Source organism: Pantoea sp. JZ2 (assembly GCF_035191405.1).
Lineage (GTDB): Bacteria > Pseudomonadota > Gammaproteobacteria > Enterobacterales > Enterobacteriaceae > Pantoea > Pantoea stewartii.
The window spans coordinates 4,067,582-4,182,924 of record NZ_CP045247.1 but is presented as its reverse complement, the minus strand read 5'-3'; the positions used below and the strand labels follow the sequence as shown (position 1 = coordinate 4,182,924).

Below are 115,343 nucleotides of genomic sequence, written 5' to 3'. Positions count from 1 at the left end.
CGCTACTGGCGCTGTTTCTGCCCGTTAAGCCAGTATTTGCAATCTACTCGTCTATTAGCGAACACTGGTTTTTACGCCTGATAAAACCCTATGCGGATTTCGTGCCGCTCGATCCTATGAAGCCGATGGCGCTGAAGCAGCTGGTGCGGCTCATCGACAGCGGCCGCCCGGTGGTTATTTTCCCCGAAGGCCGCATTACCGTGACCGGATCGCTGATGAAGATTTACAGCGGCGCGGGCTTTGTCGCAGCCAAATCCGGCGCGACCGTGGTGCCGATGCGCATTGAAGGGGCAGAATTTACGCCGTTCGGTCGCCTGGCGGGCGTTTTCAAGCGTCGCCTGTTTCCCCGTATTACCCTGAGCATTTTACCCGGCACCCACATTCCGATGCCCGAGGCGAAGCGCGCCCGCGACCGTCGCGTGCTGGCCGGAGAGCACCTGCACCATATTATGATGGAAGCACGCATGGCGGTGCGACCCAGGGAAACCCTGTATGAGGCTTTTCTGAGTGCCCGTCAGCGCTATGGCGCGTTTAAGCGGTGCATCGAAGACGTGAATTTCAAACCCGACAGCTATACCGGCCTGCTGAAAAAAGCGCTGGGCGTTGGACGCATTCTGGAACGGTACAGCCAGCCTGGCGATTACGTCGGGTTGCTGCTGCCCAACGCCACGGTCACGGCGGCGGCGATCCTGGGCGCATCATTACGTGGGCGCGTGCCCGCCATGCTGAACTACTCTGCGGGCGTAACGGGCCTGCGTGCGGCGCTGACTGCGTCACAGGTAAAGACCGTGTTCACGTCGCGGCAGTTCCTGGATAAAGGCAACCTGTGGCATCTGCCGCAGGCGCTGACCGAGGTGCGGTGGATCTATCTGGAAGATCTGAAAGATACCGTCACGTTGCAGGATAAGCTCTGGATACTGGCGCATTTGCTGGTGCCGCGTCAGGCGCAGGTGACGCAACAGCCGGAAGATGCCGCGATGGTGCTGTTTACCTCTGGCTCCGAAGGGCATCCGAAAGGCGTGGTGCATTCTCATAAAAGCCTGCTGGCGAACGTTGAGCAGATTCGCACGGTAGCCGACTTTACGCCACGCGATCGCTTTATGTCAGCGTTGCCGCTGTTCCATGCCTTCGGCTTGACTGTGGGGCTGTTTACGCCGCTGATGACCGGGGCGCAGGTCTTTCTGTATCCCAGTCCGCTGCACTACCGCGTGGTGCCTGAGTTGGTGTACGACCGCAACTGTACCGTGCTGTTTGGCACTTCAACCTTCCTGGGGAATTACGCCCGTTTTGCGCAGCCTTATGACTTTGCCCGTCTGCGCTATGTGGTCGCGGGGGCAGAAAAACTGCAGGAGAACACGCGCCAGCTGTACATGGAAAAATACGGCATCCGGATTCTGGAAGGCTATGGCGTCACCGAATGCGCGCCTGTTGTCGCCATCAACGTGCCCATGGCCGCCAAAGCGCACACGGTAGGTCGTATTCTGCCGGGAATGGATTCGCGCCTGATGTCCGTGCCGGGCATTGAACAGGGCGGGCGGCTGCAACTGCGTGGTCCAAATATCATGAAAGGCTACCTGCGGGTGGAGAATCCCGGCGTACTGGAAACCCCGGCGGCGGACAACGGGGAAGGGCAGATGGAAGCGGGCTGGTACGATACCGGCGATATCGTCAGCTTTGATGACGGCGGATTCTGCCAGATCCAGGGCCGGGCGAAGCGCTTTGCCAAAATTGCCGGGGAAATGGTCTCGCTGGAAGTGGTCGAGCAGATCGCCCTGAGCGCGTCGCCGGATAAACAGCACGCGGCCTCGCTGCGGCCCGACGGTAATCGGGGTGAAGCATTAGTGCTGTTTACTACCGACAGCGCCTTAGCGCGTGAGGATTTGCAAAAGGCGGCCCGGTCGCTGGGTGCCGCGGATCTGGCCGTACCGCGCGATATCCGCGTGGTCAAACAGCTGCCGCTGCTGGGCAGTGGCAAACCTGACTATGTCACCCTGAAGAAAATGGCGGAAGAGGACCAGGCATGATCCCAGAACGTGATGCGCCGTTACTGTCGCGCGGCATGATAGCGGTAATCGTGGCGCAGTTTTTCTCCGCGTTCGGCGATAACGCCCTGCTGTTTGCCACGCTGGCGTTGCTGAAAAACCAGTTCTATCCCGACTGGAGCCAGCCGGTACTGCAGATGCTGTTTGTTGCCACTTATATTCTGCTTGCGCCCTTTGTCGGCCAGATGGCAGACAGCATTGCCAAAGGCCGGGCCATGATGTTTGCCAACAGCCTGAAGTTGCTCGGTGCGATGGTGATCTGCTTCGGTTTTAATCCTTTCCTGGGTTACACCCTGGTGGGAATCGGGGCTGCCGCGTACTCCCCGGCGAAGTACGGCATTCTGGTTGAAATTGCGCATGGCGAAAAGCTGGTTAAAGCCAACGGGCTGATGGAAGCCTCCACCATTGCAGCTATTCTGCTGGGCTCGGTGGCGGGCGGCATCCTGTCGGACTGGAATCTGGTTGCCGCACTGGCCGCCTGTGCTCTGACCTATGCGGTGGCGGTGGTGGCGAACCTGTTTATTCCCAGACTGCGCGCCGCGCGTCCGGGGCAGAGCTGGAATGTGGCGGCCATGCTGGGCCGTTTTCTCCGCGCGACGCGCCTGCTGTGGAACAATGCCGAAACCCGATTTTCTCTGCTCGGTACCAGTCTGTTTTGGGGCGCAGGTGTAACGCTGCGTTTTCTGCTGGTGCTGTGGGTACCCGTGGCGCTGGGCATCAGCGACAACAAAACGCCGACCATGCTGAATGCTATGGTCGCGGTAGGGATTGTGGTGGGCGCGGCACTGGCGGCAAAGCTGGTGACGCTGGAAACCGTGCGCCGCTGTATGCCCGCGGGCGTTCTGATCGGCGTGATGGTGGTGATTTTCGCCCTGCAACATACCCTGCTGAATGCTTACCTGCTGCTGATGATCATCGGCGTGCTGGGCGGTTTCTTTGTTGTACCCCTCAACGCGCTGCTTCAGGAACGCGGTCAACAGAGCGTCGGCGCGGGCAATGCGATTGCAGTGCAGAACCTGATTGAAAACACCGCCATGCTCATCATGTTGGCGCTGTATACGCTGGCTATTCGCGCCGGTGCGCCCGCCGTGGCGACCGGCATTGGCTTTGGCGCCTTGTTCGCGCTGGCGATTACCCTCCTGTGGCTGTGGCGTCCGTCTTCCCGCACCTGATGCAACAACCGCGGGGCGCGCTGTCCCCGCGGTTCCGCTTTTCTCCTTTATGCTGGCCCCGAGGGTATTACGCCTTTTTTTGATGTATCACCAAAAATTTACTATTCAAAAAAATATAGTTTATTTTGTTATTGTTTTTTTTCGGTCGTTTATTTAACTTCGATAATTTTTTGCAATGAATAATTAATTTAAACTTGAAATCGAATTCAGGTTTAAAAAAATTGAAATAAATTTTTATTTATTATTGCCGATTAATTTCTGGCTTCCTTCGGGAATAGGCTCGGAGGAAAGAAAGGAGCTCGGTTTAATGAATATGACGCAAAGACTTTCTCTGGCTTTTTCGCTTTTAGCAGGTTCGTTGATTATTCTGGGGATCGTAACGCTTTCACTTCTCGCCGGTTTTCAGGCGAGATTTGAATATGTGCAGGTAAACACGATTGATTCGCTCAAGGTATTAAACCGGCTGGTGGATGAAAGTAATCGCCTCTCTGTGGCGTTATATCGTCATCAGACAGAGGATGAGAGCGGCAAGCTGGCCAGTCTCGAAGCGGTTATTCAAAAACGCATTGAGGACATTTCGACACTGACGAAATATTATTTCGATAACGACATTACCAACGATGACGATCGGGTGATGACAGAAAAGTCATTCCGGTTAATCGATGCCGTTAAACAAAATCTTCCGGCATTTCTCACGGCTTCCCGGGCACATCAGAATGAACGCAGCCTGGCGCTGTTAAGTGATGATGAAGGTATTGGCGGCGCCATCACCCAGCTAAAAAACAGTTACCGCGATCAGTTTGAATTTAACAGCAAAATGGGTGAAGCGTTACGCCTGCAAAACCAACATATTTATCGGCTGACCAAATGGGGCATGGCCGCCGGTATTGCCCTGGCGATTACTGGCCTGGGGATGCTGACGATACTGACCATCTTGCGCGTCCGCCGCAGCCTGAATGCCATGGGCGGGCTGATGGAACGCGCCAGCAATACGCTTGATCTTTCCCTGAAGGCCGATGACAGCCGCCGTGATGAAGTCGGTATCATGGCACGCTCTTATAATCGTCTGATGACAAGCATTTCGTCCGCTATGCATGCGGTCAGCAGTGCCTCGCAGTCCGTCAGCAGTGCGTCGGCACAGATTGCGGCAGGGAATGAGGATTTGTCTGCCCGTACAGAAGAGCAGGCTGCCTCGCTGGAGCAAACGGCTGCCAGCATGACGCAAATAAGCGAAACCGTCAGACAGACCGCCGACAACACGCGCCAGGCGAGCAATCTGGCTGAAAACACGCGCAACCTCTCCGAAACCAGCTCTGCGGCGCTCACTACCATGCTGGATACCATGACGTCGATCCGTGACAGCGCGGGCAAGGTGGGCGACATTATCACCCTGATTGAAGGCATTGCGTTTCAGACCAATATTCTGGCGCTGAACGCGGCGGTTGAAGCGGCGCGAGCCGGCGAACACGGGCGCGGCTTTGCGGTCGTGGCAGGGGAAGTGCGCAATTTGTCGCAGCGTTCCACCACCGCCGCCCGTGAAATCAAAACGCTGATTCAGTCGTCGAATGCGTTGATTGAATCGGGAACGTCCCAGGCGGATAACGTGAATCAGAATATGGAGACGATGCGCGGTGCGGTCAGTCAGGTTACCGATCTGGTTAACGAAATCGCCGCTGCTGCCACAGAGCAGAGCCAGGGGATCGCGCAGGTGCATCAGGCGGTCAATCAGATGGACGACGTGACCCAGCAGAATGCGGCCCTGGTGGAAGAAGCCTCGGCCGCATCGCTCTCACTACAGGAGCAGGCCAACGGCCTGGCTGCGCTGGTGCGCAGGTTTACGCTCGCGGATCAGCAGGCGGCTGATGTGACGCCTCAGCGCCAACCCACAGCCGTTGTTGCGCCCAAACCCGTGATGGCTCTGGCGACAGGCGGACAGGATAACTGGCAAAGCTTTTAAGGCTGATCACACCGTGAACGGTCGGCGTTAAGCAGGGCAAATTCCGTGCTTAATGGCAGACCGAAAGCCGCGTGCGCACCCGGTGCGCACGCGTTTTATCAGCGACGCAGTGCAATCGCTTCGATTTCAATCTTCACATCTTTTGGCAGACGGGCGACTTCCACGCACGAGCGCGCCGGGAAGTTTGCCTTGTGCTCAGTAAAGAACGCCTCGTAGGTGGCGTTTACGGTCGCAAAGTCATTCAGATCTTTCACGAACACGGTGGTTTTAACGATATCGCCTACCGTCAGTCCCGCCGCTTCCACGATTGCCTTCACGTTTTCCAGCGACTGACGTGCCTGCGCAGACACATCATCGGCGACCTCACCGGTGGCCGGGTTCACGGGAATCTGGCCCGAGGTGATGATCATGTTGCCGAGATCAACGCCCTGTACGTAAGGGCCAATGGCCGCAGGGGCTTTTTCCGTACTGATTTCACGAGACATCATTTCTCCTTAAAGTAAGGCCGGGGCAGCAACGATGCCGCCCGCAACAGAACGCGTTCCATTATAGGCGCGCCCGGGACGATTAAAAGTGGCCCAGCACGACATGGCGGGCGAACTCTTTCTCACAGTATTTGCACTTCAGGTGCACTTCATCGGCGCGGTGCTTGACGGCGAAGCTGGAGAACACCGGCTCGCTGCGGCTGATGCAGTTGCTGTTCGGGCAGGTAAGCACCCGATCGATGTGATCCGGCAGCGCCGGGGCGATCTTGGCCACCACTTCATAGTCGTCGATGCGATTGACCGTCGCATGCGGCGCATAGAACGCCAGTTGATTGATCTGATCGTCGGTCAGGTAGGTGTTTTCGATCTTGATCAGGTCCTTACGGCCCATTTCACCTGACGGCAGGTTCAGACCAATAGTGATGCGCTGGTCAGTTTCGGTCAGGCGAAACAGCGACAGGAGCTTAAAGCCCACCTGCGCCGGGATATGATCGATAACCGTGCCGTTTTTGATGGCTTCGACCTGCAGTTTGTTATCGTGGCTCATTGTTCACTCCTTACAGGGCGATGTCGCTGTTCAGTACCAGCGCCAGCAGGGCCTGGCGCGCATAAATACCGTTACCTGCCTGCTGGAAATACCAGGCGTACGGCGTGGTGTCCACGTCAGGGGTAATTTCATCAATACGGGGCAGCGGATGCAGCACTTTCATGTTATCGCGGGCTCCGGCCAGATCGGCTGCCCGTAAAATAAACTGGGCTTTGACGTTGGCATATTCTGAGGGATCGAGCCGCTCTTTTTGCACGCGGGTCATATAGAGAATATCCAGCTCAGGCATCACCTCTTCAAAGCTGTCATGGCGCGACCAGGCAATATTCTGCTCGCCCAGCATATCGGTGATATAGGCAGGCATTGCCAGCGCATCCGGCGCGATAAAGAAGAAGCGGTTGCCGTCGAACTTGGCCAGCGCCTGGGTCAGCGAGTGAACGGTACGGCCATATTTGAGATCGCCCACCATGGCCACGTTCAGATTGCTGAGACGACCCTGGGTTTCGTGGAGAGTAAACAGGTCCAGCAGCGTTTGTGTCGGGTGCTGATTCGCGCCGTCGCCCGCGTTCAGAATGGGAATGCCGTTGGAGAACTCCGTGGCCAGTCGGGCTGCCCCTTCCTGCGGATGACGCATCACAATCGCGTCCACATAGGTGCTGATGACGGAAATGGTATCCGCCAGGGTTTCCCCCTTCTTGCCCAGCGAGGTGTTACTGCCATCGGCAAAGCCGACGGCGGAGGCACCCAGGCGATGAATGGCGGTTTCAAACGACAGCCGGGTGCGGGTGGAGGCTTCAAAGAAGCAACTGGCGATCACGTTGTGTTTCAGCAGTTCCGGCTGAGGGTTGGCTTTGAGCCGGGCGGCGGTATGCAGCACCAGCTCCAGCTCGTCGCGGCTGAGATCGTTAATTGAAATGATGTGCTTGCGATATAGCGGGTTAGCCATAGCTCTCTCCTCTGCGCGGCCGGATTGCGGACAAAAAAAAGCCCCTTAGAAAGGGGCTTTTTTGAGATCGGTTCGATGACGGAAAGAAACAGCGGTGCCGCCTGCGGTCAGGCGAGATAGCGCGTCACATTGTCCACGATGCTGTTGCATGTTTCCTCCGGCAAATTGTGGCGCATTATACGCCATCGCGGGTTGGCATCAAGGAAAAATCGCGTGACAGGTAACCGTTTGCGTCTGTCTGATTAGCGCTGTCCCAGCGTGGCGACCATTACCGCTTTGATAGTGTGCATCCGGTTTTCAGCCTGGTCAAACACGATGCTGTGTGCCGACTCAAAAACCTCATTGCTGACTTCCATGCCGTCTTTAAGGCCATACTGTTCTGCCATCTGGCGGCCCAGCGTGGTCTGATCGTCATGGAAAGCCGGTAAGCAGTGCAGGAATTTCACCGCCGGGTTGCCGGTCAGCGCCAGCATCGCACGGTTCACCTGATAGTCGCGCAGCAGGGCAATCCGTTCTTCCCACACCGCTTTGGCTTCGCCCATGGAAACCCAGACGTCGGTATAGATAAAATCGGCACCTTTTACGCCCTCGGCGATATCCGCCGTCAGGGTGATTTTACCGCCGGTCTTTTCGGCGACCTGACGGCATTCTGCGACCAGCCCGGCTTCCGGCCAGCAGCTTTGTGGCGCAACCATGCGCAGATCCAGCCCGACCAGCGCAGCGGCTTCCAGCATGCTGTTGCCCATGTTATTGCGGGCATCGCCAACGTATACCAGCGTCATCTTATTCAGCGGTGTAGCGGGCAGATGCTCCTGCATGGTCAGCAGGTCAGCCAGCAACTGGGTGGGGTGAAACTCGGTGGTCAGGCCGTTCCAGACCGGCACGCCCGCGTGCTCGGCCAGCGTTTCCACCAGTGCCTGACCGTAACCCCGATACTGAATGCCGTCGTACATGCGGCCCAGCACGCGCGCGGTGTCTTTCATCGACTCTTTATGGCCGATCTGGCTGCCGCTCGGGCCAAGATACGTGACGTTAGCTCCCTGATCGTAGGCGGCAACTTCGAAAGAGCATCGGGTACGGGTCGAGTCTTTTTCGAAGATGAGCGCGATGTTTTTGCCTTTCAGGTATTGGGTTTCGCTGGCGGTTTTTTTGGCGTGTTTTAATTCGGCAGACAGGGCAAGCAGGTAATCGATCTCGGCCGGGGTAAAATCCAGCAGCCTGAGAAAATGACGGTGATACAACTGACTCATACAGCACTCCGGTACGGGTTTCGTAATGAATTAAAATTCAATTTAACCGTATGAATATGCATTTTCAACCCTGGCGAGAATAATCTTTTCTGTTTTGTGTAGTGGCGCGACAGGCAGTATGGGAAAATAATGACTTATTGCCGAACTCAGAGAGGATATCGCCATGGCATTTGAAGCATTGTTGGAAGAGCAGCGTGAAGAGACGCGGCTGATCATCGAAGAACTGTTAGAGGATGGCAGCGATCCCGATGCGCTCTATACCATTGAGCACCATCTCTCCTGTAATAACTTTGACTCGCTGGAAAAAGCGGCGGTGGACGCGTTTAAGCTGGGCTATGAAGTCACCGAGCCGGAAGAGCTGGAGCTGGAAGACGGCACCACCGTCATGTGCGTGGACATTCTCAGCGAAGGCGCGTTGAAAGCGGAGCTGATCGACGCGCAGGTAGAGCAGCTGGTGAATCTGGTGGCAAAATATAACGTCGACTACGACGGCTGGGGCACCTACTTTGAAGATCCGAATGCCCAGGATGACGATGAAGACGATGGCGATGTCATCGACGAAGACGATAACGGCATTCGCCACTAATCTGACGAGGGCGGAGTCTGCTCCGCCTTTTCTGTTTTCCGGCCCTGTCTGACATTCATGAATTACGCACCCTTACTTGAACCGATACAGCAATTTTTACACTGCCGCACGCCGCAGGCCTGGATTGATGAAGCGCGCAAACCTGAAAATCTCACGCTGCTCCTGACCGACCACCTGGTGTGTGAACTGAAAGCCGCACAGACCGCCGTCTGGCTGATTCGCAAATATGTCGCCGACAAGCCAAGTGGAGACCGGATTCTGGCGTGGCTGCGGCCTTACGAGAATTTTATCTTTCGCGAAGACGGCGACAGCGATTTTATCAACGCCCATAAAAATCTGACTAAAACGATCATCGTACGTAATGCGCTACCGTGGGCGGATGATCTGGTAGAGAAAATGGTGCTGCTGATTAAAGAAGAGCTGCATCACTTTTATCAGGTGTGGGAAATTATGCAGTCGCGTGGTCTGGTGTACGAGAAAATCACCTCAAGTCGTTACGCCAAAGGGCTGCTGCGCGAAGTGACCACGCACGAACCCGATACGCTGGTGGATAAGCTGATTTGCGGTGCCTATATCGAAGCGCGCTCCTGCGAACGGTTTGCCAGCCTGGCGCCTTTCCTGGACAGTGAACTCGAGAAGTTTTATATCTCGCTGCTGCGTTCTGAAGCCCGCCATTACCAGGATTACCTGGCGCTGGCGGCACAGATATCACCCAAAGACATTACGGCGCGCGTACGGGCGATTGGTGAAGCGGAGGCCAGGCTGATTAGTGAGCCGGACACGGAGCTGCGCTTTCACAGCGGCGTCCCGGCTTTTTGACGGCGTTACAGCGTTTTCAGCATCCTGAACTCGCAGTCGCCATGGCCGGTGCAGCCCAGCGCATGGTCGATACGCGCAAAGCCCAGCGATTCATAAAGCTTAATGGCGCGCGTCAGGCTGCCGGTGGTTTCCAGATAGCAACGACGAAAGCCCCGCTGGCGCGCATGATCCATGGCTAACAGCGCCAGTTCGCGCGCCACGCCGAAGCCGCGGATAGCGGGCAGGAAATACATCTTTTGCAGTTCACAAATATCCGGCGCGCTGCAGGCGAGCGGGGCAATGCCGCCGCCGCCCATCACCTTCCCCTGATGTTCCACCACCCAGTAAGCGCTGTGTTCAGCGCTGTACAGCTCAAACAACTGGTCCAGATTAGGATCGGCAACGGTGTAGCCTTTATCCGCCGTCAGGCCAAATTCCGCAGAGACGTCGCGGATGACCCGGGCGATATGGAGATTGTCGGCGGCAGTAATGGGCCGCAGCTGAATATCGGCAGTGGTTCTCATCAGGATTCCGGTACAAAGTCAGCGCAATAAAAAAGCCGGGCAAAGCCCGGCTTCAGGTTCAAGCTATCGGACTACGACGCATTACAATGCCGCAATCACCGCCTGCTGTTCAATCAGTTTTGCTTTGGACTGTTCCATGTCGGCAACGCGTTCACGCTCTTTGGCGACGACCGCTTCCGGGGCACGGGACACAAAGCCTTCGTTGGCCAGCTTGGTCTGAATCTTCTCGATTTCAACATCAAGTTTCACCAGCTCTTTCGCCAGACGTTCCAGCTCGGCGGCTTTATCCACCAGATCCGCCATCGGGATCAGGAGCTCGGCGCCTTCGACAATTTTGGTCACCGAAACCGGCCCTTTCTCGCCCGCAGGCAGAATGGTCAGGCTTTCCAGACGCGCCAGGCGTGACAGGAAGTTACGGTTGGCCTCAACGCGGCGCTGGGCCGCCGGCGAGCAGTCACGCAGCAGCACATCCAGCAGCTTGCTCGGCGCGATGTTCATCTCCGCACGGATGTTACGCACCGCGATGATCGCCTGCTTCATCCACTCAATGTCGGCTTTGGCGTCGGCATCTTCTTTCGCCGCATCAAACTGCGGGAACGGCTGCAGCATGATGGTGTCATCGCTGATATTTTTCAGGCCTTTCACGCGCTGCCAGATGGTTTCCGTGATGAACGGAATGATCGGGTGCGCCAGGCGCAGCAGCGCTTCCAGTACATGAACCAGCGTATGGCGCGTACCGCGCAGTTCTGCTTCGCTGCCGCTGTTCATCACCGGCTTGGTCAGCTCCAGGTACCAGTCACAGAACTGGTTCCAGGTGAAGTCATACAGAATGTTGGCGGCGATATCGAAGCGATAGCTGTCCAGGGCTTCACGGTAAGCTTTCACCGTATGGTTGAACTCGGTCAGAATCCAGCGATCGGCCAGCGACAGCGTCATCTCGCCACCGTTCTGACCACAATCCTGATCTTCGGTGTTCATCAGCACAAAGCGGCTGGCGTTCCACAGCTTATTACAGAAGTTGCGATAACCTTCCAGGCGCTTCATGTCCCAGTTGATATCACGACCGGTTGATGCCAGCGCGGCCAGCGTAAAGCGCAGCGCATCGGTACCGGATGGCTCAATACCGTTCGGGAACTGTTTCTCGGTGCGCTTACGGATTTTCTCGGCCAGCTGCGGCTGCATCATGTTACCGGTGCGTTTTTCCAGCAGATCTTCCAGCGAAATGCCGTCAACCATATCCAGCGGGTCAATCACGTTGCCCTTGGATTTGGACATCTTCTGGCCTTCTTCGTCGCGGATCAAACCGGTCATATAGACGGTTTTAAACGGCACCTGCGGTTTGCCGTTTTCATCTTTGATGAAGTGCATGGTCAGCATGATCATGCGGGCAATCCAGAAGAAGATAATGTCAAAGCCACTGACCAGCACGCTGGTCGGGTGGAAGGTCCGCAAGGCCTCGGTGTTTTCCGGCCAGCCCAGCGTTGAGAACGTCCACAGACCTGAGGAGAACCAGGTATCCAGTACGTCGTCGTCCTGGCGCAGCGCCACATCGGCGGCCAGGTTGTTTTCACTACGCACTTCGTCTTCGGTGCGACCAACGTATACGTTGCCGTCGTTATCGTACCAGGCCGGAATGCGGTGACCCCACCACAGCTGACGGGAAATACACCAGTCCTGAATGTCACGCATCCAGGAGAAGTACATGTTCTCGTACTGTTTTGGTACAAACTGAATATCGCCGTTCTCAACGGCTTCAACGGCCACTTTTGCCAGCGGTGCCGTGCGGACGTACCATTGGTCGGTCAGCATCGGCTCGATGACAACACCGCCGCGGTCGCCGTAAGGAACGGTCAGATCGTGTGGTTTGATCTCTTCCAGCAGGCCCAGTTCGTCCACCGCGGCCACGATGGCTTTACGCGCCGCAAAACGTTCCATCTTCTGGAACGCAGCCGGGATCGCGTCACTGTAGACGGTGCTGGCTTCGCCGTTGGTATCGTAAACCTGCGCGCTTTCACGGATATCCCCGTCAAAGGTCAGGATGTTGATCATCGGCAGCTTATGACGACGGCCCACTTCATAGTCGTTGAAGTCGTGCGCCGGGGTGATTTTCACGCAGCCGGTGCCTTTTTCCATGTCCGCGTGCTCGTCACCCACGATCGGGATCAGGCGATCAACCAGCGGCAGCATGACAAACTTGCCGATCAGATCTTTATAACGCGGATCGTCCGGGTTCACGGCCACGCCGGTATCGCCCAGCAGCGTTTCCGGACGCGTGGTGGCGACAACCAGATAATCTTTCCCGTCGGCGGTTTTGGCGCCGTTGGCCAGCGGATAGCGGATGTGCCACATGGAGCCTTTGCTCTCACGGTTTTCCACTTCCAGGTCAGAGATCGCGGTGCGCAGTTTCGGATCCCAGTTCACCAGACGCTTGCCGCGGTAAATCAGGTTCTCTTTGTACAGGCGCACAAACACTTCTTTTACGGCATTGGACAGGCCTTCATCCATGGTGAAGCGTTCACGCTCCCAGTCCACAGAGTTGCCCAGGCGGCGCATCTGGCGGGTAATGGTGCCGCCGGATTCGGCTTTCCACTGCCAGATTTTGTCGATAAAGGCATCACGACCGTAATCCTGACGGGTTTTGCCTTCTTCTGCGGCGATCTTACGCTCAACCACCATCTGCGTGGCGATGCCCGCATGGTCGGTACCGGCCTGCCACAGGGTATTTTTGCCCTGCATGCGCTGGTAGCGAATCATGGTATCCATGATGGTTTGCTGGAAGGCGTGACCCATGTGCAAGCTACCGGTGACGTTCGGCGGCGGGATCATGATGCAAAAGCTTTCCTGGCTGGTGTCGCCATTCGGTTTGAAGTAGCCCTGCTTTTCCCAGTGCTCGTAAAGCGGCTGCTCGATATCTTGCGGGTTATATGTCTTATCCATTTCTGCTATGTCGTTTGCGGCTGTGGTGGCGTTGCCGTATTCAATTGGAAGCCAACGCTGCGATAGGCTTTATAGCGATCGCGCGCTAACTGTTTGAGCGATTCTTCATAAGGAACGAAGTCTATCACTTCATGGAAAGCAGTAGCAAAATCTGCAAACTGCGGCAGCAGGCTGATCAGCAGGTCGCGCGGTGAATTGCCCCGACGCTGCGGCCAGGCCAGCTCGACCGGTGCGCCGTAGCGCGGGCCTTCGCCAGCCAGGTTATGTGGCACAAAGGCATTGGCAGGGCGCTGCCAGAGCGCCTCATCCAGCCGAATGGCTTGCTGCTCATCTTCACAGGCGATGAGCACTCGCTTACCGGCCCGCCAGCGTGTTTCCGCCAGATCGCATACCAGCGCTTCCACAGCGGTTAAGCCGTCGCGGGATGCATCGGTTTCCAGCACGTAGAAGGTTGCGTTTTTCATCGAATTGCCTGCTAAAAGAAAAGCGGGGCGACATGGCGTCCACCCCGGTTGGTTCGGTTGCCCGGGCGTTTAGTCGTCGCCGTTCAGACCTGCACGGTTCAGCAGGAACTGTGACAGCATCGGCACCGGACGGCCGGTGGCCCCTTTGGCCTTGCCGGAGCGCCACGCGGTGCCGGCGATGTCCAGGTGCGCCCAGTTATATTTGCGCGCAAAACGCGCCAGGAAGCAAGCGGCGGTAATCGCGCCGCCCGGACGGCCACCGATGTTGGCCATATCGGCAAAATTGGATTCCAGCTGTTCCTGGTACTCATCGGCCATCGGCAGGCGCCAGGCGCGGTCGCCCGACTGTTCTGACGCGCTGATTAGCTCATGGGCCAGCGGGTTGTGGTTCGACAGCAGGCCGCTGACGTGATGGCCCAGCGCGATCACGCAGGCGCCGGTCAGCGTCGCCACGTCGATGACCACTTCCGGATCAAAACGCTCGACGTAGGTCAGGGCATCGCACAGCACCAGGCGACCTTCGGCATCGGTATTCAGCACTTCAACGGTCTGGCCAGACATGGTGGTCAGCACATCGCCCGGGCGCATGGATTTGCCGTCCGGCATGTTTTCACAGCCGACCAGTACGCCCACGACGTTCAGCGGCAGGTTCAGCTCGGCGACCATGCGCATCACGCCATAAACGGATGCCGCACCGCACATGTCGTACTTCATTTCATCCATGCTGTCCGCAGGCTTAATAGAAATACCGCCGGAGTCGAAGGTCAGCCCTTTACCGACCAGCACGATGGGGCGTGCATCGGTATCCGGGTTGCCTTTGTACTCAATCACCGACATCAGGGATTCATTGTGCGAACCGGCCCCGACGGCAAGATAGGCGTTCATGCCCAGCTCTTTCATCTGCTGCTCGCCAATCACGCGGGTTGAGATGTGTTTGCTGTAGGCATCCGCCAACTGACGCGCCTGAGAAGCCAGGTAAGCCGGATTACAGATATTTGGCGGCATGTTGCCCAGATCTTTGGCCGCTTTCACGCCCGCCGCAACGGCCAGGCCGTGCTGAATCGCCCGTTCTCCGCTGGTTAACTCACGGCGGGTCGGCACGTTAAACACCAGCTTGCGCAAAGGACGGCGCGGTTCGGCTTTGTTGCTCTTCAACTGGTCGAAGTTATACAGCGCCTCTTTAGAGGTTTCGACAGCCTGACGCACTTTCCAGTAGGTGTTGCGCCCTTTGACGTGCAGTTCGGTCAGGAAGCACACGGCTTCCATCGAGCCGGTGTCATTCAGCGTGTTAATGGTTTTCTGAATCACCTGCTTGTACTGACGCTCATCCAGCTCGCGCTCTTTGCCGCAGCCAATCAGCAAAATACGTTCTGACAGGATATTCGGCACATGATGCAGCAGCAGCGTCTGACCCACTTTACCTTCCAGCTCACCGCGGCGCAGCAGGGCGCTGATATAGCCATCGCTGATTTTATCCAGCTGCTCGGCAATCGGTGACAGACGGCGCGGTTCGAAAACACCAACTACAATGCATGCACTGCGCTGTTTTTCCGGACTACCGCTTTTTACACTGAACTCCATGCACTCTCCTGAATCTTAAAGACAACAGCCGTAGCTGCCGCTAGAATGTAGCGCATTCATGACTCATTTATTAATCGGTGCAACATGCTAGCATGCTGTCGACGGTCGTAATGAATCAGGGTGACAACGTGTTGTTTTTTCACCACCCACATGCAATTCGTATACATTTTTAGCGCTGGCTTCGGCCATTTATGAAGAAAAATGGCTAATAAGCGTTGAAATTAGCGATTTTCCTGCAAAAAGACAAGTTTTCACAGGCGTATTAAGCGTGATCATTATTAGATATCTGGTTCGGGAAACGCTCAAAAGCCAGCTGGCTATCCTGTTTATCCTGTTGTTGATCTTCTTCTGCCAGAAGTTGGTCAGGATTTTAGGGGCTGCGGTGGATGGCGAAGTGCCGACAAACCTTGTTCTGACGCTGTTAGGACTCGGTGTGCCTGAAATGGCGCAACTTATTCTGCCCCTTAGCCTGTTTCTGGCGATTTTAATGACGCTGGGAAGGCTGTATACGGAAAGTGAAATCACCGTGATGCACGCCTGCGGGCTGAGCAAAGCGGTGCTGGTCAAAGCGGCGATGATTCTGATGCTGTTCACGTCGATTGTGGCCGCGATTAACGTCATCTGGCTCGGCCCCTGGTCGTCACGTTATCAGGATCAGGTTACGCAAAACGCCAAGGCCAACCCCGGCGCAGCGGCCATGGCGGCCGGGCAGTTCCAGACCTCCAGCGACGGCAATAATGTGCTGTTCGTGGAAGACGTAAAAGGCAACCATTTCGGCCATGTCTTTCTGGCGCAGCTACGGCCAAAAGGCAATGCCCGCCCGTCCGTCGTACTGGCCGACAGCGGCCATATGCAACAGGAAAAAGACGGTTCGCAGATCGTCACCCTGGACAAAGGTACTCGCTTTGAGGGCACAGCGTTGTTACGTGATTTCCGCATTACGGATTTCACCAACTACCAGGCCTATATAGGCTATAAGCAGGCGACGCTGGATCCTAACGATGTGGATCAGGCTCCCCTGAGCACGCTCTACGCCAACAACACGCCGGAATTTAAGGCCGAGTTTCACTGGCGTCTGACGCTGGTGTTCTCTGTGCTGGTGATGGCCCTGATGGTGGTACCACTCAGCGTGGTCAATCCACGTCAGGGGCGCGTACTGTCCATGCTGCCCGCCATGCTGCTGTACCTGATTTTCTTCCTGCTGCAGAGTTCTTTGCGTTCAAGTGGAGCCAAAGGCCGCCTGGATCCGGCCATCTGGATGTGGGTGGTTAACCTGAGCTACCTGGCGTTAGCGATTGTGCTCAACCTGTGGGATACGGTGCCTGCGCGCCGGATTCGCGCGCGCTTTTCACGCGGAGGATCGATCTGATGTTTCGCGTTCTTGATCGCTACATTGGTAAAACCATCTTTAATACCATTCTGCTCACGCTGTTTATGCTGGTCTCGCTGTCCGGCATCATCAAGTTCGTCGATCAATTGCGTAAGACCGGCCAGGGTGCATACAGCGCGCTGGATGCGGGCTATTACACCTTGCTGAGCGTACCAAAAGATATCGAAATCTTCTTCCCGATGGCCGCCCTGTTAGGCGCATTGCTGGGACTGGGAACGCTGGCGCAGCGCAGTGAGCTGGTCGTGATGCAGGCGGCGGGTTTTACCCGCATGCAGGTGGCGCTGTCGGTGATGAAAACGGCGATTCCGCTGGTCCTGTTGACCATGGCTATCGGCGAGTTCGTTGCCCCGCAGGGCGAGCAGATGGCGCGTAATTTCCGCGCGCAGCAGCTCTACGGCGGTGCGCTGGTTTCAACACAAAACGGCCTGTGGGCAAAAGACGGCAACAGCTTTATCTACATTGAGCGCATTAAAGGCGACGATGAGATCGATGGCGTCAGTATTTATAACTTCAACGACGCGCGCCGCTTAGAGAATGTTCGCTACGCGGCCTCGGCCAAATGGGATAAAGACAAAAAGCTGTGGGTGCTGTCGCAGGTGGATGAATCGAACCTCACCGATCCCAAACAAATTACCGGCTCACAAAGCCTGGGCGGCGAATGGAAAACAAATCTGACGCCTGACAAGCTGGGCGTGGTGGCGCTGGATCCGGATGCGCTCTCGATTACCGGCCTTTACGATTACAGTAAATACCTGAAGCAGAGCGGCCAGGAATCCGGTCGTTACCGCCTGAACATGTGGAGCAAGATCTTCCAGCCGCTGTCGGTTGCGGTGATGATGTTGATGGCGCTGTCGTTTATCTTCGGCCCCCTGCGCAGCGTTTCAATGGGCGTTCGCGTGGTGACCGGCATCAGCTTCGGCTTTCTGTTTTATGTGCTGGACCAGATTTTCGGCCCGCTCAGCCTGGTCTACGGCCTGCCGCCGATTTTCGGCGCGATACTGCCAAGCTTCGTCTTCTTTGCCATCAGTCTGTTTATGCTGGTGAAACGGCGTTAAGCGTCTGCCGTCAAAAAGGCCGCCTTTCGGGGAGTGACCCCGAGCCCATAGACAAATCTGCTCTATATGTTGAGCACAGGAGGAGTCTATGGGCACAACATGATTTACCCTGCGTTTAAAGAAGCTGTCCGCCAGATCACCTTGTGGTGCTATTCCGTCGCCGACATTTCTGAACTACTGGGCTCTCGCCACAGCCTCTAAAAGTGGGTCCGCTCCATAAAACCTGATGCTAACGGGCACCAGGTGCAGGATCAGATGGATGCCTGGACGGAGATCCTCCGACTGAAAACGCAGCTCAAACGAACCGAGGACAACGAATGTCCACGGGAAAGGAGGCACTACAATTCCGTCAGCTTCTCCTGTGCCAGTTATAAGCAAGCAGAACGCATTACAGGGGTTCGATACGAAAGGAACTGAAGCCAGATGGACAGTCAGAGAATCATGTTCATCGACTTGCTTCGTAACCGACTAATAAAATTGGCAAATTTATCCACTGGTCAATAAACATCAAACCAGCCCCTTTAAGCACGCAACCATAAAGTGCTAATCATCCGGATGTTATAAAAGCAGGAAGTCCTGTAGACGATTAAATATTGGAAAGGATCACATAGAGATCATTTTTATAAACGTTGATATTCTGGACCGGCCTCATGGATTGGAGACGTTATACATGCCTGAATATACCTTGCAGGACTGCAACATTACGGTGCCTGACGTATTTCGCGATCGCACCATGAACCTCTTTACCCTCAGCCATACGAATGCCAATGAATTCACCTTTGTGATTTCACGTGCAACTGCTGCTGCAGAAGACACGCTTCAGTCAGTATCCCAGAGACTGTCATCCGAACTGCAGGCGACTTTGCAGGATCTCTAACTCAATCATGCCCGGCTCACTGAACTGAATGGCAGGCAGGCCCTGGAACTGTTTTACAGTTTCAAATCTGGCGAAAGAATCATCTTTCAGAAGCAGAGGGTGGTACTGACATCTGAAAATAGTACGGGAAAAAAGCTGCTCTGTTTCATTGGCACCTGCCCGGATACGTTTGACGATTACCATGGCCGGATCTATGACAACATCACGGACAGCATTACCTTTCCGGACGATGCACCAGATTCTCCCGCAAGGGGTAGCCAGATCCCCGCCGACAGCCAGGAACTCTTCTTCAGCTTTGACCGTGACAGCCGCGAACTGAATGTGTTCCCTTCAATTTCTGACCTCTACTCGTCGATTGATCTTAGTCGGGCCAGGAACGGCAGCTATCTGTTCTTTGACGCTGCCGGCGAACCGCTAATACTGTCTCCGATACCTGATGGCGAGCATGCTGGCCGCTTTGCGCTGTGGGAGATAACAGATGCCAGGATACCTGGACTGATATCAAGTTTGCTTCTGGCCAGAAGTGTCCGGGGCATTGACGGCCTGGATACCTGTGAAGCCGTTGAGGCTTACCTTAGCCAGCGGATAAATGAAAAATGAGTGGTGCCGCTGAAGCTTTTTCCGCTGCAAGCGTGGGGGACGGCATAGAACACTCTGCCTCTAAAGGCTGGCTGGTGCTCGGTCTGATAGGCGGGGCCATTGCCGGTGCGGCGTTCACGCTGGCCACGGGGGGCGTCGGAACAGTAGTCCTGGCCGCGACGGTCGCAGGCGCAGCTGGCGGCGGCGGACTGGGAGAAGTTCTGGGCAGTATGTCATGGGCACCCCACCACGAAACCGGCCATCTGGTTACTGGTTCATCAAACGTATTCATCAACGGAAGACCGGCGGTGATGTCGCATATGTCTGTAGGTGACTGTGACGAGCACGGCCCGGCCCTACAGCGGGTGGCAGAAGGATCTTCACGCGTCTATATCAACGGACTGCCCGCTGCCAGGATGGGGGACCGCCTGACTTGTAGTGGTGTCATCAGCGGCGGATCTCCTAACGTCATTATTGGTGGCAGTAAAGAGCAGACTGATGTAATCAGCCCTGAAATTCCGGACTGGGTGGACAGAGTACTGCTGGGCGTAGGCCTTGCGGCTACGACCGTTCTGGCAGGACCGGCGATAGCCCTGCTGGGTTTTGCGGGAGGTCTTGGTGGGGGTTATGGCGGCGCTTACATAGGCGGGAAATTATGGGGAGAAGGCTCTGACGGTCAGAAGTGGCTTTCATTAGGCGGTGCGTTTGCAGGCGGCCTTGCCGGTGCAAAAGGAGGCGCAGCCTTTAATGCGTGGCGCAACACGCCTAAGAGCCTCATCAACCAAGAAATAGAACCCCAACTGGCCACTGATCCGGACAGTGCCTTTTTCTGGTCAGGACGCACTGAAGGTGTCGGCGGTCCTGACGTCGCAGAAGCCATCGCGAAGTCCCGAGGCGGTGTCACGCTCGAATCCACAATCAAAGATAAAAATATTAAAATGCCTGAATGGGATTTCGATAACCCGCAGAGCATCAAGGCTTGGGAGGATGTCTCCGCGTCTTATGCAAAACAGGTATCTGGAGAAGTCAGAGCCGTAGTGGGGCAGTCGCTGCGTGAAGGTAATATATGGGAAAACGTTGAGTTACCGCGCCTGATGGGCAATGATAATGTCACGAAAATCACCACAATCGATCCGGTATCACAGACGGAAAAAGTCATTTTTGTAAGGGATAACTGATATGAAAATTACAGGCACAAGTTCGTATGTGATGCTTGATATCGACGGCAAAAAAATCAGGGCAGAAGGTGAAATGGTCGTGGGTGGTTTTGTGGCTGAAAAAAGCACCATGAAACAGTTTGAACCCCCCTATGAAAGTGAACCTGTGACTGATGCCGTTCGCCAGCATTATATTGATGAAGCAGTCAAAAAAACCCAAGGATCTCATATGATCCTGAAATTCGTTTAAATCTGTACCCTGTAGGTAACCTGCTCATTACCTTCACCTCACACCAGGACTGACCGTCAGTTCCTGCGCACTGTAGGTTTGCCGACAGATAACCTGATTTGGACTACGTAGCGAAAAGTATTGCTGAGGTGCCCAGCCTGCTTTTCCACCGGGCAAAATTATCCACAGCCAGCCTCGCCATGCCAGATCACAGTTGCTGACCACCGCAACGTCGCCTGCCTCCACGAAAAGGGGATCAGGATATGCAGACACATAACGCTTTATCACGCATGCTCGCCGTCTCATCATGTTCTCTCTGGCCTGAAACACCGCAATCATTATAGAGGGGAAATCCCTGATGGCTTTTACGTCCATATCAGACCGTGTCGGCGCAGCGTAAAGGCGGAAAGGTTTGAAGTGAAAAAGCCCGCCGTGCAGGAAAAGATTAAGCCTCAGGAAAGCGGGGCTGACGCCGCTCCGCGCATGCATCATCTCTTCATCACGTCATCCAGTCGTGAATCAACGCACCATACAGCACCTCCGCTTCCGCTAACCGGCTCAGCAGACAGTATTCATCGGTCTGGTGCGCCATCGACGGCTCGCCGGGGCCGAGGATAATACAGGGCGGATTGCCCAGCGCGGGCAGCAGCAAGGACGCATCGGTGAAGTAGGGCACAATGCGCGGTGTCAGCGGTGCATCATGTAACGGCTGGCAGTGCTGATAAACCGACTGAATCCAGGCCTGATTGTCTTGGCTCAGCACCGCGGGCAGATCCACCAGCGTGGTCACCGTTACGCTGTCGCCCAGTAACGTCGTGAGCTGCTGACGAATGGTGGCGTGCTGCAGATTGGGGGCGCTGCGGATATCCACGTCAAACTGCGTGTGATCGGGCACGGAGTTAATGTTCAGGCCGCCCACGATGCGGCCGACGTTGAGGGTCGGCTGCTTCATCAGCGGATGCGGCGCGCCGGGTGAGAAATGCTGAATTTTGCCCAGCGCGTCCGCCGCCAGATAAATGGCATTGATACCCAGCTCCGGCATCGCGCCGTGGGCCGTTTTGCCCCGGGTTTCACAGCGCAGCCAGAGTGCGCCTTTATGGCCGATAACCGGATAGTTGGCGGTGGGCTCGCCGACGATCAACGCGCCCACTTCGGGCAGGTCAGCGCTGTCGATCAGCGCCCGCGCACCATCGCAGCCTGTTTCTTCGCCGCCGGTAATTAACATCACCACGCCGGAACCCTGTCGAATCGCCTGCTGGTGCGTAACGCAGGCGACGGCAAAGGCCGCAACGGCGGCCTTCATATCACTCGAACCGCGCCCATACAGTTTATCCCCGACGATTTCACCGAACGGATCGTGCTGCCAGTCGGCATTGCCGAGCGGAACCGTATCCAGATGGCCGGTAAATCCCAGCTGCGGTCCGGGCTGCCGGCCAGGCAGGCTGGCCATCAGGTTCAGGCGGTTTTCGCCGAAGGTGGACAGGGTGACGTCAAAGCCCCGTTCCGCCAGCCAGTCCGCCAGAAAGTGCATGCAGGCTGCTTCGTTGCCCGGCGGATTAATGGTGTCAAAGCGCAACAGCTGCTGCGCCAGTGTCTGGCTCTCGCTCATCAGCCGCGCACCGTTAACCAGTCCAGGCAGTTGATCCACAGCTGGCGATAACCCGGCCACTGAGCAAATTCCTGCGGCAGCCAGTGGGCAGACATATCGCTGGTCCAGACCAGCGAGCGGCCCTGTTGATATTCGCGCACCGCCAGCAGCGGATGTGACGTTCCGGCAATGGTCGCCAGCAGTTTACCTTCCGGGTGCATTTCCACTTCGTTATAGCCCAGTAACCATGGCCAGTCGCCCGGCATATCGGTAAACAGCGCGTGAGATTCGGTCACGCTGGGATAGGCCCCTTCGGGCGTTTCGATGCGGTCATCCCAGGCCAGGCAGCGCACCGGCAGCACCTTCTCGACCGCCGTGTTGCGATAGCGCGCGCCGCCGTTGATGCCCTGAAAACTGAAGTAGCCGCCAATCATCATCAGCGCGCCGCCCGCCGCCACGTAGTCGTGGATCAGCGTCAGGCGGTTTGCCGTGCGCTGGCTCTTCAGCCAGGTATCCGGGTGCAGCAGCAACGTATTGGCACCGATGTCGGACAGAATAATCGCATCCCACTGCTGAAGCCCGGCAGGCGTCAGCGGAAACTCGGTCGCGGCGGCATGGGCGGGCATGTAGGTAATGGCATAATCACTGTCGGCCAGCGCCGCCATAAAGTCGGTTGCGCCATTGTGCCAGGTGGCGGTGGCAAACTGATCGAAGCCTTTGACGTGAACGGATGTGCTTGTCCAGGATTCCCCGACCAGTAAAATTTTCTTCTGCATTACGCTTCTCCCTTACCCACCAAAAACGCGCTGTGGGTTAGCAATCAGTAAGGTTTCAAGTTGTTCGCCGCTGACGCCGTGGCGTTTCAGGCGCGGGACAAAATGTTTAAGGATGTAGCCATAGCCGTGACCGCCGTAGCGGGTCAGCATGGTTTTCAGGAACACGTCCTGCGATAACAAAATCTGTTCGATAAAGCCGTCATCGATCAGCTCGCGAATGGCGCGGGCATTCTCTTCATCGGATGGTGACTGCGCGGACTCATCGGCATAGTAATAGCTCATGCCGATCATGTCGTATTCCAGAAAGGCCCCGCGCTGCGCCAGGTCGCGCTGGTAGCGCTTATCGGCAAAGCTGGGATTCATATGGCACAGCACCACGTGACGCAGGTCAGCGCCTTCTTCTTCCAGAATATCCAGCACCCGATGGCCTAATCGCTCCCAGCCGGGCAGATGCACCTCAACCGGCACCCGTGTCGCGGCACTGGCGCGGCCCGCCGCTCGCAGGGATTTCTCCTCGTTAGGAGTAAAGCGGCTGGAGACGCCGATTTCGCCGATCAAACCGGCCAGCACCTCGGGTTTCTCTTCCCGGCCGCCCAGGTCGTAAATCAGCTTGTCAGCAAGCGCTTCGATGCTGATCGTTTTGACCCAGTCCGGATGAGATGGCTCCAGATACAGCCCGGTGCTCATAATGATGTTCAGCCCGGTCAGGCGCGCGATGCGCTGCAGCGCTTTCGGGTCACGGCCAATGCCGATATTGGTGGGATCCACCACCGTCTCGCCGCCCAGTGCCCGAAACTTCATCAGCTCTTCAATCGCCAAATCCACATCAAACAGCTGACAGTTATCGCGGCTGATCAGCGGGTTAAGCGACAGCTCGCCCAGGTTTTCGATGCTGACCGGCATTTCCGCCAGGTGACGATCGCCACAGCAGCAGGGCGGCACCCACTTGCCGGAGGCATCCAGCAGAATATGTTCGTGCATCAGCGTCACGCCCATTTCACTCACCGGCAGCGGACCGAGTACGGTCATCACATAGCCGCTGTTGATGCCCAGCGGCAGCGGATCGGGATGGCGAAAAATAGAATGTTTCATCAGCTATCCTTTCGCCGCCGATCGCGTCGGGTTGAGAATGCGGGTGTTCAGCCAGATGGCCAGCAAAATAATCGTACCGGTGGCGATCTGCGTATAAAACGGGGAGATGTGCGACAAAATCAGGCCGTTCTGGATGATGGCAATCGACAGCGCGCCGAGCAGCGTGCCGATAACGGTACCGAAACCACCGAACAGGCTGGTACTGCCCAGCACCACCGCAGCGATAACCTGTAACTCGAAGCCTTCGCCCTGGTTGGAGGAGCCGCTGCCCAGACGCGCGGTGATGATCATGCCCGCCAGCGCCGCCGCCATGCCGCTGATGATGTAAACCTTCATGGTCACGGCTTTGGTGTTAATCCCGCTCCGGCGCGCGCCTTCCGCATTCGCGCCGATCGCCGTGACATAGCGACCAAAGCGCATATGATTCAGCACGATATGGCCGACGATCAGCACTACGATGCCGATCAGCGCGGGCATCGGCACGCCCAGTACCCAGGCGCGGCCCATAAAAGCGAACGGGCTGTCGGCAGGGATGGGAATGGAATAGCCCTGCGTAATCAGCAGCGCCACGCCGCGCACTACCGCCAGCGTCGCCAGCGTGACGATAAAGGCCGGAATGCCTTCATAGGCGATAAAGAAGCCGTTGATGGCTCCTACCAGCGCGCCCAGCAGCAGGCCACCCAGCAATACCACCGGCCAGGGCAGGCCCCAGTTATTCAGCGCGATAGCCGACAACGCGCCGACCAGCGCCAGCGTCGATCCTACGGAAAGATCGATGCCGCCCGTGGTGATCACCAGCGTCATCGCCGTGGCGACGATCAGCAGCGGCGCGCTCTGGCGAATGATATTCAGCCAGTTAGCACTGCTGAGAAAGTTGCCGGTGATCAGGGAGAACACCACGCAGCAGAACACAAAAAACAGCGCGATGCTCACCACGCCAGAGTGGTTGTGCAGCAGGCGGCGCGGCAACGAGTGTTGCGCCATACGGGAACTGCTCAGATTCATAATAGTCATCCTGTTACCTCGCTCAGTGCGCGGCGGCCGAGCGGGCGACAAACTTCTCACCCACGATCAAATTAACGATCTCGGTCAGATCCGTGTCGGCCACGCGACGTTCCGCTACGTTGGTGCCCTCGTACATCACCATGATGCGATCGCACACCAGGAACAGATCCTGTAAGCGATGGGTGATCAGGATGACGCTCACGCCACGCGCCGAGACCCGACGGATCAACTCCAGCACCGCCTCGACTTCGGCGACGGCCAGCGCGGCGGTGGGTTCATCCATAATCAGCACTTTGGGATCGAAGGCGGCGGCGCGCGCAATGGCAATCGCCTGGCGCTGACCGCCGGAGAGATTTCGCACCAGTAAGCGCGTGTCGGGGATTGAAATGCCCAGGCCTTTCAGCATTTCCCGCGCGTCAGCGTGCATTTTTTCTTCGTCCAGAAACGGAATGCCGAGAATCGACTTCATCGGCTCACGTCCCATAAACAGGTTGCCCGCCACATCGACGGTGTCGCACAGCGACAGGTCCTGATACACCATCTCGATATGGCAGCGGCGGGAATCCGCCGGGTTACTGAAATGCTGGTCTTCACCATCGATACGAATCGTGCCGCTGGTGGGCACGACTGCGCCAGACAGCACTTTGGTCAGCGTGGATTTACCCGCGCCGTTATCGCCCACCAGGCCCAGCACTTCGCCCGGGGCCAGTTGCAGATTGACGCCGCGCAGGGACCGTATCGCGCCGTAAGTCTTGGTAATATTTACCATTTCTACCCGTGCCGGGGCAGGTTGTATTTGCTGCATGTGATCACTCCCATCACCGCTAACGGGAAAGTTGTTCTGCGGGTAAAAAGAGGTTATCCGGCACGGTTTACGCCCTTGTAAACCGGTTTACCTGCAAGATAAACCCTTTGTCATTACATACAGAACAACGCGCTACAACGATATTTGTTTGCCGGGTACGACATTGCAGCTTCCGTGCCAGCCTGGGAACAGGCGCGACATTCACGGTCTAACCTTTTGTAATGCAAAACATTTAAATGTTAATTTCAGGTAAACCGGTTTACTCACTATAACGCTGTGAAATTAAAAAGCGCGTTATTTGCGCTAAAATTGTGCGCTTTTGCGCCATTTTGGGACGTTGTTAACACATTTGTATTGAATCGCGCGCCACCCATTCCACCGGCAGGCGGGTTTCGGCGGGCACGGCGAGGTCATCATTCAGAATGCGCAACATGATGTGAACCGCCGTGCGGCCCAGTTCCCGCGCGGGCTGGCGGATGGTAGAAATGCGCGGTTGGGTAAAGTCGGCATAGGTCGCGTCATCAAAGCCCACCAGCGACAGCGCCTCAGGGGCTGTGAGTCCGCGTGCGCGCAGGCCATCCAGCAGTCCCAGCACCAGATAATCACTGGCGGCAAAGACAGCGGTAGGGCGCTCATCGCGGCTGAACAGCCTTTCCAGCGCCTGCTCACCGAATTCACGCTGGTATTCGCCGTACATCACCCATTCGGGCGGCACGTGCAGGCCCGCCTGCGTCATCGCGGTGCAAAAGCCCTGATAGCGTTCGCGCACACTCATCAGCTCATCCGGCCCGCCGACAAAGGCGATATGGCGGTGACCGGCGGCGATCAGGTTTTCGGTGGCAATCCGGCCGCCCTGTACGTTATCGGCAAAGACCTTGGGCACCATGCTGCCGGGAATGTCTTCATCCAGCAGTACGATGCGCTGGTGGCGGTTAATTTCTTTGCGTAACAGGCCGTTATCAGGATGATTAGTGGTAAACAGCAGGCCATCCACCTGGCAGGTATCCAGCCAGCGAATAAACTGGCTCTCTTTGTCAGGATGGTTGCGGGTGAGGCACAGTACCAGGCTGTAGCCGTGGGCCGAGGCGGCTTCTTCGGCGGCATCGGCCAGTTCGGCAAAGAAGGGGTTGGTAATATCGGGCAAGACCAGCCCTAAGGTTTCGCTGCCGCCCTTGCTCAGACGGCGTGCCAGGCTGTTGCCGCGATAATCCAGTTGACGAATCGCCGCTTCAATCCGGTCGATGGTTTCCTGCGGCAGCATAATGCTTTGATTCATATAGCGGGATACGGTCGCTTTTGACAGCCCGGCCAGCGCTGCGACGTCGGATAACAACACCCGTTTTTTACTCATATCATCTGCCATCTTGCCCGCAATCGGCTATCAGTAACACAGTTACGCGCAGCGAATACAGTATTTTCCCTGACCGCTGACGATAAAATAATCGCTTGACAAAATTTTGCCGGAAGCGAATGGTAGAGACAGTTTACCGCATGACCCGGGAGTCACTCCCAAACCCGATTAATCCCTTTCACAAGTTCACCATAATGGACGGCGAACAGAAAGTCGGTTATTCAGGTCCTGGCTGAATCAGCCATTCAGACGATATTTGCCCGCCAACAATAATCCCTCTGCATTACGATGCGGAGATCGACTGGTTATCGCACATTCCCGACGAGGAATTTTATGATGATGGCATTTAACACCAGAAAACTGCGCGCGGTTGCGCTGGCTACCGGCTTACTGTCTGCGGGTTCGTTATTTTCACTGGCGCACGCCGCCACGACGTATGCGCTGGTTCAGATTAATCAGCAGGCCCTGTTTTTTAATCAGATGAATCAGGGCGCACAGGAAGCCGCGAAAGCCAGCGGTAAAAATTTAGTGATCTTTAACGCCAACGATAATCCCGTATCGCAAAACGACGCGATCGAAAATTATATTCAGCAGGGCGTGAAGGGCATTATGGTGGACGCGATTGACGTCAACGGCATTATGCCGGCCATTAAAGAAGCGGCCGCCGCCAAAATACCGGTCATTGCGATTGATGCGGTATTACCGGCGGGCCCACAGGCGGCACAGGTGGGCGTGGATAACCTGGAAGGCGGCAAAATTATTGGTAAATATTTTGTCGACTACGTGGCGAAAAATATGGGCGGCAAAGCGCGACTGGGCATTGTGGGCGCGCTGAATTCAGCCGTGCAGAACCAGCGTCAAAAAGGGTTTGAAGAAACCATTAAAAGTCATCCAGGCATCACCGTCGCGGATGTGGTTGATGGCCAGAACGTGCAGGATACGGCGATGACGGCGGCAGAAAACCTGATCACCGGCAACCCGGATTTAACCGCCATCTACGCGACCGGCGAACCGGCCCTGCTGGGCGCGATTGCGGCGGTAGAAAACCAGGGCCGCCAGAAAGACATCAAAGTCTTTGGCTGGGATCTGACCTCCAAAGCTATCAGCGGCATTGATGGCGGGTATGTCACGGCTGTCCTGCAACAGGACCCGAAAAAGATGGGTGAAGAGGCGGTGAAGGCTCTGAACGCGATTACCGCAGGCAAAACCGTGTCGAAAACCATTCTGGTGCCGGCCACGGTGGTGACCAAAGCCAACGTGGACAGCTATCGCGCGATGTTTAAATAACCGCTGACTCGCCGCCTGCCTGGAGCAGCGCGGCGAGTTCCTCTGCGGTGGGAAAGGCCTGACGTGTGCCATGCCTACTGACGGTCAGCGCAGCAGCCTTGCTGGCGTGTGTAAGTGCTAACTTATCAATCTCGCCCCCACGGAGGAGTGCGGATGCCAGCATCACGGCAAGAAAGGTATCGCCTGCACCGGTGGTATCCACGGGATGAGCGGGCTTCGCCGGGCAAAACGTCCGCTGCTCGCCCTGAATCAGCCAGGCCCCGGCGCTGCCGTGAGTAACCACTAACGTTTTAACGGCACCGGGCGCGAACTGTTGGGCTTCATGCTGATTCACTACCGCAATATCTACCTGCGGCCAGCAGGCGCGAAAACCGGCGTGCACCGGCGAAGGGTTAAAGACGGTGATCAGACCAAGGGATTTCGCCAGGCTGAACAGCGCGTGGGTTTTCCCGGGCGAGAAATTACCCTGCTGGACCAGCAGATCGCCCGGACGCGCGCCGGCAAGATGGTGACTGAGCGTCGTGATATCCAGCGCCTCAGCCGCCGCTGTACTGGTAATAATGGCGTTATCGCCGTCGGCGCTGTTTAAAATAAGTGAGGTATCACTCAGGGCCGCAACAGGCTGTGCAGGCAGTAACGTCACCGGCTCGTGTATAAGCTGCTGACGGATCCAGTTTCCTTTGCTGTCATGACCGGTCGCGGCAAGTAAAACCGTCTCGATGCCGCAGCGGGATAATACGATCGCCTGATTCGCACCTTTACCGCCGATATCCTGCGAACGGTGATAACCATGCACAGAGGCGCCCTTAGCCGGAATATCCGTGACAGACCAGGTTTCATCGACAGTAATATTACCAGCCACATAAACACGCATAGTGTTTTCCTGAACAGGATAAAGACGCGATGGTTGCTATATCAGCAGAAAAAAATGACGCAATACAAGCGATATTTTCCCGCCCCAAAGCCGTTATTGGCGTGATTCACTGTGACCCGTTTCCGGGATCGCCAAAATATCGCGGCAAATCCGTCAGCGCGATCATTGAGCGCGCCTTACGCGATGCCGAAAACTATATTCTCGGCGGTATTCACGGCCTGATCGTGGAAAACCATGGCGATATTCCCTTTTCAAAACCCGAGGATATTGGCCCGGAAACCCCGGCATTAATGGCGGTAATTACGGAAAAAGTGCGCGAACGTTTTGGCGTACCGCTGGGTATTAACGTGCTGGCGAATGCCGCGCTGCCTGCCTTTGCCACCGCGCTGGCGGGCGGGGCGGATTTTATCCGCGTCAACCAGTGGGCGAATGCCTACATCGCCAACGAAGGCTTTATTGAAGGGGCCGCCGCCAAAGCGCTGCGCTACCGCAGCCAGCTACGTGCCGAACATATTCGGGTGTTTGCCGACAGCCACGTTAAACACGGCAGCCATGCGATAGTCGCCGACCGCTCCATTCAGGAACTGACCCGCGACGTTGATTTCTTTGAAGCCGATGCGGTTATCGCCACCGGACAGCGTACCGGCGACAGCGCCACGCTGGACGAAATCGACGAGATCCGCGCCGCCACCGCCTTACCGCTGCTGGTGGGTTCGGGCGTCACGCCCGCCAATGTCTGCCAGATTCTGGGACGCACCCAGGGCGTGATTGTGGCCAGCGCGCTCAAGGTGGACGGCGTCTGGTGGAACGATGTGGACCGGGACAGGGTAAAACAGTTTATGGCCGTGGCGCAGTCGGCGCTGGATCAGGCATAACCGCCGTTTATTCTCTGGCGCAGACAACAAAAAACCCCGCGGGTGAGGCGAGGTTTTTTGTTTACGTCAGCACGATTGCGTGCGGTGCACATCATGCATTATCAACGTTTTGAACTATACGAATTAATCCGGCATGGTGCAAGCAGGTGATGCTTTATTGTACGCTCTGACTGGATTGGTTTGAGGCTTCGCTCGCAATCATTGTATTTTTCTGTTTATTTATACAGTGTTTTTATTATGCTTTTCCAGGTTGATGTTGATGTGCTCTGAGGCCGCACCGTGCTGTGAAAGATGCGTTTCATGACTGACAAGTCCTGGCTGCAACGGGTGGTGCCGTCAGTGCCTTAACCTCCAGGGGCACATCATGCATTATCAACCTAATCAGCCTGTTACAGGCAGCGGAAAGGTACGCAGGCTGTAAGTGCTCCTGACCACAGGAGCCAGCGTATGAGATGGATAGAAATCGCTCGCGTATTTCTGAAGCTCATGGTTGCACTACTGCAACTGCTTGAAATTATCGTGAAGTCCTTCAGGTAAATCACGTTCAGGCCGCATCTAAGGGAGGTGATGTTTACCTCCCTTTAATCATGTAGTTGAATTAAGCAGAACAGGGCAGTGTTAAATCAGGCCAGCCAGCCTTTCACCACCGGCAGCAGCGCCGGAATCTGCGACAGCAGATACAGCACCAGTCCGATGGTGCCGCCTACCAGCGTGCCGTTGATGCGGATAAACTGCAGATCCTTACCGATATTCAGCTCGATCTGCTGCGACATCTCCCGCGCATCCCAGCTTTTCACCGTGTCGCTGATATGGCGCGTCAGGAACGCTGCGAACTCCGGCGCGACGCTGCGGGCGGCGTCTTCCAGATGCTGATTCATCGAGCTGCGCAGCCCTTCATCGGCGGCGAGGGTTTCGCCCAGCCACGGCGCCGCCTGACGGACCTTGTCCTGCACTTTTGACGCCTCGCTGTTGAGATCCGCTTTCAGCCAGTCGCGCAGATCGCCCCACAGCTCGCCGATATAGCGGTTCAGCGTAGGATCGTCTTTCAGCCAGCCTTTAATTACCTCGGCGCGTTCCGCCATTTCCGGATCGTTTTTCAGCTTCTCAATCAGGCGATCCACCGCGCGGTTAAAGCCCAGCCGCAGTTCATGGCCCTGATCCAGCGCCACATCATCCAGCAGCGAATCCACCGCATTCGCCACCAGTTCTGCGCTGTGCTCGCCCAGCCACTCAGTCGGTAACATTTTGGCCTTGATGGGATGCTCGCGCTTCAGCCAGCGCACCAGCTGATTGGCGATAAATTCCCGGGTACTGGGTTTATCCAGCAGCCGCAGCAGCTGATCGACCGCGGCATCCAGCAGCTCCTGATGGCGGTTATTTTTGGTCAGGCTTTCCAGCATCAGCGCGCCGGTCTGGCTGAGATCCACCTTGTCGATTGCCTTGTGCACCGCCCGGCGCATAAAGTGCTGGATGCGTGCGTCATCCGTCAGATCGAGAAGGCCGCGCATCACCTGCAACAGATGACGACCGACCCGATCGGCATTACCGGGCGCGCTCAGCCATGTCGCCAGCATGTGCGACGGATCGTGGCGGCGGATCAGATTCAGCAGCGAATCGGTATCCAGAAATTTTTCCTGCACAAAGCGGCCCAGATTCTCACCGATGCGATCTTTATTACGCGGAATGATGGCCGTATGACGGGCAATAAACGGCACCGGCACGCGGCGAAACAGCGCCACCACCGCAAACCAGTCGGCCAGCGCCCCGACCATCGCCGCTTCGGCAATGGCTTTAATACCGCTGACGTAGAAGTTGGGCGGCAGAAACAGCGTGACAACAAAAGTGATGGCGGCCAGCAGCAGCAGCGAGAGCGCCAGGTGTTTGGTCCGTTTTAGTTCGCGTTGTTTATCCATATCCTGATCTTAGCAGCTTGCCTGCTGAGTAAGTCAACGTTGCCCGATCCAGGCCGAAAAGCGCAGTTAAGTCTGGTACTAAACCGCTCTGTCTTAACATGTCGGGCGATGTGCTAATCAGACTGTTCCTAAAAACTAATAACATTAAAAATTACCACTCTTATAAACAGTTACAGCAGTGTACATTTCGGAAGCAGTCTCCGTACGTTGACGCACCCTATCCATGGAACCAGACCAGGAGAATTCACGTGAAAGCAATCGCAACGGCAACCGCAAGTCTGTTGATGTTAATGAGTGGCATCGGCGCGCACGCAGAAGGGCTGACCACCTCTGCCGATGGAAAAAATCTGACCGTCAGCTTCGGAAAGCCCACCATTAAGCAGGTCCTGCATTACCGTAAAATGTACGACAAAAAACCCTTCCCCGATGCCGAAATTTATTATTACGACAACGGCACCTATAAAATCATCTCGCAGGGGGAAAACCATTACGGCGTTTACGTGATGCAGGGCAAGTTCGATGATGAGACCTTCACGGTGCGCTTTATCTCGCTGCCGTCCACCGACTGGGGCAACAAGACCGCCTTCCATCAGCTGACCTTTGTGCGCGGCGATAAGCAGAACGTGTTTATCCAGAACGCGATTGTCGATACCGGCGAGGCGATTGCCCAGCAGAACGGCACCTACACGCAGGAAAAGAACACCGTCACCAACCCGGTGTCTACCAGCTGGAAACACAAGTAGCGTTAAGGTGGCAGCCAGGCTGCCACCGACCTTTAGCGACGGCGACCGCCAAACAGGCTGCCCAGCACGCCGCGAATAATCTGGTTAGTAATCTGTCGTCCCGCGCTTTTTGCCATGGTTTGCACCACGCCATCCCGCTTGCCGCCACGCGGACCGGTGCTGCCAAACAGGATCTCTTTTAATCCCCCCAGAATACCGTCATCGACCGCCACCGTGTTGCCTTTGGCTTCGGGCGCATTGGCTTTCTCACTGGCGGCCTGCACGCCCTGTTGCAGACGTTCGTAAGCCGATTCCCGATCGATTTCCGTGTCGTATTTGCCCGACAGCGGAGAATGGTTGATCAGCCCGTTGCGCTCGTCCGTATTCACCGGCCCCATGCGTGAGCCGGGAGCGATCACCATCGCCCGTTCCACCACCGACGGGCTGCCTTTGGCATCCAGAAAGGAGATCAGCGCTTCGCCGGTGCCCAGCGCCTGGATCGCCTCTACGGTCGTAAAGGCCGGATTGGCGCGCAGGGTTTCGGCGGCGGTTTTCACCGCTTTCTGATCGCGCGGCGTAAAAGCGCGCAGCGCATGCTGCACCCGGTTGCCTAACTGGCCCAGCACCGTATCCGGAATGTCCGCCGGATTCTGCGTCACGAACCAGATCCCTACGCCTTTGGATCGGATCAGGCGGATCACCTGCTCGATCTTCTCCAGCAGCACCGGCGGCGCATCGTTAAACAGCAGGTGAGCCTCGTCAAAGAAGAACACCAGCTTCGGTTTGTCCAGATCGCCCGCTTCCGGCAGGTGTTCATACAGCTCTGACAGCATCCACAGCAGGCTGGTCGCATATAGCTTTGGCATCTGATACAGCTTCTCGGCCGACAGGATGTTAATGATGCCCTTGCCGTCGCTGTCGACGCGCATCCAGTCGCTAATTTCCAGCATCGGCTCGCCAAAGAAGTGCTCCGCGCCTTGTTCTTCCAGCGCCAGCAGCCCGCGCTGGATCGCGCCCACCGAGGCGCTGTTGATATTGCCGTACTGCGTCTGAAAGCTTTTCGCGTTATCGCCGATGTACTGCGTCATGGCGCGCAGGTCTTTAAAATCCAGCAGCAGCAGGCCCTGATCGTCGGCAATGCGGAAGATGATCTGCAGCACGCCGCTCTGTACCTCGTTCAGGTTCAGCAGTCGTGCCAGCATCAGCGGGCCCAGATCCGACACGGTCGCGCGCACCGGATGGCCTTTCTCCGCGAAAATGTCCCACAGCACCACCGGGTTGCGCTGCGGTTGCCAGTCGGTCACGCCGATGTTGGCCAGCCGCGCCTGCAGCTTCTCGCTGCTCTGGCCTGCCATCGCCACACCGGTTAGATCGCCTTTCACATCCGCCATAAATACCGGCACGCCAATCGACGAAAAGGATTCCGCCAGCTTTTGCAGCGTCACGGTTTTTCCCGTGCCGGTCGCACCGGTGATCAGGCCGTGGCGGTTTGCCATCTGCGGCAGCAAATGCAGTTGAACGTCAGGGGTTTGGGCGATAAGCAGGGGAGCGGTCATAGCGCAGTACTCACAAATAGTCAGTCATGCGTCAAGCATAGCCAGCGGGGCGGCAGCCGTCAGTAAAGATTGCGTGTTGCCGCCCGGAAATTTACTTCTGCACCTCTTCAAAATTCAGCAGCGTCACGCCAATGCCCTGCTGGGCGTGCGTCACGTTCTTGCGCAGCGCGACCTGCACCTCGCCCTGCAGCATCACCACGTAAGGCGAGTTCTGCTGAAGCTGCTGTTGCAGCGAGACGTAATCGGCCCGGCGCTTCGCGGCATCGCTTTCTCCGGCGGCTTTGCGGGTCAGGGCGCTCAGCTCCGGAATATCCCAGCCCACGCGCCAGGCCAGCGTTTTGCTGCCGTTTGGCACGTTATAGGCGAAGGTACTGGCGTTAGTGTTCGGATCGATATAGTCCGCGCCCCAGTAGGTAAAGATGGATTCGAACTGACGGCTGCGCATCTTGCTCCACAGCTCGGATTCCGCCACCGGCTGGATATCCAGATTCACGTCCGCCTTGGCAAAGCTCGACTGCAGCGCCTGGGCAATATCGATATACGGCGGCTGATTCACCACCGACAGCGCGATATGCGCGCCAGGCTTAATGCCGCCTTTGGCTAAAATCGCTTTGGCCTTCTCGACATCGTAGTGGAACGGTTTGGTCTCCAGCGCGCCGTCAAAGCCCTGCGGCAGGAAGCTCTGGTGCACGCGATATTGCCCCTTCAGCAGCTGATTCGCCAGGCTGTCGTAGTCCACCAGCCAGCGCGCTGCCTGCCATAAGGCCGGATTACCCAGCGCAGGCTGCTGCGTGCTTTTGGTGTTAAAGCCCAGGTAGTAGATCAGGCTGGAAGGAAAGGCCGCGATGTGCACATTGGGATCGCTTTTCAGCGAGGCCAGCTGATCCGGCCCCAACTGGTACGCCGCATCCACATCGCCCTGCTGGATCAAGAGCCGACGGGTGCCCGGATCGGCCACGCCTTTCAGCAGCACCCGTTTCAGGTGCGCTTTCTGGGTGCTGTTGGGATTGGCCTCCAGCACCAGCGCCTGCAGGGGCACGAACTGTTTGATCGCATAGGCCGCACTGCCCGCTGAGTGCGTTTTCAGCCAGCTGTTGCCGTAGTCATTACTGACGGCATGCGACTGCGCCAGCTTGCTGTCGACAATGGAGGAGACCGGCGCGGTCAACAGGCGCAAGGCCAGATCCTGCCCGATTTGTGCCGGCCAGCGCAGTTCCAGTTGATGATCGTTGATCACGGTGAACTGCTGGTCGATGTTCTCCGGTGTCCAGCCAAATTCACTCAGGATAAATGAGGGCGCTTTGTTCAGCTTCACCGCGCGGGTAAAGGAGAACACCACGTCCTTCGCCGTCAACGGGTTACCGCTGGCAAAACGCGCCTGCGGATTCAGGTCAAACACCAGACTGTGTGGGGTTTTACCCGGCTGCCAGCGCAGCGCCGCCAGCGGGGACAGCTTCTGCGGATCCTGATGGTCCGGCTCCAGTAACGTCTGGTAGATGTTGCGCAGGCTGCTGTTGCTGACGGTTTCAAAGCTTTCCGCCGGGTCAAAACTGATAATGCCGTCCAGCGGCACGGCGACCACGAACGTATCTTTTGGCGTTGCCGCGTGGGCGGCAGAGGAGAGAGCAAGGGCGGTAAGCAGGAGCAGCGGTTTGCGCATGGCGGTTATCCTTAATGATTGATAACCCTACTGTAACCCGCGCCAGAGCAGGTCAAAATGCCGGTTTGTTCTGAGCTATGCCAGTTTCGCCTTAGCTGATAAGCCGCCCGTTAAGGGCGGCTCAGATCGTCAGTGAAAGTTGTGAATCACTTCCAGCACGCCGTTGATAATGAACTGCACGCCCATGCACACCAGCAGAAAGCCCATCAGACGCGAGATCGCCTCGATGCCGCCTTTGCCCACCAGGCGCATAATCGCCCCTGAACTGCGCAGGGAAATCCATAAAATCACGCTCACCACCAGGAACGTCAGCACCGGCGCGACGTTAATGACCCAGGCCGGAAAATCCACCCCGCTGCGCACGGTAGACGCCGAGGAGATGATCATCGCGATCGTCCCCGGCCCGGCGGTGCTGGGCATCGCCAGCGGCACAAAGGCGATGTTCACCGGCTCCTGCGCGGTTTCCAGCTCATCGTGCTTGTGTTTGGCTTCGACCGAATGGCCCACCGGCTTCGCCGGAAACAGCATCCGAAAACCAATAAACGCCACGATCAGCCCGCCCGCGATGCGCAGCCCCGGAATGGAGATGCCGAACGTATGCAGCACCGCGCTGCCCGCATACCAGGCCACCATCATGATGGCGAACACGTAGATGCTCGCCTGCAGGGCCTGACGGTTGCGCTCCCGAAAATTCATTTCACCGGCCAGGCCCAAAAATAGTGCCACGGTGGTGAGCGGGTTGGCGAGCGGCAGGATCACCACCAGCCCCAACCCGATTGCTTTGATTAGCTCCAGCATGCCTTATTCCGCTTAGTGTTTAGGCCGTTCCAGCGCTTCCAGCAGCTCCGGGAAGAAGTCTTGCAGAATTTCCGGCGTCATCAGCTCCGGGTACTGCATCAGGTGCTCGCGGATGCGTTCGTTCACGTCCGGGATCAGGCGCTGTGCCGCATCGCTGGCGCTGATTTTATGCTTCTTCATGCTGCGCAGCAGGTCGGCGGGCAGGTTGTCTTCGTCTTCGTTGTCTTCCACCATCTCCAGCGCATCCAGCTCGTCGAACATCTCCATTAACGCTTCGGTTTGCGGCGTGCGGGATTCATATTCGCGCGGATGCTCTTCGGCCATGTAGCGCAGCATCAGCCGCATCGGTGTGCCATCCGGGGATTTAGGTGGTTCGGCGGCGAACCAGGTCAGCAGCTGGTGGATGGTGACCTGATGGACGTGATAACCGTTATCCACCAGTTCGTCGGCCAGCAGCTCAGCGCTTTCGTTTTCAATCAGGCAGATATGCGTGCGGTTGGGATCGTACTCTTCGAGCCACTGGTAGATCTCTTCGATCACCCCGTCGTCGTACTCGAACTTTTTGTTTACATAGCTCCCTTCTGACGCATTTACGCAGGCTGTGATCAGGTCTGGATCGAAGTAAATTGCGATGTTGATACCTTTCATGCGTGCCGTCCTGTTCAAATCCAAAACATCACTATAACGCTCAACGCATTAGGAAGGAAAACTTATGACTTAACGTGTTGCGATACAAGATGATACAGACAGCGGGCGGGGTGCTGACAGGCGGTAAACAGGCGGAAGGGAAGGGCGATAAACCTGCCAGCGCGGGGCTGGCAGGCGACGGTCAGGAGATAAAGTTTTTACCCTGCTTCAGCACCACGTCACAGGCTTTGGTTTTGAGCTTCTCGCCCATCGGCGAGTTGCTGAGGCTTTGCAGGTTCAGCTGCTGGCCATTGCCGGTGTTCAGCAGCCCGGCGACGCCCTGGGTGTAATCCGGTTTTTGCTCCTGCGCAGCGGTGGTATTCAGGCCCAGTTTGCTCAGCACCTGGTCTTTCACCGACTGCACGTTGTTTTTCACCACGTTGTGCTCCACGCAGTACTGCATCACGCCGGCGGCATTGGTCATGCTGTTGGCGCTCATGGCTTTGTCGTTGCTGTTCAGCAGGCTGGTAATGGAGGACATCGACAGCCCGCCGTTCTGCTGACCTGCTGCACCGTTGTTTTGCTGGCTGAGCTGGTTGGCGGCACTGCTCAGTTGATCCTGCCAGTTTGCGGCTGACGCATTGCCCGCCAGCAGCAGGGCTGCCAGGGCGCAGGCGATATGGCGCTTTTTCATTTCGACCTCGGTTGGGTTTAGTGCTTCGTGTTGCTAAGAGGCGGTGCGGATGAGAAAGTTCCGACGGAAAGGTGAGGGGAAGGCGGTTTGGGAGGATTCTGGGGGCGGCGCAGGGCCGGTTTACCGGGTTCCGTGTGTTTTTTCGCCGCTTAGCGCACATCACAGCGGAATAGAGTTGCGCGCCGGGCACGTAACGGTATAATCGCCAACGTTTTCCGCATCCTCTTCAGTGCCGAAGTGGCGAAATCGGTAGACGCAGTTGATTCAAAATCAACCATCGAAAGATGTGCCGGTTCGAGTCCGGCCTTCGGCACCAGTACCTTGTCCATCCTCGTCCGAGGAATTCCTAAAAATACTTTAAAATCAACATCCAGACTGATTTTATCATCCGACATCGTCCGAGCACATCCGTTGCAATCTAGACCTCGCTGGGGGCATAATTGGGGGCATCCCCACTTCGATAAGAAATGTGCCCCCAAAATGAAGCTGAATGCCCGCCAGGTCGACACTGCAAAGCCTAAAGAAAAAACTTATAAAATGGCTGATGGTGGCGGTTTGTACCTTGAGGTCACGACCAAAGGATCAAAGTACTGGCGTATGAAGTACCGACGGCCAGCCGACAAAAAAGAAGACCGGCTTGCCTTTGGTGTCTGGCCGACAGTAACGCTTGCTGAGGCACGTGCTAAGCGTGACGAAGCTAAAAAGATGTTAGGGCAGGGGATTGACCCCAAAGCTGAACAGAAAGAAGCCCAGGCTGAAAATGCGGGGGCTTATACTTTTGAAACGATCGCCCGCGAATGGCACGCCAGTAACAAGCGATGGAGTGACGATCACCGCTCACGCATCCTTCGCTATCTTGAGCTGTATATTTTTCCTCATATTGGTTTGGCAGATGTTCGTAAGCTGAAAACCAGCCAACTGTTAGCACCCATTAAGGCCGTTGATGCCAGTGGCAAGCATGACGTCGCTCAGCGCCTTCAGCAGCGTGTTACGGCGATAATGCGCTATGCCGTGCAGAACGATTACATTGAATCCAACCCTGCTATTGATATGGCCGGGGCACTTTCTACCGTCAAGGCTCGCCATTACCCCGCATTACCCTTCAGCCGTTTCCCTGAATTTCTTGAGCGCCTAGCCGCATACCGTGGGCGTATCATGACCCGTATTGCTGTAGAGCTTTCATTACTAACTTTCGTCCGTTCCAGTGAGCTGCGTTTTGCTCGTTGGGATGAGTTCGATTTCAAAAGGGCTTTATGGAAAATTCCTGCTCAGCGTAAAGAGATAGAAGGAGTTCGTTACTCCCATCGTGGCATGAAGATGAAAGAGGAGCATCTTGTACCCCTAAGCCGTCAGGTTTTAGCCTTGCTGGAAAAGTTGAAACAATTAAGCGGTGACAACGAAAGGCTCTTTCCCGGCGATCACGATCCTAAAAAAGTCATGAGCGAAAACACGGTTAACAATGCTCTGCGCGCTATGGGGTACGACACGAAGACCGAGGTCTGCGGACATGGGTTCAGAACAATGGCGCGTGGTGCTTTAGGTGAATCTGGGTTATGGACTGAGGACGCCATAGAACGACAGATGAGTCATTCAGAGCGTAATAGTGTTCGTGCTGCATATATTCATACATCAGAGCATCTTGATGAGCGGAGATTAATGGTGCAATGGTGGGCAGATTTTCTTGAGGCTAATGGCGATAATTCTATATCACCCTACGATTTTGCCAGAACAAATGCGTAGAAATTGGTAGGAGAAACCCTGTATTTAATTTTGAAAAGTATGACAGGGTTATTAAATGATTTTACCAAGATATTGGACGCCCAACATAACCTTTTTTAGGGTGATTTAGGAGCCAATGAGACATGTTGTTTATAAGTGGCTGACTAAAGTTTACTCTATAACCTCTGCCCGTAGGATACGCATTTTCATTTACCCCTTCAAAAGTTGGGGAGGGGATGCTATCGCAACCAAAATAAATAAAATTTTGGCTAATCAAAACATTCAGACTGGAGGTGTCTCTTTCTAAATTATCTTGGTTCAAAACTCCATCTTCAAAACTATGATGCGAATCTACCTGTATCCAGTTATTAAATTCATCTTGGTGATATATATTATCTCCAAAAGCGTTAGCTTTATTACTGTAAAGGTTAGGTTTTTTTTTATAAAATCGGACGTCATCCCAATACTGTTGATATGTTATTTTTTCATCAACTTGCATAATGTAAATTAACTCTTCATTATGCCCCATACCTTTACTGCCGTAACCTAATATTAAATCTCCAGTCTTTGCATGCTTGCGGATCTGTGGCTTGCACGTGGCTAATGTACAATATCCATGGAATGGATTAGGTGCAAAACCATAATCTCGTACTATTTTGTACGAAAACATTCTTATTGTCATTGGCATTTTACTCGGTCAATTTGTCTTCTTGGTAGTTTATTTCCATCTGAGTCCTCCCATATGCTTTCACCTTTCACCGCATTTTGAAATTTTCCACTTTGAAGAGAAATTACTGAATTTGCTTTTTCATCAATGATTGCAGGTAATTTTACTTTTTTTTCTGTAACTCCAATTATGTTTTTCCCACCCGCCACCGCACATCCAACAGCTCCGCCAAATGATGGGTATTCATTACATTTATCATCTAATAGGAATATGCAAACTTCAGCATTACTCTGACAATCTGCTACCGCTGGAGTTGATTTTTCTTCACTCCATGACTCTTCTAATTTGACAGAATATATACTAAAACCATTATCCTGTAGTTTCTTCTCAGTCTCAGGCAGCATATGTTCAGTCTCTTCAATATAAATTACGCATGCTTTTTTCATTAGTGATCTCCACTTGAGTGAAATATAATTATCTATTGATAAGTCTCAATATTGTTAAGAAAGAATATCTTTTTCCTAAACTCCCCTTGACCTCCATAACTTGGATGTCTAATTTTTTCGTGAATGATTCCTAAATCAGTTAACCTCTTAGATGCATCATTTCCAAGCGCGAGTATTTTTTCGAAATCGTAGATTTTCAATAAGTTTCGAATGAGAAATGCAGAAGTAATAAATTCTTTATTAGTATGGCACCTGTTGGACATTTGATTTCCTGTTTCATACGGGTGAAAAGGGAATATGTTCCATAGAAAAGGGATATGTTCAATATTACTTATGACATTCCATATTTCTGTTGCCGTTCTTTCTTTTACGCTCAAGGTGTAAGTACTTTTATTAAAAGATTTTGGACCGATGATCTCAGATGCAAGTTGTAGATGATGTTCATCAGTTAGGGCCAAACCAGTCCTTCTGCCGCCTCTATAGCCGAGGTCCCTACCAACCCATAATTGTTTAGTTTTAAGGCTGGTATGAGCCAATAAATATAATTCAAGATTAAGTAATCTTAACATCGGTGATTCTGGAGTATCGTGATTCGGACATATATCTTTGTATGGGTTGAAAACATTTTCAGATGAGAAGTTTCTAATTGAATTTATGAAACTTTTAATTCTTTCTGATTTATCGTTATCTTTCACTTTAAAGCTCTTCAAAGGTTACTGTATGAGAGACGAAATCGGCTACTATTTTTCCTTTTCTTGATTTTTTCATCTGGCGAAATACTTTATAGCCATCAATAATGGCCTTTTCCCATTGCCAGAGATTGCATTTCTCAACCTCATATCCTTTGACAAATTCTTGAATAAATTTTAACAGGTCGTAATCAAGTCTTTCAACATTCTCAAAAAGAGACTGATTTAAAGCTCTACTAAAAACAAAAGTTGATACACCTTCTTCAATTATAATTGCTCTTGCGCCATCTTGATTTTCATCTGTAGATGAAATGTTTTTTCTTTTTAAGCGTAACAGTGCTCTTAACACAGGTGACCAACCTAGATGTACCGCAAAGCAAATGTGAAAAACATCATGGAATCTATAATCATCTTTATCTTTTTTGTTGTCTGTTAATCGATCACCAATGTTGACACCTTGGCATTGCTGTATCACAAATTTTTTCTCACCAAGATCAATTTCTTTAAAAATGAAATTGATTCTATCAGGGAATCGCTCATATTCTTCATGAGACTTATCAAATGGTTCTGGATATACCTCTTTTTGAGGCCATCTGCTTTCGATTTTTTTTAGATTGCAGTTAATCGCTTTTGAAATAACTAATCTTTTAGATAGGCTAAAGATTATGAGCTTACTGAGGAATTTTGAAATTACACTGGATTTATCTTGATGCGTATCAACTTGTCTGCCTGAATAAAGAGTTAAAAGTAAAGATAAAGAAGTAGCGACTTCTAATGAACTTTCTAAAATGTCCAGATCAAGATTATGAGTTGCTGACAAAATGTCTAAATCATTAAGACTTTTCAAGGATAATGGATCTAATTCTGAATGTTCATCTTTTATTATTATAAATGAATTTCTAACAATTTCTCTAATATCATACCTCTCTCTGTTAATGAGGGATGTGACATACCAAAGTACATCACCTAACTCTTCGTGTAAGTGTTCTTCGAGAGAACCAATTACGAAAAGGTCTCTTTGCTCTTTTTTTATTAAACTGAGTAAATCACCGACTTCACCAACTAAACCTAATGCAATAAAACCAGAACTTTTAGAAGTCAATATATCAGTTTCGGCTACTTTTTTTTGGTATTCATCATAAGTAATCATCTGATCATCCATAATCTAAATTTGATAATGTTTAGATATATATGTTGTGTGTTTGATTTGCAATAGATCCACAACTTCAATATAACCTTTTGAAATTAAAGTGTTTTGCTTTATTTCTTGGTGTGTGTGACTATTTTTATAGATTAAGTTAGATTTATGTTTTCCTTTCTGCAACTGAAGGTGAGCTATATGATCGAAACTTTTTTAGTTAGGATTACAGTCTTTTCATCACTCGTTTCTTAATGTGAATTCTTTTTTTTAGCGAGATGAAATTTTCCTGCCGACTCACTTTTTTAATTTTGCAGTAGGATTGAACATTTATCCCGTTGCGCGCTCTCGTAGCCCCGCCACGCCTGCGCACTTCATGTAGCGTTTTTCATGCACCTGCATGAGTGGCTCCGGGGCGCACCGCTGCTGGCCTTTGCTGCCGTTCTCAGGTGCCGGAAATTCATGCGTTTTCATGCAGCATAGTCATGCACTCACGCAACAGACATAAAAAAGCCCGGCAGGTGCCGGGCATTAGATGTTTCTGGCCGTCTTTTTTCTTTCAGGGTTGTGCGTGCCGGTCCCTGCGGGAACAGGCTGAGCCGTACCGGCCAAGCGTCTGCGGCTGACGTACCGTGCCGCTCTTTACCTCTGCCTCTGTGGCAACAGGCCTGCCGGGCTTCATAATGATTCTCTCAACGCTCTCCAGTGCGGTGAACGTGCAGGAGCAGTCAAGGTTCCGGCACTGGTACCAGGTGCGCTTAACGGACGGTGCTTCATAAGAACTGGTCCGGGTATGAGCCACCTGACCGCATTCGGGACATTTCAGGGCCATTTCGTTTTCCTGTCTGGTCGTTTTCAGTCAGTCAATTGTGCCGGGGCTGGCACAGGCGGTGCCACCGGATGACATTGTGTGACGGCTCAGACAAAAGGCCCTTCTTCTGGCCAGCCAGGGAAAGGTCTCACGAAACCCACATTCCGCTTTTAGTTTTATATAAATCCTTCACCTTTCTTCACCAGAAAGAAAAAAATAAGTAATACAGTAAATTAAAGGGTGAACAGTTGAAAAAACATCCTTCACCCACTGTTCACCATCCTTCATCCTCTCAAAAAGCCTGCCGGACACTTATCCGCGTTATTTCCTTTTAATTTTTCACTTTCAATAGCCAGAAACTAAGCCCTGGTTTTACCTCATCTCTATACGTTTCTGTTCGTTCCTCTTCGTTTTACATGAGCAGAAAACGACCATTTTGTAAGGGTGGTGACACAATCCCGCCCTGTTGATTCCGGCAGAAATATGCCCAGAATACAGAGCTGCCCGATGCCGGACGTATCCGCCCGGCTCCGTATGGAATCAACGAGAGGTAGCCCATGCACACTGCTTTAACCGCACCATCTTCCGCCCCATCAGCCCCTTACGCGCCGCAGTTTCAGGAGCGCTTCATACGCCTGCCGGAGGTCATTCACGTCTGCGGCCTGTCCCGCTCGACGATTTACGACCTCATCAGCCGCGACGCCTTTCCCGCGCAGATTTCGCTGGGCGGTAAGAACGTCGCGTGGGCGGCCAGCGAGGTGAACGCCTGGATGAACGAACGCATCGCCGCCCGCGGTCAGGGGCGTGCGGCATGACCTTCACCCACCGCTGAGACTCTCCGTCATGCTGCATTTCTTTGCTTTCCCCGGCTTGCGCGCCGGGGGCCTTCCCTGGTACAGTGTTTCTGCTGTCGCAAAATCGGCAGCCGGGCGTAGGAACCCGAGCGAAACAAAGGCGACACCAGACGCGCCATGCGTCTTTTTTTGTGTCTGTGCCCATGTGCACCCATTTTTCGGGCGGCGGTTTTGTTTCCGCTGCGCCGTCTGCGTAATGGTGGCCCGGGCGGGGCAGCCTTCGGGCTGGCCGGTTTCCTTTGTTGCCGGTATTCCTACCCCCGTCCGGGCTACCACCCCTGAGCGTAGGAACTCTGGTGGTAGCTGTAAAAAGCTAACAAAGGAGTTTGCCCCTGTGACTACCGTCCCGACTTCCCCGCATTCAGAATTTGTCTTTGTGTTTGCCGCCGTGCGCCGCTGTGAGCGTCACGCCCGCGTGCAGATGCTGCGCGCCACCGCAGCCACCGGACGCGCCGCCCGCCGGCTGCTGGCCCGCGACTACGTACTGTCCTTTGCTGCCCGCCTGCCGGTCACGGAGGTGCGCGCATGAATCACGCCACCATTACCCTTGACGACCTTGCCCGCCTGGAGCACCTGCGCAACGCCGGACGTCTGGCCTGTGAGGCGGCGGCCCTGCGCGACTGCTGCACCCCGCCGGAGCCTGCCGACAGCGCACAGCTGGCCTCGATGCTGTTTCTCATCACCGGCCAGCTGGATGACGTGGTGACCCGCTGCCGCGACGGCTGGATGAACGGGGAGGTGAGCGCATGAGCGCACGCACCCTGTCTCCTGAGCTGCGCGCCGCGCTGTCACGCCGCGCCGTGGCCTGCGCCTGGCTCACCCTGTGCCGTGAGCAGAAGCGCCACTGCGGCCTGACACTGGCCCGCCTGGAGCGCGCCATTGAGGCCGAACTTGAGGGCTTTTACCTGCGTCAGCACGGCCGCGTGCGCGGGCTGGAGATAGCCTGCGCGCTGCTCGACGACCTGCTGACCGCCGGGCCGCTCAAGGCCGCCCCGTGCCTGAGCTTTTTAGGCCAGGTGGTGATGGACGAACTCTGCGGGCGCATCCACGACGCGCCGCCGCTGCACTGAGGGAAAACACAATGAAAATGACCGTATCAGACGCGGCCAGCGCCGCGCGGGGCCAGTGGCCCCGCATCCTGCCCGCGCTGGGCGTGAAGGTGGTGAAGAACCGGCACACGGCGTGCCCGGTGTGCGGGGGCAAAGACCGCTTCCGCTTTGACGATAAAGAGGGGCGCGGGACGTGGTTCTGCAACCAGTGCGGGGCCGGTGACGGCATGGACCTGGTGCAGAAGGCGCTGGGCGTCAGCCTGACCGGGGCCGCCGCGCGCGTGAACGACCTGACCGGCAACCTGCCGCCGGTCACGGAAGCCGCACCGCCAGAGCCTGACGACGAGGCCGCCCGCACGGCGGCGGCCGCGCTGGCGCAGCAGATGGTCAGCAGCGCAAAAGCGGTCACCGGCAACGCCTACCTGTCCCGTAAGGGGCTGCCGGAGCAGACCTGTCTGACGCTCACAAAGCCGCACAAGGTGGCGCTGACCGCTTACCGTCCCGGCGACCTGGTGGTGCCGCTGCACGACGCGGACGGCGCGCTGGTTAACGTCCAGCTGATTAACGCCGCCGGTGACAAGCGCACGCTTAAGGGCGGCCAGGTGAAAGGCGCCTGCCACGTCCTGAGCGGTAAGGGCACCCCGAAACGCATCTGGCTCACCGAGGGCTACGCCACCGGGCTGACGGTGCACGCGCTGACCGGGGATGCGGTGTGGGTTGCCCTGTCGTCCGTGAACCTTCTTTCCCTGGCCGGCCTCGTCCGTGAAAAGCACCCGACGCTGCCGCTGGTGATTGCCGCCGACCGCGACCTGAACGGCGACGGCCAGCGTAAGGCGAAGCACGCCGCCGCAGCCTGCAACGCCAGTATGGCCCTGCCGCCGGTGTTCGGCGACTGGAACGACGCCTTTACCGCGCACGGGGAGGACGCCACCCGGCAGGCGCTGCGGGAAGCCTCAGCCCCGCCCGCCGCCAGCCCGTTCGGCACCATGAGCGAGGCCGAGTTTACGGCCATGAGCGCCAGCGAGAAGGCGGAGCGCGTCGCGGAGCACTACGGGCGCAATCTGGCCGTGGACGCCAGCGGCGAAATCCTCTGCCGCTATGAGGCCGGGGCGTGGAAGGTGATTTCCGGCAACCAGTTCGGGCGCGACGTGGCAAAGCTGTTCCAGCGCCTGCGCGCGCCGTTCTCGGCGGGCAAGGTGGCGGGCGTGGTGGACACGCTGAAGCTGATGCTGCCCCAGCAGGCCGCGCCGCAGCGACAGCTCATCGGCTTTCGCAACGGCGTGCTCGACACACGCAGCGGCACCTTCAGCCCGCACCGGCGTGAGAACTGGCTGCGCACGGTCAGCGACGTGGACTACACCCGCCCGGTGGCGGGCGAAACGCTGGAGCGCCACGCGCCGCACTTCTGGCAGTGGCTTGACCGCGCCGCCGGGCGCAGCGCAGAGAAGCGGGACGTGATTCTGGCCGCGCTGTTCATGGTGCTGGCAAACCGCTACGACTGGCAGCTGTTTCTGGAGGTCACCGGCCCCGGCGGCAGCGGCAAGAGCATCATGGCGGAAATCGCCACCATGCTCGCCGGAACGGACAACGCCGTGTCGGCCACCATCGAGACGCTGGAGTCGTCGCGCGAGCGCGCCTCGGTCATCGGCTATTCGCTTATCCGCCTGCCCGACCAGGAGAAGTGGAGCGGCGACGGCGCGGGCATCAAGGCGATTACCGGCGGCGATGCGGTGTCCGTTGACCCCAAGTACCGCGACGCCTACTCCACGCACATCCCGGCGGTGATTCTGGCCGTAAACAACAACCCCATGCGCTTCACCGACCGCAGCGGGGGCGTGTCGCGCCGCCGCGTCATCCTGCATTTCGCGGAAATCATCCCGGCAAACGAGCGCGACCCGCAGCTGAAGGAGAAGATACAGGCGGAGCTGGCCGTCATCGTGCGCCAGCTGATGCAGCGCTTCAGCAACCCGCAGGACGCCCGCGCGCTGCTTCAGCAGCAGCAGAACTCCGGCGAGGCCATGCGCATCAAGCGCGACGCCGACCCAATGGTGGACTTCTGCGGCTACCTGTTTGCCACCGCCGAGCCGAACGGCCTGCACATGGGCAACGCCAGCATCCGGCCACTGCAACCGCGCCGCTACCTCTATCACGCCTACCTGGCGTACATGGAGGCCAACGGCTACCGCACCCCGCTCAGCATGAAGACCTTCAGCCAGGCGCTGGAGAGCATCCTGCGCGAGTACGGCAAAAGCTACCTGAAGCGGCGCACGAAAACCGGCATGCAGACCAACCTCGGGCTGACGGACGAAAGCAGCGCCGACTGGCTGCCGAAGTGCGACGATCCGAACGCAGCATGACAACCTGAACCGGCAAAAGCCGGTTTTTTTATATCCGCCGGTCATCTGTGTTGAACGATGTGCTCTGACATTCTCTGCTCACCATAAAGTCAGCGACTGATAAAAATGTTAGTCCGCTATGTGCCAGAAGCGGACGTTCTTAGGTCAGCGTTTAACACTAAAATCGCACCGATTAGTATTCTTCCGACATATAGTTATACCGCATTCTCATAACTTGTTTCAGAAGGCTATATGCTTTAAACCCTGCATCCAGAACCGGCTAAGTTCTGCTGCGGAATTAATGGATGCGGGTAAGAGTGGCTCAGGCTGCTCAGAGAATATTTTCTGCGCGAATTGTCTTCCAGCCATCTGCGCTGCTAAGGTTTTGCTATGTCGCTGATGGTAAAAGTTTTGCAGAGCAATGTTCAGATCATCTGTCTCTTTAATTAAACAAGTAAGACTCCATGCATCTTCAAGCGCCTGACATGCTCCCTGCCCGGATGTAGGCAGGGAAGCATGAGCCGCGTCTCCGATGAGTAAGACATTGTCTTTATGCCAAAAAGGAAGAGGATCAATGTCATGCACAAAAATTCCCCGCACAGATGCACTATCACATGACAGCAGCGCATTCCGCACAGGAGCAGGCCAGTCTCGAAAACGCTGATGCAGCTCATCGTACCAATTTGCCTGATGACGTCCATTGTCAACAGGAGCGTTCCACGCCCCTACCCAATAGCACCACCCATCCTTCACCGGGACGATTCCAAAACGCTCACCTTGACCGCGAAAGTCATCAATAGCGTTGTTCAGGATGTACTCTTGTTGTCTCCCCACACCGATTATGTTCACAAAGCCATGATAACGAGGTGTGACTTTATCCACATACAGAGCCTGCCGTACGACCGAATTCATACGCCCGTCAGCTCCAACTACCAGATCAAACTCCTGGCTCAACTTCATCACGTCCGCTGCACCGATTGCACAATTGAATGTGATCCCTCCGCCCAGACTCTCTAATGTACTGGTCAGTAAGCCCATCAGTTCACGCCGTAATATTGTCACACTTGGAAAACCGCAAATTGAATTCACTGCTGAAATATCGAACTGCGTTTGAAGGTCACCATTCCGATCAAACTGGCGCATCATACTCGGTGTCCCCCCTACGTGCCGGATCTTTTCGCCCAGCCCCATCTTCTGCATGACGAACATGGCATTAGGCCATAAAGTCACGCCAGCTCCCATGCATGAGACGTTGCGGTCACGCTCAAACAGTCTGACTTGATGGCCCTGTCTGGTCGCGAGTATTCCAAATGCTATTCCAGCAACGCCGGCACCGACGATGGCAATTTTCTTAGGCCTGGTCATCATTATTTTCCTTATACGAAACGTAATAAAAAATTGTAATGACCACCTTATTATTGATAAATACAGAGTTATAAATTTGTTAATCTCATTTTTTGGGATAATTGATGATTGAGAAATGTGAATTGCAGTGGCTGATCAGCTTTCGGGTTGTTTATGAAAAACTGAGTTTTAAGTTCGCGTCAGAGCAGCTTCAGTTGCCATCTTCCAACGTCAGTAGGCATGTCGCTTTACTTGAAAAACAGCTCCATGTGCGGCTACTGGAGCGTACGACGCGCAGGATAATGCCAACCGCAGCCGGCAGAATGCTATATCAATCTATTACGCCGCTTACGCACGCTTTGGATTATGCTCTGCAAGAAGTCGCACTGTTTGGTGATTCGCTTTCAGGTCACCTTAAGATCATTACACCAGACCTTCCATTCATGGCAGATATCCTCGCTGACTTCTGCATCAGACATCCCCAAATACAGCTCAGTTGTGACACACAACTGGATCCAACAGAGGGCTTGCTGGATGGATTCGATCTGATATTACGCTTTGGACGTGGACCACTGGAGGATTCCTGCTGGGTGGCGAGGGAAATTTTTCGTTGGCCGAGCTGCGTGGTCGCAGCACCATCACTTCTGGAACGTTATCCTTTACCACAATCTGTTGATGAGCTGACTAAACTCCCCTGCATTACCAGTATGTCAGTGCTTCAGGGAATGCCCTGGAGATTTAAACCAAACCAAAGCATCCAGGTGCAGTCAGGCTACAAGGTGAACAGCGGACAGATGGCTAAGGCCGCGGCACTGAAAGGCCTTGGTTTCGCCATTTTGCCTATCCATGCATGTGAATCAGAAATCAATAATGGCTCCTTTGTTAAAATTAACTGTAACCGCGACCCCGAAGATTTGGTGCTATACGCGCTCTATTCCGGCAGAAAATACTTACAGGTAAAAGTGAAAACGTTTCTGGAGCATCTCCAAAATGCGATTGCTCAATTAGCTATATGCAGTAAGGAAGAAACATGATTTATTAAGCAACCAGTACATTGTTTTAGATAAAAAGCTGGCGATATTTTACAGGTGAAGCTTTTTTCATATAGCTGTCCCAGGCTGACTTACGCCTTTTGTTGAAAACATCCCGGTCTGAATTGCCATTTGAACGTCCGCTTCTCGCTCACAGCTGCCTAAGTTCTTTCCAGCATGCGACTTCGTGCCAGAAGCGGACATTGCTACCCTGGCGGTGTATTAATCGTAGGGGGCAGGTCAGTCATGTTGAATTTGACAGTCGCCGTCATATTGACGCCCACTTTTCGCTCATAGCGACCGTTGTGGCGCAAAAGTCCACTATATGCCATAAGCCAACGTTGCTAACATCGGAATGTACTAACTACTACTGTTTTTAGGGAATATAGCGCATCGAGTGATAGGACCATTTTCATATCCCTGAATAGTGAAGTTCGGAAAATCAGTTACTGACACCATGCTATCAGATTGATAACTTTCAGAGGCATTGCGAAGCTGAGATTCATTTTTATGGGCCAACTCAACAGAGTATGGACTGGTTACGTTGACACTGTTCGGATCGATTTTATGTGTTTGGCCTGTTTCGTCTGTTGTAACGGTAAGATGATAGCGTTGTGTGATAACAGGTGTAGTTGTGCCATAGGGTACAAACGTTGCAATGACCTGATACGTTCTAATTTTTCCTTGGTTTGAAATCACGGTCATACTGTTTTTAAAATCCAGTGTGACGGGCTTCTGGTCCACAATAATATTCAGTGGGACATGACAAATAACCTCGGTACCGATTTTTTGTTCTGCATTTAAAAGCATTACCTGTTCATGTGAGGCCGCGAAGCAAATTGTTTGGGACAGCAGAAGTGGAGCTAAAGCGAGGGTTCTGAACATAGTCATATTTTCCATTTTTATCATGCCATTCCAATATACTTGCCTCGTTACATCTTTGAAAAGCCCCCCTATATTATCAGGGGATGCTTATTTACGATATACATCACGCTAGCTTTCATGCCCGCATGCATACCCTTTGAGGAAGGCTATGATTCGCAGCTTTTTAATGTCAATATCTCGCTCATAGCGAACTTTCAGTTCAGTCAGCAAGTCCGCTCTGTGCCAGGAGCGGACGTTCATTTCCATAGAGTGGTGTACCAGCAGTGGCAGGTTTGATACAACACACTCTGTTGAGTGAGGGTCTATTGTTGCTGGGTAAGGTCTAGGCTTTGGCATACTCAAAATCGGCAGAAATTCATGACATGATCCTTGATACGTTTATCGAGCATGGGCAGTATGTACTGTAATGCCATTCACCATATTGAATACACGACTAAAACGATTACTCCATTCCCCAGAGGCGAACGGGATCATGCAAAAGTATGGAACAGTTGTTTTATACAATTAATACCAAAATTATCATTTTTTCCGACTCCATGCGGACATCGGAACCGACCTTGGGATCAGAATGGTACTATGTGAAAATGCAAAAAAGTATGGATACTCTCATGGTTAGTGAATTAGTAAAAATATTGAGCAGAATTAGAGCCTTGGCGGGTGATGAATTTACTGGCGCAGGCGTGATTGTCTGCCAACTGGACGCCGAACTTCCCACGGCCCCGCTTAGGCTAGGGATCTCGATACCTCAAGAAGAAGACGTTGCTACATACTTAGCTAAAATTTCTAAAGCAACAAACGACCTTCACGATGGATTTCATGTGCTGGCGCCAGACCTTAGTTTGATATCACTATCGCAATATTTTTCACCTCCTTTATCGAAAACTGCGATTATCAATAGAAGTCGGAAATTTGGCGGCCGTTACATGGCAGCACTATTTGGTTCAACCATTTCAGGCGTTCTTTTAAGTGGTATTGCTACCAAATCTTTAGGTATTATCCTCTTCAAAGATGGCCGAGAGATTTTTTTTGAGAGGACATAAATGTTTTTATTAATATATCCGCTGCGCGTAATTGGGGTACTAGCCGTTGCATATTGCGTGTGTGTAATTGGCATCTACGAGATACTTATTAAATATAAATTTGAGCATGATCAAGAATTACTTAGTATGGCACTAAGCGGTGGTGCCTTACTCAATATAATAGTGCTGGTTTTTGTCTACTGGGGATGGAGAAAAATTTGGAGTATTTTACCATGCCTAAATAGTTGGCTATTCCCTGACCTCAACGGTGAATGGGACATGACCATCCACTACCGGAACGGTGTTAAAAACGGTGAGGTTAAAGCTAAAGCCATAATTAAGCAAAACTGGTTGAGCATGAGCATGGAGGTATTGTCGCAAGACTCAGATTCACAGACACTGGCGATGGTACCCAAAAAAGACCCTGAGTCCGGCCGTGCTCAGCTCTTCTATTTCTATAGGGTAACACCGAATAAGATCAGTATTGGTACAAGAGAAGCTTACGAAGGGTCTGCCAACTTAAAATTCTTTGAGGCAGGCGAGTTTCAACTTTCAGGAAATTACTATACTAGTGCGGCAACTGATGGATATTTCAAACTGGAAAAACCGTCACCTAATAGTTAATAACTGTACGTGCCCCCCATATCACCAAAGAAAGAGCCCGGGATTTACGGGCTTCTTTTTATATTTTGCTATCACGTGCCAATTAAAATTAATCGCAAGCCAATGACATTCTATTATTATGTCGTGTATTCAATATGGTGAGTGACATTAAATTACATAATGCTTACGCTCGATAAACGTGCCATTGATTTTATCGAAATTTTTAATGTGCACACAAAGCATTAATGCTGATATGTAGCGAACGTGCGTTGTCAGCTGCCCCTATGACTAACCCAATTCCCAACTTAATTTATCTGCAACTTCCGCTCCTCGCTCAAAGCTGACCTATAGCCCTACCAATGGCAGTTTCGTGCCAGAAGCAGACATTACTAATATCATGCTATATCGATTTATGGGAAACAGATCATTAGTTTGAACTTAGCCGTTTATTAGCTTAGTTCAGCATTTATGATATATACAGGAATGCGTTTTAAATTAAACATATCCCTACCTACTGGATATGTGTTACAAATAAATTGTCTACTTAAAAACTTCAAAGTCGCTCCGGAGTTAAAGAGAACTTCTTTCTCATGTTTTTTTTGACCGCGGAATGGATTGAAAACAAACGCCTTGGTTTTTACATTCTTCAACTTTATAACCACCAAATCCACTCTTCCCTGAGCCTCTGCCTTGCCATTATGGTTTGAATTACTTATCGCTATTTCAGGACACAGAGTTGTTGAAAGAACTCTTGTTGTTTTAATTGTGGATTCATCGAATCCACAATTATTAATTGGCCAAATTCCACCATGAAAAACGATTTGATCATCAGGAAGAATAACACCATGTTGACTCACCTCATGTGAAGCAAGATTTATATCAGTAGGCGGGTAAGAATTTTGGTAGTTAATCAAATTTTGAGGCGTTTTTCCTGGCATAGAATTTCGCCATATTTTGAAGTTAAAGTCTGTTTTGAGAGCTTCTGTTATATGGTTAGAAACTTCAACGCTAACATGATTCAAAGCAATATAATTTGCAGCCTGATACATATCACTAATTGTTCCTACTAACCGATCTGGTACATTTTGTATTATATAGCCATGTTTCTGAAACAAACTCACTTGCTCCTGCTGAGTGGTTTGCCTGTACGTCCATAAATGAAGTGGGTGTAAGAATGGGTTGACAACATTAAGAGTCATTTTATTCTTTTCCGGCTTAAGGGTAGAAGCCTAAAAATACTCCTACTTGGTCTTGTAATCAACGAGATATCGGAAAATTTACGGTGAGACATTGTATTGACTTAATAAGGTTATTTAAATAGCAGGGCAGTATATCAGAGGTTGAAAATCCATACCGATAGCGACATTCTGAATAGCAAACCAGCAACAGCTTAGACAGTCATTGTCAGTGCGTAAATCACTGGCACAGATCAGGTAACCTGTTCCATATTGGTTAACATATTGAGATATGGGTAATGTCTTTATTAGTTACAAGAATAACTGTTAACTTCCGCTCTTCGCTCAGAGCGGACGGCCTTCATGGAAGTTAGTCTTGTTGTGGTGGCTCTTTCCAGCGCCATTGCAAAACATTCTCTTCGCTGAGAATAAACAGTCCTGACCAAATTGCCGTCCAAAACTGGACATTCAGACACCATGGGCGTGTCATAACCCAGCGTAAAGGTTTTGCTTCAAACAGATGAATACCTTTTCGCGATGGTGAATATAACGGGGGGCGTCCCACTAACGGCAGACAAAAGCCCCATTTCCAATATTCAGCAATACGCCTTCGGGCACATTCAATTGCATTACAGTTCCAGATGGTACCCCAACGCCGTTTCCATGTATCATTGAGACACCAGTTTTGCATTAGCGAATATTTGGGCGAATTGTCAATAGATATACTTTCACCAGTCATCAATTTGATTGTGCAATATTTTAACTGGTACTGTTCAAGCGTAAATGCGAATCCATCCTCTAGAATAAGTACATCAAGTGTAGGAATATTTGAAAGCGTTAATATTATCGGCGAGTTATTTACATCCTGAATACATAGTGTTTCCTGGTAGCGTAAGCCACTGCCAATGGCTTCAAAAACAAGTTCAACTTGTTGCAGTCGTTCCTCTTTGCTTCTGAAAGCAATACGTGAACAACGAGGTTCTTTATCTGTCAACTGAGCAAATCGTAGACTGTACTCCAAATAATTCCCCAAGGAATGCCAGCTCGCCCCTAGCCTGTGTCTGACTGCCCAGCGCTCATGTGAGAGTTGATAAGTTTTTATCAGCATGATCTGGGTAAGAGTAGACCAGCATTTCTTCACTACTGTAACAATTGCACCAAAAGGAACAGGAAGTGACATTACTAAACCCCTTAAAATATCAGGTAATTAGGTTTTATATCATTTCAGTCAGTGTAATCAAATGATAATCAGGATTGGGGCTAATCTTGAACGCCACTAAAGATCGGCAACAATGGGGACCCAATGTTTCGTTAGTGATTTTTCGCATTAGCAGGCACATGCTTACTTCCGCTCCTCGCTCATAGCTGACTGAAACCAACCCCAATACTTCACGACGAGCCCGCATTTTGATGTGAGGATGATAAGAGCTATTTTCTGAAGCGTCGATTATAGTTCGGGATGCAGACCAACTTGGGGCTGACGGACTAAAGCAGCGCCGACTGGCTGCCGAAGTGCGACGATCCGAACGCAGCATGACAACCTGAACCGGCGAAAGCCGGTTTTTTTATACCCATTATACACCCGTGGTGAAGGATATGCGTCACCCTTCACCCATTCATCACCACCTAACCTTATGATATGAATGCATAAAAACAAAAGGTGAACAGTGTGAAGGATTATTCATAAAATCTTTTTTTATGGGGAATCACGACATCATATTGAGTCGTTATTAACCAACGTCGATTCTGGACGAACATCAATTCGACAGATATGGTATTCAGAGAGCCACAAACGAGGTGCGAAATGGATACAGTTGAAGAGCTGGGTGGAACGTATTTTTACAAAGGAATGTTCAATCTCACCGCTGGAGAGCTTTTTTTCTTCGTGTTTCTGGATGAGGCTCAAAAACAGCTTGGTGTCGAGGATATAGCTACTTTGGCACTTATAATTTTAGGACAACCAACTCAAACGACGCGGGGAAAACCGGCTGGGGCCACTAAGGGGACGTCGATCTTGAGTGCAAACCTCCGCGTTTGGTTGAACATAAGAGTGAACCGCTGGCCAACTCTTACAACTGAAAGTATCAAACGACTTAAATTTAGTTACGTTAATAATCTGGGGGCGTTTGCTGGACGCTGGATACCAATACTAGGTATTGGCTTTATATTAAATGACGTGACAAAAATCGCATGGAAAGCAACCCATACCTATAACCTGATTGCAAAGAATGGTGACAAGCTATGGTAAAGGACACGATAGAAAGCGCTATTTTTGAGTGGTACGACAATAATTATAATTCTAAACCCCTTTTCTCAAGAGATAAGCCTGAATTAACGCTCGAAACCAGCCTCTCAACAGGTAAGTATCCTTGGGCCAGAGAGACTGGTGATGAAATAATGAATGACTATTTCCAAAGATTTAACGTTGATAGTAGCGAATTTGACTTTCTTGCATATTGGCCTTATGAAAAAGGCTTTCTGCCCAATTTCTTAAGGCCTAAGTCGCAAAGAGTCCCCGATGTTGAACCAAAGCCCCTTACGATTTTTATGCTTGTTGAGTCGGCAAAAGCTGGACGATGGCTTTTTAACTGAACAGTTTAAGTGCACCCAGATCCATCAGAAAGGCATAGAGCGTGGTTAGGTTCCGTCTTTCGGAACCTAACCAATGGGTTAGATAGTTTTCCACACGACCAGTTTTTAACCGTATTGAGAACCCTGCAAGTTGAAATCGCTAAAAAAAATCAGGGGGCACAAATGGGGGCACTTTGGGTTTTTAATTTCAAAATAAATAATAAAAACAAATAGTTGAATTATTATTTGAGTCCGGCCTTCGAATCAGCCATTTTTGAAGTTTTTCTAATTTTTTAAAACTCAACTCTTATGATGAATTTTATATCCTCTTTAATCCACTAAAACCTGCTAAAATCCTAGGGTAAATTAATCTGGGTTTATGGTAATTAAAAAAATTAAGAAAGAAAAAGTTTTAGGTCGAAAATTTTGAAGAGAAATTATAAAAAAATGAAGTTTTTTAGTGAGTAAGTTTATATTTATTTTGTGGTGGTCTTAAGTGCTGAGCAATAAATACAACCTTCTTTTAAAGGAATATAAGCGCTAAGTTCGTTATGCTTTTGTTATTGCATATAAAATTTAAAAAAAGATAAAAATAAATAAAAGGTTTTCGTTCAAATCATAATGCATCATGCTCTGGAGAGTTAAGTCAGGTGTACAGTATGTTTTTGGACAAATAAGTTTTATATGTGGATAACACAAACAAATCATTGCACTCGCGCTCACATCGTGGACAATGCTTAATCATAAGGTGCGTTTATATCTATCAAATCAATAATTTGACTTAAGTTGCGGGATGCGGGATGCGGGATGGACAGTAACACTAAAGGATTCACTTCATACTGGCGTAACTCTCTGGCTGATGCAGAGTCGGGCAAAGGTGCTTTTGCGAGTAAGGATGTAGAGCCATTCACCAGATGGACGAACATTAACTCAGCAAGGCTGAAGGATGAAACAGTCCGTGCGTTTTTTGAGGATGAAGATGAAGACGTTAAAACCGTTGAGGTGCTGTTACGGCCTCGGGTATTTATCCGGCTGTTGAAGCATGGCAAAGAGCGGACTGTAGGCGCACCAGAGTTCGTCACGCCACTGGTCACTTCTGCTCTCCTGAACCGCGAAGGTTTTTTGTTTCCCAACGCGCCGACGACCATTCCGCGAGACCTGCTTGAGCCACTTCCCAAAGGTACATTTTCTATCGGTGAGATGGCGCAATATGACAAATACAGAACAACACATGACTCAACCACCTTTGGTGTGGATGATGAGCATGAGCACTACGCGGAAACGGATGAGCAGCGTGAAAAGCGATATGAACGATACAAGAACCTATGGGAAAAATATCGTAAAGAGTCAGAAGAGCTTCTTCAAAACGTTGCTAAAGAATGGATTGAATCCCACGAGCAATATGAACTGGCTGAATATGGCTATATAATCAAAGCTAACCGGTTTGGCGGGGCAAGCATACATATACTGCCTATGTATGACCATCTGCTGGTGAGCAAAAAAGAAGTGCCGTTGTTATCGCGCTTTGCCTCTAATGCAATGCCCCCATTAGAATCACTTCTGCCTGACAACGCCATGTTTAGCGAGCGTCTTGGGCATTCTGGCGATACATTTCCGCTGGCTTTGGCGCAGCGTGATGCTTTGAGTCATTACCTGACTCAGCAACCGGGCGATATGCTCGCTGTGAACGGTCCTCCGGGAACCGGTAAGACTACGCTGGTGCTTTCCATTATTGCGACCGAATGGGCCAGGGCTGCACTTAATAAGTGTGAACCGCCTGTAGTTATTGCTACGTCGACCAATAACCAGGCTGTAACCAACATCATTGAAGCGTTCGGTAAAGATTTTGGTTCTGGTACCGGGGTAATGGCGGGGCGTTGGTTACCCGACGTGACCAGTTTTGGCGCGTTTTATCCGTCTTCCACTCAAAAAGCCGACGCTGTAAAAAAATACCAGACGGAAGATTTTTTTAATCGTATCGAATCCCTCGAATATGTTGAAGACGCCAGAGTTTTTTATCTGGAGAAGGCAAAGGCGGCGTTTCCGAACGAAGACTGTAGCTCTCCAGAGCTGGTTATAGAGCTTTTACATAATCGTTTAACTGAGATGTCTTTTCAGCTTAAGCAAATCGAGCCGGCATGGAACAGGCTGAATGCGGTTCGCCGTGAGCGGGATGCCATCAGCGAAGATCTCGACCAGTACATTGAAGATAAAAATGCGTTACTGCTTAACAGTACGAATGACATCACGCTTTTGAATCAAGGTAAAAAGCAGTGGCAGCAATATCGTGCGAATGAGTCCGTGGTATATGCGCTTTTCTCCTGGCTGCCTGTCGTTCGCACTAAACGTCACTATCAAATGAACTTCTTTTTAGAAGAGACGTTTGGCGCAAAAATGGTGGAGTTTAAGGGATCACTGCCTGAAGATATTGACGCATTTATAGAAGGTTTAATTTCCCAAGCGTCTAAAGAACAGGTGGGTTACCAAAAGGAGATCAAACTAGCCCAGGACATCTCCAGACGCGAAAACGAAGCATCTCAGCGCTGGCGCGAGCTGACATATTCACTAGGGCACACAGATGAATATGAAGTGACCCTGTCCAGAGCGGATGAGCTTGCAGATACAGGGCTCCGTTTCCCTGCGTTCTTGTTGGCAACCCATTACTGGGAAGGCCGTTGGCTGATGGATATGGCTGGGATTGATAATCTTCAAAAAGAAAAAGATCGCAGAGGGGCGAAGGCAATTAAAGCCCGCTGGTTGCGTAGAATGAAACTCACCCCTTGTGTCGTGATGACCTGCTTTATGCTCCCTCACCATATGCTCATCAGGGAACATGTTGGCAGCAAGAAGTTTGATGATGGATATTTATATAACTTCGCCGACTTGCTGATTGTCGATGAAGCGGGGCAGGTCCTCCCTGAGGTTGCCGCAGCGTCTTTCGCACTGGCGAATAAAGCCTTGGTAATTGGCGATACGGAACAAATCGCCCCTATCTGGAACAGCCTACCAAGCATCGATATAGGTAACATGATGGAGGAGAATATCCTTCACGGCAGTACGCAAAAGGAGATTATTGAAGCCTATATCTTGATGAGTGAGTCAGGAAAAAGTGCTGCATCAGGCAGTGTTATGAAAGTGGCTCAGTTTAATTCACGCTATAAGTACGATCCTGACTTTGCCCGCGGAATGTACCTATATGAGCATCGCCGTTGCTTCGACAATATTATTGGCTACTGTAACGCTCTTTGTTATCACGGTAAGTTACAGCCAAAACGAGGCGAGGAAAAAGAAACGATTTTTCCTGCGATGGGCTATCTCCACATTGATGGCAAAGGTGTAAAGGGAAATGGCGGAAGTCGCTATAACGCCTTTGAGGCTGAAACGATAGCGGCCTGGCTTGCGATTCATAAAGTCGAAATCGAGGCGCATTACGGAAAACCGTTACATAAAGTGGTGGGTGTGGTGACGCCATTTTCTGCACAGGTTAATGCCATAAAGTCATCATTACGCAACCAGGATATTAATTGTAGTGGTGATGAAAATTCCCTGACGGTAGGAACTGTGCACGCTTTGCAAGGGGCAGAACGATCCATCGTGCTTTTCTCACCCGTATATTCGAAGCACGAAGATGGCGGATTTATTGATAGTGACAGCAGCATGCTGAACGTTGCCGTTTCCCGGGCTAAGGACAGTTTTCTGGTCTTCGGAGATATGGACCTCTTCGAGATCCAGCCGGGCTCTTCGCCCAGAGGATTACTGGCGAAATACCTGTTTGCTTCCGCAAATAATGCGCTGCAGTTTGAGTTCAAAAAACGCCCGGATTTAAGTACTGCTCAAACACAGATTTCTACCCTACACGGGGCAGAAGAGCATGATGCCTTTCTCAACCAGACGTTTGACTCAATCGGGAAGAGCATCATGATTGTCTCTCCCTGGTTAATCTGGCATAAGCTGGAAGAAACCGGATTTCTGGCATCAATGAAACGTGCTCTTTCCCGCGGAATTGATATCACAGTCGTGACAGACAAGAGTTTCAATACCCAGGCTTCCAGTTATGATCAGCGGATAGAAAAACGGCAGCGCCTTGATGAAGCTCTTGGAAAGCTAGAAGAACTCGGTATATCAACCAGAGTTGTTGACCGCATACACAATAAAGTAGTCATTGGTGACGGAGGCCTCTTGTGTGTCGGTTCATTCAACTGGTTTAGTGCATCACGTGATGAGAATTTCAAGCGTTACGACATATCGATGGTGTATGTCGGTGATGCTTTAAAAAATGAAATTAAGATCATTTATTCCAATCTGGAGCAACGCTTACTGGAATAAAAGTTGAGCCATTTCATGTCATTTTGGTGAATGATAACGTTACTCTATGGATTGATGATGTTTGAGTTTTATCATAAAGTCTCACTAGTTTCAGGCGGATGGAGGATATGGAAATGGCTCGTAATATTGCACCTGGATATTGTGTAGTAGATCTGCCGGGTTCCCTGGATTTTCAGGCACGATCACTTTTCAACAATGTCCATTCTCCGGCCGCTCAGATGTTTATGCAGATGAATGCTGACACGCCCTGGTTAAAGCCAGGGCAAATTTTGATTGTTGCAGACCCTGATACACCGGCACCTTTAACACTTAACGCTCTGGCTGCATTGAGACAGGCTAAGTCAAAAACGAATGAAGCTTTGATGGGCACCAGGACTGATGAAGCTGAGTATCTTCACAAATATTATGGACTTATCGCAGGCATTACAAGCGCAGGTGACAAAATCTTCGGCATAACCAGTGACGTTGGAGAAAAGTATTTTGCTTCAATTGAGCAAATACTGAAAAAGATTGAGGCAAGTTATCAAAATCAATTTCGTACACAAGGAACGCTGATTAGTCAGCAGTTTTTTACAGAGCGTAATCAACTCTTTAATCAATTAAAAGAATTGGTTAACAAGCCATTATTGAAATCTCTTATCCGCTATTCGGTTAAATTCAAACCATATGAAGACATCCGTAGAGCATTAAACCTCTCTAGCCGTTCAATAGTTCACGAGTGGTCTACCGTTGGTATTGGTGCAATACCGGGTTATTCCACATTCGTGGGGAATGCTGCCAAAGCTGCACGTTTTCTTAAAAGCGGCGGCTACATTGGTATTGGTTTTTCATTTGCGAACAGCACGAATGAAGTGGTCAAAAGCTGCACGACGGGCCGAGAGAACGAATGTGAAAGAACTGCTTTTAAAGAATATGGAAAGTTTATTGGCACTACAGCTGTTGGCTATGGTGGCGGGGCCTTAGGTACGTTTGCTGGCTTGGGTGTATGTGCGGCTATTGGTATTGCAACTGCAGGTGTTGGTGGCGTGGCTTGCGCAGCGGTTGGCTCAGTTGCTGGTGGTATGGCTGGTGGTTACGCAGCTGACTTGGGAATGGATGCTTTATATAAACATTTTGGCCTTTAACAAATGAAGAATCTTGTTGTTCTAATTATCCTTTTTGCCTGTTCATGCTTCGTCCTGTCAGTCCTTCTGTACGCAATAAACAGAAGGAAATATTATGAGATTATTGGTCTTTATCAGAAAAAACATACGCTTCCTGCTCCATATCTTTACAGCAGTATGATTGGCTTCTTTGGTGCTGCCACGATGGCATATTTCTTTATCAGACTAAAAAAAAATAAAAGTATATTTTTCCTGGATAAAAACAGCGAGGCATATCATTTTGTTGATGAGAGTAATGCCGAATTGATGCGATGGATGATTCCTTTCTTTGGTATTTTTTTATTGAGCTTTGGATGTTTTGTGTTCCTAATTTCTTTTGGCGGTATTCTGATCTTAATCGACAAGTTAAATGTTTGATATTAAATGGATTCTTTCTTATCATGTGTTGAGAATTTTTGTAGAACCGTACGCAGGGTCGAGCAGGATGATTAACTAATGAGAATCTGCTTTATTTCATTCTTTTTTCTTGTGGCCCACTCAGGCTTGACTGAAAGCATCAGATAAAATTGCTTTCGAAAATATAAGATTCTGAATTCTTCATTCGAATTTTTGTTTGATGCAGCATACTCAGAAGCCAAAGCCCTAACGCCATCGTCAGTGAACCAGTAAAGAACGTCTTCATAATCAAGAGTCGATTTTCGATTAAACTCGATCCCTCTTTCACTAGCCACAAAATGGTATACTTCCCCGCCTATCTCCAGATAGGGGGTGCCTACACCATCGGATTGGTCTGGGATAGTGAAGTAATAATTTGGCCTGATGCCGCCGCCAAGTTGTTCACCAATTTTAAGAAGGCTTGCCCTTAATTCCTCGATAGTTTTCATTGTGTGATGTTACTTTTAAACGCTTGCCGGGCATTCCAGACATCTTCTGGCTCCATGTCATTATACCCTCGACTTTCCACCATACTGAATGCGATATCTTCAGGCAACGTGATTGCAGTGGCATTATCATGAATGGCTTCAACTCCATTTCTCGTCAATGCCAGCCCTTTTTCTTTCTCTTTTGATACGAGTAAGGTAACTAATGCAGGAATGAATACGAAAGCCATTTTATGTTCATCTCTATATCACTCATTCAATATGTTATACGTTGAATCTCTTACGAGTGAAACAGAATTAATGCAAAGACCTTTGTGGCATCAGCTAACACGTACAGTGCCAACCCTGCGTTCTTCAGTTTGCTTAAGATATGGCTAGCTGTCTAATCTCGATGATGCCAACCACTCAGGCAGCACCTCCCCGTACCATCCCAAATACTTCGCCAGTTCCGGCTTTCTCCGCTCACTCAATATCAGCACCACCTCATTCACAATCCACGCTTTAGCAAGGACGATCTCTTTCGCCAGCACATCCGCATTAAACCTGCTATTCAACTGACAATAGCGTCGGGCTATGGCCCGATAGTCTTCTTCTCCTCCCATCCCTTTGATCAAAGGCGCTAAATCTATAGCCGGGCTACCCAGGCCAAAGCGTTCCCAGTCGAACAGCACCAGTTCGCCATTCTCTCTCTTTCCCCAGTTACCTGCATTGGTATCACCGGAGATCATGCAATACGGTTCAAAAAGCACATTGCTGTGCTTCTGCATTGCCCGAAGCTGCCGTTCCGCCTCAGCAGGCAGGCGAAGCAGATCGAGGCAGCTTTCCAGTGCTGCCTCGTCCCACCGATGTGTGCTGAACGTCCATGAGGGATCAGGCGGTACAGAATGTAATAGTGCAAGAACGGAAAGGAATGCATCGCCTGTAACAGCGTCTTGTTGGATGGGTTCAGGAATATATTCGAGTATGAGCTTTCGTTGTTCGTAGCAGACTGATTTCACAACGGGCGTCAGAATGCCATGCTGAGCCAGAAGAGGAGCGGCATCGCAGTAGAAAGCATATTCCACCTCGCTTACCGGCGCTTTTTCAATGGCGCAGGGCTTACCATCTTCATCCGCAAGGCGTTTTACGCAGGCACTACCCATTTTCGCTAAATCGGCGTCAGTCATAGTAATTCTGCATTTACTCTAAGCGTAACGCATACAGCCTGCCCCCACCTCCGCAGGAGCAAGCCCCCTCAACCTCTTACCACTCAGTCAGCCCAATCGCCTTCATCACCCGCTTTCTCTGCTGCACGGACAGCGAAGCCAGATCCTTAATCGATCCCACCCGCGTCCCGTTTATCACGTCCCTGGGTTTAAAACTGATAATAATCTGGCACCAGGTAACCTTAACATCCAGTTGCACACCAATCGGAAAACCCGCTTCTTTTAGCCAGCAGCCCTTCAGCGTAATCGCTGGAACGCGGCGATAATTTGGAGTGCGGGTCACATAACCCACGGTCGCATAGCGCTGGGTATAGTTTGATGCTTTAGGTTCAGTGTGGCCTAAAATACAATCGAAAGCAGTCATGATTACTATTCTCAGTAAATAGTGATTGTGATCAGCGATGCGGATGTGTTGCCCCACATCCGTATCGCGCTAAATGACCGGAATATTTAATCAGGCAGGCGAAAATGCAGCGATAGAGAAAATAGCAAACTGCGAAAGCGTACGCAGAAATTAAGTGCAAATATCATCAGAATTCATCGCTTTTCGTCGCAGATCGGCGTTTTGAATTTGATTGAACCCGCTGAAAACATCAACCTATTTGACCCATCCTTATCGTCAATCCGCTGTCCTTTTTCTTAACTCAAATCGCCTCCATGCGTTACCAAAAGAACTCACTCAGCATGCTGGCTATTGGACAATTTTTCGGTAAATCAAGTGATGCTTACATTACAGAAAGGCCATCCAGGTGAGGCACCGTGCATGGGCAGAAAAACTAAAATTCGAAAGAAAGTCCTCAGTAATCGTTTCACGCCGCAGAATTACAGAGCCTTTAAAACTAACATGAAGATTGTCAAAAAGCGCTAGCATCCAGACTTAACAGCCGATCTCGATCTCACCGAATCCATCACACAAATGGCCGAAGATAGCAGCAGCCTGAAAGAGCTGGCTTTTATGTTGGTGAACATGCTGCTCTTCTTTCTGCATGAACTGGCGCGGCGCGGGGTGCTATTCAGTATCGGTGTGATGATTTTTGTTATCGCCTTCTCCATCTGGATGAATGCCAGAAATCGCAACCTGCCATTTATGACAGAGCTACGTCTGATGAAGCTGGCATGGCGCTTGAGCGCTATCCTCAAAGCACGTTCCCGCGAACAAAAAGCCACGTTCAAGGCAGAACAACGGCGCTGGCGCGCGAAAATTATAGCTTTCACCTCTTAACTTAGAGGGGTGCTAGCAAGTTTGAATTATGAAAGGCATTGTTACCCAATACATGTAGGGCTATCACCAATGCTGATAACTGAATCAAAAAATACAAATATCCATTTAAAAAATACGAAGGCATATTTTATGGCGAACATAACATGACAGCAGGGAATGAATATGAACGCCAGAGTAATAAATATGACCGGATCTACCCCTGTATTAAACAGACTTAAATATTTACGAGAGAGAAAATTCTTTTCTTTTCATGCACTGCCTAAATCAAGTTACGGAAACAGTGATATCATAGGTGAATCGAATGATGAATTAACAGAGCACTTTGAATGCTCAGTAACAGGAGAGCTTTTTGATAGTTTCTTTTTCCCATCTGGAATTATTTCAGAATCGCAAAATCTGACAGCAAAACTATACAACTCTGATTATTCTTTCTATATCACCGGTGGAACCAGTACAGCTAACCAAATTGCAATTTCTGCTCTTTATAAAAAAGGAGATAGAGTTCTTGTTGACAAAAACTGTCACCAGTCGGTGCATTTCCATACCAGAGCAATCGGTGCCGAAGTACATTATATCTGTCCAGATTTGCGTACTGAATATGAGGAAATTAGTGCGTGGTCATACGAAAATCTGGAAAAGACTCTTCTGACACTACAGGGGAATGGTAAAATCTGTGATATGGTTATCCTCACTGCACAGTCGTATGAAGGCGTAATCTATGATATTCCTGGTGTTTTGGCACGGCTTCTGGCGGCCGGAATCACTACGCGTAAATTCTTTATTGATGAAGCTTGGGGAAGTCTGAATTATTTCAGCGAAGATATTCGTCCCTTGACAGTAATGAATATCGATTCATTATTAGAGCAATATCCAGACCTTGAAATCATCTGTACCCACTCCGCACACAAATCTCTTTTTTGTCTGCGCCAGGCATCTCTTATCCATTGTCGTGGCACTGATAACCTCGCGGAAAGAATTGAAACTGCTAAATACAGCATTCACACCACTTCACCGAGTTATCCGATCATCGCTTCACTCGATAACGCACAGGCAGTAATGAGTGAACACGGCAATGCCCTCGCTACGCACTCTCGCAGTCTGGTAGATAAATTTGTTAAAGGCATTTCTTCTCTAAAAAAACTCGGTTCTGAAGCTGTCAGTCGGCAAATTTTGAATTCACATTGGCATGTGCATTATGATCCTACAAAAGTGATACTTGATGTTTCATCAATTGGAACAGGTGTTGAGATAAAGCAACGGTTGTGCGAAGAAAACATTTACGTAAAAAGAGTAATCAATAATTTTCTTCTCTTCAATTTCCATATCGGCATCAATGAGCAAGCGGTTTCTGCACTCATCTCTGCACTAGATAAGATATGTCAGGACAAAGATATTCAACGCTATTCAGAAAATGAAATATCAGACAAGTTTATTATTCCTTACCCACCAGGTGTTCCACTTGTTTTTCCTGGGGAAGTTATCGATGAAGTTATAAAAAGTAAAATAGAAAGTCATCGTAAAAGTGGATTTATTATCATCGCAGCATGAATTTTAAAACTTAAATCTATCGAGAATTTAAAATGATTACACTTAGCCGAATGAATGAGATCGCTGCTTTACGCGGTGATCAAACTTGTATCTCTGACAATAAAAATAATTATACATGGAATGATATTATACGACAGACTCAATCCCGCGTAATTTTTCTTAGGCGCTGTTTCAGTGAAGATCAACTCCGCTCGGTTTGCTACCTGTCAAAAAATAATGCGGAACTCATTAGCTGGCTTGCCGCATTCGCCACGTTAGGTATTCCGACTAACGGATTGGATTATTCGCTTCCGATAGAGACTCTCAGCACACTGATTAAAAAAATTAGCCCTGGTTTGTTGCTGGTTTCGTTTAGCCTCTACACACCCGAAGAACTCAGTAATCTAAATATTGCCGGGACAAGCATGCTAGGTGTTAATTCCCCAATTGATCCAGTGATAGAAAGTATTGGCGAATTGCATCATCCTGAACTCAATAGCTTACTTACCGTACCTATCCTATCATCGTTTCGCGCAGTTGCACTGACTTCTGGGACGAGCGCAATACCTAAGGTAGCTCTGCGCTATCGCTCTTTTGATGCCCGACGCTTCGCGTGGTTTACCGAACGATTTAGCTTCAGTGACACAGATGGATTCATGCTCATTCTGCCTCTTTATCACGCTGCGGGTAACGGATGGGCGCGTATGTTTATGGGGCTTGGTGCACCTCTGTATTTGGTCGACCAGGATGATGAGCGGGCGCTCATGCAAACACTCTCTCGAGAGGAAGTTCGGGCAACCGTAATGACACCTAATTTGGTTACCAAGATGATAACTATCTATAAAGATACCGCGATACAACATCACCTGCGCTGGGTACTGGTTGGAGGCTGCTATTTTCCGGTGAAAACCAAACTTGCCGCACGTGCTGTCTTTGGCGATATTTTTTGTGAGTATTACGGATGTACTGAGACGGGAGTGAATGTGCTGTCAGATCCTACTGACATGCTGGTCTGCCCTGCAAGTGTGGGACGCCCTTATGATGGCAATCAGGTAAGGATTCTCGATAGAAACAATAACCCACTTGGTACGGGAGAAACAGGAAGAGTGGCTATATCTAGCTATATGCTTATGGATGAGTACCACGATGGAATTAAACCGTTCATCGTGCTTGAGGGGGAACGCTACTTTTTGATGGCTGATTACGGTTATTTGGATGATAGCGGGAGGCTATTCCTTATGAATCGTAACGGTGAAACCCATAACAAACATGATGTTTACCGCATTGAGGAAACAATTCGTGCTCTGCCATGTATTAAAGATGTCGCCCTAATCGCGATTCAACTGGAGGGAGTTAATCATATGAAATGTATTTTTAGCACTGACCAGCATGGTAAAGAGAAAATTTTTCGATTGTTTGAAAAAATCAAAGAGGAGGCAGGAAAAACTGGGGCTATTAATTTTTCGGCGCACCGTGTTGATGAAATTCCTTACAGCCCAAGCGGAAAAGTTCGCTTTAGTGAAATCATACGTATTCTCGATGCGGCATAAATGAGTAGTATCATAATTTCTGATACCTGAATAAAAACTTGCGAATAGTCAATACGTAGCGATTATGCAAATATAAAAAGTAACTCCTGCCGAATATTTTTAATAAATGATAAAGGTGAATAAATGAATATTTATATAAAAGGGCTCTTCTGCTGCCTTCTGGCCACGGTTTCATGGGGCGCTATGTTTCCCGTAATGACGCAAGCTCTGACCAGAATCGATCCGTTTAATTTTACCACACTCCGTTATGGCATCGCGGGTATTGCTTTCGCGTTACTGCTGCTAATTCGTGAAGGGCGTTCAGCTTTCACTCTGAAGGACGAAAAATGGGGACTGGCTTGGCTCTTTGGAACACTTGGTTTTGCTGGATTCGGTTTTCTGGTATTCCTGGGACAGCATCTCGCAGGGCCAACCGGTGCGCTGACTGCATCTATTATGATGGCGACGATGCCAATGCTTGGGCTCCTCACTATTTGGGCACTGAAAAAGGTTCGTCCTCAGGCCAGTACCTTTGGATTTATTCTACTGTCCTTTAGCGGCGTGATACTGGTCATCACCAATGGTAATCTCTCTGCGGTCCTGAATTCACCAATGAGCCTGACAGCTAATCTTCTGCTGATTGCGGGTGCACTGTGCTGGGTCTTGTATACCATCGGTGGAAGCTACTTTCCGGGCTGGAGCCCGCTGCGTTATACAACGATAACAACGCTGCTGGGGATGACAAGTGTCATCGGTACTGATGTGCTGCTGATGGCCACGGGTAAGATTGCTGTACCGAATTCTTCGGCAATCATCTTCGTCATTCCGCACCTGCTGTATATGGCACTCGTTGCAGGTCTTATTGCGGTTCTTTGCTGGAACATAGGCAACCGGATTATCACCCCCACCAATGGCGTACTTTTTATGGATGTCGTTCCCGTCACCGCTTTTCTTGTATCAGCCCTGAATGGCGTGCTGCCAACGCACATGCAGATTATCGGTGCCGCTATCACGGCCACGGCGTTGGTGCTCAACAACCTGAACCAGCGCAAAATTGCACGGCAGACCGTAAACAAGACAATTCTAAAAACGTCTACCGCCCAGCGTTAAGGCTCATTAGGCTCCCCTCCTTGGAAGAGGGGAGTTTTCCTGCATTAGGATTCTATCTGCCAAATATCTCTTACCGTCTCGATCAGCGCGGCTACCACAGGGGACGTTTCTTTTTCTCGGTCCCAGACAAAACATAGTTGGCTCACAGTTTTCTCTCTAGGCCAGATATATAACTCACCACTATCCTGAAGCGCCAGAGCGATATCCTCCCGCATAAGCGTGATCCCGACTTCCATACCGACCAGCTCCGCTAGTGTTTTTTCCTGGTCGGCGATGATGGAAGGCCGTATCTCAATGCCATGTTTTTTGAGAAAATCCCTTGCTATTGAACTGAAAGAACATTTTTCAGGCGTGGCAATCCAGGGAAACTGCCGGAGCTCATCCCAGCCAGCAGTCTCAAGTTGTTTTTTCCATGCGTGAGGGCCAACAATACATAGCGTAATTGGAGAAACCACGATGGTACCCAATCGCTCTTCGTAAACTTTACCGATGATAAAACCCGCATCCAACTCGCCGGCGATCAGGCTATCAATGATAATACCGGAGATATTCTGACGGATTGTCAGACTGACGTTTTGATGTCGTTGACGCAGCTGGGACAGAACCTGCGGTAGATTAAGGATAACCGGAACTGAAATCGTTCCGAGCGCACAAGTACCAATAGTATTGAGTGAGCGGGCCTTGCTTACAAATTTACTTGCGGCGTCAAGTGCGAGGCGAGCTTCATCGCGCATTATTAAACCTGGTGCGGTTAACTCCATACCACGAGGAGTGCGTTTGAACAGTCGAACGTTAAATTCTGTTTCAAGTGATTTTATATGCGCGCTTATTGCTGGCTGACTAAGAAAAAGTAGACTTGCTGCCTTAGTTAGGCTGGCTGTTTCAGCGACGGTTACAAAGGTCCTGAGCTGGTTTAAATCCATTCCGCTTTCCGCCTGTTATGTGAGGTGATAGATCAGTTTATTCGACTGGTCTAATTTACATTAGAAATTGTTACTTTACGTTAAAAAGTCAACAATTACGCGTCGCCATACCGATGATAAGTAGAATGGTCATTACAAGTTTTTCGGAGGCAAAATTAATAAGATGCTAATACAAGTATCAATAGTGAAAAATACTTGTTATTTGCATTCGTCAGAAACAGTTATCTGGTTTTGGATGAAAAATTTATTCAGACCAATAACATAAATTTTCATGAAAAGTCAGTGTATGTTGACTGGCAGGGAAAAACTCGCTAGCCCCTTTTCTAAAGGGTAAGTCTTAATAATGTCGCTTTGTTTTATGGCCGCGTGACAGACAACAATACCAGAAAGCAATCTGTGCGCATTTGTCTGGTTTAACCACTCGGGGAAACATAAGACAGCAATAAAGCATAGCCATCGTCGAGCTGACCAGAGGCCTGCCCCACTTTGGCGTGAGCATCATTTTTACAATTTCAAGGATTTAATCAACCCTGTGAGATACGTGCTAGAAAATAACGTATTCGAGTATTCTCATGGGACTGAATATGTCACTTATGCTCGAAAAACCTCTCTTGAATGCCAGTCCACAAAACTGTCTGATGGATAATGCTGACTAACCTGCAGCAATTTAATCTGCTTACCTGAGAAATCCCAGAACAGGCGATCAACAATGCCTCCGCCGTTTACGCCCTCGGAAATCACAACGCGCATATGGTCATCCAGCCCAATCGATCCTTTATCAAACGCTTTATGATGAATAGCGCACAGTGCCAGCCCATTAGTGATGTCACAGGGGCCACCGTACTGTTTCCATTTTATGTGCGCGGCTTCCACCGCGACCAGGGCGTTGTCGTGGCGCATATTGAATCCACATATCGCACATTGATAGTGATAAGCGCGCAGCACCAACTGTCGAAAATGGGGATCGCGTTGCTTTAGCATCTCGCTGATGCCAAAACCCAGTTCGTCCGCCAGCTCTTCCTGAATGCTTTCGGGGAAATGTGCTTCAAGGATTTGCTGTGCCAGGTTATCAATTAATTTGCTGTCGCTTTTGACAAGTTCAAAGTGCTCAACATCAAAGCCGCCTGCGACCTGATAACGTTCGAGTTCACCCGCAGGAGGCTGCCTGCTACCTGTTGATGAGCAGTGCTCTGCATTGAGTAGCTCCCAAAAACCGTCACCTTTTAAACGCCAAAAAGGCATATCGGGACGATATTCACGACGATGAGGACCATAACGTTCTAGCAGTGTGTGCATTACAGGCTGAACTTCTGATGCGTAGTCAAATAATCGGGCGTGGCCATTGCGATACTGCGACAGCGTATAGAGCACGAGCAAGGGTTTATGAGGCGCGCGCTGTTCGCCTTTACGCCAGACAGTGATTTCAGAGAGCAGTTTTTGCAGGCTTTTAGCTAATGTCATGACGCAGATTGATAGGAAATAATTGCGATATTGCTCGCAAATTCAATAATGATCAATCGATTAGCAATCAGAAATGCAATTGAGGTGAAAGGTATTCCTTAATCGCAAGAATAAAACCGCCAAGATGTGATGGTCTATGGCTTAAATGGAATCTGTGGGAACGTTCAGTGAAGTCAATAAAGCCCTTATCAAAGCTTAACTTAATACAGCGACATCAAAAACCCCACCGCCACCAATGTATAAAACCCCCCACAGATTACATCAAAACTGCGCCGCGCCCGATTGAGATACGTCTCCGCCGTTTGCGAAGCAAAAATCAGCGCATACAGCCCAAATATCATCACGCCGGTTAGCGCGCAGATAGCAACCAGAACATAGCCCTGCCACTGTGGGGCCCGCGGGTCAGGCCTACGCTGGTGACGGTGAACCGGGTCAGGGCGGCTTTGGGATTCGTAAGGCGCAATCCCAGCCCTTGCAGATAGTAGCCGCGTAAACACGTGTGAGAACGGGCGGGACGTGCCGCCAGGTCGCCAGGGCGAAAGACGCTGCGCAGGGCTTTTGACGCCAGCCAGAGTAAACAGGCCGCGCCGGGCAGTTTTAGCCAGAAAATAAAACCGTGGAAAGAAACCAAAATCGCAGAGATGCCAAAGGCAGTAAGCAAACCCCGGCACTGGGAACCTGAGATGACGCCGGTTGCCAGCACCAGCCCGGCCTGACGGCCGCAGTAGCGATGGGCAGATTGCCCGGTCCGGGCGAGGCGGTGCCAATGGTGTAAACCAGTGAGGTAGCTAAAAACTTAGCGGGGTTGCACAGGGGCAACCCCATTGAACCGCTAATGGCTCTGCTTACTCTCTTCGTCTTTATGCTTCTTCGCCAGGTAATGTCCTGCCGCGCAGCCCGCCACGGCACCGGCAACCGCATGGTGTTTAAGGTGCCCGGCTACGCCGCCGACCAACGCGCCTTTCAGGCAGCCTTCTGCCTGTGCCTGAGAGGCAACCGACATTAACAGGCCAAGCGTGACCACAAAAAGGGGAAGTTTACGCATCGTTTCTTAATCCTTATCGGGAGTGCTGTGTTTACGCTGCGACAATAACCGTAATGAAGCATGAGTGGGCAAAAAAGTGCAGGGCTGTTGCACGACGGTTGTAAAAAAAGTGGTCAGGCCCGATGGCAAAGGTCTGGCACAACGTGTGCCTGCGATAACTGGGGTTTGCGCAGGCAACACCGGGTTCAGGGCTTGCGCATAATCCGTTGGCCATATTCATCAGTGCCCGCCGCGCGCCAGCCGTGTTTTTCATAAAAACGTTCAGCAGGGGAACCTGTATCGGTGGTCAACATCATCGACCGGGCCTGTTGTTGTCTGAACCAGTCGGTGATGTTTTCAAGCAGTTGGCTACCTATCCCGAGCCGCTGAAACGCGGGCTTGATAAACAGGCCACCGATTAACGGATCGGGCGCATAAATACCCAGCCCGTAACCGACATACTCGTCATCGACGTTGGCGATCCAGCCACCGCCCTGGCGGATATCGTCAAGCGCCTGCTCACGCTGCAGGTAGCGGATCTGGTGAGCATGCAGCCGGTTTTCCGTCACCGAGAAGCGGATTTCATACATCTCTTTCAGATGCCGATCGGCCAGTTTTTCGTAGGTAATATGCATAGTGCCTCGCAAATCATCATCGAACCGTTGATGTCATGACCTTACCGGTTTGCGCCTGAACAGCATCTCAACGCGCCGGGGCGATCGCGCGCCGGTGAGGCTGACGGCAGGTTAACGCCATTCTTTGACGTTCATCACAGCCTGTGCTTTTTGCGACGCTATCACCTCGCTTCCCGGAGAAAAAATGTAATAAATACCGCGTGATCAATTCAATTATCGGGACGCAAAATGAAGAAAAAATTAACCTGTTTATCCCTGGTGGCCGGAAGCCTGCTGATGGGATATGGACCCGCACTGCTTGCCGCACCGTTACCGCAAACCCCGGATACTCACATCCCCGTGAGCCGCTATATCACCGCGCTGAATCCCGATCACTCCATTACCTTTCGCCTGTTTGCGCCCGCCGCGAAGCAGGTTGCTGTGGTCACGGGGGCCACGCCGCTGAGCCAGCAGTCCCATGATATGAAAAAGGACAGTGCCGGTATCTGGTCGTGGACCAGCGAGCCGATGAAGCCCGATTTATATGAGTACTATTTTGATGTGGATGGTTTCCGCACGCCGGATACCGGCAGCCGCTTTACCAAACCGCAGCGCCAGGTGAACACCAGTATGATTCTGGTGCCGGGCAGCATTCTGGATGAGCGTAACGTGGCGCACGGCGATGTGCTGACGCTGACGTATCATTCCACCGCACTGAAATCCGAACGTCAGGTCTTTGTCTGGGCACCGCCGGGCTATAAGGCAGACGGTAAACCGTTACCGGTGCTCTACTTCTATCACGGTTTTGGCGATACCGGGCTGTCCGCCATCTCGCAGCTCCGCCTGCCGCAGATCATGGACAACCTGCTGGCCGAAGGCAAAATCACGCCGATGCTGGTTGTGGTGCCCGATACCGAAACGGACATCGTGCAGGCCATTCCTGAAAACTTTCCCCCAGCCGACCGTCGCAAAGACTTTTATCCCCTCAATGCCGCCGCCGCCGATAAGGAACTGATGCAGGACATTATCCCGCTGGTGGAAAAGCGCTTTACCGTCAGTCGCAAACCGGCAGACCGGGCGATAGCCGGACTGTCTCAGGGCGGCTATCAGGCGCTGGTGTCAGGCATGACGCACCTGAACGAATTTGGCTGGCTGGCCAGCTTTAGCGGCGTGACCACCAGTACGGTGCCGAATGAGGCTGTGACACGCCAGCTGAGTCAGGCGCAGGCGGTGAATAAGCAGCTGAAAAACGTTACGCTGGCGGTGGGCGATAAAGATATCGTGACCGGCAAAGACATTGCCGGACTCAAAGCCGAGCTGGAAAAGCAGGGCGTAAACTTCCATTACACTCAATATCCGGGGTTGGGGCATGAGATGGATGTCTGGCGACCTGCGTATATCGAATTTGTGCAGCAGGTATTTAAACCGCAGCAGCCATAGTCAGGCCCGATCCCTTCCTGTGACGGTGATTCAGGGCAGCATTTACGGAATCACCGTTATTAACAGCATTCTTCCCCGGCTACGCTAAACAACGTCGCTGAAATACCCTGCACGTCCTTTAAAAAGCGTTTTTATTTATTTCTTCAGCCTGCCGTGTCAGGTAAGTAAAAAATCACTACCCTTGTCGATAGTAAATGCTGCAAACGCCGTGTGGGAAAAACCTGCGTCAGCCATTTTTCAAAATGACCGGTATTGATGTATTTAAGTTACCCGTTAACCGGATGCGGCAATATTATCCTTTTTAGTTTTTCTCTCTCTCTCCATTTTTCACTGGTCTGCAATGCTTAATTCGTAGCACGCGAAGGATACAGGCGCGTTGAGCTGCGGGCAGGAAATGGGGTCAATACCTTGTGCAGCAGGCGTTGTAAAAGGCTTCGCAATCCGGACCAGCATAAAATAAAGATTTTAATTCCTGAAACCTTATTAAATAACAAGGGATTAACGATCAATCTTTTAATTTTGATAGGTTAAATCATAGCTTAACCCGATAAATAACATTTGATTGATAGTCTGTAGCGATCAATAATCAGGCTACTTCATCGCGTTGAATCAGAGCATGGGAATGGAAATCCACAATCTCGATAATAACAACCGTGCCTGGTGGTTCATTGCTGAACCTGTCGTTAACAACGCGTCGACATTAATTGCTGTAGAAGTTCTGACGCGATTCGCCGCACCGGGAACCCCCTGTTTTCATATTGCGAAATTAAATAAACAACAGAAAATAAAGCTGTTACGAGAACAACTTTCTTTAATCGATAAGAAGCGTCATTTTTTTGAAGAAAACCAGTTGCTGTGTTCTGTAAATGTCGATCTGGAAATGGCTTTTGCGCTGCTGGAAGAACGGGATATTGTTGAGCTCGCCACAGCGCACTCTTTTCTTCGCATTGAAGTCGCGGAACACTTTCCCGATCTTGCGCAGGGATTAAATAATCCCTTACTCCGGGAACTACATAATAAATACACGTTATGGCTGGATGATTTTGGCAGTGCGGCTTCCCACTTTCCCTGTTTACAGCGTGGAATGTATGAAGCCGTGAAAATGGATAAGCATTTTTTCTGGCGGCATCAAAACAGCCCCGTCTGGCAAGCCACGCTGGCGGAAATTAAACACTATTGTGAATTTATTATTGTAGAAGGCGTCGAAACGGCGCAACACTTCGAATTCGCCAGACCGCACGCTGCGGCATTTCAGGGCTATTTGTTTGAGGCGTTTTTATTCGATACGCTCGCGTAACCGCTCAGCGATAATTCATACCGGGCTTTCTTTCTTCAGTAAGAAAGGCCCGCATAATGCGTTGGCCAGACAGCCTGATGCTGTCAAAGAAAAACCGTGCCCTGCGATTTACGGCAGTCGCGTGGGCTACAACCGAACCAGCGGCGAAAGGCGCGTGAGAAGGCGCTGACTTCAGAATAGCCCAACAGCAAGGCCATTTCAGAGACCGACAGATGGTGTTGTTTCAGGTAATGCGTCGCCATCTCTTTGCGGACGCTGTCGACCAGGGCGGAAAAACTGGTTTGCTCATCGCGCAGTCGCCGCTGTAACGACCAGGCAGACAGTCCCTGTTTTTCGGCGATAATGTCCAGTGAGGGTTCGCCATTGAGTAGCTGAAGGTGAATGTCGGTGCGGGTTTGATTAACGGTATCCTGAATGATGACGGGCGGGCTGAGCCGACGGATCGCATCCTGCATCACCAGCAGCAGCATGGGATCGTGATCCGGCATTTTGCGGCCCAGATCCGTTTTGGCGATGATCATCGAGTTAAAGGGCTGATCGAAATAGACCGGCGCATCAAAGACTTTACAGTGTTCGTGCCAGTGCTCAGGGCGCGGATGCTCGAAATGCACTTCACGCGGTGCCCAGTGGCGTCCTGCCGCGTGGCGAATCAGGTTAAGAAACATGCCTAACGTCAGTTCTGCATCCTGACGGCGCTGCAGAATCGCGCCGTGACGCACCTGATAATCCAGCTGCCAGCAGTCGCTGCGCTCCGTCAGACGAATACAGGTGTTGTGTTGATGGTAGGGAAAAGCATTGACCACGTTTTGCAGCGCCTGTTCCAGCGTGGCCGAGCACAGACCAATATAGCCAATCAGACCCAGAGACTGTGGCCGGAACTGATGACCATACTGTAAACCGAAGTTGTCCACGCCCGCCTGGCTGGCCGCTTCTTCCAGCACCCGACAGTAATTGACCAGGTCCAGGCTCAGCGTCGGGCAGGCGAGCGTATCCGGATCGATCCCGCTGATGCCGAAAATACGATCCACATCGCCGCCCTGGGCGTTAATGAAATCACCCAGTCCCGTCGCGGCGGCCGACAGGACGCCACGGTGACTGCTACCCGCGCTGGACATGGCCGTTATGGCGGCCTCTGGAAATCTGCTGGTCATGATGTTTTCCGCCTGCAACTGAACATCGTTAGCTTCTGCAAGAAACATACCAGCCGTCAGGCACCAGTTAACAGGCACTTAGCATCGCCCCCGTGAAGATTGCACCGCGATCTGTCATTCAGGCACCGCCAGAGTGCGCTAGACGCCAATCGGCAATCGGGCCCCTTCGAGATAGCGGTGGCACAGGCGTACCGTGTCGTTCGCCCACCCGTCGCCCAGGCTGCGCGCCATTTCTGTTTCGCGATGGGAAGCGACCCAGGCGGTCAGCTGTATACGGCGCTGAATCAGCATGGACGGGATCATCGCCAGCTCCTCATCGCTGACGTGTGCCACCTGTTCGTAGCCGTTTAGCCAGTTTTCCACCCACTGTGGGGCGCTGGGATGGTGTTCAACAAAGCTGATCGCGGCGGCAAGATCGTGCAAATACCAGCCCATTCCGCAGTCATCAAAATCAATGACCCGCGTTTCGCCTTTGTGTACCAGCAGATTGGTCAGGCGAAGGTCGGCGTGAATCAGACCATAGCGGTCGGGCGACTGGCCAAACGCTGCCATCTCACGGCCGACATGCGACAGCGTTTCTTCGATCACGCCATGTTGTGATGGCGCTAAACCGGCCACATCGCGCCAGTCACCCCAGTGACCTGTGGGGGAAACCATCGTGTGATGATCCCAGACGATACGGCGAAAGGTTTGTGGCTTTTGCCAGCGCCGACTGTGGTGGTGGAGCTGCGCGGTGATGCGGCCTAACTGGCGAAAGGCGGCCGGATCGACCGCATCGGTGAGCATCTCGCCCTCGATCCAGTGAAACAGCACAGCATAGCGTTCACTGCCGTCCGGCAGCGGCAGCGTCTGAATGCGGTTATCGTGCCCGTCGCGCACCGCCACCGGCACGCAGATGTCTGCGGCCTGAAGCGCATCCAGCCAGTGCAGCTCGCTTTCAATATCCTGCTTAGCGTGGTAATCGCCGCGGTGAATACGTAACGCGTACCGGCCCTGCGGCGTGCTGACAGACAGGGTGGCGTTCTCGGAACGGCACAGAAGTTTGACCTCTGCATGCAAACAGGCCGGATACGCCTGCAACGCCTGGTGGGCAAGCTGAAGAATGCTGTCGTTCGTTAAGGTGTCATATTGCTTAATGCTCATGTCTGTCTCCCTTTCTCTGCGTGTGGAGGCAGCATGGCGCTGAACCGGCCTGGCGCGCTTGACCTGAGAGCAGGCAAAAATTGACTTCGGCAGAGGCGTCACAACCCGACCCGGGTCAACTTGACCCCAGCCGACGTGTTTCTGTTTTCTGCGGTCAAGTTTTTCTGTTGCGGCTGTGTCCATCATCTACCCGTCAGCTTTTTAGGCATCGCCTTTTCACTTTACACAGACGGGGAACGCAGTGATGAAAGAGAAACTGAAACCCACCCTTGGTACCCTGCAACTCTGGGGCATCGCTGTGGGACTGGTTATATCGGGAGAATATTTCGGCTGGAGCTATGGCTGGGGAGCCGCGGGTACGCTGGGCTTTCTGGTCACGACGTTTTTTGTCGCCGCCATGTACACCTGTTTTATCTTCAGCTTTACCGAACTGACGACCGCCATTCCGCAGGCCGGAGGACCGTTTGCCTACAGTCGCCGTGCTTTCGGTGATACCGGCGGGCTGATTGCGGGCATTGCCACCTTAATCGAGTTTGTGTTTGCGCCCCCGGCCATTGCTATGGCGATAGGCGCCTACCTCAATGTGCAGTTTCCGGAAGTGAATCCTAAGCTCATTGCGGTCTGTGCCTACCTGATCTTTATGGGACTGAACATCATCGGCGTCAGCATTGCGGCAACCTTTGAGTTGCTGGTGACGCTGCTGGCGGTGATTGAACTGCTGGTGTTTATGGGCGTGGTCGCGCCGGGCTTCAGCCTGACGAATTTTGTCGCCCATGGCTGGGCAGGGCAGGATACGTTCTCTCTGGCCTCGGTATCCGGGATGTTTGCCGCCATTCCTTTTGCCATCTGGTTTTTCCTTGCCATTGAAGGCGTTGCCATGGCAGCCGAAGAGGCAAAAGACCCACGCCGGACCATTCCCCGCGCCTACATCAGCGGTATTTTAACGCTGGTGGTGCTGGCGATGGGCGTCATGGTGTTTGCCGGAGGGGCAGGTGACTGGCGCACGCTGTCAGGCATTAACGATCCGCTGCCGCAGGCCATGAAAATGCTGGTCGGTAACGATTCACGCTGGATGCACATGCTGGTGTGGATTGGCCTGTTCGGCCTGATTGCCAGTTTCCACGGCATTATCATGGGCTATTCGCGTCAGTTCTTTGCGCTGGCGCGGGAAGGTTATCTACCGCCTTCACTGGCAAAACTGTCGCGCTTTAATACACCGCACCGGGCGATCCTGGCGGGCGGTGTGGTCGGCATTGTTGCCATTTTCTCTGACGGCATCAGCTTTCAGGGAATGAGTCTGACCGCCGCGATGATCACCATGTCGGTGTTTGGGGCGATCGTCATGTACATCATGAGTATGCTGAGCCTGTTTAAACTGCGTCGCACGGATCCGACACTGGCACGTAGCTACCGTGCACCGGGTTATCCGGTGATCCCCGCCATCGCCCTGTGTGGCTCGGTGATCTGCCTGATCGCGATGCTGTGGTTTAACCCGCAGATCGGCGCGCTGTTCGTGGGCTTTATGGTGGCAGGCTATCTCTACTTCCTGACCACGCACTCCCGCCGCGGTGCTGTCGCGCAGCGCTCTGTTGCCGCAGAAACCGATTAACGTTTATACCCGCCTGGCGGTGCGTAACGTGCCGCCGGGCAGCACAAAGACCAAGGAGTCACGATGACGGTACGTTCAACCATAATGGATACCAACAGCTTTCGTGCTGAAAACGCGGAAACGCTGGCACCGGACATTCGACAACTGACCGATAAGCGCAGTCAGGTACTGGGCGAGTCCTATCGGCTGTTTTACCGCAATCCGGTGCATCTGGTGCGCGGAAAGGGCCAGTATCTGTGGGATAAGGCGGGCAATCAGTATCTGGATATGTATAACAACGTTGCCAGTATTGGTCACTGTCATCCGGCGGTCGTGGATGCCGTACATAAACAGATGATGCAGTTAAACACCCATACGCGCTATCTGCATGAGTCGATCCTTGCGTACAGCGATCGCATTCTGGCCACGATGCCGGCTGAGATCGATCGGGCCATGTATATGTGTACCGGATCTGAGGCAAACGATCTGGCGATCCGCATTGCCCAGTGCTGGAGCGGTGGTACGGGCATCATCGTGTCCAAAGAAGCCTATCACGGCACCAGTGCGCTTACCTCCGGCGTTTCGCCCGCGCTGGGCAGCGGTCAGCCGTTATCACCGCATACACGGCTGGTGGCCCCGCCTGACTTTTATCGCATTCAGACGGCGGATCAGGGTGCCTGGTTTGCGCAGGAAATTCAGAAGCAAATCGATGATATGGCTGCGCACGGCATTAAATTTGCGGGGTTCCTGGCCGACTCGATTTTCTCGTCAGACGGCGTTTTACCCGGTCAGCCCGGCTTTTTAAAACCGGCGATTGATGTGGTGCATCAGAATGGCGGCATTTTTATTGCCGATGAAGTGCAGCCTGGCTTTGCCCGCACCGGCGAGGCGTTCTGGGGCTTTGCCCGACACGGCGTGGTTCCGGATGTCGTAACTACCGGCAAACCGATGGGGAACGGCATTCCGGTCTCGGGGCTGATGGCGAAAGCGCCAGTCATGGCGGCGTTTAGCGATGCGCTACCTTACTTTAATACCTTTGGTGGTAACCCGGTCTCCATGGCGGCGGCGCACGCGGTGATGGATGTCATTGAACAGGAAGAACTTCAGGCGCACAGCCTGAAAACCGGTGCTGCACTGCTGGCGGCGCTGCAATCCCTGCAGGCAACGTATCCGTGCATCGGTGAAGTCCGTGGGGCAGGGCTGTTTATCGGCTTTGAGCTGGTGAAGGACAGAGAAAGCAAAGCGCCTGACAAACGTCTGGCACTCGATCTGGTGGAGGCGTTACGTGAGGCCTTTGTACTGACCTCCGTTGCCGGGCCATACGGTAACGTGCTGAAAATCCGCCCACCGCTCTGTTTCCAGACGCACGATATCGACTGGGTGGTCAGTGCCATGGATCGCTGCCTGAGGAAATTACAGAGCTGAACGCCATCCCAAAAAACAGGGACCACGCAGACGGAACGCAACCTGTCTGCGGCATACAGGCCCATCCGTTTGCAGCGCCAGAGAAAAATCTTCTGGCGCTGAGCTTCCTGTCCTTTACGTGGCCGCGCAGGCCTGGCAGCCGCCGGGCCTGCGCATTCTCAGCTTAAGCGTGGGCGCCCGAAGGCAGCTCCAGTTCATGGCTTTCTCCCGCAAGGGTCCAGCTGTCAGGATCCAGCAACCGGCCCTGGCCAAAGACACAACCATTCGGCTGGAAGAACACGTCGCCGTAAAGGGGATCGTTCACGCAAATCGTGCCGTCCTCACGCTGTTCGACACTAATCTGGGCGAAGCGCGAGTCAAATTCTTCCAACGTGCTGAGTTGCGGATCGTCATTCAGACGAATCAGCCAGCAGGTCTCTTTTCCCGCTAAGCGGGCTTCACAGTGCTGCGCGGGACCGCGGGTTGTCAGCCGGAAAGGCTGGTTGCCCGAAATCTGCACCATGCCGTTACCGCTGCGGAGCAAAATGCGTTGCTCACAGACGCGCATCTCATCGAAATAGCGCTGCGGCAGCCAGGCATGGGTAAAATCGGGCTGATCGTCATGAACGTTGAACATCACGATGGCCAGGCCACGATATTGCTGAACGCGCGGCAATGTGCCACATCCTCCCCAGTACGAAGGGCGTCCAAAACCGCCGTGCAGCTTTTCGCCCGGATGATTGATCCAGATTTGCGCCTCAGGCACGTCGCCAATCCTTAAATGAATCGGGGTTTCCTGATAACCCCACTCGCCCCAGCGGTAACCGGCAAGCGAACCCATAGCCGCGTGGCGGGTTTTATAGTGATAAAGGCGGGCAATGCGGTTTTTCCCCTGAGCAAAATACCATTCCTGCGCGGTGTCACCCTGCCAGCAGGCGACCTTTGCCTGGCCGGGCGGAAGGGGTAATTTTTTCTGCTGCAACAGCAGGGCCAGCTGCGGCAGGGCATGGAAGCGGCAGCCGTAGTAACCTTTTCCCCATAGCAGGCGAGAGATCGCCGACAGCTCCAGCGAGCGGCCTGCGCACAGCGTGTGCTCATAGGAACGTCCCTGCGAGGCGGTCAGCATGCCCTGATGTGATGAGCGGGCGAGCTGCTCCAGCAGGCGCAATATGGCCCGCTGGCTGCGCGTCATGATGTCCGCATCTTCTGCCAGGGCGGCAAGGGCGCTCAGACCTTTCAGGTCTATCGGGAAGTACGGTGCCGAATTCCACTCGGCCATCTCGCACTGCTCGAAATGATCGAGCCAGGCCCGCACGCGCGCCAGACCGGCTGCGGCCTGCTCACGGCCCGTTCGACCAGATCGGATAAACGTCGCGTCAGGAAAGGCGCTGCCTGCCAGGTATGCGGCGGTATGAAACAGCAGGGCATGATTTTCTGAGAAGTACCACTGCACGTCATTACCCGGTTCATCCATCCAGTAGCGGAAGCCTAAAATGGCCCGATCGATTTTTTCCCGTGTGGCGCTGGCCAGGCGATCGGCCCACTGGATCCGGCACCAGAGCAGCGGCACCAGGGTAAAGTCGGCGCAGTCGTGACAGGCTTCAACGGAAGGCAGAACGCCTTCCAGCATCGACTGGGTTTCCGCGTCATCCATCCCGCAGGCTAAGCGTGCCAGCGCTTTTACACTGCTGTACTCGCCGTGCAGCGCAACGTGCCTCAGGGCTTCTTCTGCCCTGGCTGCCAAAGTGTCAGGCACCTGCGCCTGGCGTTCAGCGTGGCAGATTTCGACGCCCAGCGTGCGGGTGATGTGGAAAGCGCCTTTTTTCAGGCTGACAGCAAAACGGCGAAAATCGGCGGGCAATGTGTCGCTCTCGGCGAGCGTGACGGCCCCTTCGCCTTTCTCCAGAACGGTACGAAGCCGCACCGGCTCATCCAGCGAAATAAAATCGCCGGAAACCAAAACGTTCAGGTCGTAAGTGTCTGGCGCAGGGGACGGGAAACACAGGCGAACCGGCCCCTGCGTATAAGTCGGTTGTTCAAATGCCATCCCTTCCAGCATCGACTCCATATGCCGCACCTGTTCTGCCTCCGCCGGCACCGCCAGCGCAACCTGCAGCGGATCCCCCTCTACGTAATCCAGCTGGAAAAAGAAGCGGACATCGCGTTCGGCCAGATCGTCAAACCAGATGCGAAGCGTATTTAACCCGGCCTGAAGGTTAAGCGTAAATTCAACCTGGCTTTCCAGGTTGCGCTGATAATCGGCCAGCCAGGCAACCTCCTCGCCGTTCAGGGTGACCAGTGCTGCGCCACAGGTGGTCAGGCGAAAACGACGGCTGCCGGGCGCGGCTGCGACCAGAGCGGTTTCGGCCTGTGCGCCAATGCGGGTGGCGCGAAACCAAAACCCCGACAAATCGACCCGATCGGACCCAAAAGGAAACCACCAGTTTGTCAGCGTACGGTCGCCAAACGGACAGGGTTTTTTGCCAGCGAACTGTTTTTGAAATTCAGTACGGCAGGGATAGGTATGCGGAATAAAGTTTTTATGTTTGCTCAGAAAGAAAAAAGGATCCATCTCGCCCGACATGGGAACATCGTCCACGTCATAGGGTTGTGAAGCCACTGCCGAGAGCTGCCAGTAGCGCACAGCATCTCGTTGTTGCAGCGGAAAGTGACAATAGGTTGTCTGCGTCATAATTCGATTCTCCTGGTGTCAGCGTTATTATTATTTTTGGGTGTGCCTTAACCCTTCGGTCAGGCATAAGATGGCCAGCGCCTGACCGTAGCCGGTCGGCTGAAGCGGAATGTCTTTATAAAATTGCAGGGTTCTTCCCATGCGGGTGCCATAAGACACATTGTGCACGGTGCCCTCGTCATCAATGTTTCGCTGCACGGCTTCCAGCGCGCGCAACCCTGCCTGTAACCAACGGTCATCGCCATAGCCCAGACGCGCGCCTTTTAACAGCCCATAGCCAAACCCGGCCGTGGCCGAGATTTCTTCGTAGCTGTCGGGATGATCGAGTAGGGTGTGCCACGCGCCCTGCGGGGATTGCAGATCGATGAGGGTATTCACCTGCGTTTTCAGGCACGCCAGCAGATAGTCACGTACGCCACCGCGAAGCGCGGTCAGTTCCAGAAATTCAATAATGCCAACGGTGATCCAGGCATTGCCGCGCGCCCAGCGGGCGTGAGCAAAATTATTCTTCTCGGCGAAGCTCCAGCCGTGAAACCATAAACCGGTTTGCGGATCGTTAAGATAGCGGGCATGCAGTAAAAACTGACGCACGGCTTCATCCACCAGTTCCTGCCGCCCGGCGACCATGCCGTAGTGGCCAAGAAACAGCACCACCATAAACAGCGTATCATCCCAGATTTCCATGGGATTAATGCCGTCGGATACGACGTGCTGAAACCCGTCCTCCGGCGTACGCGGCAGCGCGGTCATTACCCTGTTGGCCCAGTGATCCAGCACCGCTTGATACTGAGGATCACGATTGTGAGCCCACAGCAGCGACAGCGGCAGCATCGGTGCCGTGGTATTAATATTTAAGGGCGGCAGGCCTTTCTGAATATTATTCTGGAACCAGGTCTCAATAAGCTGGTAAATATCTTTGCGTTGCGTGAGTTCCCATAACCGGACGAGGCCAAATAATCCCACGCCCTGCGGCCATTCCCAGTTGGCGAAGGAAATATAATCTCCCGCGGTGCCATCAATATTGGGTTCGTTAAATCGTCCTTCGTCTTTTAGCTGTGTAAAGCCCGTCAGTAACAGATTGAGTTGATGCTCAATAGATTGCGTAGTCATTGTTATTCCTGTGTTTTATCATTATTCCATGGTGATTATTTTTCATGCCTGGCCCTCGCGGTTTACGCGATAATCGTCAGCTTCAAATGGCCGTGTTTAATGCTGCCCGCCCAAAAGGCGTAAACGTTTCAGGTAAAAAACAGCGTCCTCTTTTATTGATGCCATTATTACGTGGTGCGAACCTTACCCGTTTTTACGCGCGACGATTTAACACCGATATAAACTGTGTTGTTTAATCCTTGACATTTAAATAACGCGTAACAAGGGCCCGAATATAATTTCCGCGCTGAGTATCAGTGATGCGTAATAACACCGCCACACAGATGGCGATGAGCGTATGCTGGTTAACGTGCCAGCCAGCCGCCATCCACGGCCAGGGTATAACCATTGATATAGTCGGATGCTGGCGAGGCGAGAAACACCACTGGCCCCATGACATCGTCCGGCTGTCCCCAGCGCCCGGCCGGAATGCGATTCAGAATGTCAGCATTACGCTGTGCATCGGCCCGGAGTTGCTGCGTGTTATCGGTAGCCATATAGCCTGGTGCGATAGCATTCACGTTAATCCGGTATTTGGCCCACTCGTTTGCCAGTAACCGCGTGATACCCATGACGCCGCTCTTTGATGCCGTATAGGACGGAACACGGATCCCACCCTGAAACGACAACATCGAGGCAATATTGATGATTTTGCCGCCGCTGCCCTGTGCGATAAAGTGTCGGGCCACGGCCTGAGACATAAAGAACAGACTCTTAATATTCAGGTCCATCACATCATCCCAGTCTTGTTCACTGAAGTTGATGGCATCCTCACGGCGAATCAGTCCGGCGTTGTTGACCAGGATATCGATACGACCAAAGTGGGCAACCGCGCTGTCCAGCAAGGCAGGGATCGCGTCAATCTTGCGCAGGTCGGCTTTCAGGCTCAGGAAACGTCGCCCCAGTGCGGTAACACGCGCCTGGGTTTCATCCGGCTCAACCTGGTTAATGCCTACGATGTCGCAGCCTGCCTCCGCCAGACCTATCGCCATTCCCTGGCCCAGGCCGGTGTTGCAACCCGTGACCACCGCGACGTTACCGTGTAGAGAAAATGTGTTCAGTATCATAATGATTCCTTTCAGGCGTATCGCCTTGTGCTTACTGCATCATGCCGCCATGGGTTAGCGCAGATCGTTGACTGCGACGTGGTCCATGTCATCAAACACCTGATTTTCACCAACGGTGCCCCAGATAAAGCTGTAAGCACGCGTCCCCACACCTGAGTGAACAGACCAGCTGGGTGAGATCACCGCCTGTTCGTTATGGATCACGATATGACGCGTTTCCTGGGGTTCTCCCATCATATGGAACACGCAGGCGTCATCGGCTATAGCAAAGTAGAGGTAGACTTCCATGCGGCGCGCATGGGTATGACAGGGCATGGTGTTCCAGAGATTGCCGGGTTCAAGCTGGGTCAGCCCCATGCTGAGCTGGCAGGTTTCCACTACCTCGGGGACAAGGTACTTATGGATAGTTCGGCGATTGCTGGACAGCGGATCGCCCAGCGTGACCGAGGCCGCATCCGCTGCCGTGACTTTACGAATGGGTAAGGTTTTATGGGCTGGCGCGCAGTTAAAATAAAACTTTGCAGGCTGGTGTGGATCCAGACTGGCGTACACGACCGTTTTGCTGCCTTTGCCGATATACAGCGCCTCGCGATGACCAATCTCATAGTCGTCGCCATCCACGGTAACTTTACCGGGACCGCCAATATTAATCATGCCCAGTTCACGGCGTTCCAGGAAGTCACTGACGCCCAGTTGCTTCGCCACCTCATTGTTAATCGCGACAGTCCGTGTGACAGGCATAATCCCGCCGACAATAATGCGATCGATATGACTGTAAGTCAGAGTGTAATCATCCGGGACAAAGATTTTCTCGATTAAGAACTCATCGCGAAGGCCTTGTGTATCCAGCGTGTTGGCGTGCGCGCTGTGAATGCTTTGTCTGATATCCACGTTTATCTCCCGTTAAATAGAATAGTAAATGCAATACGTAATAAATGGCTTATTGATTCCAGTTGCACGCATCCTATTCGGCACACCAATGACTTTCAATTAAAAATGAAACGTTGTTTTGATTTTTTATTTTAAAGGGTGAGGTATGTCTTATTTTTATGCGTGTCCGGGCTTGTATGAGCAACATTAATTACGAGTTCTGTTACAAAAAAACGGGCCTGTTGCGATGAGTTGTATAAAACAGGCTTGAGAATTTCTGTCTGATGTAAAATGGGCATTATCGTTAAAAGCGTGTGCGAAAGGATTTAGTGGCTCAATTAAATAAAATAAATAACTTTCTTTATCTTCTACAAGGAAACGTCATTCAAACGATGTGGAGGTGACAGTTTTGTCAGAACCGTCTGGATAATCGCTGTGGGAAATTCTGTAAGATGATAAAACTCATGGTTACCACGGGTTTTTATTGAGGTTTTAAAAGACTATTTTGAATGCGTTTTATTTCTGAGATTGAGTTGCTTTCGCCAGACGCGGTTGTGCAAATAAAACGCATTACTTTTGAAAAAAAGATGACTGTTAAGGCACGATAACGCAACAAGAACAAATACCATGCCGATACAGGATGAAATTAAAGTAAAGGTTGTAACAGAACCGCTGAATAGCGCGGAAATTAGCGTTTTTAAGAAATAGGTTGCCACTACCGCTAATGCGAAATATATGAGGTTAATGTATGTTTTTAGGGCGGTATGGTTTCCACGAGCGATTAATGTTAATGAGGGGAACATGACTAAGCAATAGATAAAACCAGTAACAATGACGCCTCCTGACAACGCTTTATCAGGCCATGCCATAAGAGAAAAAACAGTTTCCCATATAGAGGTTTGAGGGACAGTAAAAGCCAGAAGAGAGAGAACAAAACTGATCAGCAATGGGATGCCCATAGTATGCCATCCTATAGGCGAGACCATCAAATCCTTCATGTTATCTTTGAGCTGTTCGAGTTCATCGGCGTCATCCGTAGACATTTTTTCATTAACCATTTTACTAAGTTCAAGCGTTCTTTTAAGTTGCATTAGCATGATTTAATTAACTAATTAATTTACTGAAAAAGACTGAACGACCCCAGTCAAATACTTCCCGGACTGCGGGATAGTGTGAGGGTTCCTTATTGTACCTGTAAGCGCACTCCCCATAAACGCAGAGCTGTTAACAAAGGCTGTGGCCAACTCCCGCTGAAGTGATTTTTGCAAGGCATCAGAAGGATATCGTTTAGGATAATTCCCTGCTTTTATAGCCGCTTTAATACCGCCGTTTGAGATGCCAGGATTTTGTTGCCGTATTGTTTCCTCAGTAATACGTCTGCGTTCAGCTCTACTTGGTGTTTTAAGCCAGTTAATCAGGTTTTCAGAAGACGTCGTTGCCTTCAGAACCTTATGCGTTTTATCAACGCTTTTTAAACCCGCTCCTGAACCAGATGATATCAAGTGCGGCGATTGTAGTGGTGCACCGACCTTATGAGCCGAACCAGGCCACTTTTTTAGTCTATTTAAAAGAGGTTGTTTTCCTTTTTAGTTCCAGTTGCTTTCGCCAGGCTCGATTATGAAGCATAAAAGCGCAGGACTTATAAAACATTTGACTGTTAAGGTACTTGAGAGCGGTCAGACTTAACGCAGTGCTTAATAATGCACCTGCAAAAGATAGCGAATAATTATTATTGCCACTCATTGATGAAACCATGGTGAGAAAGAGAAACACTAAAGCAGTCATTAATACCAAAAACAGGATGGAAATATAAGCTCTTAGTGCCAAATATATTCCGCGTGAAACCAGCATCATTGTTGTAAACAAGACCAGGACATAGATAAATGCTGCGGCAATTATACCGATAAAGACAGCGTGTTTTTGCCACCCCATCAGGTCATAGATGAATAACCATAATGAAAACTGAGGCAGGGAGAAGCTGATCAACGTCAGCACCATACTGATGACTAAGGGGGCGCCAAAAGTATGTAATCCGATTGGCATACCCATTTTTTCTTTCATGTCATCTTTAATATGCTCCAGCTCATCAACGCCACTAATATTTATTTCTTTGTTCGTTTTTTCGCTGAGCTTGATTGTTTTATTAATGTATTTAATTTTGACAACTTATGTAGAGGGAAGTGACTGAATGACGCCGATGATATACTTCCCGGACTGGACAATGTTTTGTGGATTTTTTAACGTGCCTGTCAATGCGCTACCAGCAAACGCCGATGAATTCACCAGTGCAGACGTTAATTCACGCTGAAGAGATTTTTGTATAGCCTCGGCCGGATAACGTTTAGGGTACACACCTGCTTTCATGGCTGCCCTGATACCGCCATTTGAAATACCGGGGTTTTGCGCGCGGATGATTTCCTCTGTAATTCTTTTTCGCTCAGCGCGACTTAACGTTTTAAGCCAGTTGATGGCCTTTGCAGAAGAGGACGCTTTTATCACCTTATACGTTTCGATCGCGCTTTTTAGACCGGCACCCGCTCCGGCAAGCGATATAACATCCAGCGCGGTCGTTGTTGCAACATACCATGACTGTGAATCAATCCACGCGACATAGTCTTCCTGACCTTCGTAGATAGCATATAATCGTGCGCTACCGATGGCGCACTGCATACCTGTCGCTAAACCCCCTGCGATAATCATGCCTGCTACAATACCCGATGCTCCTGCTGTCAAAGGTACGGCAACGGCATAACCTATCGCAAGAAATCCCGTAATAATTAAGCACCACATGAAAATATTGTCGATATCATCTCGCCAGCCAGCGAAGGCTTACTAAGTGTTTCCGTCAGCGCCTTAATGGCAACCTGAGGATTTATAGCATTGACCTTCGTTATTACTACATGGCTAACACGACTTTTGCTGGCTTGAGCGTCATAACGCGAAGGCCGGACCAGCCATTGCTGTGGGCCGTCAGAATAGATGATACCGACCTGGCTAAAGTCCCGCAGGCAATCCAGACGATTCGCCAGTGCGTTAAAATCAATGTCATCAGCTGACACCAGCCCCATCCGTCGGCCCACGCCGTAATCCGGAAGAGAATTTGAATACGGTTGTGGTAAGGCCATTCGATCACTCCTTGATAATGAAAGGCAGGTTAGTGCCGTTAAAGAGTAAAGCGCAGCGAAAGGTGAGAGATTAAGAACAGTCTTAATAATCGATTCGTTAAGTAAATGGATTATCAAGACAGAGATGGCTTGCTGCCAGAACCTGTCGCATGCGCCTGTACAAAAAATATTAAAAAGGTTTATATTTTAAACCCTCAGTCTCAGCAACCACTGGCATCAAAAAACAGAGCAAACTGTGATTATGTCGTGGGTTTTACGCGCGCAGGATGCCTTTGTCGTGTAAGGCGTGGGCGTACATTGTTGGGGCCTTTGCCACATCATTCAGTCTGTTTTTATTAAGAAAAGGACAGCATTGCGCGTGCCAGCAAAAACCGGGACTGGGCTTTCATAAAAAATTAATAAAAACCCCGCTATCAGGTGAGCATACGTTTAATAATCCTGACTGATAATCCCTCACCTGAAATACTTCAGTCGCTCCGTGATGAAAAGAAGAGAGGGCTCATGAACTTCCGATTCACCATGCTGGCGGCTAACAGACGGTTGCTGCCAAACGTCTGGGATGCCGTGGCATTTCCCCTGATTATTTGCCTGATTGCAATGGTGGCGGTGGGCTTTCATCAAACGCTGATGCCGATTGACAGCCTGAAAACCCAGGCCATCTCCCTTGATCCGACTAATCTGCCGGAATATGCCATGCGCACCACGCTGCGGATGTTGGTGGCGATGCTGGCTTCACTGGTGTTCAGCCTAATCTACGGCACGCTGGCGGCCAAAAGTCGCCGGGCAGAAAAGGTGTTAGTGCCCATTCTGGATATCCTGCAGTCCGTGCCGGTGCTGGGTTATATCTCTTTTACCGTAACCTTTTTTATTGCCCTGTTTCCCGGGCAGGTGCTGGGCGTAGAACTGGCGGCGATATTTGCCCTGTTTACCAGTCAGGCCTGGAACATGACCTTTAGCTTTTACCAGTCGCTACGTACCGTACCGGCCGATTTGGTGGAAGTCTCACGTGGCTTTCATCTGACCGGCTGGCAACGTTTCTGGAAGCTGGATGCGCCTTTCGCCGTGCCGGGACTGGTGTGGAATATGATGATGTCGATGTCGGGGGGCTGGTTCTTTATTGTCGCCTCAGAGGCGATCACGGTGGGTAACAACACCTTTACCTTACCCGGCGTGGGCGGCTATCTGGCACAGGCGATTCTGCATAAAGATATCCATGCGGTGGGCTGGGTGCTGCTTACCATGGTGATCGTGATTCTGGCTTATGATCAGCTGTTGTTCAGGCCGCTGGTGGCCTGGGCGGATAAGTTCCGCATGGAAAACACACGTTCGGGGAGTGCGCCGACCTCATGGGTGCGTGATCTGATGCGCCGTACGCGCCTGATTCACCAGATCTTTACGCCGCTGCGCCTGCTGCTGTCTGCGCTGGCACGTATCTCGTGGCGCTGGCCTGCCTCCAGGTCGGTCCGGGCCGAAAGCAGCACGGAATCCCGCTCGCGTCTGGGTGACTTTATCTGGGGCGCCTTCGTCATTTTACTGACCCTGTATGTGGTCTGGCGGGTTATTACCTATGTGCAAATCGGTGTCACGCTGGCGGACGTGAAACATGTCTTCGGCCTGGGGCTGATTACGCTTCTGCGCGTCACCGTGTTGATTCTGATTTCATCGCTGATTTGGGTGCCGCTGGGCGTGATGATTGGCCTGCGTCCTGCACTGGCCGGAAAAATTCAGCCGGTTGCCCAGTTCCTGGCGGCGTTCCCGGCCAACCTGATGTTTCCGGTGTTCGTCATTATGATTGTGCACTTCAGGCTGAATCCGGATATCTGGCTGTCTCCGCTTATTGTGCTTGGTACGCAGTGGTACATCCTGTTTAACGTCGTGGCGGGCACCACCGCCTTTCCCAATGATTACAAAGAGGCTGCCGCAAACTTTCATATTCGCGGCTGGCAGTGGTGGCGTCAGGTGATGCTGCCCGGCATTTTCCCCTACTACATTACCGGTGCCATTACCGCTTCCGGCGGAGCCTGGAACGCCAGCATCGTGTCCGAATTTGTACAATGGGGAAATACGCAGGTCACCGCCCACGGCCTGGGGGCGTATATCGCGCAAACCACGGCCGCTGGGGACTTCCCGAGGATCATTCTTGGTATCGCCGTGATGTCGTTGTTTGTCACCTTGTTCAACCGTCTGCTGTGGCGGCCGCTGTACGTCTACGCTGAATCAAAATTCCGTGCTAATTAAGGGACCCGAGATGTTAAACAATCAACCCACACACCATGCAGACATGTCGACCAAAAAAACGGACGGTCGCCAGGCGGTCCTGACGGTAAAAGACATTAAGCACGGTTACGATAAAGCGCACGGTGAAGTGCTGATTCTGGATGACGTCAATCTGACTCTGCAGGAAGGCGAGATAGTGGGGCTGCTGGGCCGCTCTGGTTCGGGAAAATCGACACTGCTGCGCATTATTTCTGGTCTGATTACGCCCGGCTCGGGTTCCGTTGACTACCTGGGCGCACCGCTGAACGGCCCCGCCAAAGGCGTGGCGATGGTGTTCCAGACCTTTGCGCTGTTTCCCTGGTTAACGGTGCTACAGAACGTAGAAGCCGGGCTTGAAGCGCTGGGCGTGGAAAAAGCGGAACGCAGAAAGCGTGCGCTGGCGGCCATTGACCTTATCGGCCTGGACGGTTTCGAAAACGCCTATCCGCGTGAATTATCGGGCGGCATGCGTCAGCGTGTGGGTTTTGCACGCGCTCTGGTCGTCGATCCCACCTTGTTGTTAATGGATGAGCCGTTTTCCGCGCTGGATGTGTTAACCGCCGAAACGCTGCGTACCGATTTACTCGATCTGTGGAATGAGGGACAGATGCCGATGAAATCGGTGCTTATCGTCACCCACAATATCGAAGAAGCCGTCTTTATGTGTGACCGCATTCTGGTGCTGTCCTCTAACCCCGGGCGCGTAGTGGCAGAAATCAAAGTGCCCTTTGGCCATCCGCGTAACCGGTTGGATCCGGCTTTTCGTCGGCTGGTCGATGATGTTTATACCCAAATGACCGCACGGCCTACCAGCGATAATGTGAAAAAGAGCCTCAGACTGGGAACGCGGCTGCCGCATGTGTCAACCAACCTGATGGCCGGGTTGATCGAAACCCTGGCAGCAGCACCGTACCACGGCCGCGCCGACATGCCAGAGGTGGCCCGTTCGCTGCATCTGGAAGTCGATGAACTGTTCCCGATAGCCGAAGTGCTTCAGTCGCTGGGCTTTGCGGACGTGCGGGAAGGGGACATCTTCCTGACGCCGCCCGCCCGGGTGTTTGCCGAGTCAGACACGCAGCAGCGTAAGGTGATGTTTGCCGATCATCTGCTGCGTTACGTGCCGCTGGCCGCCCTGATCAAAACGGTACTGGACGAGCGTCCGGGACATCGTGCACCGCGCGTGCGTTTTGAACAGGAACTGGAAGATTCGCTTTCCGACAGTGCGGCTAAAGAGACGCTGGATAGTGTGATTAACTGGGGCCGTTATGCGGAGATCTTCTCTTATAACGACCAGACCGAGTACTTTAGCCTGGAAGACGTCGAATTCTGATTGGGGGGGATGAACCGGTAGCGACTCGGGGGCACTGACCCGGCCCCTGGTCAGAACGCGAGTACGTTTCGTTTACAGGACCGGGAAGAATAAAGCAAAGGCACCCTGTTGCGCCTTTGCTTCCCGTTAACGGATTCAGGGGCGCCAGACCGTGCCATCGGGCGTACGGGCCATCGTCCAGGTGGGGTTACCGCCTTCGCAGGGGAATTTCGCCGCCAGCGTTTCATTAATGTCGATACCCAATCCCGGCCTGTCATTAACGTACGCATAGCCTTGCTCGACGTCCGGGCAGCCGGGAAACACTTCACGCAGGGCATCGTTCATCGGCGTGTATTCCTGAACGCCAAAATTTGGTGAGCTCAGGTCCAGATGCATATTCGCACACACGCCGACCGGTGAAATATCGCCGGGGCTGTGCCAGGCCGTGCGGACACCGTTTAATTCACTGTAAACAGCAATTTTCTTCGCCGGCGTAATTCCGCCAATGGAACTGATATGGCAGCGAATATAGTCAATCAGCTTATTGTCGATCAGCGGCTTCCATTCGTTCACATTCACGAACAGCTCGCCCATTGAGATGGGCGTAGAGGACTGCTGGCGCAGCATCTTCAGCCACTCCGTGTTCTCTGGCGCAACCGGATCTTCCAGGAAAAACAGCTGGTACGGCTCCAGGGCTTTAGCCATATGAATGGCGTTAATCGGCGTAATGCGCTCATGCGCATCGTGCAGAAGCTCTACGCCAAAACCCAGCTTGTTGCGCAGATGATCAAACAGGCGTGGAATGCTTTTCGCATAGGCTTCCGGATCAAAGTACATGCCCGCTGTTTTGCTGCGCGGTGAACGCTTAGGCTGGATATTTTTCGCTTTGACCATGCGGTTCGCGATGAGCCTGAGATCGTCGGTACCGGCACCGCCATACATGCCCATCTGGCAGCGGATATACTGATAACCTTCCTCCATTTTGGCGCGGGCACTGTCTTCCACTTCGACTTCGTCTGCGCCATCGGTGTGCACATAGAGCGCAATACCATCGCGACACTTGCCGCCCAGCAGCTCATAAACCGGCAATCCGGCCAGTTTGCCTTTAATGTCCCACAGCGCCATATCGACACCGGACAGGGCGTTATTCATGACCGGACCATTGCGCCAGTAGCCACTGACGGCGGCAGACTGCCAGATATCTTCGATTCTTGCCGGATCCTTGCCCGTCAGAAAAGGCGCCAGGTAATCATCAATGGCGCTTTGTACCGCATAGATGCGTTGGGTAAAGGTGGCGCAGCCCAGGCCGTACAGACCCGGCTCGTTGGTTTCGATTTTAACCACGACCAGATCGATGCCGCCGGGCGCAGTCAGAATGGTTTTAACATTCGTGATGGACAGATTACTCACAATCGCTCCTCTTTTATCAGGCCACTTACCGCCACCGTCGTGCTCGTTGCTGCTCATGGCTAACAGGTATGTTGTCATACAACATGACTGTTTTATCACAAAGCCGGGTCGTTGCCCTTATTAGCTTTCGATTCTGTGATGGGGATCTAATGACTGAACTTTATGCACGTAGTTAAGATTTATTTTCTTAAAATACAGCATCCTAATCAATTTCAGGGTGAGGGCTTTGTGATAGACGCCTCATAACGCATCATTACGTATTGATTTAATCTGCGCGTAAATTCACCTTAATAAGATAGTTGTCATACATATTTAAGGGTGGAATATGACTGCACTGTTCGATCTGACCGGGAAAACGGCATTAATCACCGGTTCATCTCGTGGGCTGGGTTATGCCTATGCTGAAGCCCTGGCGGCGGCCGGGGCACAGGTGATTTTGAACGGCACGCGTAAAGCGGGGCTGGATGAGGCGGTTGAACAACTCGTGGCAAAAGGCTATCACGCCACGGGGCGGGTATTCGATGTGACAGATGAAGGCGAAATTGAACAGGCCTTTGCCGCGCTGGATGAGCAGGCGATTGCGGTGGATATCCTTATCAATAATGCCGGCATTCAGTACCGTAAACCGATGCTGGAACTGGCGCTTGAACAGTGGCAAAAAGTCATTGATACCAACCTGACCAGCGCCTTCCTGGTTTCACGCGCGGCGGCAAAGCGCATGATCGCCCGTCACCAGGGCGGGAAAATCATCAACGTCGGTTCGTTAACCAGTCAGGCCGCGCGCCCGACGGTTGCGCCTTATACGGCGGCCAAGGGCGGAATCAAGATGTTGACCTGCTCAATGGCGGCCGAATGGGCGCAGTTTAATATCCAGACCAACGCGATTGGGCCGGGTTATATCTTAACCGACATGAACCGTGCGCTGGTGGACGACGCCCGGTTTGATAGCTGGGTGAAAAGCAGCAATCCCTCTCAACGTTGGGGCCGGCCAGACGAAGTGGCCGGTACCGCCGTTTTCCTCGCTTCGCGCGCGTCAGATTATATCAACGGGCAGATGATTTACGTTGATGGCGGCTGGCTGGCCGTGTTGTGAGCCTTACTGACCTGCAAAGGGGAACCCATCGTGCATAGCTTAATGACCCAGGCCTGTGTGGCAAAGGGTAAAAAAGACATTGTGGTAGAAGAGCGCGAGCTGCATTACGCAGAGGATGACGTCGTGATAAAAGTGGAGTGCGGCGGCATTTGCGGATCCGATATTCATTATTATCACGAAGGGCGGGCCGGGTTATCCGTCATTCAGCATCCTTTTATTATCGGACACGAATTTGTGGGGCGGATTTATCATGCGCCGGAATCTTCTGCCCTCAAACCCGGACAGAAAGTGGCGGTTAACCCGTCGCAGCCCTGCGGGCGATGTGAATATTGTCAGGCCGGGAAACAAAATGCCTGCCCAACCATGCGCTTCATGGGCAGTGCGCAGTTCACGCCGCATGTGGAAGGCGGGTTTGCACAGTATGTCGTGGTGTCCGCGCAGCAGTGTGTGCCCTACGACGAGCAGGTTCCGGCCAGCGTGATGGCGGTTGCCGAACCCACCGCGGTCGTCATTCACGCGCTTAATGTGGCAGGCAGTATCGTGGGCAAAAAGGTGCTGGTAATGGGCGCAGGCCCCATAGGCGCGTTAGCCATTGCCGCAGCAAAAGCATCGGGCGCAGCGGAAATTGTGGCCTGTGATCTCAGCGAGCGGTGTCGTCGTATTGCGTGTGAAATGGGTGCCGATGTCGCCGTGGACGCGGCCGATACGGCGGCCATGGCCCGCTATTGTGAACACCGGGGCTACTTTGACGTCACACTGGAGGCCAGCGGGGCAGAGGCAGCCATCAGCACCAGTATCCTGGCGACGCGGCCAGGTGGCACGGTGGTTCAAATTGGCATGGGAAAAAGCCCGCTTCATTTTCCTGTCGCGCAGATGCTGGTAAAAGAAATTAGCTGGAAAGGTTCCTTTCGTTTTATTGATGAATTTGCGGTTGCAGTGAAATGGCTGGAAAAAGGCATTATTGATCCGCGACCGATCCTGTCTGGTCAGTATGCGCATCAGGATATTGAAGTGGCTTTGCAGGCCGCCAGTGATAAAACGCAGCATTCAAAAGTATTAGTCGTCTTTTAAGTTCATTCACAACAGCGCTGTTATTCAGCGTGCAAATAACCTTAATGATCAGGGCGAGTGAAATGCTCTCACGTCTCGCGTGGACTGCGCTCGCCTGTCTTTTATTCACCTGTCAACGCCGGGTTGGCCTCGGGGTAAAACATGAGTCATTCACATACGCGTACAAAAGAACGTAATACGTCTGATCTTGTCAGGGCCTCTGTTTCAGGATGGCTGGGTACCACGCTGGAGTTTATGGATTTCCAGTTATATTCCCTCGGTGCGGCTCTGGTTTTTCATGAAGTCTTTTTTCCCGGACAATCAGGCGCAATGGCGTTAATTCTGGCCATGGGCACCTACGGCGCAGGTTATATCGCGCGTATTGTGGGCGCCGTCTTTTTTGGCAAAATGGGCGACCGCGTGGGCCGAAAAAAAGTGCTGTTTATGACCATCGCATTAATGGGCATATGCACCACATTAATTGGTGTGTTACCGACCTATCAGCAGGTCGGTATTCTGGCGCCTTTATTGCTGGTCGCGTTGCGCGTAATACAGGGATTAGGGGCAGGGGCAGAAATCGCCGGAGCCAGTACGATGCTGGCGGAATATGCACCCAAAGGGAAAAAAGGCCTTATCGCTTCCCTGGTTGCCATGGGCACTAACTGCGGCACCTTGAGTGCCACCGCTATCTGGGCCGTCATGTTCTTGTTTTTCACTAACGAAGAGGTCGTCGCCTGGGCGTGGCGTATTCCTTTTCTGGCCAGTTTTGTTGTGATGGGGTTTGCGCTCTGGCTGCGCTTTAATTTGAAAGAAAGCCCGGTGTTTGAAAATGTGGCAGCGTCCGCCACCGTTACGCTCCGGTCGAAGAAAAGTCAGTCCATTTTTCAGTTAATTCAGGGGAAAGCGTTCTGGATAGCAACCGGCCTGCGGTTTGGCCAGGCCGGAAATTCGGGGATTATTCAGACCTTCCTGGCAGGCTATATGGTGCAAACGCTGTTATTTAATAAAGCGATTCCCACCGATGCCATCATGGTCAGTTCCGTGATTGGTTTTCTGACGATTCCCCTGCTCGGCTGGCTCTCAGACAGGGTCGGGCGGCGCATTCCCTATCGCATACTGACCGTCGGCTCGATCCTCCTGGCCTACCCGATGATTTCACTGATCGTCGACAAGTCCCAGGCTGTCAGCACCATTATGGTGTGCCTGATCGTGATTCATAACATCGCGGTGCTGGGCCAGGCCGCTATTGAAGGGATCACCATGGCAGAGATGTTTGGTTCGCAAAACCGCTTCGCACAAATGGCGATTTCAAAAGAAATTGGCGGGTTGTTTGCCACCGGATTAGGTCCTCTGCTGGCGGGGATATTTTGTCAACTTACCGGCTCCTGGCACCCGATTGCGGTGATGTTAATCTGTTATTCCTGCATCGGTCTGCTGGCGTCACTGATCATGCCTGAGGTGGCCGATCGCGATCTGACCGCAGAAGCCGATGCGGTGGAGGCACAGTCTGTCATCAGTCAGCACAGGGTGTCCGCGCTCAGCCCGCGTCGCGGCGAATAATGACCTGTTTTCGAACGGCGTGCTTTACAGTGTCAACACAGGACTTTGTCTGAAAGGATGAGATAGAATGGCATCATGTAGGACATCATATGAGAAGGTGTTGTGAGCATAAAATCCATTCAGAAACAGAACGTTGTTAACGAAGTGTTCGAGCAAATCAAGGCCCGGCTACTGGACGGTAGCTGGCCCGCTGGCGCTCGCTTGCCTTCTGAAGCGGAGCTGACACACTCTTTCAATGTCAGCCGGGTGAGTGTGCGCAGTGCGGTGCAGCGGTTGCGTGATCTTGGCATTATCATCACCCGTCAGGGCAGCGGCAGCTATGTGTGCGAAGATTTCACGCCGCAGATGCTGAACAGCAGTGCCAGACCGCTGATGCACCTGAGTCGGGAAGCGTTTAATGACATGATGGTGTTTCGTCAGACCGTCGAGTTTAAATGTGTCGAGCTGGCAGTTGAACACGCGACGGAAGACGACATTACCCTGCTTGAGCAGGCCCTGAATAACATGCTCATCAACAAAGGGGATTACAAGAAATACTCGGAGGCCGATTATGAATTTCATCTGGCGATTATCCGGGCTTCCCATAACAGCGTGTTTTACAACGTGATGAAGTCAATTAAGGACATTTACTACTATTACCTGGAAGAGCTGAATCGCTCGCTGGGTATCACCCTTGAGAGCGTGGAAGCGCATATTAAGGTGTTTATGGCGATTAAAAACCGCGATGCGTCCTCGGCAGTACAGGTGCTGAACGACGCGATGAAGCACAACGTGGTGGCTATCGACAGGATTAAGAACGGCGAAGGTCTGTCACCTGCGCAGCCCGTTCCCGCGCCGCGTTAATGTCATGTACCTGTAACAATGAATGGGGCCGGTTACCGGCCCCGAGTGGCTTAGTGCAGACAGCACTGCTTGTATTTTTTACCGCTGCCACACGGGCAGGGATCGTTGCGACCAGGCTGCTTTGCTGCCGTGACAGGCTGTTGAACCTGAGGAATCGCCTCAGGCTGCGCAATCCAGTAATCGTGCAGCGCAAGAGCGGCAGGACGTATGGCATCCATGCTGCTTTCCATCTCTTCCGGCGTTAACGCATCGACTTTTTCGAGGTTTTCTTCCTTGCCATGCAGCGCGATGACGTCCAGTGATTCGTGCAGTTCGGCAGGCAGCGCAGACCAGTCCGTCAGCGCTACGCCGCGCATATAGCCATAGCACCACTCTTCCACCACGGTGAATTCCAGACCTTCCATTTCACGCACGCCAAACAACGGCTCAAATTGCTCCGGAAACTCGGACAGGCGGTCAGCGATATCATTCATATGCTGAAAGCAGAGCTCCATAAAGCGCGTCATTTCGCGCTCATTGCTCCATTTAGGGATGTGCTTTTCGCCGCCCCAGAGCGCAACCAGCCAGCGGCTGGGTTCAACCGTTGTCGGGCCTGACAGTACGGCGGTGAGCAGGCCATCCAGTTCGGACACATCAAGAATAGATGCTTCGCTACCGTATTTTTCCAGCATATCATCAAGCCACTGCAGCTCTTTCTCGCTTAATGGACCTTCTTTCATGGTTCTCTCCGGGCGTTTCTGGTTCAGCAGAAAATTGACTGCGTGTAAAAGCGCGCAGTGTACACGCTTATGCATCTGATGGCAGCGCCATCAGATGCACAACGTAATAAGGGACACAACAGAGGCATTCTCTCTGTCGCTATGTTACTCTCCCGGCCCCGCAAGGCCTGATGCCAGAGGGAACGACAGGCGGAACGCCGCCTGGCAACCGGATAAAGATTTAGCTGACTGTGCCGATATAAGCACAGCGGTATCATCTTGCAGGATCGCGATGAAGCTTTTCGTCAGCGCCCTGATACGACAATAAGACGGGCGCGAGGACGTGACCAGAAAAAAGACGCTCATCCGGACGTTATCCGGCCTGCTGACCGGATGCTGCGGTATGTTGACACGGTTCGGCATAGTGACGATCGGTGCGGTAGGGTTAACCGCCTGCGGCACACTGTCGCAAACGTCCGCCCCCACGGGCGACAGGCTTTATCTGACTCACAGCGCCTTCCACGATAATCTGGATGACCTGGTGCGCCATTACATGCAGCGCAAACAGGTCTCCGGCATCAGCATTGCCATTATCCACAAAAATGCGCCCACGTTGTTCTACAGCGCCGGCGTGACGGACGATGTCCATCGTTATCCGATTACGCCTGATACCTTGTTTGCGCTGGGCTCCTTGAGTAAAGGCGTAACCGCAGAGGTGATCACGCAACAAGTCGATGAGGGGCAACTGCGCTGGGAAGATACGCTGGCAACCCTGCTACCCGCAACGGTGGCATTGAGCCCGGATGCCCGTCGTATCACGCTGTTACAACTGGTGACGCACACGTCAGGATTGCCGCGCCAGGACATGGACCTGGCGATGTTTATGCAGTTCATGACTTATCTTCGCACGGGGCAGAATTTTTACGGCAATCTCGACGATGACCGGGTGCTCAGCTATCTGGTCGACTTTAGGGCACCCCGTCACCGCGTTCCTCAGTATTCAAATCTGGGTTATGCGCTGTTGGGCTATATCTTACGCACCCGATGCCACAGTGATATTGACAGCCTGGCCCGTCAGCGAATCTTTCGTCCACTGGGAATGACGCAAACGAGTTTTGTGCCTGAGCGCCTCAGCGGTTTCCCCATGCGGGCGCTGGGCCATGCTGGCGATCAGCCAAAGTTTATTCCGCGCGGCGATATTACGCCGGACTGGCGCTTCAGACGTAATATGATGGCTGCAGGCAGTCTGTACAGCAATGCCCGCGATCTCAGCGTCTATCTGCGGGCACATTTGACGCCCGGTCCGTATCCTGAAATCAATCGCGCGTTCGCCGGGGTGAATAAACGCGTATACCAACAGGGCAACCAGACGCAGAACATCGCCTGGGTAACGGACCGGCTGGAAGGTCGAAACATCACTTATCAGGTAGGCTATATTGGTGGTTATTCGGCATTTATCGGTTTTGACAGAGAGGCTGGCAATGCGATTGTGGTGCTGCAAAACGCGTTTAACTGGAGTAACTACCTGGGTATCACATTGCTGCTTAACCTGGCAGAAAAAGACAGGTAAGGTGTAAGCAGGAGCCGGAATACGTTGCGATTCCTTACACTTACCTTTATGAGTGATGGAACGGTAATCCTGTTCAGATTGTCTTCAGAGTGGTCTACTGTTATTAAAATCAATTCAATGTGGAAATTATTATGCGCAGGACTCAAATTGCTTTAATTTCAGCGGGTTTACTGTTCGGCTCGCTGAGCCTTATCCCTGCTGTTCAGGCCGCAGGCGAAACCACCGACAACGTGCCGCCGCCGCCGCAGGTTCAACCTGCTGCGCCTGCCAGCCCGTCTGGCGAGTCGAATGTACAGCCAGGCAGTAATGCGGCTCAACCCGAAACGGCACCCGTTCAGTCCCAGGCACCTGCGAGTTCTGACTCTAACGACGGTATTACGCCAACCACGCCATCGCATGCGGAGGGTAATCCCGGTAAGCCGAACTACGATCTCAGCACCATCATCATCGATTACAAAGAGCATAAAATCGGTGATACCGTGCCAGATAAATACCGCAGCAAGACCTATACCATCACGGAGTGGCAGAAACGTAACCTGCCTGCGCCTCAGCCCGGTACGCACTGGGCTTATATCAATGCCAATTACATCCTGATCACCGATGACACCGGTAAAATCGTCATGGGTAAATCAGGCGATATCTTCTTCCGCGGATAAGCCCGTCGCCGGACGCCGGCACGACGCAACCGGAGAATGTGAAATAACGGCCTCGTCACGGGGCCGTTTTTTTTGGTTTTATCAGGGTAAGACTTCTCAACCTCTGCGTAACGTGGCAACGTGTTTTGATTAACCGAAACGCAGGAGGCACGATGGCACAGCACCTCAATCAGTATGGTCAACCGGTAGGGCAATCAATGCCCGACTGGCAGTCACGCCCTTTACCACAACGCGAGATTTTTCAGGGACAGGTCTGTCGGCTTGAACCCTTTAGCGTTGCTGCGCATGGGGCGGCACTCTGGCAGGCCTGGTCACTGGCGGAAGATGGTCGTGACTGGACTTACCTTTCAGATGGTCCTTTTGATGATGAGGCCGCATGGTTAGCTCATGCCAGAACCATGGAGGCGAGTCGGGATCCGCTGCATTTCAGTGTGGTTGATCGAAAAACCGACAGGGCTGTGGGGACGCTATCGCTGATGCGTATTGACGCGGCGAATGGTGTGATGGAGGTGGGATTCGTCACCTTCTCCCGCTTACTTCGGCAGACAAGAATGGCGACAGAGGCACATTTTCTGCTAATGCGTTACGCCTTTGAACAGCTTGGCTACCGACGTTATGAATGGAAATGCGACAGCTGCAATCTGCCTTCTCGCCGGGCCGCGTTACGTCTGGGGTTCCAGTTTGAAGGGGATTTTCGCCAGGCCCGCATCTATAAAGGTCGCACGCGCGATACCAGTTGGTTTTCGATCATTGACAGCGAATGGCCGCAGGTGAAAGCGGGTTTTGAACGCTGGCTGGCAGAGACCAACTTCACCCGTGAAGGCCAGCAACGAGAAAAGCTGGAAACGCTTCGGGGCTGAGATCTGCCCCTGCCTGGTCGTTCAGACAAGCATGTATTTCATGGCCGCCATAAGCAGAGTGGTGGTCATGACCATAAGCAGACGTTTAACCCAGCACATATCGTTTTTTAACCCGCCGACATCCGTCCTGATTTCATCCACATCGGTTCTCAGCGTACTGACATCCATAGTCAGCCTGTTCACATCGGTTTTCAGGCTATTAACGTCTGTTCTCAGCACGCTGACATCACTCTTCAGGCTGTCAACGTCCGTTCTCAGTACGCTGACATCACTCTTCAGGCTGTCAACGTCTGTTCTCAGCACGCTGACATCACTCTTCAGGCTGTCAACGTCTGTTCTCAGCACGCTGACATCACTCTTCAGGGTGTCGACGTCCGTTCTCAGTATGCTGACATCACTCTTCAGGGTGTCGACGTCCGTTCTCAGTACGCTGACATCACTCTTCAGGCTATCGAAGTCCGTTCTCAGTATGCTGACATCACTCTTCAGGCTATCGAAGTCCGTTCTCAGTATGCTGACATCACTCTTCAGGCTACCGAAGTCGGTTCTTAACACGCTGAGATCGGTCTCCATATTCTCAGACTGCTTACTCAGCCTGAGAATATGCTGGTTATGACGCGTAAAAGCCTGCATGACATCAGCGCGCGAGAGTGCGTTGTCCTGCTGTATCTGCGCAAAAATATCGACCATCACTTCTGCCTGACGGTCATTGATGCCTGCCCGTTGCAGACGTTTAAACGCTTTATGTGTATTCATCATTGCGGTCGCCATTCATGCCTCTTCCCGTTTCATCACACCGTGATGGCATCATGACAGGCAAGCCGAAACAGTCACAGTACAGAGGCAATATCTTGCGGATTAAATCCAAAAATATCAATTAGTTAAACAGGTAATAATCATTTTTTTGCGTGGCGCTTCGCAAAAAGATGAGCGCTTTGCTGCTGCCGACATCGCCATTTCAATGCCGGCAGCCAACGTCAGTGGCATGACCACTCAGGGAAGGGGAACGACCTTGAGCTCGACCAGACCAATACCGAGTTTGCGCGGATCTTGTCCGGCGATATTGTTGAGGTTACTGAGTTGCGGCTCGGGCGGCGAGAGCGTTAACCGGTGGCTTCCTTCAGGATTGTCAAAACGTAGCGTATGGGTAGAGGGAATCTCCCCCAGCGTCAGCAACTGCTCAGTATCGCCCACCCTGACCGGTATTGGCCGGTGGATGTTCGGACCGTAGGCACGAGCGGTGATCACCAGATCAAAGTGCGCGGGCAACGGATCGACAAACTCAATCGTCACGTCGGGGGCAAGACGGGCATTCGACCAGCGTCCCCAGCTTTCCTGGCGCGAAATGCCGCTAAACTGCTTCACACTGGCTGGCGCGCCGGGGATCGCAAACAGAAAGCTTTCAGCGTCATAACGAATCGCATTATCTTCGATGCGCAGCTGTGCCACAGCAAGTTGGTAGCGGGCATTGCTGAGAGTGTCTGCCGGGAACCGGGCTTGACCTTCCCACTGAGGCGTATCAACGCGTGTGACGGTGGGCTGACCCGCAGGTTGCCCCATCGCAACGCACCAGTCACCGGACAGTGCCAGAGAAGGTTGCCAGATGCGGCCCATTTTGAAACAGCGATCGACCCAGATAAACTTCTCATCTGCTTTGAAATCGGCCAGCTGGAAACGCAACGGCGCGGAGTATTCCCCTTCCGGCAGCGGCTCTATATGTTTATCTGTTACGCGCAACAGAATCGGCAATTTAAAGCTGGTTCCGGAAAAGCTGAAAGTATTTTTGGCCTGATTGATAATAAAACTGTCGATTTTGCTGGGAAAATTCCAGAGCTGAATAATATCGGGCTTCCAGCTTAAAACTTTGGTTTTCATGTCCTCAAACTGACTGGATAACGACACCGCTGACAGACTGCTGCGGCCCAGGCCAATCGCATTATCCCCGCCCAGGATATCCAGCAACGTGGCGCCGTTATCCAGCGTACTGCGTTTCATATCAATCACGTCGGTCTCAGGCCGATCGCCGCGAATCACCATAAACAAATCGTGGCGGGGATGCGTTATCAGAAAAGGGTGCGCGGTATTGTTCATCGCCAGATGATCGGAGGCAACCACAATCACCGTGTCAGCGAACCACGGGGACGCTTTGATACGGGCGATCAGTCGGGCGATATGTTCCTGTGAGCAGGATACCGCGCTGAACGACTGGTTGGATTTGCCCGCATAGCTGTAGCTTTTGCGCTGGCAACCGCGAGAAATAAAACCGTCGGGATGGTGCGTGTCGACGGTGAGCGCAAACAGCGCAAACCGTTTTTGCTGGCGTGACAGCGAGGCATAAGTGTCGTAAACCTTATCCAGCACCGTGTCGTCATAATATCCCCAGTTATTGCGGTACGTGGGATCGCGCACCTGATCTTTTAGCTCCTGTGCACCGTACATATGTGCGGCATCGAAACCGTGGGAATGCAAAAAGACATCTTTGCCTGCAAAGCGTAAATCGGCCCCCTGAATAAACCAGTTCTCATAGCCCGAGTTCTTCAGGATATCGCCCAGGCAGATATTTTGTGGATAAAAGCTGGAAAGAGAAGCGGAGGCATTGCCGTCGAAAGGGGCAAAAAGGGGAATGCCGCATTGCGATGCGACCATACCGGCAATGGTGTAATCCGTGCCGGGCAGTTGTTCGGTCTGACTGAAGTCCAGGCTTTGCTCTTTCTCGCGATTCAATTCGGGGGCCAGACCCGGAAAGGCCATCTGGTCGAAATAGGTGCGCTCCAGGCTTTCAGCGTAGATATACACGACATTAAGCGCAGGCCGCTCAATGCGGTTCTTCGGCACCTTATAAACGGTGTCGAAGTCAGAGTCGTCCCGCAGTGAGTAAGAGGTGATCAGTGTGCTGACCTGATGAAAAGCCGGCGTGGTCTGCACCGCACCGGCGGCGCAGATAAATGCGACCAGGCTCCAGCCAGGGTGAAAAGGGCGCTTACGGCGTCGGAGCAGCCATGATAAGGCGCAAAAGAGTAAAAACAGCACGATGAGCAGGCCAAGACCGGGCACAACATATTTGCTCAGGCCCGCACCGGTCAGGCTGTTTGTCAGTGTATACACCACGGCATCGGTAATGCCCTCGCCCGTAAAATAATTGCTGGCAAACAGCGTGGCATTCAGCACGACAAACAGCATGAGCAACACCAGGACGAGGCAAAACCAGATTCTGTTTCGGCCTGCTTTACAGGAATAAACAGCAATCGCGGTCAGAAAAAGGAGCACTGACACGAATTCGGGCAACGTCACATCCTCTTATTATGTGAACCTGTCTCTTCTGAGGGGGACATTTTCATTAAATTGCGGCTCAATCTAGCTTGGCTGTCATCGGGCTGCAACCTGTCTGCCGCCATTTTGGCGGCAGATTCACATTGCCAACAGATAAAAACACGCCATCGCGAATGCTGAAGAACCCGTGACGGATTACGCGCGCTGCTCCTGGGGGGCCAGCAGTCTGGCGGGCGACGACAGAGTTTGATGCATGACTTCACCTATCAGGCTGGAGCGATTGTAAAAGCGCAGCTTAAGGTTGAAATCAAGATGTGTGCGTTCGCGGGCACTCAGTTTGATCACCGGAGGAGGCGTAAGAGGACGTTGCTGGAATAAAACACAGCGGACAAACGCCGTGCTGTTACCGGCATCAACCCTGTGATAATACCCGGCGCTCGCTTCGGCTTTACGCAAAAGGAAATTGACCCGACGATGTTCGTCCATCGCCAACTGGTGGGCCAGCGACGGCAGCTCACTGTCAGGATGGCTGAGGTTTTGTCTCAGCGCAGGGAAGTCACTGCGTTTCTTTAACTCCAGCAGATAGTTATGCATACCGACATATTTTACCGGTGCCAGTTGTTTGAGCCATTCCCGGATAAACGGGTTTTGGACGGGCGCGGCGAGAACGCTGGTATCAATCACCGGTCTGAGTGAATGACAGGTGGATTCCTGGCGGTAATAGCCGATCAAATCCCTGGGGCTGAGGCTGTGGGCCTGATGTATCCACGTCAGATCTTCAAACAGTAAGGTATGACAATCAATGCTGATGCCGCCATAACGGAGCAGCAGTTCCAGCCGGATGATGTCGTTTTTTAGCGCCTGCGTCAGATCTGAAGAGATGAACTGCAACTCAGGCAGCCAATGACTCAGCGTTTGCGGAGTCACCAGATGAACATCATGATCCGGATTATCGCGACGAAGTTTGCGAATTGTTAAGGCGACAGAGGCAGGTAACCGTTCGCCAGGCCAATAGAGCCAGACCGTTCTGGCAATGGCAGGCAGTGACTTAGGCACCGCGGTCAGTTCCACATCGTGTTCAAGGCCAGGATCATATTCTGGCGCACTGAGGGCACGGTGCTGTTTCATCGTCAGCAGCATACGGCTGGTGAAGGCGAGTTTTTCCCAATGGCGCCAGAGCGGAAGCAAAGAACGGCGATGCGAAGTCATATTTCACCTGTTATTTTGGTTATTGTGTTTTATGCCGGTCGTCAAAATAACGTGCTTAACTGCCAGCCTGTATCTGAACCGCTATAAAAGCAGGCATCGCTGTACTGCAATGCTTATTCGTCTTGCCGGGTGATGTGACGATGGCATGTGGCAACGACGTTTTGAACAGGCGAAATCAACCACGCCAGATTATTTAATAGAACACAATGTAGTCATTCGCTATGCCTGATAAACACTTTAGGATAAAACGGAAATAACGCTCAGCCGGAAACAAAAATAAATATTTATTCACGCTAATGGTTTATTTGTTTATGACAAACTGAGTCTGTCAGCCATGCTGAACATTTAACTTCAAAAAAAACCGATACACTGTGAAGCTGTCAAAGGGATACAGGCTAAATCGGGATAAAAAAATTATTTAGCATATTTTATCAATTCTCAGGTGTACGCAGCCCGATAACCCTTGTCTACGCTTTAAGCTTACCGATGATAAAGGAGATGCCATGTCGTTTGACTCTCGAGGATTACTGGCGATCGACAGACAAACCCGCCGTGCGCTGTTTCTCGATCCCGACACGTTTGCCGTCAGCCAGGCCGTGGACGTGATTCCGACGCGGCTGCATGAACTGCTGATGCTTGCGCCCTGGGGAAAAGCTTTTTTGCCCTTGTACGGCGATGCGATGCGAAGTGAACTCCCGCATCCCGGGCACAAAGTCGCCGTAATTGATCTTCGACGGCGGGAAATTACCGACTACATTGATCTGTCGCCGTCTAAAGCGCCCCACAGCGGTCAGTTAGGGCGGGATGGCAAAGTCTATTTGTGTTGCGAGAATCCAACGGCCGTCGTGGTGATCGACCCGCAGACGCATCGTGTTGAAAAGACCATTCCCATTCCGCTGGATAATACCCATCGCCTGACGCTCTCTCCGAGCGGCCGCAAATTATTTACCGACAACGAGCAGGACGCCACTATCACCGTGGTGGATCTCTGTGAGGCGGAAGGGCGCGTCATTGATACGGTGCTTATGCCGGGCCCCGTTTCGGGTCTGACAGCTTCACCCAAACATCCCTACCTGATCGCCAGCGCCGCCGATGCGCCCTTGCTGTATGTGGTGGATCGCCAGAGTCATCGTATCCGCCAGCGGCTGGCTTTGCCCGATCATCAGCATCCCTGCCAGAAAGTGCGCTTTAGTCCGGATGGGGACTACCTTATGGCAATGGGTGATCAGGAGCCGACTGTGACACTGTTTGACGAGTTGCTTAATCCGCTGGGGCGAATCACGCTGGCTGGACAACCGCTCGATGGCTGTTTCAGCCCGGACAAAAAAAAGCTGCTGATCACGCATGATGACAATAAGACGTTAAGCGTGATTGATTTGATGCGCCAGACCGTGGTGATGACCGCAGAAGTGGGCGCGGGTTATGAAACGCTGAGTTACTTCCAGATCGATTAAATAAACGGGCGATGATAAATCGCGGAACTCCAGTGACGGCTGCTGGCATGCTTTTCGGCCTGCCAGCCACGCTTACGCAGTTCGCGGGCAATCATTTTGTTCATAATGCCGTGACCCAGCAATAAAACCGTGCCTTTCTCCGATAAGGCGATCAGCCTTTCTGCGGCGCGCGACGCCCGTGCGCGCGCATGTTGCAGTGATTCGGTCTCGCCCGCGTAACCACACAACCACATCGCACGCAGAATGGCCTGCCAGACAAAGGTGGGTAACTGAAGGCGATCGGCCCGCAGCAGCGGAATGCCGACTTCACTGAACAGCGCATCGACATGATGGGGGCGCAACCCCAGGTGCGCCAGCGATGAGTGGGCGCGGGGTAACGGACTGCAGACGACAACCGCGGCGTTGCGCGCGATATTGATGCTGCGTTCAGGCGGCCCATCGCTGACCAGCGCAAGATCATAGGCTTCGCACCAGTCCGCCATGCCCTGCGCACTCAAACGGCGGGCAAAAGGGTGGGCGGGTTTGCCGTGTCGCATCAGGATAATGGTCATAACGTCTAAACAGCGTCCTCCAGGTCAGGTGCGGACAGGGCTCTGCGCGACTGTACGCGATACAAACGTGGTGCGTTGTCATTTTGCAGTCACACCAGTATGCGACAACAGCATCTGATGAAAGGTTCTGACGGCCAGTTTGGCTTAATGATAAAAGAAAAGTGAACCGGGTCTAGCGTTATGCTGTTTTTTTGCGCGTCAGGTTACAATTAACCCTCTGATTTTGCGTTAAAAATAGCATCCGATGCAGCTTGATACTAAAGAAAATCTAACAAATTTTCTCAAGTGCTATTGATTTATCTACGCGCGTAGATAAACTAGCTTCCAGTGATTGCTCTCGGTGCCCGATGCACGGTAGGCCGATCGAGGAACAAGTTACATTCGCCAGACTTATACGACCGCTGAAAAATACAGCGGCGAAGCTCGCGATACTGCGGATTCCAACACCAGGGAATCTTTTAACTTTCCTTTCATCATGGTTAGCCAACTGAATGTCGCCACCAGAGCGATTCTTCTGCTTACAGTCAGGGAATTGTCTCTCGGAATGGCATTTATCTATCTGCATATTTTCAAGGGACAGCGTTTATGACGGCACAGCACTCCGTTACGACACAGGCATCACTGCCTTCTACCTCCGCCGCAGATGAGCGGTTTAACACCTCAGCCGGCCGCAAAGATTTTTGGCGCGCTACGGTTTCCTGTTGGTTAGGCACGGCAATGGAGTATGCAGATTTTGCGCTCTATGGCCTGGCTGCGGGCATCATTTTTGGTGATGTCTTTTTCCCCGAACAAACGCCCGCGATGGCACTGCTTGCCAGTTTTGCCACCTGGTCCGTTGGGTTTATTGCCCGTCCGATCGGTGCCCTGTTTTTCGGCTGGCTGGGCGATCGTAAAGGCCGCAAGGTCGTCATGGTCACCACCATTATCCTGATGGGCGCCTCCACCACGTTGATTGGGCTGATTCCCAGCTATGCTTCGATTGGCATCTGGGCGCCGGCCTGCCTGGTGCTGTTACGCTTCAGTCAGGGCTTTGGAGCGGGCGCCGAACTCTCAGGCGGAACCGTTATGCTGGGTGAATATGCACCGGTCAGGCGCCGTGGCCTGGTGTCATCGGTCATTGCACTCGGCTCTAACAGCGGCACGTTGCTGGCCTCGCTGGTCTGGCTGCTGGTGGTGCAAATGGACAAGCAGAGTCTGCTGGAGTGGGGATGGCGCATTCCGTTCCTGAGCAGTGCGGTGATCGCTCTGGTGGCCTTGTGGATCCGTCGTAATCTGCGTGAAACACCGGTATTCGAGCGTAAGAAAGCAGAGCTTGCCGAAACGCGCGCCCAGGTGATTGCCGCGCATCGTTCTGAAGCGGATACACGCCCGTTCTTTCAGCGCACACGTGCCTTCTGGACAATGGTCGGGCTGCGCATCGGTGAAAACGGCCCCTCTTATCTGGCCCAGGGCTTTATTGTGGGCTATGTCGCCAAGGTGCTGATGGTAGATAAATCCGTGCCCACCACGGCGGTGTTTATCGCCTCATTGCTGGGGTTCCTGATTATTCCGTTTGCAGGCTGGCTGTCTGACCGTTTTGGTCGCCGTGTGGTCTATCGCATGTTCTGCCTGCTGCTGATGATCTATGCCTGGCCTGCTTTTACCCTGCTGGATACGCGTGAACCGGCCATCGTGATTCCGGTGATTGTGGTCGGCATGGCGCTGGCTTCTCTGGGCATCTTTGGCGTACAGGCGGCCTGGGGCGTGGAGATGTTTGGCGTGAATCACCGTTATACCAAGATGGCGGTCGCGAAAGAGCTGGGTTCTATTATTTCAGGCGGCACCGCCCCGTTAGTTGCGGCGGCCATGCTCTCTTATACCGGACACTGGTGGTCTATCGCCGTCTATTTTTCCGTGATGGCCACGATTGGTTTCCTGACTACGTTTGTGGCACCGGAAACACGTGGGCGCGACCTTAACCTGCCAGAGGACGCTATCTGAAACAGGCTATGCTAAAGGCAGTGCACGTTAAGTGAGGAAGGGGAAGTGGCGAAACAGGTGAAAACCGCCGTGACGCGGAGTGACGTTGCTAAAGCTGCCGGGACCTCCGTCGCTGTGGTGAGTTATGTCATCAATAATGGCCCGCGTCCGGTCGCGGACGCGACCCGGCAACGGGTACTGGCGGCAATAGAGCAGACCGGCTATCGCCCGAATGCCGCCGCGCGTGCCCTGGCGTCAGGGAATACCAAAACGTTTGGGCTGGTGGTGCCCAATATCAGTAATCCCTTCGTCGCCTCCATGGCGCATATGCTGCTTCAGGAGTCGCTCAACCACGGCCATGTGATGCTGTTGGGTGATGCCGGCGACGATCGCAAGCGTGAACTGGAGCTGATTCAGGGGCTGCTGAACCGTCAGGTCGACGGTCTGTTTTACACCAGTGTCGATCGCCATCCTTTCATCGATATCATCAAAGCCAGCGGGACACCGCTGGTCATGCTGGATCGGGTCGACCCACAACCCGGTGTCAGCATGCTGCGGGTAGATGAGCGTGACGCGGCGTTTCAGGTGACGTCGCATTTACTCAGCCATGGCTATCAGCAGGTCGGGATGATCAGCGGTCCCCGGGACATGCTGAATGCGCAGGATCGTATTCAGGGCTGGCGCGATGCGCTGCGGGCGTATGGTTTGCCAGCCGATGATGCCAATATTTTCCCCGCAACCTATACACGTGAGGGCGGCTATCAGGCTGCTTTACGTATGATTGCCAGTAAACGGGTGCCGCGCGCCCTGTTTGCCAGCAACGAAGGTCAGGCGATTGGCTGCATTCGCGCCTTCAGCCAGCATGGCCTTCGTGTGCCGGACGATGTGGCCCTGGTCTGTTTTAACGGAACCGATCAATCCGCCTACCATGTTCCGGCATTAACCACCGTGCGCCAGCCGGTTAAAGAGATGGCACGCTGTGCGATTCATATGCTGAAAGCGTGGAATGGCGAGGCACGGATTGAAGCATTCCCACACCAACTTGAGATTGGTGAATCTTGTGGCTGTCGGCCATCAGAACAAAACAAATAAAGCGACCTAATGAAAAGACTGATTATTGATTGCGATCCGGGGAACGGGATTGCCGGGGCCAATACTGATGATGGCCTGGCCCTTTCCCTGGCGTTAGCCTCACCAGGGCTCTCGCTGGAGTTAATTACGACGGTCGCCGGGAATACCCCGAGTGATGTCGGTGCACGAGTCGCTAAAGACTTAATGGCGCGGCTGGGCTGTGCGGTTCCTGTCGTACAGGGGGCAACGCGGGCGTTGTGCGAAGATCCTGCGCCCTGGCGCGCGCTGCTGGATAAGCGGGTCGAACAACTCGACCTGATGGCGTTATGGCAGGGCGTTCCTCAGCCTGCGGCATTACCGGCTGACGGAAACGATGCTGCTGAGGCGATGGGGCAGCTCATCTGTGATAATCCCGGCGAGATCACCCTGATTGCGATTGGCCCGTTGACCAATGTGGCGCTGGCCATGCAGCGTTTTCCCGCAATGGCCGAAGCGGTAGCCGAGATTGTGATTATGGGGGGTGTCTTTGCGCTGGAAGACTACATCAAAGACACGAATTTCGGTGTGGATCCCGAGGCGGCTCATCAGGTGTTGCACAGCGGTGCTGCCATTACCCTGGTGCCGATGGATGTGACAACACAAACCATGCTGACCCAGGCCGATCTCAAACGTCTTACCCGGCACGCTCATCCGCTGACCCGTTTCGTGCGGGAGACGTTGCAGCCCTGGATAGATTATTCAATGCAGACCCGGCATCTGCCAGGTTGCTGGATTCATGATGCGCTGGTTGTCGCCTGGTTGCTTAATCAGCGTGTCGCCTGGGGCACGGATTACCGGGTCGATATTGAGCTTCGTGCGGGAGCCACACGCGGGAAAAGCTGGCGTTATCGTCAACCCCTGCGGCTGGATGTCGGTATCCCACCGGACAGCGGTGCGCTGGTACATGTGCTGCACAGTGTGGATAACGCTCTTTTGCTGTCCATCATTGAGTCGGCATTTCAACACCTTCCTGAATAACGTACAGGCGATTCGTCGCCTGACCTGCTGGCAGGAAGTCAGACACGCTTTCTTACAGCCTGATCCACTGCCTCACAATTACGCAATACGCTCTCCTCCTAAACATGATGTATACATTTGATTAACAATCACATCACTCTTCGTTAGCCACCAGAAAATTTTTGGGCGGAGCGCCAGAGTGTCTCAGAGAGGAGACTTGTATGCTTGACTGGACATCGACCCAGCGCAATGTGGCTTTCGCCTGTTTTGCCAGTTGGACGCTGGACGCTTTCGACTTTTTTATTCTGGTGTTTGTCCTGAGTAATCTTGCTCAGTACTTCCATAATTCCGTCACCGACGTGTCGGTCGCTATCATGCTGACGCTGGCGGTGCGCCCATTGGGTGCCTTACTGTTTGGCCGGATGGCGGAAAAATATGGCCGCAAGCCTATCCTGATGCTGAATATCGTCTTTTTCTCGGCGTTTGAGCTGTTGTCCGCCTGGTCACCCACCTTCACCGCATTTCTGGCCTTTCGTGTTTTCTACGGTATTGCCATGGGCGGAATCTGGGGCGTGGCATCCTCGCTGGCGATGGAGACGATACCCGATCGTTCACGCGGTCTGATGTCGGGCCTGTTCCAGGCGGGTTATCCCTGTGGCTATTTGCTGGCGTCCATTGTGTTCGGTCTGGTTTTCGACATGGTAGGCTGGCGCGGCATGTTTCTTATCGGCGCTGTCCCGATTCTGTTGTTGCCGTTCATCTACTTTAAAGTCCCGGAATCCCCGGTCTGGCTGGCCGCGCGTGAACGTAAAGAAAGCAGTGCCCTGATGCCCGTCCTGCGCCAGCACTGGAAAATATGTATTTACATGGTGCTGCTGATGGCCTGTTTTAACTTTTTCAGCCACGGCACGCAGGATCTGTATCCGACTTTCCTCAAAGTGCAGCATCAGTTTGATGCGCACACGGTCAGTATTATTGCTATCGCCTACAATATTGCTGCGATGCTGGGGGGCATTTTCTTCGGTACGCTGTCAGAACGCATTGGGCGCAAGCGAGCCATTATTATCGCGGCGCTGCTGACGCTGCCTGTGTTGCCGTTGTGGGCCTTTTCCAGCGGTTCCTGGACGATTGGTCTCGGTGC

104 protein-coding genes, 1 tRNA gene and 3 pseudogenes (2 of these 108 running past the window's edge) are annotated in these 115,343 nt (G+C 52.4%); 51 read left to right on the top strand and 57 right to left on the bottom strand.

Annotated features, from left to right (window positions below; all coding sequences use genetic code 11):
* The 3 genes from aas to GC087_RS20180 all read left to right on the top strand — a co-directional run.
* Positions 1 to 2,024, top strand: the 3' portion of a protein-coding gene (gene aas / locus GC087_RS20190) for a bifunctional acyl-ACP--phospholipid O-acyltransferase/long-chain-fatty-acid--ACP ligase (protein WP_033739215.1). Its footprint begins 127 nt before the window's first position; the window shows 2,024 of its 2,151 coding nt (coding positions 128-2,151); its start codon lies beyond the left edge, outside the window; the stop codon is at positions 2,022 to 2,024.
* Positions 2,021 to 3,214 carry a lysophospholipid transporter LplT gene (gene lplT, locus GC087_RS20185; protein ID WP_324029189.1) on the top strand — a complete coding sequence of 398 codons (1,194 nt, stop codon included), beginning with the start codon at positions 2,021 to 2,023 and terminating at the stop codon, positions 3,212 to 3,214. The genes aas and lplT overlap by 4 nt, the downstream gene beginning before the upstream one ends.
* A gap of 307 nt (positions 3,215 to 3,521) precedes the next feature.
* Positions 3,522 to 5,171: a methyl-accepting chemotaxis protein gene (locus tag GC087_RS20180; RefSeq protein WP_324029188.1), complete on the top strand. Its 1,650-nt coding sequence runs from the start codon at positions 3,522 to 3,524 to the stop codon at positions 5,169 to 5,171.
* 98 nt (positions 5,172 to 5,269) lie between these two features.
* Here GC087_RS20180 and ridA read toward each other — a convergent pair whose 3' ends face one another.
* The 4 genes from ridA to argF form a co-directional block, all read right to left on the bottom strand.
* Positions 5,270 to 5,656, bottom strand: a complete 387-nt coding sequence (ridA, locus tag GC087_RS20175) for a 2-iminobutanoate/2-iminopropanoate deaminase (RefSeq protein WP_006121790.1) — start codon at positions 5,654 to 5,656, stop codon at positions 5,270 to 5,272.
* A gap of 82 nt (positions 5,657 to 5,738) precedes the next feature.
* A complete protein-coding gene (gene pyrI / locus GC087_RS20170; protein WP_006121791.1) occupies positions 5,739 to 6,203 on the bottom strand; it encodes an aspartate carbamoyltransferase regulatory subunit in 465 nt (154 codons plus the stop codon).
* A gap of 10 nt (positions 6,204 to 6,213) precedes the next feature.
* Entirely contained in the window at positions 6,214 to 7,149 is a 936-nt protein-coding gene (pyrB, locus tag GC087_RS20165) for an aspartate carbamoyltransferase (protein WP_262959782.1), read from the bottom strand.
* Positions 7,150 to 7,391: 242 nt separating this feature from the next.
* Entirely contained in the window at positions 7,392 to 8,399 is a 1,008-nt protein-coding gene (gene argF, locus GC087_RS20160) for an ornithine carbamoyltransferase (protein ID WP_006121794.1), read from the bottom strand.
* 163 nt (positions 8,400 to 8,562) lie between these two features.
* Between argF and rraB the strand changes: the two genes are divergently transcribed.
* On the top strand, positions 8,563 to 8,985 hold the full coding sequence (gene rraB, locus GC087_RS20155) for a ribonuclease E inhibitor RraB (protein WP_006121795.1): 423 nt from the start codon (positions 8,563 to 8,565) through the stop codon (positions 8,983 to 8,985).
* Positions 8,986 to 9,042: 57 nt separating this feature from the next.
* Positions 9,043 to 9,804 carry a tRNA isopentenyl-2-thiomethyl-A-37 hydroxylase MiaE gene (miaE, locus tag GC087_RS20150; protein ID WP_033739224.1) on the top strand — a complete coding sequence of 254 codons (762 nt, stop codon included), beginning with the start codon at positions 9,043 to 9,045 and terminating at the stop codon, positions 9,802 to 9,804.
* Between the two features lie 5 nt (positions 9,805 to 9,809).
* Here miaE and GC087_RS20145 read toward each other — a convergent pair whose 3' ends face one another.
* The 4 genes from GC087_RS20145 to pepA all read right to left on the bottom strand — a co-directional run bounded on the left by GC087_RS20145 (position 9,810) and on the right by pepA (position 15,289).
* On the bottom strand, positions 9,810 to 10,307 hold the full coding sequence (locus tag GC087_RS20145) for a GNAT family N-acetyltransferase (protein ID WP_050504827.1): 498 nt from the start codon (positions 10,305 to 10,307) through the stop codon (positions 9,810 to 9,812).
* An 81-nt stretch (positions 10,308 to 10,388) separates the two neighbouring features.
* Complete coding sequence (locus tag GC087_RS20140; protein WP_205952547.1) at positions 10,389 to 13,244, bottom strand: valine--tRNA ligase; 2,856 nt, start codon at positions 13,242 to 13,244, stop codon at positions 10,389 to 10,391.
* 5 nt (positions 13,245 to 13,249) lie between these two features.
* A complete protein-coding gene (locus tag GC087_RS20135) occupies positions 13,250 to 13,708 on the bottom strand; it encodes a DNA polymerase III subunit chi (protein WP_033739228.1) in 459 nt (152 codons plus the stop codon).
* Positions 13,709 to 13,777: 69 nt separating this feature from the next.
* On the bottom strand, positions 13,778 to 15,289 hold the full coding sequence (gene pepA / locus GC087_RS20130; RefSeq protein ID WP_033739229.1) for a leucyl aminopeptidase: 1,512 nt from the start codon (positions 15,287 to 15,289) through the stop codon (positions 13,778 to 13,780).
* 268 nt (positions 15,290 to 15,557) lie between these two features.
* On the opposite strand from pepA, the gene lptF reads away from it, so the two are divergent.
* From lptF to GC087_RS20095, 7 genes and pseudogenes are all read left to right on the top strand, one after another.
* The gene (gene lptF, locus GC087_RS20125) at positions 15,558 to 16,658 is read left to right on the top strand and encodes an LPS export ABC transporter permease LptF (protein ID WP_033739230.1); all 1,101 of its coding nucleotides are present in this window, start codon (positions 15,558 to 15,560) and stop codon (positions 16,656 to 16,658) included.
* Positions 16,658 to 17,734, top strand: coding sequence for an LPS export ABC transporter permease LptG (gene lptG, locus GC087_RS20120; RefSeq protein ID WP_033739231.1), 1,077 nt, complete (start codon positions 16,658 to 16,660; stop codon positions 17,732 to 17,734). The genes lptF and lptG overlap by 1 nt, the downstream gene beginning before the upstream one ends.
* Before the next feature lie 99 nt (positions 17,735 to 17,833).
* Positions 17,834 to 18,046 (top strand): annotated as a pseudogene (locus tag GC087_RS20115) (IS3 family transposase); the annotation flags it as partial.
* Between the two features lie 358 nt (positions 18,047 to 18,404).
* A complete protein-coding gene (locus GC087_RS20110; protein WP_324029185.1) occupies positions 18,405 to 18,611 on the top strand; it encodes a DcrB-related protein in 207 nt (68 codons plus the stop codon).
* A 99-nt stretch (positions 18,612 to 18,710) separates the two neighbouring features.
* Positions 18,711 to 19,211 (top strand): hypothetical protein, encoded by a 501-nt coding sequence (locus GC087_RS20105; protein ID WP_324029183.1) that lies wholly within the window; start codon positions 18,711 to 18,713, stop codon positions 19,209 to 19,211.
* On the top strand, positions 19,208 to 20,368 hold the full coding sequence (locus GC087_RS20100; RefSeq protein WP_262959784.1) for a PAAR domain-containing protein: 1,161 nt from the start codon (positions 19,208 to 19,210) through the stop codon (positions 20,366 to 20,368). The genes GC087_RS20105 and GC087_RS20100 overlap by 4 nt, the downstream gene beginning before the upstream one ends.
* Position 20,369: 1 nt before the next feature.
* Positions 20,370 to 20,597 carry an Imm74 family immunity protein gene (locus tag GC087_RS20095; protein ID WP_185200014.1) on the top strand — a complete coding sequence of 76 codons (228 nt, stop codon included), beginning with the start codon at positions 20,370 to 20,372 and terminating at the stop codon, positions 20,595 to 20,597.
* 33 nt (positions 20,598 to 20,630) lie between these two features.
* Here GC087_RS20095 and GC087_RS20090 read toward each other — a convergent pair whose 3' ends face one another.
* The 7 genes from GC087_RS20090 to GC087_RS20060 form a co-directional block, all read right to left on the bottom strand.
* On the bottom strand, positions 20,631 to 20,882 hold the full coding sequence (locus GC087_RS20090) for an SH3 domain-containing protein (protein ID WP_262959877.1): 252 nt from the start codon (positions 20,880 to 20,882) through the stop codon (positions 20,631 to 20,633).
* A 193-nt stretch (positions 20,883 to 21,075) separates the two neighbouring features.
* Positions 21,076 to 22,185, bottom strand: a complete 1,110-nt coding sequence (locus GC087_RS20085) for a M20 family metallopeptidase (protein ID WP_262959878.1) — start codon at positions 22,183 to 22,185, stop codon at positions 21,076 to 21,078.
* Positions 22,185 to 22,940 carry a glutamine amidotransferase gene (locus GC087_RS20080; protein WP_033739233.1) on the bottom strand — a complete coding sequence of 252 codons (756 nt, stop codon included), beginning with the start codon at positions 22,938 to 22,940 and terminating at the stop codon, positions 22,185 to 22,187. Before GC087_RS20080 ends, GC087_RS20085 begins: the two co-directional genes overlap by 1 nt.
* A 12-nt stretch (positions 22,941 to 22,952) precedes the next feature.
* On the bottom strand, positions 22,953 to 24,032 hold the full coding sequence (locus GC087_RS20075) for a phosphotriesterase family protein (protein ID WP_033739235.1): 1,080 nt from the start codon (positions 24,030 to 24,032) through the stop codon (positions 22,953 to 22,955).
* 3 nt (positions 24,033 to 24,035) lie between these two features.
* Positions 24,036 to 25,037, bottom strand: coding sequence for an ABC transporter permease (locus tag GC087_RS20070; protein ID WP_161784121.1), 1,002 nt, complete (start codon positions 25,035 to 25,037; stop codon positions 24,036 to 24,038).
* Between the two features lie 22 nt (positions 25,038 to 25,059).
* Positions 25,060 to 25,806, bottom strand: coding sequence for an ATP-binding cassette domain-containing protein (locus GC087_RS20065; protein ID WP_161784123.1), 747 nt, complete (start codon positions 25,804 to 25,806; stop codon positions 25,060 to 25,062).
* A 376-nt stretch (positions 25,807 to 26,182) separates the two neighbouring features.
* Positions 26,183 to 27,205, bottom strand: a complete 1,023-nt coding sequence (locus GC087_RS20060) for a LacI family DNA-binding transcriptional regulator (protein WP_033739239.1) — start codon at positions 27,203 to 27,205, stop codon at positions 26,183 to 26,185.
* Between the two features lie 324 nt (positions 27,206 to 27,529).
* On the opposite strand from GC087_RS20060, the gene GC087_RS20055 reads away from it, so the two are divergent.
* Positions 27,530 to 28,480 carry an ABC transporter substrate-binding protein gene (locus GC087_RS20055; protein ID WP_039339103.1) on the top strand — a complete coding sequence of 317 codons (951 nt, stop codon included), beginning with the start codon at positions 27,530 to 27,532 and terminating at the stop codon, positions 28,478 to 28,480.
* On the opposite strand, the gene GC087_RS20050 is transcribed toward GC087_RS20055, so the two are convergent.
* Entirely contained in the window at positions 28,473 to 29,354 is an 882-nt protein-coding gene (locus tag GC087_RS20050; RefSeq protein ID WP_262959785.1) for a PfkB family carbohydrate kinase, read from the bottom strand. The genes GC087_RS20055 and GC087_RS20050 overlap by 8 nt on opposite strands.
* 29 nt (positions 29,355 to 29,383) lie before the next feature.
* Here GC087_RS20050 and GC087_RS20045 point away from each other — a divergent pair, with 29 nt between their 5' ends.
* Positions 29,384 to 30,229 carry a BtpA/SgcQ family protein gene (locus GC087_RS20045; RefSeq protein ID WP_262959786.1) on the top strand — a complete coding sequence of 282 codons (846 nt, stop codon included), beginning with the start codon at positions 29,384 to 29,386 and terminating at the stop codon, positions 30,227 to 30,229.
* A gap of 623 nt (positions 30,230 to 30,852) precedes the next feature.
* Here GC087_RS20045 and GC087_RS20040 read toward each other — a convergent pair.
* Positions 30,853 to 32,142, bottom strand: coding sequence for a DUF445 domain-containing protein (locus GC087_RS20040; protein ID WP_262959787.1), 1,290 nt, complete (start codon positions 32,140 to 32,142; stop codon positions 30,853 to 30,855).
* A gap of 248 nt (positions 32,143 to 32,390) precedes the next feature.
* Between GC087_RS20040 and GC087_RS20035 the strand changes: the two genes are divergently transcribed.
* Positions 32,391 to 32,885: a hypothetical protein gene (locus GC087_RS20035; RefSeq protein ID WP_006121814.1), complete on the top strand. Its 495-nt coding sequence runs from the start codon at positions 32,391 to 32,393 to the stop codon at positions 32,883 to 32,885.
* Between the two features lie 32 nt (positions 32,886 to 32,917).
* Here GC087_RS20035 and GC087_RS20030 read toward each other — a convergent pair whose 3' ends face one another.
* The 5 genes from GC087_RS20030 to GC087_RS20010 all read right to left on the bottom strand — a co-directional run bounded on the left by GC087_RS20030 (position 32,918) and on the right by GC087_RS20010 (position 38,199).
* Positions 32,918 to 34,420, bottom strand: a complete 1,503-nt coding sequence (locus tag GC087_RS20030) for a helicase HerA-like C-terminal domain-containing protein (protein WP_324029180.1) — start codon at positions 34,418 to 34,420, stop codon at positions 32,918 to 32,920.
* A 91-nt stretch (positions 34,421 to 34,511) separates the two neighbouring features.
* Positions 34,512 to 36,080: an ABC transporter substrate-binding protein gene (locus tag GC087_RS20025; RefSeq protein WP_262959789.1), complete on the bottom strand. Its 1,569-nt coding sequence runs from the start codon at positions 36,078 to 36,080 to the stop codon at positions 34,512 to 34,514.
* Positions 36,081 to 36,209: 129 nt separating this feature from the next.
* Positions 36,210 to 36,878 carry a MarC family NAAT transporter gene (locus GC087_RS20020; RefSeq protein WP_006121819.1) on the bottom strand — a complete coding sequence of 223 codons (669 nt, stop codon included), beginning with the start codon at positions 36,876 to 36,878 and terminating at the stop codon, positions 36,210 to 36,212.
* 12 nt (positions 36,879 to 36,890) lie between these two features.
* Positions 36,891 to 37,526 carry a hypothetical protein gene (locus GC087_RS20015; RefSeq protein WP_006121820.1) on the bottom strand — a complete coding sequence of 212 codons (636 nt, stop codon included), beginning with the start codon at positions 37,524 to 37,526 and terminating at the stop codon, positions 36,891 to 36,893.
* Between the two features lie 181 nt (positions 37,527 to 37,707).
* Positions 37,708 to 38,199, bottom strand: coding sequence for a YjjA family protein (locus tag GC087_RS20010; RefSeq protein ID WP_324029177.1), 492 nt, complete (start codon positions 38,197 to 38,199; stop codon positions 37,708 to 37,710).
* A 231-nt stretch (positions 38,200 to 38,430) separates the two neighbouring features.
* Here GC087_RS20010 and GC087_RS20005 point away from each other — a divergent pair.
* Together GC087_RS20005 and GC087_RS20000 are read left to right on the top strand one after the other, a co-directional pair.
* Positions 38,431 to 38,515: transfer RNA gene (locus tag GC087_RS20005), tRNA-Leu, on the top strand.
* Positions 38,516 to 38,679: 164 nt separating this feature from the next.
* Entirely contained in the window at positions 38,680 to 39,939 is a 1,260-nt protein-coding gene (locus tag GC087_RS20000) for a tyrosine-type recombinase/integrase (protein WP_176018665.1), read from the top strand.
* A 61-nt stretch (positions 39,940 to 40,000) separates the two neighbouring features.
* On the opposite strand, the gene GC087_RS19995 is transcribed toward GC087_RS20000, so the two are convergent.
* The 6 genes from GC087_RS19995 to GC087_RS19970 form a co-directional block, all read right to left on the bottom strand.
* Positions 40,001 to 40,588 (bottom strand): Nmad2 family putative nucleotide modification protein, encoded by a 588-nt coding sequence (locus tag GC087_RS19995; protein WP_176018666.1) that lies wholly within the window; start codon positions 40,586 to 40,588, stop codon positions 40,001 to 40,003.
* A gap of 8 nt (positions 40,589 to 40,596) precedes the next feature.
* Complete coding sequence (locus GC087_RS19990) at positions 40,597 to 41,031, bottom strand: hypothetical protein (protein WP_324029175.1); 435 nt, start codon at positions 41,029 to 41,031, stop codon at positions 40,597 to 40,599.
* A gap of 32 nt (positions 41,032 to 41,063) precedes the next feature.
* Positions 41,064 to 41,726 carry a uracil-DNA glycosylase family protein gene (locus tag GC087_RS19985; RefSeq protein ID WP_324029173.1) on the bottom strand — a complete coding sequence of 221 codons (663 nt, stop codon included), beginning with the start codon at positions 41,724 to 41,726 and terminating at the stop codon, positions 41,064 to 41,066.
* A gap of 1 nt (position 41,727) precedes the next feature.
* Entirely contained in the window at positions 41,728 to 42,870 is a 1,143-nt protein-coding gene (locus tag GC087_RS19980) for a MazG C-terminal domain-containing protein (RefSeq protein WP_176018669.1), read from the bottom strand.
* Between the two features lie 318 nt (positions 42,871 to 43,188).
* Positions 43,189 to 43,332 carry a hypothetical protein gene (locus GC087_RS19975; protein ID WP_324029169.1) on the bottom strand — a complete coding sequence of 48 codons (144 nt, stop codon included), beginning with the start codon at positions 43,330 to 43,332 and terminating at the stop codon, positions 43,189 to 43,191.
* Between the two features lie 85 nt (positions 43,333 to 43,417).
* Positions 43,418 to 43,690 carry an ogr/Delta-like zinc finger family protein gene (locus GC087_RS19970; RefSeq protein ID WP_072193591.1) on the bottom strand — a complete coding sequence of 91 codons (273 nt, stop codon included), beginning with the start codon at positions 43,688 to 43,690 and terminating at the stop codon, positions 43,418 to 43,420.
* Between the two features lie 536 nt (positions 43,691 to 44,226).
* Here GC087_RS19970 and GC087_RS19965 point away from each other — a divergent pair.
* From GC087_RS19965 to GC087_RS19945, 5 genes are read left to right on the top strand one after another with little or no spacing between them, the layout of a single operon-like run.
* A complete protein-coding gene (locus GC087_RS19965) occupies positions 44,227 to 44,484 on the top strand; it encodes a helix-turn-helix transcriptional regulator (RefSeq protein WP_324029167.1) in 258 nt (85 codons plus the stop codon).
* Positions 44,485 to 44,512: 28 nt separating this feature from the next.
* Positions 44,513 to 45,052 carry a host cell division inhibitor Icd-like protein gene (locus GC087_RS19960; RefSeq protein ID WP_324029165.1) on the top strand — a complete coding sequence of 180 codons (540 nt, stop codon included), beginning with the start codon at positions 44,513 to 44,515 and terminating at the stop codon, positions 45,050 to 45,052.
* Entirely contained in the window at positions 45,049 to 45,273 is a 225-nt protein-coding gene (locus GC087_RS19955; protein ID WP_324029163.1) for a hypothetical protein, read from the top strand. Before GC087_RS19960 ends, GC087_RS19955 begins: the two co-directional genes overlap by 4 nt.
* A complete protein-coding gene (locus tag GC087_RS19950; RefSeq protein ID WP_324029162.1) occupies positions 45,270 to 45,593 on the top strand; it encodes a DUF5375 domain-containing protein in 324 nt (107 codons plus the stop codon). The genes GC087_RS19955 and GC087_RS19950 overlap by 4 nt, the downstream gene beginning before the upstream one ends.
* An 11-nt stretch (positions 45,594 to 45,604) precedes the next feature.
* The gene (locus tag GC087_RS19945) at positions 45,605 to 47,929 is read left to right on the top strand and encodes a phage/plasmid primase, P4 family (RefSeq protein ID WP_324029160.1); all 2,325 of its coding nucleotides are present in this window, start codon (positions 45,605 to 45,607) and stop codon (positions 47,927 to 47,929) included.
* Between the two features lie 219 nt (positions 47,930 to 48,148).
* Here GC087_RS19945 and GC087_RS19940 read toward each other — a convergent pair whose 3' ends face one another.
* A complete protein-coding gene (locus tag GC087_RS19940) occupies positions 48,149 to 49,276 on the bottom strand; it encodes an FAD-dependent monooxygenase (RefSeq protein WP_324029158.1) in 1,128 nt (375 codons plus the stop codon).
* 101 nt (positions 49,277 to 49,377) lie between these two features.
* Between GC087_RS19940 and GC087_RS19935 the strand changes: the two genes are divergently transcribed.
* Entirely contained in the window at positions 49,378 to 50,286 is a 909-nt protein-coding gene (locus GC087_RS19935; RefSeq protein WP_324029157.1) for a LysR family transcriptional regulator, read from the top strand.
* A gap of 357 nt (positions 50,287 to 50,643) precedes the next feature.
* Here GC087_RS19935 and GC087_RS19930 read toward each other — a convergent pair whose 3' ends face one another.
* Positions 50,644 to 51,183, bottom strand: coding sequence for a hypothetical protein (locus tag GC087_RS19930; RefSeq protein WP_324029156.1), 540 nt, complete (start codon positions 51,181 to 51,183; stop codon positions 50,644 to 50,646).
* Positions 51,184 to 51,650: 467 nt separating this feature from the next.
* Here GC087_RS19930 and GC087_RS19925 point away from each other — a divergent pair, with 467 nt between their 5' ends.
* Positions 51,651 to 52,208 (top strand): hypothetical protein, encoded by a 558-nt coding sequence (locus tag GC087_RS19925; RefSeq protein WP_324029154.1) that lies wholly within the window; start codon positions 51,651 to 51,653, stop codon positions 52,206 to 52,208.
* Complete coding sequence (locus tag GC087_RS19920; RefSeq protein ID WP_324029153.1) at positions 52,209 to 52,811, top strand: Cap15 family cyclic dinucleotide receptor domain-containing protein; 603 nt, start codon at positions 52,209 to 52,211, stop codon at positions 52,809 to 52,811.
* Between the two features lie 428 nt (positions 52,812 to 53,239).
* Here GC087_RS19920 and GC087_RS19915 read toward each other — a convergent pair whose 3' ends face one another.
* Entirely contained in the window at positions 53,240 to 53,989 is a 750-nt protein-coding gene (locus GC087_RS19915; protein WP_324029151.1) for a hypothetical protein, read from the bottom strand.
* Positions 53,990 to 54,335: 346 nt separating this feature from the next.
* Positions 54,336 to 55,145 carry a hypothetical protein gene (locus GC087_RS19910; RefSeq protein WP_324029150.1) on the bottom strand — a complete coding sequence of 270 codons (810 nt, stop codon included), beginning with the start codon at positions 55,143 to 55,145 and terminating at the stop codon, positions 54,336 to 54,338.
* Between the two features lie 624 nt (positions 55,146 to 55,769).
* Here GC087_RS19910 and GC087_RS19905 point away from each other — a divergent pair.
* The 4 genes from GC087_RS19905 (at position 55,770) to GC087_RS19890 (ending at position 61,986) form a co-directional block, all read left to right on the top strand.
* Positions 55,770 to 56,213: an STM2901 family protein gene (locus GC087_RS19905; protein WP_324029148.1), complete on the top strand. Its 444-nt coding sequence runs from the start codon at positions 55,770 to 55,772 to the stop codon at positions 56,211 to 56,213.
* Entirely contained in the window at positions 56,207 to 56,557 is a 351-nt protein-coding gene (locus tag GC087_RS19900) for a DUF1493 family protein (protein WP_028722304.1), read from the top strand. The genes GC087_RS19905 and GC087_RS19900 overlap by 7 nt, the downstream gene beginning before the upstream one ends.
* Before the next feature lie 786 nt (positions 56,558 to 57,343).
* The gene (locus tag GC087_RS19895) at positions 57,344 to 60,862 is read left to right on the top strand and encodes an AAA domain-containing protein (protein WP_324029146.1); all 3,519 of its coding nucleotides are present in this window, start codon (positions 57,344 to 57,346) and stop codon (positions 60,860 to 60,862) included.
* Positions 60,863 to 60,975: 113 nt separating this feature from the next.
* Entirely contained in the window at positions 60,976 to 61,986 is a 1,011-nt protein-coding gene (locus tag GC087_RS19890) for a hypothetical protein (protein WP_324029144.1), read from the top strand.
* A gap of 467 nt (positions 61,987 to 62,453) precedes the next feature.
* Here GC087_RS19890 and GC087_RS19885 read toward each other — a convergent pair whose 3' ends face one another.
* The 4 genes from GC087_RS19885 to GC087_RS19870 all read right to left on the bottom strand — a co-directional run bounded on the left by GC087_RS19885 (position 62,454) and on the right by GC087_RS19870 (position 64,415).
* Positions 62,454 to 62,849 (bottom strand): Imm63 family immunity protein, encoded by a 396-nt coding sequence (locus GC087_RS19885; protein ID WP_058702142.1) that lies wholly within the window; start codon positions 62,847 to 62,849, stop codon positions 62,454 to 62,456.
* Positions 62,846 to 63,076: a hypothetical protein gene (locus tag GC087_RS19880; protein WP_058702141.1), complete on the bottom strand. Its 231-nt coding sequence runs from the start codon at positions 63,074 to 63,076 to the stop codon at positions 62,846 to 62,848. Before GC087_RS19880 ends, GC087_RS19885 begins: the two co-directional genes overlap by 4 nt.
* A gap of 144 nt (positions 63,077 to 63,220) precedes the next feature.
* Positions 63,221 to 64,012, bottom strand: a complete 792-nt coding sequence (locus GC087_RS19875) for a phosphotransferase family protein (RefSeq protein WP_324029142.1) — start codon at positions 64,010 to 64,012, stop codon at positions 63,221 to 63,223.
* A 76-nt stretch (positions 64,013 to 64,088) separates the two neighbouring features.
* Complete coding sequence (locus GC087_RS19870) at positions 64,089 to 64,415, bottom strand: SymE family type I addiction module toxin (RefSeq protein ID WP_324029140.1); 327 nt, start codon at positions 64,413 to 64,415, stop codon at positions 64,089 to 64,091.
* A 552-nt stretch (positions 64,416 to 64,967) separates the two neighbouring features.
* Here GC087_RS19870 and GC087_RS19865 point away from each other — a divergent pair.
* The 4 genes from GC087_RS19865 (at position 64,968) to GC087_RS19850 (ending at position 69,439) form a co-directional block, all read left to right on the top strand.
* Positions 64,968 to 65,273 carry a hypothetical protein gene (locus GC087_RS19865; RefSeq protein ID WP_324029138.1) on the top strand — a complete coding sequence of 102 codons (306 nt, stop codon included), beginning with the start codon at positions 64,968 to 64,970 and terminating at the stop codon, positions 65,271 to 65,273.
* Between the two features lie 162 nt (positions 65,274 to 65,435).
* Entirely contained in the window at positions 65,436 to 66,821 is a 1,386-nt protein-coding gene (locus tag GC087_RS19860; RefSeq protein WP_324029135.1) for an aminotransferase class I/II-fold pyridoxal phosphate-dependent enzyme, read from the top strand.
* Positions 66,822 to 66,853: 32 nt separating this feature from the next.
* Positions 66,854 to 68,350, top strand: a complete 1,497-nt coding sequence (locus tag GC087_RS19855) for a class I adenylate-forming enzyme family protein (RefSeq protein ID WP_324029133.1) — start codon at positions 66,854 to 66,856, stop codon at positions 68,348 to 68,350.
* A 123-nt stretch (positions 68,351 to 68,473) separates the two neighbouring features.
* Entirely contained in the window at positions 68,474 to 69,439 is a 966-nt protein-coding gene (locus GC087_RS19850; RefSeq protein WP_324029132.1) for a DMT family transporter, read from the top strand.
* Positions 69,440 to 69,483: 44 nt separating this feature from the next.
* Here the strand turns inward: GC087_RS19850 and GC087_RS19845 are convergent, their stop codons facing one another.
* The 5 genes from GC087_RS19845 to GC087_RS19825 all read right to left on the bottom strand — a co-directional run bounded on the left by GC087_RS19845 (position 69,484) and on the right by GC087_RS19825 (position 73,482).
* Positions 69,484 to 70,362 (bottom strand): LysR family transcriptional regulator, encoded by an 879-nt coding sequence (locus tag GC087_RS19845; protein ID WP_324029130.1) that lies wholly within the window; start codon positions 70,360 to 70,362, stop codon positions 69,484 to 69,486.
* 591 nt (positions 70,363 to 70,953) lie between these two features.
* On the bottom strand, positions 70,954 to 71,823 hold the full coding sequence (locus GC087_RS19840; RefSeq protein ID WP_324029128.1) for a phosphorothioated DNA-binding restriction endonuclease: 870 nt from the start codon (positions 71,821 to 71,823) through the stop codon (positions 70,954 to 70,956).
* Positions 71,824 to 72,172: 349 nt separating this feature from the next.
* On the bottom strand, positions 72,173 to 72,526 hold the full coding sequence (locus GC087_RS19835; protein ID WP_324029126.1) for a LysE family translocator: 354 nt from the start codon (positions 72,524 to 72,526) through the stop codon (positions 72,173 to 72,175).
* Positions 72,527 to 72,655: 129 nt separating this feature from the next.
* Complete coding sequence (locus GC087_RS19830) at positions 72,656 to 72,868, bottom strand: hypothetical protein (RefSeq protein ID WP_033740144.1); 213 nt, start codon at positions 72,866 to 72,868, stop codon at positions 72,656 to 72,658.
* A 185-nt stretch (positions 72,869 to 73,053) separates the two neighbouring features.
* Complete coding sequence (locus GC087_RS19825) at positions 73,054 to 73,482, bottom strand: GNAT family N-acetyltransferase (protein ID WP_054634563.1); 429 nt, start codon at positions 73,480 to 73,482, stop codon at positions 73,054 to 73,056.
* A gap of 276 nt (positions 73,483 to 73,758) precedes the next feature.
* On the opposite strand from GC087_RS19825, the gene GC087_RS19820 reads away from it, so the two are divergent.
* The gene (locus GC087_RS19820; protein ID WP_324030665.1) at positions 73,759 to 74,901 is read left to right on the top strand and encodes an alpha/beta hydrolase-fold protein; all 1,143 of its coding nucleotides are present in this window, start codon (positions 73,759 to 73,761) and stop codon (positions 74,899 to 74,901) included.
* A 622-nt stretch (positions 74,902 to 75,523) separates the two neighbouring features.
* On the top strand, positions 75,524 to 76,198 hold the full coding sequence (locus GC087_RS19815; RefSeq protein ID WP_226374785.1) for an EAL domain-containing protein: 675 nt from the start codon (positions 75,524 to 75,526) through the stop codon (positions 76,196 to 76,198).
* Between the two features lie 83 nt (positions 76,199 to 76,281).
* Here the strand turns inward: GC087_RS19815 and GC087_RS19810 are convergent, their stop codons facing one another.
* Positions 76,282 to 77,349, bottom strand: coding sequence for an AraC-like transcriptional regulator QhpR (locus GC087_RS19810; RefSeq protein ID WP_033740338.1), 1,068 nt, complete (start codon positions 77,347 to 77,349; stop codon positions 76,282 to 76,284).
* A gap of 138 nt (positions 77,350 to 77,487) precedes the next feature.
* Positions 77,488 to 78,492: a phosphotransferase enzyme family protein gene (locus GC087_RS19805; protein WP_058708680.1), complete on the bottom strand. Its 1,005-nt coding sequence runs from the start codon at positions 78,490 to 78,492 to the stop codon at positions 77,488 to 77,490.
* A 244-nt stretch (positions 78,493 to 78,736) separates the two neighbouring features.
* On the opposite strand from GC087_RS19805, the gene eat reads away from it, so the two are divergent.
* Entirely contained in the window at positions 78,737 to 80,101 is a 1,365-nt protein-coding gene (gene eat / locus GC087_RS19800) for an ethanolamine permease (protein WP_033740149.1), read from the top strand.
* A gap of 63 nt (positions 80,102 to 80,164) precedes the next feature.
* Positions 80,165 to 81,505 carry an aspartate aminotransferase family protein gene (locus GC087_RS19795; RefSeq protein WP_033740150.1) on the top strand — a complete coding sequence of 447 codons (1,341 nt, stop codon included), beginning with the start codon at positions 80,165 to 80,167 and terminating at the stop codon, positions 81,503 to 81,505.
* A 163-nt stretch (positions 81,506 to 81,668) separates the two neighbouring features.
* Here the strand turns inward: GC087_RS19795 and GC087_RS19790 are convergent, their stop codons facing one another.
* The 8 genes and pseudogenes from GC087_RS19790 to GC087_RS19760 all read right to left on the bottom strand — a co-directional run bounded on the left by GC087_RS19790 (position 81,669) and on the right by GC087_RS19760 (position 90,387).
* Entirely contained in the window at positions 81,669 to 84,176 is a 2,508-nt protein-coding gene (locus tag GC087_RS19790) for a hypothetical protein (protein ID WP_324029124.1), read from the bottom strand.
* A gap of 30 nt (positions 84,177 to 84,206) precedes the next feature.
* Positions 84,207 to 85,286, bottom strand: coding sequence for a beta-galactosidase BglB (locus tag GC087_RS19785; RefSeq protein WP_205951221.1), 1,080 nt, complete (start codon positions 85,284 to 85,286; stop codon positions 84,207 to 84,209).
* A 344-nt stretch (positions 85,287 to 85,630) separates the two neighbouring features.
* The gene (gene kduD, locus GC087_RS19780; RefSeq protein ID WP_039338815.1) at positions 85,631 to 86,392 is read right to left on the bottom strand and encodes a 2-dehydro-3-deoxy-D-gluconate 5-dehydrogenase KduD; all 762 of its coding nucleotides are present in this window, start codon (positions 86,390 to 86,392) and stop codon (positions 85,631 to 85,633) included.
* A 54-nt stretch (positions 86,393 to 86,446) separates the two neighbouring features.
* Positions 86,447 to 87,283 (bottom strand): 5-dehydro-4-deoxy-D-glucuronate isomerase, encoded by an 837-nt coding sequence (kduI, locus tag GC087_RS19775; RefSeq protein WP_033740156.1) that lies wholly within the window; start codon positions 87,281 to 87,283, stop codon positions 86,447 to 86,449.
* A gap of 479 nt (positions 87,284 to 87,762) precedes the next feature.
* Positions 87,763 to 88,305, bottom strand: a complete 543-nt coding sequence (locus GC087_RS19770; protein ID WP_324029122.1) for a hypothetical protein — start codon at positions 88,303 to 88,305, stop codon at positions 87,763 to 87,765.
* A 69-nt stretch (positions 88,306 to 88,374) separates the two neighbouring features.
* Positions 88,375 to 88,755: pseudogene (locus tag GC087_RS25850) on the bottom strand (hypothetical protein); the annotation flags it as partial.
* A gap of 67 nt (positions 88,756 to 88,822) precedes the next feature.
* Positions 88,823 to 89,323, bottom strand: coding sequence for a hypothetical protein (locus GC087_RS19765; protein WP_324029120.1), 501 nt, complete (start codon positions 89,321 to 89,323; stop codon positions 88,823 to 88,825).
* A gap of 105 nt (positions 89,324 to 89,428) precedes the next feature.
* A pseudogene (locus GC087_RS19760) lies at positions 89,429 to 90,387 on the bottom strand (hypothetical protein).
* 501 nt (positions 90,388 to 90,888) lie between these two features.
* On the opposite strand from GC087_RS19760, the gene GC087_RS19755 reads away from it, so the two are divergent.
* Both GC087_RS19755 and GC087_RS19750 read left to right on the top strand, forming a co-directional pair.
* Positions 90,889 to 92,625: an ABC transporter permease gene (locus GC087_RS19755; RefSeq protein WP_054688189.1), complete on the top strand. Its 1,737-nt coding sequence runs from the start codon at positions 90,889 to 90,891 to the stop codon at positions 92,623 to 92,625.
* 10 nt (positions 92,626 to 92,635) lie between these two features.
* A complete protein-coding gene (locus tag GC087_RS19750) occupies positions 92,636 to 93,973 on the top strand; it encodes an ABC transporter ATP-binding protein (protein WP_416383422.1) in 1,338 nt (445 codons plus the stop codon).
* Positions 93,974 to 94,108: 135 nt separating this feature from the next.
* On the opposite strand, the gene GC087_RS19745 is transcribed toward GC087_RS19750, so the two are convergent.
* On the bottom strand, positions 94,109 to 95,362 hold the full coding sequence (locus tag GC087_RS19745; RefSeq protein WP_033740161.1) for an enolase C-terminal domain-like protein: 1,254 nt from the start codon (positions 95,360 to 95,362) through the stop codon (positions 94,109 to 94,111).
* Positions 95,363 to 95,687: 325 nt separating this feature from the next.
* Between GC087_RS19745 and GC087_RS19740 the strand changes: the two genes are divergently transcribed.
* The 4 genes from GC087_RS19740 (at position 95,688) to GC087_RS19725 (ending at position 99,908) form a co-directional block, all read left to right on the top strand.
* On the top strand, positions 95,688 to 96,455 hold the full coding sequence (locus tag GC087_RS19740; RefSeq protein ID WP_039338810.1) for an SDR family oxidoreductase: 768 nt from the start codon (positions 95,688 to 95,690) through the stop codon (positions 96,453 to 96,455).
* A gap of 42 nt (positions 96,456 to 96,497) precedes the next feature.
* On the top strand, positions 96,498 to 97,526 hold the full coding sequence (gene idnD / locus GC087_RS19735) for an L-idonate 5-dehydrogenase (RefSeq protein ID WP_033740164.1): 1,029 nt from the start codon (positions 96,498 to 96,500) through the stop codon (positions 97,524 to 97,526).
* 141 nt (positions 97,527 to 97,667) lie between these two features.
* A complete protein-coding gene (locus GC087_RS19730; protein ID WP_324029118.1) occupies positions 97,668 to 99,065 on the top strand; it encodes an MFS transporter in 1,398 nt (465 codons plus the stop codon).
* A 102-nt stretch (positions 99,066 to 99,167) separates the two neighbouring features.
* A complete protein-coding gene (locus GC087_RS19725; RefSeq protein WP_033740167.1) occupies positions 99,168 to 99,908 on the top strand; it encodes a FadR/GntR family transcriptional regulator in 741 nt (246 codons plus the stop codon).
* A 50-nt stretch (positions 99,909 to 99,958) separates the two neighbouring features.
* Here the strand turns inward: GC087_RS19725 and GC087_RS19720 are convergent, their stop codons facing one another.
* The gene (locus GC087_RS19720) at positions 99,959 to 100,627 is read right to left on the bottom strand and encodes a YecA/YgfB family protein (protein ID WP_039338808.1); all 669 of its coding nucleotides are present in this window, start codon (positions 100,625 to 100,627) and stop codon (positions 99,959 to 99,961) included.
* A gap of 382 nt (positions 100,628 to 101,009) precedes the next feature.
* Here GC087_RS19720 and GC087_RS19715 point away from each other — a divergent pair, with 382 nt between their 5' ends.
* From GC087_RS19715 to GC087_RS19705, 3 genes are all read left to right on the top strand, one after another.
* Positions 101,010 to 102,176 (top strand): serine hydrolase domain-containing protein, encoded by a 1,167-nt coding sequence (locus GC087_RS19715; RefSeq protein WP_324030663.1) that lies wholly within the window; start codon positions 101,010 to 101,012, stop codon positions 102,174 to 102,176.
* Between the two features lie 131 nt (positions 102,177 to 102,307).
* Complete coding sequence (locus GC087_RS19710) at positions 102,308 to 102,832, top strand: RcnB family protein (RefSeq protein WP_033740172.1); 525 nt, start codon at positions 102,308 to 102,310, stop codon at positions 102,830 to 102,832.
* Positions 102,833 to 102,984: 152 nt separating this feature from the next.
* Positions 102,985 to 103,692: a GNAT family N-acetyltransferase gene (locus GC087_RS19705; RefSeq protein ID WP_039338805.1), complete on the top strand. Its 708-nt coding sequence runs from the start codon at positions 102,985 to 102,987 to the stop codon at positions 103,690 to 103,692.
* Positions 103,693 to 103,713: 21 nt separating this feature from the next.
* On the opposite strand, the gene GC087_RS19700 is transcribed toward GC087_RS19705, so the two are convergent.
* The 3 genes from GC087_RS19700 to GC087_RS19690 all read right to left on the bottom strand — a co-directional run bounded on the left by GC087_RS19700 (position 103,714) and on the right by GC087_RS19690 (position 108,171).
* On the bottom strand, positions 103,714 to 104,451 hold the full coding sequence (locus GC087_RS19700; RefSeq protein ID WP_324029116.1) for a coiled-coil domain-containing protein: 738 nt from the start codon (positions 104,449 to 104,451) through the stop codon (positions 103,714 to 103,716).
* Between the two features lie 234 nt (positions 104,452 to 104,685).
* Complete coding sequence (opgB, locus tag GC087_RS19695; protein ID WP_324029115.1) at positions 104,686 to 106,977, bottom strand: phosphatidylglycerol--membrane-oligosaccharide glycerophosphotransferase; 2,292 nt, start codon at positions 106,975 to 106,977, stop codon at positions 104,686 to 104,688.
* A 180-nt stretch (positions 106,978 to 107,157) separates the two neighbouring features.
* Entirely contained in the window at positions 107,158 to 108,171 is a 1,014-nt protein-coding gene (locus GC087_RS19690; protein ID WP_058709271.1) for a glycosyltransferase family 32 protein, read from the bottom strand.
* 503 nt (positions 108,172 to 108,674) lie between these two features.
* Between GC087_RS19690 and GC087_RS19685 the strand changes: the two genes are divergently transcribed.
* Complete coding sequence (locus GC087_RS19685; RefSeq protein WP_054634545.1) at positions 108,675 to 109,625, top strand: YncE family protein; 951 nt, start codon at positions 108,675 to 108,677, stop codon at positions 109,623 to 109,625.
* On the opposite strand, the gene GC087_RS19680 is transcribed toward GC087_RS19685, so the two are convergent.
* Complete coding sequence (locus tag GC087_RS19680) at positions 109,622 to 110,176, bottom strand: histidine phosphatase family protein (protein ID WP_324029112.1); 555 nt, start codon at positions 110,174 to 110,176, stop codon at positions 109,622 to 109,624. The two genes, GC087_RS19685 and GC087_RS19680, sit on opposite strands and share 4 nt — an antisense overlap.
* Positions 110,177 to 110,761: 585 nt before the next feature.
* Between GC087_RS19680 and GC087_RS19675 the strand changes: the two genes are divergently transcribed.
* The 4 genes from GC087_RS19675 to GC087_RS19660 form a co-directional block, all read left to right on the top strand.
* The gene (locus GC087_RS19675) at positions 110,762 to 112,156 is read left to right on the top strand and encodes an MFS transporter (RefSeq protein ID WP_006121824.1); all 1,395 of its coding nucleotides are present in this window, start codon (positions 110,762 to 110,764) and stop codon (positions 112,154 to 112,156) included.
* A 45-nt stretch (positions 112,157 to 112,201) separates the two neighbouring features.
* Positions 112,202 to 113,227: a LacI family DNA-binding transcriptional regulator gene (locus GC087_RS19670; protein WP_033740178.1), complete on the top strand. Its 1,026-nt coding sequence runs from the start codon at positions 112,202 to 112,204 to the stop codon at positions 113,225 to 113,227.
* Positions 113,228 to 113,236: 9 nt separating this feature from the next.
* On the top strand, positions 113,237 to 114,223 hold the full coding sequence (locus tag GC087_RS19665) for a nucleoside hydrolase (RefSeq protein ID WP_324029110.1): 987 nt from the start codon (positions 113,237 to 113,239) through the stop codon (positions 114,221 to 114,223).
* 200 nt (positions 114,224 to 114,423) lie between these two features.
* Positions 114,424 to 115,343, top strand: the 5' portion of a protein-coding gene (locus GC087_RS19660) for an MFS transporter (protein WP_039338800.1). The gene runs 301 nt beyond the window's last position; 920 of the gene's 1,221 nt are visible here — the first part of the coding sequence; the start codon lies at positions 114,424 to 114,426; its stop codon lies off the right edge, out of view.

Bases quoted from the DNA above. Each gene is read 5' to 3' on its own strand.
- GC087_RS19855 (WP_324029133.1), top strand. From the start codon at position 66,854: ATGATTACACTTAGCCGAATGAATGAGATCGCTGCTTTACGCGGTGAT.
- GC087_RS19880 (WP_058702141.1), bottom strand. From the start codon at position 63,076: ATGGCTTTCGTATTCATTCCTGCATTAGTTACCTTACTCGTATCAAAA.
- GC087_RS20015 (WP_006121820.1), bottom strand. From the start codon at position 37,526: ATGAAAGGTATCAACATCGCAATTTACTTCGATCCAGACCTGATCACA.
- GC087_RS19750 (WP_416383422.1), top strand. From the start codon at position 92,636: ATGTTAAACAATCAACCCACACACCATGCAGACATGTCGACCAAAAAA.
- GC087_RS19805 (WP_058708680.1), bottom strand. From the start codon at position 78,492: ATGAGCATTAAGCAATATGACACCTTAACGAACGACAGCATTCTTCAG.
- GC087_RS20040 (WP_262959787.1), bottom strand. From the start codon at position 32,142: ATGGATAAACAACGCGAACTAAAACGGACCAAACACCTGGCGCTCTCG.
- argF (WP_006121794.1), bottom strand. From the start codon at position 8,399: ATGAGTCAGTTGTATCACCGTCATTTTCTCAGGCTGCTGGATTTTACC.
- GC087_RS19860 (WP_324029135.1), top strand. From the start codon at position 65,436: ATGAACGCCAGAGTAATAAATATGACCGGATCTACCCCTGTATTAAAC.
- GC087_RS20020 (WP_006121819.1), bottom strand. From the start codon at position 36,878: ATGCTGGAGCTAATCAAAGCAATCGGGTTGGGGCTGGTGGTGATCCTG.
- GC087_RS19770 (WP_324029122.1), bottom strand. From the start codon at position 88,305: ATGTCTACGGATGACGCCGATGAACTCGAACAGCTCAAAGATAACATG.
- GC087_RS20140 (WP_205952547.1), bottom strand. From the start codon at position 13,244: ATGGATAAGACATATAACCCGCAAGATATCGAGCAGCCGCTTTACGAG.
- GC087_RS20030 (WP_324029180.1), bottom strand. From the start codon at position 34,420: ATGACCGCTCCCCTGCTTATCGCCCAAACCCCTGACGTTCAACTGCAT.
- idnD (WP_033740164.1), top strand. From the start codon at position 96,498: ATGACCCAGGCCTGTGTGGCAAAGGGTAAAAAAGACATTGTGGTAGAA.
- GC087_RS20075 (WP_033739235.1), bottom strand. From the start codon at position 24,032: ATGAAACATTCTATTTTTCGCCATCCCGATCCGCTGCCGCTGGGCATC.
- GC087_RS19910 (WP_324029150.1), bottom strand. From the start codon at position 55,145: ATGTCACTTCCTGTTCCTTTTGGTGCAATTGTTACAGTAGTGAAGAAA.
- pyrI (WP_006121791.1), bottom strand. From the start codon at position 6,203: ATGAGCCACGATAACAAACTGCAGGTCGAAGCCATCAAAAACGGCACG.
- GC087_RS19935 (WP_324029157.1), top strand. From the start codon at position 49,378: ATGATTGAGAAATGTGAATTGCAGTGGCTGATCAGCTTTCGGGTTGTT.
- GC087_RS19970 (WP_072193591.1), bottom strand. From the start codon at position 43,690: ATGGCCCTGAAATGTCCCGAATGCGGTCAGGTGGCTCATACCCGGACC.
- GC087_RS20070 (WP_161784121.1), bottom strand. From the start codon at position 25,037: ATGAATCTGAGCAGTTCCCGTATGGCGCAACACTCGTTGCCGCGCCGC.
- GC087_RS20050 (WP_262959785.1), bottom strand. From the start codon at position 29,354: ATGCGTGTTTATGTGGCTGGTAATATTACTGTCGATGAAACCTGGTCT.
- GC087_RS19810 (WP_033740338.1), bottom strand. From the start codon at position 77,349: ATGACCAGCAGATTTCCAGAGGCCGCCATAACGGCCATGTCCAGCGCG.
- GC087_RS19730 (WP_324029118.1), top strand. From the start codon at position 97,668: ATGAGTCATTCACATACGCGTACAAAAGAACGTAATACGTCTGATCTT.
- pyrB (WP_262959782.1), bottom strand. From the start codon at position 7,149: ATGGCTAACCCGCTATATCGCAAGCACATCATTTCAATTAACGATCTC.
- GC087_RS19715 (WP_324030663.1), top strand. From the start codon at position 101,010: ATGTTGACACGGTTCGGCATAGTGACGATCGGTGCGGTAGGGTTAACC.
- GC087_RS19955 (WP_324029163.1), top strand. From the start codon at position 45,049: ATGAATCACGCCACCATTACCCTTGACGACCTTGCCCGCCTGGAGCAC.
- GC087_RS20145 (WP_050504827.1), bottom strand. From the start codon at position 10,307: ATGAGAACCACTGCCGATATTCAGCTGCGGCCCATTACTGCCGCCGAC.
- GC087_RS19790 (WP_324029124.1), bottom strand. From the start codon at position 84,176: ATGACGCAGACAACCTATTGTCACTTTCCGCTGCAACAACGAGATGCT.
- GC087_RS19900 (WP_028722304.1), top strand. From the start codon at position 56,207: ATGGTAAAGGACACGATAGAAAGCGCTATTTTTGAGTGGTACGACAAT.
- GC087_RS19975 (WP_324029169.1), bottom strand. From the start codon at position 43,332: ATGAAAACGCATGAATTTCCGGCACCTGAGAACGGCAGCAAAGGCCAG.
- GC087_RS19690 (WP_058709271.1), bottom strand. From the start codon at position 108,171: ATGACTTCGCATCGCCGTTCTTTGCTTCCGCTCTGGCGCCATTGGGAA.
- GC087_RS19865 (WP_324029138.1), top strand. From the start codon at position 64,968: ATGGCCGAAGATAGCAGCAGCCTGAAAGAGCTGGCTTTTATGTTGGTG.
- GC087_RS19930 (WP_324029156.1), bottom strand. From the start codon at position 51,183: ATGGAAAATATGACTATGTTCAGAACCCTCGCTTTAGCTCCACTTCTG.
- GC087_RS19925 (WP_324029154.1), top strand. From the start codon at position 51,651: ATGGAACAGTTGTTTTATACAATTAATACCAAAATTATCATTTTTTCC.
- GC087_RS19720 (WP_039338808.1), bottom strand. From the start codon at position 100,627: ATGAAAGAAGGTCCATTAAGCGAGAAAGAGCTGCAGTGGCTTGATGAT.
- GC087_RS19755 (WP_054688189.1), top strand. From the start codon at position 90,889: ATGAACTTCCGATTCACCATGCTGGCGGCTAACAGACGGTTGCTGCCA.
- GC087_RS19740 (WP_039338810.1), top strand. From the start codon at position 95,688: ATGACTGCACTGTTCGATCTGACCGGGAAAACGGCATTAATCACCGGT.
- lplT (WP_324029189.1), top strand. From the start codon at position 2,021: ATGATCCCAGAACGTGATGCGCCGTTACTGTCGCGCGGCATGATAGCG.
- GC087_RS20000 (WP_176018665.1), top strand. From the start codon at position 38,680: ATGAAGCTGAATGCCCGCCAGGTCGACACTGCAAAGCCTAAAGAAAAA.
- GC087_RS20060 (WP_033739239.1), bottom strand. From the start codon at position 27,205: ATGGCAGATGATATGAGTAAAAAACGGGTGTTGTTATCCGACGTCGCA.
- GC087_RS19995 (WP_176018666.1), bottom strand. From the start codon at position 40,588: ATGTTTTCGTACAAAATAGTACGAGATTATGGTTTTGCACCTAATCCA.
- GC087_RS19705 (WP_039338805.1), top strand. From the start codon at position 102,985: ATGGCACAGCACCTCAATCAGTATGGTCAACCGGTAGGGCAATCAATG.
- GC087_RS20100 (WP_262959784.1), top strand. From the start codon at position 19,208: ATGAGTGGTGCCGCTGAAGCTTTTTCCGCTGCAAGCGTGGGGGACGGC.
- ridA (WP_006121790.1), bottom strand. From the start codon at position 5,656: ATGTCTCGTGAAATCAGTACGGAAAAAGCCCCTGCGGCCATTGGCCCT.
- GC087_RS19840 (WP_324029128.1), bottom strand. From the start codon at position 71,823: ATGACATTAGCTAAAAGCCTGCAAAAACTGCTCTCTGAAATCACTGTC.
- GC087_RS19675 (WP_006121824.1), top strand. From the start codon at position 110,762: ATGACGGCACAGCACTCCGTTACGACACAGGCATCACTGCCTTCTACC.
- GC087_RS19765 (WP_324029120.1), bottom strand. From the start codon at position 89,323: ATGAAAGAAAAAATGGGTATGCCAATCGGATTACATACTTTTGGCGCC.
- miaE (WP_033739224.1), top strand. From the start codon at position 9,043: ATGAATTACGCACCCTTACTTGAACCGATACAGCAATTTTTACACTGC.
- GC087_RS20080 (WP_033739233.1), bottom strand. From the start codon at position 22,940: ATGCAGAAGAAAATTTTACTGGTCGGGGAATCCTGGACAAGCACATCC.
- GC087_RS19785 (WP_205951221.1), bottom strand. From the start codon at position 85,286: ATGACTACGCAATCTATTGAGCATCAACTCAATCTGTTACTGACGGGC.
- GC087_RS20010 (WP_324029177.1), bottom strand. From the start codon at position 38,199: ATGAAAAAGCGCCATATCGCCTGCGCCCTGGCAGCCCTGCTGCTGGCG.
- GC087_RS19945 (WP_324029160.1), top strand. From the start codon at position 45,605: ATGAAAATGACCGTATCAGACGCGGCCAGCGCCGCGCGGGGCCAGTGG.
- GC087_RS19665 (WP_324029110.1), top strand. From the start codon at position 113,237: ATGAAAAGACTGATTATTGATTGCGATCCGGGGAACGGGATTGCCGGG.
- GC087_RS20135 (WP_033739228.1), bottom strand. From the start codon at position 13,708: ATGAAAAACGCAACCTTCTACGTGCTGGAAACCGATGCATCCCGCGAC.
- kduD (WP_039338815.1), bottom strand. From the start codon at position 86,392: ATGATACTGAACACATTTTCTCTACACGGTAACGTCGCGGTGGTCACG.
- GC087_RS19950 (WP_324029162.1), top strand. From the start codon at position 45,270: ATGAGCGCACGCACCCTGTCTCCTGAGCTGCGCGCCGCGCTGTCACGC.
- GC087_RS19915 (WP_324029151.1), bottom strand. From the start codon at position 53,989: ATGACTCTTAATGTTGTCAACCCATTCTTACACCCACTTCATTTATGG.
- GC087_RS19980 (WP_176018669.1), bottom strand. From the start codon at position 42,870: ATGATTACTTATGATGAATACCAAAAAAAAGTAGCCGAAACTGATATA.
- GC087_RS19815 (WP_226374785.1), top strand. From the start codon at position 75,524: ATGGAAATCCACAATCTCGATAATAACAACCGTGCCTGGTGGTTCATT.
- GC087_RS19875 (WP_324029142.1), bottom strand. From the start codon at position 64,012: ATGACTGACGCCGATTTAGCGAAAATGGGTAGTGCCTGCGTAAAACGC.
- GC087_RS20045 (WP_262959786.1), top strand. From the start codon at position 29,384: ATGGTTGCTATATCAGCAGAAAAAAATGACGCAATACAAGCGATATTT.
- eat (WP_033740149.1), top strand. From the start codon at position 78,737: ATGAAAGAGAAACTGAAACCCACCCTTGGTACCCTGCAACTCTGGGGC.
- GC087_RS20110 (WP_324029185.1), top strand. From the start codon at position 18,405: ATGCCTGAATATACCTTGCAGGACTGCAACATTACGGTGCCTGACGTA.
- GC087_RS19700 (WP_324029116.1), bottom strand. From the start codon at position 104,451: ATGATGAATACACATAAAGCGTTTAAACGTCTGCAACGGGCAGGCATC.
- GC087_RS19940 (WP_324029158.1), bottom strand. From the start codon at position 49,276: ATGATGACCAGGCCTAAGAAAATTGCCATCGTCGGTGCCGGCGTTGCT.
- GC087_RS20090 (WP_262959877.1), bottom strand. From the start codon at position 20,882: ATGAGACGGCGAGCATGCGTGATAAAGCGTTATGTGTCTGCATATCCT.
- rraB (WP_006121795.1), top strand. From the start codon at position 8,563: ATGGCATTTGAAGCATTGTTGGAAGAGCAGCGTGAAGAGACGCGGCTG.
- GC087_RS19895 (WP_324029146.1), top strand. From the start codon at position 57,344: ATGGACAGTAACACTAAAGGATTCACTTCATACTGGCGTAACTCTCTG.
- GC087_RS19850 (WP_324029132.1), top strand. From the start codon at position 68,474: ATGAATATTTATATAAAAGGGCTCTTCTGCTGCCTTCTGGCCACGGTT.
- GC087_RS20065 (WP_161784123.1), bottom strand. From the start codon at position 25,806: ATGGTAAATATTACCAAGACTTACGGCGCGATACGGTCCCTGCGCGGC.
- GC087_RS19710 (WP_033740172.1), top strand. From the start codon at position 102,308: ATGCGCAGGACTCAAATTGCTTTAATTTCAGCGGGTTTACTGTTCGGC.
- GC087_RS19990 (WP_324029175.1), bottom strand. From the start codon at position 41,031: ATGAAAAAAGCATGCGTAATTTATATTGAAGAGACTGAACATATGCTG.
- GC087_RS19965 (WP_324029167.1), top strand. From the start codon at position 44,227: ATGCACACTGCTTTAACCGCACCATCTTCCGCCCCATCAGCCCCTTAC.
- GC087_RS19890 (WP_324029144.1), top strand. From the start codon at position 60,976: ATGGCTCGTAATATTGCACCTGGATATTGTGTAGTAGATCTGCCGGGT.
- lptG (WP_033739231.1), top strand. From the start codon at position 16,658: ATGTTTCGCGTTCTTGATCGCTACATTGGTAAAACCATCTTTAATACC.
- pepA (WP_033739229.1), bottom strand. From the start codon at position 15,289: ATGGAGTTCAGTGTAAAAAGCGGTAGTCCGGAAAAACAGCGCAGTGCA.
- GC087_RS19830 (WP_033740144.1), bottom strand. From the start codon at position 72,868: ATGCGTAAACTTCCCCTTTTTGTGGTCACGCTTGGCCTGTTAATGTCG.
- GC087_RS19795 (WP_033740150.1), top strand. From the start codon at position 80,165: ATGACGGTACGTTCAACCATAATGGATACCAACAGCTTTCGTGCTGAA.
- GC087_RS19905 (WP_324029148.1), top strand. From the start codon at position 55,770: ATGGATACAGTTGAAGAGCTGGGTGGAACGTATTTTTACAAAGGAATG.
- GC087_RS19685 (WP_054634545.1), top strand. From the start codon at position 108,675: ATGTCGTTTGACTCTCGAGGATTACTGGCGATCGACAGACAAACCCGC.
- GC087_RS19680 (WP_324029112.1), bottom strand. From the start codon at position 110,176: ATGACCATTATCCTGATGCGACACGGCAAACCCGCCCACCCTTTTGCC.
- GC087_RS19920 (WP_324029153.1), top strand. From the start codon at position 52,209: ATGTTTTTATTAATATATCCGCTGCGCGTAATTGGGGTACTAGCCGTT.
- GC087_RS20025 (WP_262959789.1), bottom strand. From the start codon at position 36,080: ATGCGCAAACCGCTGCTCCTGCTTACCGCCCTTGCTCTCTCCTCTGCC.
- GC087_RS19870 (WP_324029140.1), bottom strand. From the start codon at position 64,415: ATGACTGCTTTCGATTGTATTTTAGGCCACACTGAACCTAAAGCATCA.
- GC087_RS19845 (WP_324029130.1), bottom strand. From the start codon at position 70,362: ATGGATTTAAACCAGCTCAGGACCTTTGTAACCGTCGCTGAAACAGCC.
- GC087_RS19960 (WP_324029165.1), top strand. From the start codon at position 44,513: ATGCTGCATTTCTTTGCTTTCCCCGGCTTGCGCGCCGGGGGCCTTCCC.
- GC087_RS19885 (WP_058702142.1), bottom strand. From the start codon at position 62,849: ATGAAAACTATCGAGGAATTAAGGGCAAGCCTTCTTAAAATTGGTGAA.
- GC087_RS19825 (WP_054634563.1), bottom strand. From the start codon at position 73,482: ATGCATATTACCTACGAAAAACTGGCCGATCGGCATCTGAAAGAGATG.
- GC087_RS19820 (WP_324030665.1), top strand. From the start codon at position 73,759: ATGGGATATGGACCCGCACTGCTTGCCGCACCGTTACCGCAAACCCCG.
- GC087_RS20180 (WP_324029188.1), top strand. From the start codon at position 3,522: ATGAATATGACGCAAAGACTTTCTCTGGCTTTTTCGCTTTTAGCAGGT.
- GC087_RS20055 (WP_039339103.1), top strand. From the start codon at position 27,530: ATGATGGCATTTAACACCAGAAAACTGCGCGCGGTTGCGCTGGCTACC.
- GC087_RS20085 (WP_262959878.1), bottom strand. From the start codon at position 22,185: ATGAGCGAGAGCCAGACACTGGCGCAGCAGCTGTTGCGCTTTGACACC.
- GC087_RS20095 (WP_185200014.1), top strand. From the start codon at position 20,370: ATGAAAATTACAGGCACAAGTTCGTATGTGATGCTTGATATCGACGGC.